Here is a 109,900-nt window from a genome sequence, read left to right as displayed (position 1 = left end):
ACCGCGCTCCTCGGCATGATCGTGATCGGCATCGGCGTGATCACGTTCGGGTTCAGCGCGGCCGGCGACACCGCCGCCGTCTCGAACCTGTGGGCCTTCGACGGCATCTTCCCGAAGGGCGTCGGCTCCAGCCTCATGACCCTCCAGGGCGTCATGTTCGCCTACCTGGCGGTCGAGCTCGTCGGCGTCACCGCGGGCGAGTCCGAGAACCCGGAGAAGACCCTCCCCAAGGCCATCAACACCCTGCCGTGGCGCATCATCGTCTTCTACGTCGGTGCCCTCAGCGTGATCCTGATGGTCGTCAAGTGGACCGAGTTCCAGCCCGGCGTCAGCCCGTTCGTGGCGGCGTTCGCCAAGATCGGCATCCCGGCCGGCGCGGCCATCGTCAACTTCGTGGTGCTGACCGCAGCCCTGTCGTCCTGCAACTCCGGCATGTACTCCACCGGCCGCATGCTGCGCGACCTGGCCTCCAACTCCGAGGCGCCGAAGGTCCTCGGCAAGCTGAGCTCCACCAAGACCCCGGCGCTCGGCATCACCCTCTCCGTCGCCCTGATGGGCATCGGCGTGGTCCTGAACTACGTCGTCCCGGAGAAGGCCTTCGGCTACGTGACCTCGGTCGCGACCGCGGCCGGCATCTGGACCTGGATGATGATCCTCATCAGCCACATCCGCTACCGCCGCGAGGTCGTCGCCGGCCGCCTGCCCGCCTCGTCCTTCCCGGCGCCCGGCGGAACGGTGTGCAGCTGGATCGCCGTCGCCTTCCTCCTGCTGGTCACCTGCATGATCGCCATCGACCCGGACAGCCGCATCTCCCTCTACGTGGGCGCCGGCTGGGCGGTCTGCCTGGCGGTCGGCTGGGCGGTCCTGAAGTCCCGGAACCCGCAGGCGGCCCAGCGCGCCGCGGCGGGCGGGAAGGGCCTGGAGCGCGCGGGCCGGTCCTGACCGGCCCGGTCGATGCACCTGGCGTCCCCGAGGGGCGTACCGGCCGGCAGCGGCCGGTACGCCCTTTTCCTGCTCCGGCCGAACACGGGGCCCCGTACGGGCAACCCCGCGGCGCCGCACCGCGTCCCTCCCGGCAGGAAGACGCACCGGCCCGTCCGGCGCGGACGGGCGGCAGCACCAGGAAGCAGGACGACGTGATGAGCGACAAGGCCCGCACCCTCTTCGACGCACTGGACCTCGACCGCGACGGCACGCTGACGCGGACCGAGGTCATCGCCGCCCTGCGGGCGAAGGGCCCCACGCTCGCCGCGCAGGGCGTCATCCCCGTCTGGGGCGTGGGCGGCGCGGACGACTCCTCGGCCCTCTTCGACGCCGCGGACCAGAACGGCGACCGCGTCCTCACCTTCGAGGAGTTCGCCGCGGTGGTCGACCGCCGCTTCGGCTGGTAGCGGCCTCACCCCGGGCGCAGCTCGGCAGGCGGGGCCCCGGCGGGGCCGACGGCGACGGCCGCCCGGGCGGTGCGCCCGTCCGCGGTCCGGCAGGCGACGGTGTAGACGCCGTCGGCGCCGACCGGGAACGAGAACCGTCCGTCGGGGCCGGTGAGCGCGGCGATGTCCGGGACGGGTCCGGGGCCGTCGGCCAGGTGGACGGCGGCGCCCGCCACCGGCGATCCGTCGGCGCCGACGACGGTTCCGGTGACGAGGCGGACGGCCGGGCCGCCGGGCGCGGTCATCGCCGCCCCCCGCCTGCAGGCCCGGCCGGCAGGCCGCGCGGGGCGCAGATCACGCCTTCCACAGGACCAGGTTGTCGAAGACCGCCTTCGTGATGCGGGTGCCGGAGTTGGTGGTCAGCCCGCCGTACGCGTGGACCGCGATGCCGTACCGGCCGCCGTTGTGGATGCGGTAGACCGCGCTGCCGCTCTGCCCGCCGGCGGTGTCGATGTCGTAGAAGACCTTCAGCGGGTTCACGGAGCTGACGCCGCGGCCGTCGTACCACTGGGTTCCCGGGGGCTGGTCCCCGGGGTAGCCGGAGATGTTGACGCTCGTCTTCAGCAGGTCCGCGTCGGGCCAGGAGCCGAAGCCGAACCAGCCGGTGGTCGCCCCGAGTTCGGTGGGGATGATGAGGGCCCCGTAGTCGAAGTTCTCGTCGCCGTCGGCCGTCCAGCCGGTGACGGAACGGAAGTTGGTGCTGGTGACGGCGCCGAACGGCAGGAAGGTGCCGTTCCGGCCGGGCATGACCTGGATGGACTTCACCCACCCGTCGCGGCCCGGCACGCCGCTGTGCTTGATGTGCACGACGTGGCCCGCGGTCACCAGGGTGTGCGGGCCGATGAACCAGCCGGTTCCGATCCACTGCGAGTTGTCGGCCGCGGTGACCAGCAGCGAGGCGTTGACCCGCCAGGGGTAGGCCGCGGTGTCGGTGATCTGGACCCGGTCGTCCGGGCCGTGGACCGTCTCCAGCAGGTCCGGCGGGCCGAAGGAGGCCTCGCCGATGTCCGGCAGCGGCGCGGACGGCGCCGTCCACGCCTCGGCGGGCACGGATTCGGACAGGGCGCGGGTGCGGCCGGCGACCTGCTCCAGCCCGTCGGAGGTGAACGCGGCGGGGCTGCCGCCCTGCGCACCCTCCGACGGGCCTTCGAAGAAGGCCTGCTCGGCGGCGGGCGCGGTGAGTTCCACGGGCTGGTTCGAGACAGCGGTGTGCGGACCGTTCGTCATGGCGACTCCCGGGGCTGCGTGAAAGGCGTGGGTGGTGGATGCGTGTGGAGGGCCCACGACGATGCACCGCGAACGCTTTCCGCCAGTCCGGGCCGCGCACCGTCCGGGCGCGCTCCCCCACTCCAATGGAACGCCGGTCTGCCGCTGATCGCCACGCGGCGGAGCGCGGTCAGCGCTCCGAGAGTTCCGAGGGGGCCTCCTGGACGAGCCAGCCGTTGCCGTCGGGGTCGCGGAAGGTCATGAACGAGTTCCAGGTGCCGCCCCTGCCGTCCTCCCAGCCGGACTCGCCGAGGTGGCGCACCGGCGAGACGTCGACGCCGCGGGCGACCAGCTCGGCCCGGGCCGCCTCGATGTCCGTGACGCACAGCTGGAGGCCGTGCAGGGCGCCCGGGGCCGTCTCCTTCGTGCCGGGCATCGCGGGCATGCCCTGGATCATGGCGATCGAGCAGCGGGATCCGGGCGGTGTCAGCTGGACGATGCGCGTGCCGGGGGCGACCTCGCTGTCGACGTCGACCTTGAAGCCGGCCTTCTCCGCGTAGAACTCCTTCGCGCGGTCGATGTCGGTGACGGGGACGGGGACGACTTCCAGGGTCCAGTTCACGGCAGGGTGCCTCCTCGGGCCGGGGCCGGCGGGTCCGGCCGGTTCCACCGTCGCATGCCGGCCCTGCGTGCGCGGCGGAACGCCACGACAACCGCAGGAACGGACCGGGGCCGCGTATTCACCGGTATCCGGACCGCGCCTCTTTTCGGGGAAAGGTTCGGGCCATCGTGCGGGGCGCATCTGCCGAAAGCACGGAAGACGTGGCTACGATGACGGCGTGACAGCAGCGGAAACCGCCTTCTGCGCGCCGTGGATCCGGGTCCGCCGGATTGCGGCGGCGCCGCTGTGGCTGGTCCTGCTGCTGGTCGGATTCCTCTGCGCGCACGGCGGGGAAACCGCGAGTACCGCACACCACTTCCGGCCCGCCGCCGCAACGGCCTCGGTATCCGCGCCGGATTCCGCGGCAGGGCCCGTGGCCCGCGCCGCGCACCAGGACCGCGTACACGGCGGAGGCGGCGCCGGACACCAGGGCGAGCACTGCGCACCCGGCCGGACGGACGGCGGCGCAGTGCTCGCGGGCTGCCCGGACGCACCCGCCGGCCGGCCGGCCGCCCGCGCGGGCTCCTCCGCCGCCCCCGCCGCCCCGGGACAGCCGCAGACGCATGGCGCCGCACCTCCCCTGACCCCCGGAGTGCTGCGCATCTAGTGCTGTGGCCGGCCCGCCGGAATTGCCCGGCGCCGGGACAGGGGTATCCGCACCCCGCATGTGCGGTCCCGTCCGCCCGCGTATCGCCGACCTGCCCGCGGCAGCGAATTACCCGCCCTTTCCCCCGGTGATTCCCTGGCCGTTTACGCCGCGAATTCCCCGCCCCGGCGACGCCGCGGCCTGCCGCTGCCGAACTCCGCCGGGAAATGCCGGCGGCGAGGCCGGTATTCGGCATGCCCGTTCACCCCCCGCCGCCAGGACCTACCGAACCCGAACGGAGCCCCCGCATGTCCTCCACCGCCCCCCGCCCCCCGGCCGCCGCGCCGTCCTCCCCCGGCGCCGCCCTGTCCGGGCTCGTCGGCAACACCCCCCTGCTGCGCGTGTCCGAGCCGTTCGCGCCCCGCGGCCGCGGCTTCTGGGCCAAGCTGGAGGGGTTCAACCCCGGCGGCATCAAGGACCGCCCCGGCCTGCACATGGTCGAACGGGCCCGCGCCCGCGGAGAGCTGCGGCCCGGCGCCCGCGTCATCGAATCCACCAGCGGCACCCTCGGCCTGGGCCTCGCCCTGGCCGGGATGGTGTACGGGCACCCGGTCACCCTCGTGACGGACCCCGGCCTGGAGCCCTCCATGAAGCGGCTGCTGACCGCGTACGGGGCCCGGGTCGAGGTCGTCTCCGAGCCGCACCCGGCCGGCGGGTGGCAGGAGGCCCGCCGCGCACGGGTGCGGCGGCTGCTGGACGGGAACCCGGGCGCCTGGTGCCCCGACCAGTACAACAACCCCGACAACACCACCGCCTACACCCCCCTCGCCCTCGAACTCGCCGCCGGGCTCGGCCACATCGACGTCCTGGTGTGCAGCGTCGGCACCGGCGGGCACTCCGCGGGCCTCTCGCGGGTCCTGAGGCAGCTCTACCCGCGGCTGGAGCTGGTCGGCGTCGACACCGTCGGCTCCACGATCTTCGGGCAGCCGGCCCGGCCCCGCCTGATGCGCGGCCTCGGATCGAGCATCCACCCCCGCAACGTCGCCTACGGCAGCTTCGCCGAGGTGCACTGGGTGGCGCCGGCCGAGGCCGTGTGGGCCTGCCGGCGGCTGGCGTCCTCGCACTACGCGACGGGCGGCTGGAGCGTCGGCGCCGTGGCGCTGGTCGCCGGCTGGCTGGCCCGCACCCGCCCGGAGGGCACCCGCGTCGCGGCGGTCTTCCCCGACGGACCGCAGCGCTACCTGGGGAGCGTGTACGACGACGACTGGTGCGCCGCCCGCGGGCTCCTCGACGCGCCCCCGGCCGCCGAGCCGGAGGTCGTCGGCCGGGCCGACGAGAAGGAGGTCGTCCGCTGGACCCGCTGCGCCTCCGTCGTCGACCCCCTGGCCGGGCGCGCGGACGGGGTGCGGGAGGCGTCCCGGTGAGGGGGCCCCTCGCGCCGCTCCGCTCGTACGGGGCGGGCGTCAGGCTGCTGATGGTGAACCAGTTCGCCATCAACCTCGGCTTCTACATGCTGATGCCGTACCTGGCGGTCCACCTGTCCGGGACGCTCGGCCTGGCAGCCTGGACGGTCGGCCTCGTCCTCGGCGTGCGGAACTTCAGCCAGCAGGGCATGTTCCTGGTCGGCGGGACCCTCGCCGACCGGCTGGGCTACAAGCCGCTGATCGTGGCCGGGCTGCTGCTGCGGACCGCCGGGTTCGCGGCACTCGGCCTGGTCGGCTCGCTGCCGGCGCTGCTCGCGGCGTCGGCCGCCGTCGGCCTCGCGGGCGCCCTGTTCAACCCGGCGTCGCGCGCCTACCTCGCCGTCGAGGCGGGAGAGCGGCGGGTGGAGGCGTTCGCCCTGTTCAACGTCTTCTACCAGGCCGGCATCCTGCTCGGCCCGCCGGTCGGCATGCTGCTCACGGGCGCCGGCTTCCGCCTCACCTGCCTCACCGCGGCCGGGATCTTCGCCGTGCTCGGCGCCGTGCAGATCCGCCGCCTGCCGCCCCGGCGGGCCGACGGCCCGGCCGGCCGCGGGGACGCGCCGCGCCCGTCGGTCCTCGCCCAGTGGCGGGGCATCCTCGCGAACCGGCCGTTCGTGCTGTTCTCGACGGCCATGGCCGGCTCGTACGTCCTCTCCTACCAGGTGTACCTGGCGCTGCCGCTGGAGGTGCGGCGGCTGGCCGGCCCGGGGCCGTTCGGCACGGCGGCGACGGCTGCGCTGTTCGCGGCTCCGGGGCTGCTGACGATCTTGCTGCAGACCCGCGTCACCGCCTGGTGCCGGGCCCGCACGACGTCCGGGCGGGCCCTCGTCTGGGGGCTGCTGGCCATGGCCGGGGCCTTCGCCCCGCTGCTGCTGGCGTCCGCGCTGCCGCTGCCGGACGGGGGCGCGTGGCGGTGGCTGCATGCGGCGGGCGTGCCCGTACTGGCCGCCCTGCTGCTCGCGGTGGGGACGATGGTGGCGTACCCGTTCGAGATGGACACCCTCGTCGGGCTGTCCGGGGACCGGCTCGTGGCCACGCACTACGGGCTGTACAACACCGTCTGCGGAATCGGCATCACGGTGGGGAACCTGCTCACCGGGGCGGCGCTCGACGCGGCCCGGGACGCCGGCGTGCCGTCGCTGCCCTGGCTCGCGCTCCTCGCCCTCGGCGTGCTGTGCGCGGGCGCGCTGCTGGCCATGGACCGCACCGGGCGCCTCGCGCCGCCCGGGCGGGGCGCCCCGGCTGAGCCGGCGGCGGCCTGAAGGACCGCGCCGGCTCCGCTCAGCCGCCTGCCGGCCGGGGGTCGGCGGAGGCGAGCAGGTTCAGCACGGTGGCCTCCATGGCGTGCCGGGCCTGCTCGGCGCTCAGGCCCGTGGAACGCCAGTGGTGCCAGGCGCCCCAGGTGGTGACGGCGTCAAGCCCGTCGGCGAGGTCGCGGCGGCGGTCCTCCGGGAGCGGTGCGAGCTCCGCCGCCAGGACGGCCTCCATACGGCGGCGGCCGTCGGCGAACGCCTCGTCGATCACCTGCCGGATGCGCGGCGAGGGGTGGTCCATCCGCATCACCGCCAGCCGGGCCGGGGTGATCCACTCCAGGATCCGGGCGCGCTGCTCGGCGAGCGCGGCGACCCGCTCGGCGCGCGGGCCGGCGGTCGGCAGCGGCCTGATCTGCTCGGCGAGCTGCTCCAGCCGCCGGGTGATGGCGGTGTCGACCAGCTGGGACATGTCGGCGAAGTGGTGGAACACCGAGCGCCGCGAGACCCCGGCGCGGGCCGCCACCTTGTCCGCCGGGAACTCGGTGCTCCCCTCGTCGAGCAGGGCGAGCAGCGCGTCGGCGATGCGCTCGCGCGTCTGCCGGCCGCGTTCGGTCCGCCCGTCGGCCGCCGACTCCGGTCGTTTCTCCACTCGCCCTCCCGATCTCCTCGCATTGACATTGTTGCACTCGAAGTGCAAGCGTAAATGTGCACTCGCAGTGCAAGTTGTTGCGGACGAGAGGTGAGAGGCGACGATGTTCCACGCCCTGGGGCGCAGCTGCGCCCGCAGACCCGGCCGGGTTCTCGCCGCCTGGCTGGCGGTGCTGCTCGCGCTGGCCTCCGCGGTCCTGGTGTTCGGCCGGGCCACCAGCGAGGCCGTGTCCATCCCGGGCAGCGACAGCCAGGCGGCCCGGGACGCGGCGGCCGCCTTCCCCGGGCCGCCGTCGGGCAACCAGCCCGTGGTGCTGCACGCGCCGGCGGGCAGTGCCCCGCTGACCTCGGACGCCATGAGGTCCGCCGTCGAGGCGGCGGCCGCGCGGATCGCCCGCGTCGAGCACGTCACGGCCGTCACCACCCCCTACGCCCCCGCCGGCAGGGCGGCGATGAGCACGGACGGCCGCACCGCCTACCTGACGCTCGGCCTGGACGTCGCCGCCCGCGACATCACACCGGAGACCACCGGGGCCGTGGAGGCGGCCGCCGAACCGGCCCGGCAGGCGGGCATCGAGGTCACCCCGGGCGGCGAGCTCGCCGCAGCCGCCGACAAGGGGTCCACCGGGCACAGCGAGCTGATCGGCCTCGCCGCGGCCGCCGCCGTCCTCTTCCTCGGACTGCGCTCGGCCCCGGCCGCCGGACTGCCGATCGCGGTCGGGGTGGTGGGCCTGGGTGTCTCGCTGGCGGCCGTCGGCCTCCTCGGACACCTCGTGGACATGCCCGCTTCCGGCGCCACGATCGCCGCCATGATCGGGCTCGGGGTGGGCATCGACTACACCCTGTTCTGCCTGATGCGCTTCCGCTCCCTCCTCGCCGGGGGCGCCGGGGCCGTGGACGCGGCCGCGCGCACGACCGCCACGGCCGGCAAGGCCGCCGCCTTCGCGGGCTGCGCGGTGGTCGCCGCCCTGGCCGGGCTGGCGCTCGGCGGGCTGCCCCTGCTGTACGCGCTGGCGCTGGCGCCCGGGATCGCCGTACTGGTCGCCGTGGCGGCCGGGCTCACCCTGCTGCCGGCGCTGCTGGCGCTGCTCGGGCGGCGGCTCGCCCCGGCCGCGGCGGGGCCGGCTGCCGCCGCCGAGGGGGCCGGCCCGGAGCACGGCGCCCGCCTGCACCGGATCGCCGTGTACGTCGCCGACCGGCCGTGGCGCCACCTCCTCGCCGGCCTGGCCCTGCTCGCCGTACTGGCCGTCCCCGCGGCCGGTTTGGCGTTCGGCGCTCTCGACGCGGGCGACAAGGCCGCGGGAACGGACAGCCGCACCGCCCACGACCGGCTGGCGGCCGCCTTCGGCCCCGGCGTGAACGGGCCCCTCCAGGTGACGGCGTCCCTGCCCACCGCCGCCTCCGGCCCCGGTGACGGCCGCCTCACGGCGGTCACCTCCGCGCTGGAGGCCACCCCGGGGGTGGCCTCCGCCGGCGGCCCGCAGCTCGCCGCGGACGCCCGTACCGCCCGCTGGCAGGTCGTCCCCGACACCGGCCCCGGCGATCCGCGGACCGCCGCGCTCGTCGACCGGCTGCGGGAGTCCGCCCTGCCCGCGGCCACGGCGGGCAGCGGCACGGCCGCCCACGTGGGCGGATCCGCCGCCGCCCAGGCCGATCTGAACGACCGCCTGGCGCAGCGGCTGCCCGCGGTCATCGGGGCCGTCGTCGCCGTGGCCGCGCTGCTGCTCCTGCTCGCGTTCCGCTCGCCCGTCGTCGCGGTCAAGGCCGCCGTGGTGGCCCTGCTGTCGGTGGCCGCCGCGTACGGTGTGCTCACCGCCGTGTTCCAGTGGGGCATGGGCGCCCCGCTGCTCGGCCTGGAGGGGCCGGTGCCGATCCCCGGGTACGTTCCCCTGCTGATGTTCGCCGTCCTGTTCGGGCTCTCCATGGACTACGAGGTGTTCCTGCTCACCTCTGTCCGCGAGGCGTACCTGCGGCATGGGGACAACCGGCGCGCTGTCATCGAGGGCCTCGCGGGGACCGGGCGCGTGATCACCTCGGCAGCAGCGATCATGGTGTGCGTGTTCCTGAGCTACCTGCTGTCCGCGGATCCCGTGGTGAAGATGTTCGGCGTCGGCCTGGCCACGGCCGTCGCCCTCGACGCCACGGTCGTCCGCGGGCTGCTGGTCCCGACCGGGATGGTGCTGCTGGGCACACGCAACTGGTGGCTGCCCGGACCGCTGGACCGCCTGCTGCCCCGCTTGGACATCGAGGGCGAGGGCACGGGCCGCGGCACGACGCGCCCACACCCGGCCGCGCCCGGACCCGCCGCCACCGAGCCGACCCCCGCACCGTGAGGAACCCGGAGCCCATGCCCGCCGACGCGCCGACCGCCCCCGCCACCGCCCCCGCCACCGCGGCCACCGCCCCCGACCACCCGCGCCCCGGCCGGCGCCGGCGGGCGGTGATCGCCGGAGCCGCCGCCCTGGCGGTCCTGCTCGCCCTGCCCGCGGCCGACGCCTTCGCCCGCCACCGCGGCGAGGGAAGGCTCGCCGACCGCATCGCCGCACGCCACCCCGACCTGCGGTCGAAGCCGCAGGTGGAGATAGGCGGCTACCCGTTCCTGCTCGGAGCGGCCCGCGGCGCCCACCCGGAGGTCCGGGTCAGGGCCGGCGGACACGCGCCGGACGGCCGGCCGGTGAACGCCGACGTCGAACTGGAGGACGTCTCCCGGAACGAGGACGGCTACACGGCGTCGGCGGTCGACGCCCGCTTCACCGTCCCCTTCGAGGCGCTGGCCGGCGAGGCGGGAGGGAAGGCCACCCTGTCCGACGCCGGCAGCGGCCGGCTCAGGATCGAGCGCCGCGTGCTCGGCGTCCCGGTCGCGGTCACCGCCGAACTCCGACTTCAGGGCGACACGGTGACCCTCCACGCCACCTCGGCGACACTGGCCGGAACGTCCGTCGACCCGGCGATGCCGATGGTCAGGCAGGCACTCGCGGAGAAGCAGTGGAAGCTGCCCGCCCTGCCGTGGGGCCTGCACGCCTCCGAGGTGTCGGTCGGCCCGGACGGCGTCACCGCGCACGCCCGCGGCGAGGACGTCGCCCTCGGCTGAGGACCGCCCCGCGGCCGGGCGCGGTGACGAAACGGGCGCCCGCCCCGGGAGTCGTTCCCGGGGCGGGCGCCCGTCCTGCAGGAGGCAGCGCCGGCGTCAGGCCTGCGGCGCCGGGAAGGTCGGGTACTCGACCCCGGAGACGTGCTGCACGACGCGGATGACCTGGCACGAGTAGCCGAACTCGTTGTCGTACCAGAGGTACAGGATCGCGTTGTCGCCGTCGACCTTGGTGGCGCCGGCGTCGATGATCGACGCGTGGCGCGAGCCGACGAAGTCCATCGAGACGGCGTCGGGCGCGGTCGTGAAGTCGATCTGGCGCTTCAGCGGCGAGTGCAGCGAGACGTTGCGCAGGTAGTCCAGGACCTCCTCGCGGGTGGTCTCGCGGCCCAGGCGCAGGCTGAGGATGGCGATCGAGACGTCCGGGACGGGGACGCGGATCGAGCTGCCGGTGATCGGGGCCTTGAGGTCGGGCAGCGCCTTCGCGACGGCCGAGGCGGCGCCGGTCTCGGTGATGACCATGTTGAGCGGCGCGGAGCGGCCGCGGCGGTCGGCCTTGTGGTAGTTGTCCAGCAGGTTCTGGTCGTTGGTGAACGAGTGGACGGTCTCCACGTGGCCGCGCAGCACACCGTACTCGTCGTCCATGGCCTTCAGCGGCGGGACGATCGCGTTCGTGGTGCAGGAGGCGCAGGAGAGGATGCGCTCGTCCGGCTTGATCATGTCCTGGTTGACGCCGTGGACGATGTTCGGGACGTCGCCCTTGCCCGGCGCCGTCAGGACGACCTTGTCGATGCCGGGGCGCAGGTGCTTGGAGAGGCCCTCGCGGTCGCGCCACTTGCCGGTGTTGTCGATGAGGATGGCGTCCTTGATGCCGTACGCCGTGTAGTCGACCTCGGAGGGGTCGTTGGCGTAGATCACCCGGATCGCGTTGCCGTTGGCGATGATCGTGCTGTTCGCCTCGTCCACGGTGATGGTGCCCTGGAACTGGCCGTGGATGGAGTCACGGCGCAGCAGCGAGGCACGCTTCACCATGTCCTCGGCAGCGCGCTCGCCTCCGCCGCGCACGACGATGGCGCGCAGGCGCAGGCCGTTGCCCGAACCGGCCTTCTCGATGAGGAGGCGGGCGACGAGGCGGCCGATGCGGCCGAAGCCGTAGAGGACGACGTCCCGGCCGGTGGAGCGCTCGATCTTGTTCGCACCGGTGGCGCCGGCGACGGCCTCGGCGGTGAAGTCGGCCACGGACAGGCCGCGGTCGTCGGTCTTGTACGTCGCGGCCAGCATGCCGATGTCGATCTGGGACGGGCCGAGATCGAGCGCGGAGAGGGCCTGGAGGAACGGCATCGTCTCGGTGACCGACAGCTCCTCGCCGTCGATCTGCCGGGCGAACCGGTGGGTCTTGAGAATGCTGACCACCGACTTGTTCACCAGGGAGCGGCTGTGCAGCAGGACGGTGACGTCCCGCTCGCGCTGCAGCTTCCCGATGATCGGGATCATCGACTCCGCGATCTCCTCGCGGTTCTTCCAGTTGGTGAACGAGTCCTCGTTGACAGTCACAGGTTTATCTTTCGAGCTAGGCGGCGCTCATATGCTAACCCCCTCGTACTTTGATCCTTCAAGGGGCACCCGTGTCGGATTCGCCGCCGGGGCCGGCAAGCCTGCGGGATGCGGCTTCTGATGCCCTGTGCCCGAAGCGGCTGCCGGGGGCGCGCCGGGCCGGGCGGAGCTGCCGCCGCACGGGCGGCCCGGCCCTTGCGTCCGACCGCCGCGGGGGCGGAGTCACTTCGGGGCCGGGTAGACCCTCGACTGCTTCACACTGCCGAAGGCGAAGCTCGACTCGATGGAGGCGATGCCGGGGATCGCGTGGATGCGGTGGCGCACCAGCGCCTCGTACGCCTCCAGGCTCTCGATGACGACGCGCAGGAGGTAGTCGCTGCTTCCGGCCATCAGGTAGCAGTCCTGGATGTGCTCGATGACGGCGACGTGCTCCTCGAAGATCCGCACCGCCTCGCCGGTGTGGCGCTCCAGCCGTATCCGGACGAACACGGTGATCGGCAGCCCGAATGCCACCTGGTCGACCATCGCCGTGTAGCCCCTGATCAGTCCGGCCTCCTCCAGCCGCCGGACCCGGCGCAGGCAGGGCGAGGGCGAGAGCCGGACCCGGTCGGCGAGCTCCTGGTTCGAGAGCCGGCCGTCGGCCTGCAACTCCCTGATGATTTGCAGATCCACGGCATCCACGGCCCCTCCTTGGCAGATTCTGCCCTCAACGTACGCCTGGAGGGCAGAAGTGGCAATCGGCTGCCCTGGCGAAAGGTCTAGCGTTGCCCCGTGGCCGGATACGGCCCTCTTCAGGCTGGAGGAACGACTGTGGTCGCCGTGAACACCGCACCTGCCGCGGCGCCCCCGCAGGCCCGTACGGCGGGGCTGCGCGGGCTCAGCCCGCAGGCGCAGGGCATGGCGGCGCTGGCGCTGACCGTCCTCATCTGGGCGGCGTTCGCGCTGAGCGCCCGCGCGCTGGGCTCCTCCACCCTGCTGCCCGCGGACGCCGGCCTGCTGCGCTTCGGCATCCCGCTCGCCGTCCTGGCGCCCGCGCTGTGGCGGCGCCGCCGCGCCCTGGCCGCCGTCCGGCCCGCCGTCGCACTCAAGGTCGCCTGCGGGGCCGGGGTGCCGTTCTTCCTCGCGGCGATGTACGGGGGCTCCCTCACGTCGGCCGCGTTCGTCGGCTCCATCGTGCCCGGCATGGTGCCGCTGTTCGTCGCGGCCCTCGTGGCCGCCTCCGGGCGGGGCCTCCCGCGCGGCACCCAGGCGGCCGGCCTCCTGCTGATCGCGGCCGGCGTGGTCGCGCTGGTGTGGCGCCACGTCTTCCCCCTGAACGCGTCGGTCCTCGCAGGGTCGGGGATTCTGCTCGCCGCCAGCGGCCTGTGGGCGCTGTACACCGTCGGGCTGAAGGAGGTCGGGCTCGACCCGGTCGGCTCGATCGGCCTGCTGTGCCTGCCGTCGTTCGCCGTGCTGGCCGCCCTCGTCCTGACGGGGGCGCTGCCGAGCGGCCTCGCCTCGGCGACCGCGTCCGACATCGCCGTGTTCACCGTCGTGCAGGGGCTCGGGGTCGGGCTGTGCGCCGGGCTGCTGTACGCCTTCGCGATCCGCCGGCTGGGCGCCGAGCGCAGCTCGGCCGTCGGCAGCCTGAGCCCGGTCCTGGTGGTCCTGCTCGCCGTGCCGCTGCTGGGCGAGTCGCCGACGGCGGCGGTGCTGGTCGGCGTGCCCCTGATCGCGGCGGGCGTCTCCCTCGCCAACCGCACCGCCGGCCGGGCCGCCCCCGCGCCGGCGGCGCCGCCCTCCCGGCCCTGACGGGCCGCCCCGCCCCTCCCGCTCCCGTTCTCCCGCTCCCGTCCAGCCCAGTCCGAGGTTTCCCGCAGATGCTTGAGCTCCTCCTCCCCCCGCCCGTCGACCCGCTGTGGGACCTGACCGAGGCATACGGCGCCGACGCCCGGCCCGAACGCCTCAACCTGGTCCTCGGCGTCTACCGGGACGACACGGGCACGACGCCGGTCATGGCCGCCGTGCGCGAGGCGGAGCTGCGCCTGGCGGAGCGCTCCGCGTCCAAGGAGTACCGCGGCCTGTCGGGGAACACGGCGTTCAACCGGGCCATGCTGGCGATGGTCCTGGGCGAGGGCGGCGGGGCGGCCGACCGGGCGGTCGCCGTGCAGACCGTCGCCGGAAGCGGCGCGCTGCGGCTGCTGGCCGACCTCGTGTGCCGGACCCGTCCGGGCGCGACCGTGTGGATCAGCGACCCCGCGTACGTCAACCACCGCCCGATACTGGAGGCCGCCGGCCTGGCGGTCCGCACCTACCGCTGGGTCGACGCGGAGGGCCGCTCCGACACGGCGGGGCTGCTGCAGGACCTGGCGCAGGCGCAGCGGGACGACGTGGTGCTGCTCCAGGGCTGCTGCCACAACCCGACCGGCGTGGACCCCTCCGCGCGGGCGTGGGAGGAGCTGGCCGGGCTGGCGGCCCGGAACGGCTGGGTCCCGTTCGTCGACCTCGCCTACCACGGTCTCGGCGACGGCCTGGAGACCGACCTGGCGGCCACCCGGCTGCTCGCGGACCGGGTGCCGGAGATGCTCGTCGCGGTGAGCTGCTCCAAGAACTTCGGGCTCTACAGCGACCGCACCGGTTGCGCGATCGTGCTCGGCGCCTCCCGCGCGTCCCTGCGGCACGTGGAGACGGCCCTGCAGAACGCTGCCCGGACCCTGTACTCGATGCCGCCGGAGCACGGCGCGGCGGTGGTCGCGGCGGTCCTGGAGGATGACGGCCTGCGGGCCCTGTGGCGGGCCGAGCTCGACGGCATGCGGGCCCGCATCGAGGCCAACCGGACCGGTCTGGCCGAGCAGCTGGCGGGCCTCGGCCGGCCGGCCGAGGCGGCGGTGCTCGCGCGGCAGAAGGGCATGTTCTCGATGCTGCCGCTCACCGCGCCGCAGATGCTGCGGCTGCGCAGCCGGTACGCGGTCTACGGCACCACGGCCGGCCGCATCAACATCGCAGGGCTGCCCGCCGACCGCATCGCCTGTGTGGCCCGCGGTGTCGCCGGCGTGCTCGGCGAGGACGGCGCCTGAGGGCTGCCGCCCACCCCCGGCCGGCGGGGTGGGGCGGGGCACGGGATCACGGCCGGGACCGGCAGGGATGCACGCCGGAGGGAGACCTGATGTTTCATCAGGTCGCTTGACCCGGACTCTTGACTCTCCGCGCGGCAGTCGGGATTCTCGACGCACCTTTCGCGCGGGACATGACAATCAGCCGGGTTTTCCGACACGGCCCTGCGTCCTCGACCGCGCCCCGCCGACTCCCGATGACGCGAGTGTGACCATGACCAGACGCCGCCCCGTCCGCCGCCGACCACTCACACTGCTCGCCCTGCTCCTCGCCGCCGCGCTGGCCGTGTCGCTCGGCCCCGCGCCCGGCGCCTCGGCCGACGCCGACTGGTGGGCCCCCACCGCCCGGCCCGCACCCGACTCGCAGATCAACGTCACCGGCGAGCCCTTCAAGGGCACCGACGCCCAGGGGAACGTGCGCGGGTTCGTCGACGCACACGACCACATCATGTCGAACGAGGGCTTCGGCGGCCGCCTCATCTGCGGCCGGCCGTTCTCCGAACAGGGCATCGCCGACGCGCTGAAGGACTGCCCCGAGCACTACCCCGACGGCACCCTCGCCGTCTTCGACTTCATCACCAAGGGCGGCGACGGCAGGCACGACCCGAACGGCTGGCCGACCTTCAAGGACTGGCCCGCACACGACTCGCTGACCCACCAGCAGAACTACTACGCGTGGATCGAGCGGGCCTGGCGCGGCGGCCAGCGCGTCCTCGTCAACGACCTCGTCACCAACGGGGTCATCTGCTCGGTCTACTTCTTCAAGGACCGCGGCTGCGACGAGATGACCGCCATCCGCCTGGAGGCGCAGAAGACGTACGACATGCAGGCCTACGTCGACAAGATGTACGGCGGGCCCGGAAAGGGCTGGTTCCGGATCGTCACCGACTCGGAGCAGGCGCGCGAGGTGGTCAAGCAGGGCAAGCTCGCCGTGGTCCTCGGCGTGGAGACCTCGGAGCCGTTCGGGTGCAAGCAGATCCTGGACATCGCCCAGTGCAGCCGGGAGGACATCGACCGCGGCCTCGACGAGCTGCACCGGCTCGGCGTGCGCAGCATGTTCCTGTGCCACAAGTTCGACAACGCCCTGTGCGGGGTCCGTTTCGACGAGGGCGCGCTCGGCACCGCGATCAACGTGGGCCAGTTCCTGTCCACGGGCACCTTCTGGCAGACGGAGCAGTGCACGGGCCCGCAGCACGACAACCCGATCGGCCTGGCCGCGGCGCCCTCGGCGCAGAAGCAGCTCCCGGCGGGCGTGTCGATGCCCTCCTACTCCGCCGAGGCCCGCTGCAACACCCGCGGTCTGACCGAGCTCGGCGAGTACGCGCTGCGCGGCATGATGAAGCGGAAGATGATGCTCGAAGTGGACCACATGAGCGTCAAGGCCGCCGGCCGGGCCCTCGACATCCTGGAGTCCGAGTCCTACCCCGGTGTCATCTCCTCGCACAGCTGGATGGACATGGGCTGGCTGGAGCGCCTCTACAGGCTGGGCGGCTTCGCCACCGGCTACATGAACGGCGCCGAGAGCTTCAGCGCCGAGGCCAAGCGCACCGACGCCCTCCGCGAGAAGTACGGCGTGGGCTACGGCTTCGGCACCGACATGAACGGCGTCGGCGGCTGGCCCGCGCCGCGCGGGGCGGACACCCCGAACCCGGTGCGCTACCCCTTCCGCAGCACGGACGGCGGCTCGGTCATCGACCGGCAGACCACCGGGCAGCGCACCTGGGACCTCAACACCGACGGCGCCGCGCACTACGGGATGGTCCCCGACTGGATCGAGGACGTCCGGATCGTCGGCGGACAGGAGGTCGTCGACGACCTGTTCAAGGGCGCCGAGTCCTACCTGCGTACCTGGGGGGCCTCCGAGCGGCACAAGGCGGGCGTGAACCTCGCCGCGGGCGCGGCCGCGTCGGCGAGCTCCACCGAATGGAACCCGTTCGTCAGCTACGCGGCCGGCCGTGCCGTGGACGGCAGCCGCTCCAGCCGCTGGGCGAGCGGCTGGAGCGACGACCAGTGGCTGGCCGTGGACCTCGGCTCGCCCGCCCTCGTCAGGCGCGTCACCCTCGACTGGGAGCGGGCCCACGGGCGGGAGTACCGGATCGAGGTGTCCGACGACGGCGCCCGGTGGCGGACGGTGTGGTCCACCACCACCGGCGACGGCGGCCTGGACACCGCCCGGTTCGACGGCGTGACCGCCCGGCACGTACGCGTCCACGGCCTCGGCCGCGGCACGCAGTGGGGCTACTCGCTGTACGAGCTCGGCGTGTACAGCAGCTGACGGCCCCGGGGCGGCCGGGTCCGCTCATGCGGCCCGGCCGCCCCACCGGACCGCCCACCCCGCGCGGTGACAGGAAAGGACACACATGCCCCGCATGCCGCTGGCCGAGCGGCGCCGCCTGCTCACCGAGGCGGCGATCCGCGCGATGGCCCGCGACGGCGTCTCCCGCACCACGACCCGCTCCATCGCCGCCGAGGCCGGGGTGTCGCTGAGCGTCTTCCACTACTGCTTCGACTCCAAGGAGGCGCTGCTGGAGTCGGTGATCGAGACGATCACGGAGCACTACCTCGCAGTGGTGAAGGAGGCCATCCGCCCGCGGGCCACCCTGCGCGAGACGGTGGAGGCGGGCTTCGCCGCGTACTGGGACCACGTCCGCGCCCACCCCGCCGAGCACATGCTCACCTACGAGCTGACCCAGTACGCCCTGCGCCGGCCGGGATTCGAGCACCTCGCCAGGAGGCAGCACGAGCTGTACCGCGACGTGTACGCGGGCCTCGTCGAGGAGGTGCGCGGCACCCTCGGCCTGGAGCTGCGGGTACCGGTGCCGGTGCTGGCGCGCTACCTGGCGGCCGTGACGGACGGGCTCACCCTGAACTTCCTCGTCCTCGGCGACGACGCGGCGGCAGCCGGCATCCTCGCCATGGTGACCGAGCACGTCGCCGGGCTCGTCGAGGGGAGCGGGGCGCCGCTCCCCGCGCCGCTGCCGGCCGTGCCGGGCCTTCAGTAGGGCCGCGGCGACATCACCATCGGGTCGGCGCCCGGCGCGACCAGGACGCAGCGGGGGACGCCGGGGCCGGGGGTGACGCGCACGGTCACCGGCGTCGCCGGCTCGGTCGGGAGCTCCACGCGGACGGCGACGGGCCGGTCGCCGCGGGTGGTGCCGTGGCCGGTCTCCTTGCCGTCGACCAGGAGTTCCACCTCGACGCGGTGCCCCGTCTCGACGGTCGCGCTGACGGAGTGGCCGGCGTGGTCGATGTGGAAGTGATGGCGTCGTCTCATGGGTGTCGCCTCCGGCCGACGCGCGAGCGGCTCGGCCCCTGTGCCCAGGATAGGGGCGCGGCGTGCGGCTCGCAGGCCGCCGGCGGGCGGCAGGGGTTTGGATTGCCGCACGATCCTCAATACGATCCGGCGATGATCACAAGAAAATGGGCGGCGGCAGGGGCGTGCGGCCTGCTGGCCGCGCTCGCGGCCGGGCTGTTCCCGGCGAGCGCGGCGGCCGGCGAGCCGGCGGCGAAGGACTCCCCCAAGGTCGAGCTGGTGCTGGACGTCAGCGGCTCGATGCGGGCGACGGACATCGACGGCAAGTCCCGCATGGCGGCCGCCAAGCAGGCGTTCAACGAGGTGCTCGACGCCACTCCGGACGAGGTGCGGCTCGGGATACGCACGCTCGGCGCCGACTACCCCGGGGACGACCGCCAGCAGGGCTGCAAGGACACCAGACAGCTCTACCCGGTCGGGAAGCTCGACCGGGTGGAGGCGAAGGCGGCCGTCGCGACCCTGGCGCCCACCGGCTGGACCCCGATCGGCCCGGCCCTGCTCGGCGCCGCGGAGGACCTCAAGGGCGGCAACGCCACCCGCCGGATCGTGCTGATCACGGACGGCGAGGACACCTGCGCCCCCCTCGACCCCTGCGAGGTCGCCCGCGACATCGCCGCCCAGGGGATCCACCTGGTGATCGACACCCTCGGCCTGGTGCCCGACGCGAAAACGCGGGAGCAGCTGGTCTGCATCGCCGAGGCGACCGGCGGAACGTACACCTCCGTCCGGCACACGGACGAGCTGTCGGGCCGCGTCAAGCAGCTGGTCGACCGGGCCGCGACCCCCGTCGTCACCCCGGTGGCGACCCAGGGCGCGAAGCAGTGCCAGGGAGCGCCGAAGCTCGGCGCGGGCCTGTACACCGACCGCGAGCCGTTCGGCGAGCACCGCTGGTACCAGGTGGACGTCCGGCCCGGCCAGGAGCTGCGGGCCTCCGTGAGCATCGCCGCGGACCGGGCCGTGAACAACGACTACGGGGTCATGCTGCGCGCGGTGACCGTCCACGGGCGGGAGATCGTCCGCGGCTCGGAGGCCGGCGACGGCCGCACCGACGTCATCTCGACAGGGCTGCGCTATCCCAAGGGCGGGGCGGACGCGGAGGAAGAGGACGACAGGCAGGCCGTGGAGACGGTGTGCCTCCAGGTCAGCAACTCCTTCTCCGCGCCGGCCTCCGTCAAGGCCGCCCCGGGCATGCCGGTCGAGCTGGTGGTCGACCTGGTGGACGGCCCCGACGGCGCCTCCGACGCCGCCTCCTTCGGCCTCGGCCGCGGCTGGTGGCTGCTCGGCGTCCTGGCCGTGGCCGGACTGCTCGCGGGCCTGGTGTGGGGCTGGATCTCCCGCTGGCGTATCTCGGTCTGGAGGACCAACTGATGCGTACCGTACGGATGCTCACCGCCGCGGCACTGGCCGCGGGCGGCCTGCTCGCGGGGGCCGGCGCGGCCGCCGCCGGCTCCCCCTCCGCGAACGCGAGCGCGAGTCCGGGCGGCGGGGCCGCCGGACCGACCGAGGCCGGTACGGCGTTCCGCACGGCCACGCCGCTCCAGCCGGGCCTGCGCGCCACGGCGGAGGCGTCGACCGGCGACTACCTGTACTGGGTGCTGCCGCTGGACTCGGGGCAGCGCGCCACGGTCAAGGCGTCGGTGAAGCTGCCGCCCGCGGCCTCCCGGCACGCCGCCTCGACCTGGCGGATCGACGTGTACGACGGGCTGCGCCGCCGGCAGGCCTGCACGTACGGCGCCCAGAGCGCGACCGCCGCGAAGGACGCCGCCACGGTGGAGCTGTCCTGCACGCTGCGCACGGTGCGCCCCGGCGCGGAGCCCTGGGCCCACGACCCGCTGCCCGGCAGCTACTACGTGCGGCTGACGGCGGCGGAGGTGGCGAAGGAGGACCTCGGCCAGCCGGTGCGGGTGGAGGTCTCCGCCGAGACCCGCGACACGGGCGGCGCCTTCGCGGTGGACGGGGCGCTGGCCCAGCCGCTCGTGCCCGGCATCACGGCCCGGCTCGCCGCCGAGGCGGAGGGCGGCGCGGCGGGCCCGGCCGGCGGGGACCGGCCCGCCGCGGTGGGCGAGCCGGACGGCGGCTGGTCGGGCGGCCGCTGGTCCGACCGCTGGGTGTGGACGGCCGCGGGCGGCGTACTGGCGGCCCTGGCGGGCGTGTTCGGGTACTCCCTGACGCGCGGCCGGGGCCGCCCGCAGCAGGTGCCGCCGCGCGGCTGACCCCGCCCGCAGCACCGGCCGCCGGCGGGCGCCCTACACCGGGTGCCCGCCGGCGTCCGTGGTGTCGGCCTGGGTGGAGAACTTGGAGAGGAAGACGTCGTAGAGGCCGTCGGGGCGGCGGGTCATGGTGGCGCCGTCCTGCCAGGTGCCGTTCTCGTCCCACCACTGGCTGCCGGCCGGATCGCCCTGGTTCTGGTGGATGTTGTGCATGCCGAGCCCCTCGTCGAAGGGCTCGCCGAAGACGAGGACCGGCCGGCCGGGGACGAGGATCGGCTCCAGCGCCGCCGAGGCCTCCAGGTGGCTGCCGGCGGTCCAGGGGCGGGGCGGGTCGATCCGGTCGAGGATGCGCTGCACCCAGCCCGGAGGGCGGCGCACGAAGAGGCATCCGGTGCGCTCGGCGAGGGCGGGGTGGCGCTGGTAGTCGATCGCGCCCGATCCGGAGGTGCGCGCCAGGTCGTGGTAGCCGGGGGACGGCGCGTCGACGGGCTCCAGCACCGAGGGGTGCAGGGTGAACACCTTCCACTGGACGCCGACCGCGGACTTCTTGCTGTCCACGTCGACGGCGCAGGCATAGCGGCCTTCCGGGGTGTCCACCTCCAGGTGGACGTGGTACCAGCGGCCCTGGTCGTCGGGCCGGTCGCGGAAGTGGCGGTGCAGGGTGCCGGACAGCACGCCGTAGTTCTCCAGGGGCATGCGGCCAGTGAACCACTCGCCGCCGGCCCCCGCGGTCAGTGCGGCCCGGCGATCTCCTTCCAGTGGGCGGTGCGGTCGCACCAGCGCCGGAGGAGGACCGGGTCGTGGCCGACGGCGAGCAGGCCGGCGCCGGTGTCGGCCCGGTACTCCTCGACGACGCCGACCAGGGCCGCGGCCGTGGAGGCGTCGAGCATGGCGGTCATCTCGTCGCAGACGAGCCAGCGGGGCCGCAGCACCAGGGCGCGGGCCAGGCAGGCGCGCTGGAGCTGGCCGTCGCTGACCTCGTGGGGGCGCCGGTCGAGGAGGTCCGCGCCGAGGCCGACCCGCCCGGCGAGGTCGGCGACGGCGCCGGCCGCCTCGGCGCGCCGTCCGGTGGCGCGCAGGGGTTCGGCGACGAGGTCCCGCAGCCGCATCCGGGGGTCGGCGGCGAGGCGCGGCTGCTGGAAGACGACGCCGACGGCGGTGCGCAGAGAGCGCGGGGCCCGGTGGCGGAAGCCGGTCGCGGTGTGCCCGTCGAGGGTGACGGTGCCGCGGTCGGGGCGGTGCAGCAGGGCGGCGACCCGGGCGAGGGTGGACTTGCCGCAGCCGCTGGGGCCGAGGAGGCCGAGGGATTCGCCGGGGTGCAGGGTGAGGCGGGCGCCTTCGACGACGGGCCGGCGCCGCTCGTATCCGGCGGTGATGTCGCGGAGTTCAAGCATGGTGGCAGGCCACCCCCGAGGCGGGTGCGGGCAGTTCGGTGCGGCAGCGGGCGTCGGCGCCCGGGCAGCGGGCGGCGAAGGCGCAGCCGGGCGGCAGGGCGCCGAGTTCGGGCGGGGATCCCGGGATGGGGGTGAAGGCGCGCTCGGGCAGGGCGTCGAGGAGGCCGCGGGCGTACGGGTGGCGGGGGCCGGGCCGGCCGAAGAACGCGTCCGCCGGGCAGGTTTCGACGATGCGGCCGGCGTACATGACGGCGACGGTGTCCGCGATGCGGTGTGCCGCGGCGAGGTCATGGGTGATCATCAGCAGGGCGCGGCCGGCGTCCCGGGTGTGGGCGCGCAGTTCGTCGGCGGTGCGGTGGACGAGGTCGCGGTCGAGGCCGGTGGTCGGCTCGTCGGCGAGCAGCAGGGGGGCGTCGCCGACGAGGGCGAGGGCGGTCGCGGCGCGCTGGGCGAGCCCGCCGGAGAGCTCGTGCGGGTGGCGGTCGAGGTGGCTCGCGGGGAACGCCGCCCGCTCGGCGGCCCGCTCGGCTGCGGCGCGTACGGCCTCGCGGGCGGCGCGGCGGCCCCGGGCGGCGGAGGCGGCCGGGTGGGCGAGTTCGCGTACGGCCTCCTCCAGGTGGGAGCGGATCGTGCGGACCGGCGTGAGGTGGGCGGCGGGGCTCTGCGGGACCAGGCCGATGCGGCGGCCGCGGACGGTGCGGGCGAGGACCGCCTCTCCTGCGGTGAGCAGGTCCAGTCCGTCGGGCAGCAGGGCGGAGCCGGCGGTGTCGGCGTTGCCGGGCAGCAGGCCGAGGAGGGCGGAGGCGAGGACGGACTTGCCGCAGCCGCTCTCCCCGACCAGGGCCAGGCAGCTGCCGGGGGCGATCCGGAAGGAGGCGTCGGAGACGGCGGCCACGTACCGGCCTCCGGGCATCCGGAAACGCACGCTCAGCCCGCGTACGTCGAGGGCGGGGGCAGCGTCGGTCACAGCGTCAGCTCCGAGCGGCGGCGCGGGTCGAGGCGCTCGCGCCAGGCTGCGGCCAGGCCCGCGACGGCGAGGGTGGGCAGGATCAGGAAGAGGCCGGGGAAGAGGGTGGGCCACCAGTGGCCGGCGAGCAGCGAGCCGCGCCCGGCCTGGACGAGGCCGCCCAGGCTGGCCTGGTGGGCGGGCAGGCCGAGGCCGAGGAAGGACAGCGCGGACTCGTGCCACACCGCGTGCGGGACCATCAGCACGGCGGCCAGCCCGGCCTGCGGGAGCACCCCGGGCACCAGGTGGCGTACGGTGACCCGCCACCGGGAGGCGCCGCCCGAGACGGCCGCGTCCACGAAGGGCCGGGACTTCAGGGAGAGCACCTCGGCGCGCACGATGCGGGCCGTGGACAGCCAGTGGGTGAGCGCGACGGACACGACGACGGGCCACACCCCGGGCCGGAACAGCGCCACGGCGAAGACGCCGAGCAGCAGGGGCGGGACGGAGGCGAAGCCGTCCACGACGCGCATGGTGAGCCGGTCGGTCCACCCGCCGAGGGCGGCGGCGGCCGCTCCGACGGCGGTGCCGACGACGGTGGCGGCGAGTGCGGCGACGACGCCGGTGAGCAGCGAGACCCGCAGGCCGTAGACGCAGCGCAGCAGCAGGTCGCGGCCGAGGTCGTCGGTGCCGAAGGGGTGGGCGGCGGAGGGCGGGAGGAGGCGGGCGGAGAGGTCCACGGCCTGCTGGTCGAGCCGGACCAGCGGCGGGACGAGCAGCACGGCGAGGACGGCTGCGGCCGCGACGGCGGCGCAGACCCACAGCCGCAGCCCCGGGACCCGCCGCCCGGGGCGCCGGCCGCGGCGGCCGCCGGCGGGGCGCCACACGGGGGCGGTGAGCGGGTCAGCCATCGAAGCCCACCCGTGGGTCGGCGAGTCCGTGCAGGAGGTCGGCGAGGAGGTTGCCCGCGAGGACGGCGGCCGTCGCGAGGACGGTGAGCGCGGCGAGCAGGGGGAAGTCGACGGAGGTCGCCGCCTGGACGGTGGCGGCGGCGATGCCGGGCCAGCTGAAGACGGTCTCGACGAGCAGCGCGCCGGTGATCAGTTCGGGCATGCGGGAGCCGGTCAGGGTGATTGCCGGCAGCAGCCCGGAGCGCAGGGCGTGGCCGAGCAGCACACGCCGCTCGCCGAGCCCGCGGGCGCGGGCGCCGCGGACGGGGTCCTCGGCGAGCGCGTCGCACACGCCCTGGCGGACGTACAGGTAGAACCAGGGCAGTTGGGAGAGGGCGAGGACGAGCGCGGGGAGGACGAGGTGCCGGGCGACCTGGCCGGCGGTGACGGTGTCGCTGCCGGCGTCCGTCAGGCCGCCGGAGGGCAGCACGCCCCAGCGGACGGAGAAGAGCCAGACGGCGAGCAGTCCGAGCCAGAACGCGGGAGCGGCCTGCAGGGTGTAGGCGAGGGCGGTGGCGGTCCGGTCGAGGAGGCCGCCGCGGCGGCGGGCGGCGAGGACGCCGAGGGCGGTGCCGGCGGCCAGCGCGGCGGCGAAGGCGGTGGCGGCGAGCAGGGCGGACCAGCCGACGCGCTCGGCGATGGCGTCGGCGACGGGCTGCCGCAGCGAGGCGGAGGTGCCGAGGTCGCCGCCGAGCGCCGAGGTGAGCCAGTCCCACCAGCGCTCGACGAGCGGGCGGTCGGCGCCGAGGTTGGCGCGCAGCCGGTCGAGCTCGGCCTGCGGGGCGGTGAGGCCGGCGGTGCCGGCGTACGCCCTGACGGGGTCGAAGGGGGACAGGTCGGCGGCGGCGAAGACGCCGAAGGTGACGGCGAGCAGGACGGGGCCGGCGAGCAGTGCCCGCCGGCCCGCCATGCGCGCCATCGGCCCCCAGGGGGTGCGGCCGGGGCGGGCGGTCACTTCTGCTTCGGCTTCCAGTCCTCGATGTTCCACCAGGGACCGGCTCCGAGGCCGTGGTCGTGCGGCTCGACCTGGGTGGTGAGGCCCTCCCACCTGTCGGCGACGACGTAGAGGTGGTCGATGTGGGTGAGGAAGACGTAGCCGGGATCCTGGGCCAGTTCGCGCTGGACGGTGTCGTAGGCGGCCTTGCGCACGGCCGGGTCGCCGCTGCGGCGGGCCTCTTCCAGGGCGCGGTCGACAGCCTTGTTGTCGTACCGGGCCATGTTGTTGAAGCCGTCGCCGCCGAGGGAGGAGGTGAGCAGGAGGTACTGGTCGAAGTCGGGGTCGGCCGGGGAGCCGCCGCCGGCGAGGACAGCGTCGGTCTTCATCCGCGGCTCGATGGCCTCCCATGTGCCGGCCTCGGCCTTGACCTCGATGCCGGCCTTCTTGGCGTCGGAGGCGAAGGCGAGGGCGTGGTCCTGGCGGATCTTGTCGCCGGAGAGGTACCAGAGCGGGAAGGAGGCGCGGACGCCGTCCTTGGCGCGGATGCCGTCGCCGCCGGGCTTCCAGCCGGCGTCGTCGAGGATCTTCTTCGCCTTGCCGAGGTCGTGGGTGCGCTCGGTGCCGGCGGCGAACCAGGGGCTGTCGGTGGGGACGGGCCCGTAGGCCGGCTTGCCCGCGCCCTCCAGCAGCCGGTCGACCATGGCCCTGCGGTCGACGGCGGTGTCGAGGGCGCGGCGGACGGCGGGGTCGCCGGTGACCGGGTGGTGGGTGGGGAGGGTGACGTTGCGGTAGTCGAAGGACGTGGCGGCGAGGGTGGTGCGGGCCTTGTCGCCGGCGAAGCCCTGGGCGAGGTTCGGCGGGAGGATGGCCGCGTCGAGTTCGCCGGAGCGCAGGCGGGTGGCGCGGACGTCGTCGTCCTTGACGACGGCCATGGTGAGCTTCTTCACGGCGGGTTCGCCGCCCCAGTAGGAGGGGTTGGCCTTGAGGGTGAGCTTCTCGCCCTTGGACCAGCCGGTGAGGACGTACGGGCCGGTGCCGACGGGCCGGGTGGAGAAGTCCCCGGCGTTGACGTCCTGCCGGCCGGCTATGTGCTCGGGGGCGATGGGGAGGACGGTTCGCTCGGCGAAGGGGGCGTAGGGGTACTTCAGGGTGAAGACGACGGTGTCCTCGCCCTGCTGCTCGACCGCGGCGACGGCGTCGAGCTCGGCCTTGGAGGCGTTGTTCGTGCGGGCGTCGAGGATCGTGCGGTAGGTGAAGACGACGTCCTTGGCGGAGAAGGGCGCCCCGTCGCTGAAGGCCACCCCGCGGCGCAGCCGGTAGGTGTAGGTGAGGCCGTCGGCGGACACCTCCGGGAGGGCCTCGGCGAGGGCGGGCTGCAGCTTCATGTCCGCGTCGTGGGTGAGGAGCCCGTCGAAGACCTTGGAGTTGCCGTCCTTGCCGTAGCCGAGCAGGGGGCTGAGGGTCTCCGGCTCGTTGGCGATGCCGACGACGACCGAGTCGGCCGCCCCGGACGCCGCGGCGGATCCGGCGGGGTTGGAGCAGGCCGCCGCGCCTGCGATGAGTGCGGCGGCGAGCGCCGCGGCGGCCGCTCCCCGTGCTGTCCGGGCCGTCATGCTGTGCACTTCCCTGTGTTGCCGAATGTCCAGCAGTTTGCGATCGACTGCTGTTGCAAAGAGATCGCAATAATGCCAGAGAGGCGCAGAAGAAGACGAACCGGGCACAACCGCGCCGCCTGCGCACGCAGCCGGGGCCGTCCGGGTCTTGCCCGGCCGCCCGCCCGCATGCCATATATGTCTAGACCTTTACGAGGAACGGCCGCCGAGGAGGGCCCGTGCCCCGCACCGCCGCCCTGCTCCGCCCCGGCCTGGCCGCCGGACTCGCCGCCCTGCTCGCCGGGTGCGCGGGCGGCGACACGACCGCCCCGGCGGCCCCCGCCGGCCTCACCGCCCAGGCCGGCAGCGCCACCTCCGTCCACGTGATGTGGGACGCCGCGGCCGCCGCCGACGGGGTGGCGAACTACCAGGTCTTCCAGGATGGGAGGCTCGTCCGCGACCTGCCGGCCGAGAAGACGATGACGGACATCACCGGCCTGGCCCCGCAGACCTCCTACACGTTCACCGTCCGGGCCCGCGACGCCGCGGGGAACACCTCCGCGCCCAGCGCCGCCGCCCGCACCGCCACCCCCGCCGCCGCAGCCGAGGACCGCCGGCCGCCCACCGCGCCCGACCGCACCGAGGCCCGCGCCGACGGCCCGCGTACGGTCACCCTGAGCTGGTCCGCCGCCACCGACGACACCGGCGTCACTGCGTACGACGTCTACCAGGCCGGCATCCGCATCCACACGGCCGGACCCGCCGAGACCTCCACCCCGCTGACGGACCTCCAGCCGGACACCGCCTACACCTTCACCGTCCGGGCCCGCGACGGCGCGGACAACTCCTCCCCCGACGGCCCGCCCGCAGCCGTGACCACCCCGCCCTCGGCGGAGCAGGGGCCGCAGACCGCGCCCGCCGGCTTCACCGCGACCCCCTCCCCCGGCGCCGTCGACCTCGCCTGGACGGCCCCCGGCACCGGCCGACCCACCGAGGCGTACGAGCTGCACGTCAACGGCAGGCCCGTCACCGTCATCCAATTCGGTGCAGGTGCGGTGCCGGCCCGGGAGGCGAGGCACCGCCTCACCGTCACCGAGCCGCCGGGCACCGTGTGGGAACTGCGGCTGCGCGCCCGGCTGCCGGACGGCACCTGGGGCGCCTTCTCCGAGCGCCGGCGCATCGTACTGGCGGGATGAACGACCCGGAGGCACATCGGCGAGCTGACAGCGATCCGGGCGTAACGGCACGTCGGATCGCGAAGATCACGCACAATACTCCCGTGTTCGGAGAGTACTCGTTCAACAACAGACCGGCGGATTCCGCGGACGGCGACCCCGGTCCCGCAGTCTCCGCACCACCGGGGAACCTCCCGCCGGAACCCGCCGGCTTCATCGGCCGGGAGGAGGAACTCACCTCGTTACACCTCCTGTTGCGCACCCGCCGGCTGGTCACGCTCACCGGCGTCGGCGGCGTCGGCAAGTCCCGGCTCGCCCTGTGCGCCGCCTCCGACCCCGAACAGGCCCGCCCCGACGGCATCTGGTGGGTGGACCTCTCGCCACTGCGCGACCCGGCACTGCTGACCATGACCGTCGCCCACGCCGTGGGGCTCGCCGACCACTCCGCACGCCCCCTCGACGAGGAGCTGTGCGCCTGGATGGCCGACAAGGAGCTGCTCCTCGTCCTCGACACCTGCGAGCACATGGTGGCCGACTGCCGCCACCTGGCCGGCGAACTCCTGCAGTCCGCACCGGACCTGACCGTCCTCGTCACCTCCCGCGAACCGCTGGGCAGCCCCTGCGAGAAGGTCGTCGAGCTGTCCCCGCTGCCCTGCGAGGGCTCCGACAGCGACGCCCTCGCCCTCTTCCGCGACCGCGCCCTGGCCGCCTCCCCGCGCACGGCCGCCGTCTTCGACGACCCCGCCCGGACGGCCCTCGCCGCCGAGGTGTGCCGCCGCCTCGACGGGATCCCGCTCGCCCTGGAACTCGCCGGGGCCCGGCTGCGGACGTGGCCGCTGGAGCGGATGGCCCAGCGCCTCGGCGACCGCTTCGAGGTGCTGGCCGACTCCGGTGGCGGGCCCGGACGGCCGCCCCGCCACCGCACGATGCGTACCGCGATCGGGTGGAGCCACGAGTTGTGCGAGCCGCTGGAGCGGCTTCTGTGGGCCCGGCTGTCCGTGTTCACCGGCGACTTCGACGTGGCCGCCGCGCGCGCCGTCTGCGCGGGCGGCCCGCTGTCCGCGGCCCGTGTCGAGCGGGTGCTCTCCGGACTCGTCGCCAAGTCCGTGGTGCGGCGCCTGCAGGAGCGGGGCGCGGGGGCCCGCTACCGGATGCTCGACTCCATCCGCGAGTACGGCCACGACTGGCTGGGCGAGCTGGGCGAGGTGCGGTCGGTCGCCGACCGGCACGCGCACTGGTACGCCGCGCTCTGCCGGGCGGCCGACCGCGGCTGGATCGGGCCGCGGCAGGTCGACTGGTACCGCAGGATGACCGCCGAGCACCCCCAGCTGCGGACGGCGCTGGAGCACCTGCTGGGCACCGACCCGGCGGCGGCCCTGGAGATGGCGGGGGCGCTGTGGTTCTTCTGGTTCGCCTGCGGGCACGTCCACGAGGGCCGCGGCTTCCTGGAGCGGGCCCTGGAGGAGGGACCGCCCGAGGGCCCGGTCCGCGCCCAGGCGCAGTGGGCCCTCGGGCTGACCGCCCTGCTCCAGGGCGACATGGACACGGCACGGCGGCTGGGCAAGGAGTGCACGCGCCTGGCGGACGGTGCGCAGGACCCGGAGCGGGCCCTGCGGGCCGCCCACCTGTACGCGGCGGCGGTGATGCTGCCCGGCGACCCGCGGCGGGCCCTGGAGCTGGCCGGGCCGCGGGCCCGCGCCGGGCACGGCGGACCGGAGGACGGGCCGGGCCGGCTGCTGTGCCGGCTGGTCACCGGGTACGCCCTGTGCGACCTGCGGCGGTACGAGGAGGCGGCCGCGGAGGCGCGCGGCCTGCGCGAGGCGTGCGCCGACCTCGACGAGCGCTGGCTGCGGGCGTACGCGGACTACGTCCTGGCCGTCGCGGCGTTCGGGCTCGGCCACCCGGAGGAGGCCGCCCGGCACGTGCGGGCCATGCTGTCGGGGAAGCGGCTGCTGGGCGACCGCACCGGGATCGCGCTGGGCCTGGACCTGCTCGCGGCGGCGGTGGCGGCGCTCGGAGACGGCGAGCTCGCGGCCCGGCTGCTCGGCGCGGGGCACGCCTGGTGGCGGACGGTGGGGCGGCCGCAGATGGGCTCACCCTCGCTGACGGCCCTGCGCGAGCAGGGCGAGCGGCAGGCCCGGGCCGCGATCGGCGACGCGGCCTACGAGAGCGCCTTCCTGGGCGGCGCGGCGGCTCCCACGGGCTGACCGGCAGCCGGCGGGAGCCGGAGGCACTGCGGCGGACGTGCTGCCGAGGTGCTGCCGAGGGGCTCCCGTCAGTACGGGAGCGGTCTTCCCGACGGCGTGCGCAGGTCCAGGTCTCGGGGGGCGGGCTTCGGGACGGGCTTGCGGATCAGCTGTTGGCGCATGCGGCCTCCTCGCTCAGACCAGGACCGGGCGGCGGGGTTCCACCACGCGGCCGTCGGGGAGCAGTTCGCCGGTGTCGTCGAAGACCAGGAGGCCGTTGCACAGCAGGCTCCAGCCCTGTTCGGGGTGGGAGGCCACCACACGGGCGGCATCGTGGTCTGCGCTGTCGGCGGACGGGCAGGGGGGCTGGTGGGAGCACATGGCGCACCTCCTCGCTGTGTGGCGCGGGAGGCCGGCGGTCACCCGGTCGGTTCCGCGATCCACGGTGGCCGTGAGTATTGCCGATGGCCACCCCCGGACGGAACCCGTTTCGGCCGTCCGGTTCGGGGTGTGTATGCCCGGTTACCATGCGCTCATGCCCGGTATCCGGATCGTTCACCGTACGTGTCTGCCGCCCGGCGAGGCCTGGCGGCGGCTCACCGACTGGGAGGGGCACGGCGCGCACGTCCCGCTGACCCGGACGACCGTCGAGACGCCGCCGCCGACGGGGGTCGGGACCCGCTTCACGGCGCGCACCGGTGTGGGCCGGATCACGTTCGACGACCCGATGGAGGTCGGGCTGTGGCGGCCCCCGTCGGGCGGGCGCGCGGGGATGGTGCGGCTGGTGAAGCGCGGCCGGGTGGTGCTCGGGTGGGCGGAGATCGAGGTGCGGCCCCTGGAGGGCGGCGGGGCCGAGGTGCTGTGGCGCGAGGACCTGCGGGTGCGGGGGCTCGGCCGGCCGTTCGACCCGCTGGTCGCGGCGGCCGGGCGGCTGGTGTTCGGGCGCGCCCTTGTCCATTTGCTGCGTACCTGACATGCCGGGCTAGGGTTCCGTGATCACCGCTTCCGGCAGCCGCCGCAGCACCGAGGAGGAACCCGTGGCCACACCGCCCCCGCAGCACGGCGCGGGCCCGTACGCGCAGCACGGGCCGCAGTACGGGCTGCCGTACGGCTCCCACGTCCCACAGCAGGGGCCGGGGCCGTACCCGCCGGTGCCTGGGCCGCCTCCGGTGGCGCCGCAGGGCCCCTACGGGATGCCCGTCGGCCCGGCGGGGGTGCCGGACTGCCGGATCTGCGGCTCGGTGCCCGCGGTCCGCGGGACGGTGCGGGGCCACCAGGGCATGTTCGTGCTGATGCGCTTCCTGCGGACGGAGGGGCCGCTGTGCCGCGACTGCGGGCTGGCCACCTACCGCCGGATGCAGTCGGACACCCTGTGGCAGGGCTGGTGGGGGCCGCTGTCGCTGTTCATCACCCCGGTGACCCTGCTGATGAACCTGGGCCCCCGGGCGGCGTACTACCGGCTTCCGCCCCCGTCGAACGGCATCCTGCGGCCGCTGGACCCGGGGAAGCCGCTGTGGCGGCGTCCCCCGGCCCTGCTCGTCCTCGCCGCGGTCGTGCTGGTGTCGTTCGCCCTGCCGACGCTGATCGTCATCGGCCTGCTGGCGGGCGGCGACGAGAAGCCGCAGCCGCTGGCCACCGACCGGTGCGTGCGCAACGTCGGCGACTGGAAGGAGCAGAAACTGCTGGTCGTGGACTGCTCCTCGCCCGACGCCCAGTACCGGGTCCACGGGGCCCCCTGCGCGAACGGCGACTACATCGCCGCCCTGGAGTACACCCCGGAGGACGGCTCCCTGCGCTGCCTTCGGCCGCTGGACCGGCCGACCCGCTAGCGGATCGGCATGCCGGAGAGGGTGCGGGCGATGACGAGGCGCTGGATCTCGCTCGTGCCCTCGAAGATGGTGTAGATGGCGGCGTCGCGGTGCATCCGCTCCACCGGGTACTCGCGGGTGTAGCCGTTGCCGCCGAGGATCTGCACGGCCTGGGCGGTGACCTTCTTGGCCACCTCGCTCGCGTACAGCTTCGACATGGAGCCCTCGGCGGAGGTGAACGGCCGCCCGGCGACCGCCATCCAGGAGGCGCGCCAGACCAGCAGGCGGGCCGCGTCGATCTGCGTGCGCATGTCGGCCAACTGGAAGGCGACGCCCTGGTTGTCGATGATCGGCCGGCCGAACTGGGTGCGGGTCTTCGCGTAGTCGAGGGCGACCTCGTACGCCGCGCGGGCGGTGCCCACCGCCATGGCGCCGACGGCGGGGCGGGAGGCCTCGAAGGTGGCCATGGCGGCGTTCCTGACGCGCTCCCCGCCGGCCCGGGCGCTCTCGCGGGCGCGGGCGAGCCGGTCGTCGAGCTTCTCCTTGCCGCCGAGCAGGCAGGAACCGGGGACCCGCACGTCCTCCAGGACGACCTCCGCGGTGTGGGAGGCGCGGATGCCGTGCTTCTTGAACTTCTGGCCCTGGGAGAGGCCGGGGGTGCCGGGCGGGACGATGAAGGAGGCGTGCCCCTTGGTGCCGAGGCCGGGATCGACGACGGCGACGACGATGTGGACGTTGGCGATGCCGCCGTTGGTGGCCCAGGTCTTCGTCCCGTTGAGGACCCACTCGTCCTTGGCCTGGTCGTAGACGGCCCGGGTGCGCATGGAGCCGACGTCGGAGCCGGCGTCGGGCTCCGAGGAGCAGAAGGCGGCGACCTTCACGTCGTCCGGGGTGCCGTACATCTGGGGGATCCAGGTGCCGATCTGCTCCTCGGTGCCGTTGGCGAGGACGCCGATGGCGGCGAGGCCCGTGCCCACGATCGACAGGGCGATGCCCGCGTCGCCCCAGAACAGCTCCTCCATGGCCATCGGGACGCCGAGGCCGGTGGGGTCGAAGTACTGCTGGGCATAGAAGTCGAGGGAGTAGATGCCGACCTTGGCGGCCTCCTGGATGACGGGCCAGGGCGTCTCCTCCCGCTCGTCCCACTCGGCGGCGGCGGGCCGGATGACGTCGGCGGCGAAGCCGTGGATCCAGTCCCGGACCTGCCTCTGGTCCTCGTTGAGCTCCATGGTGAACTCCGCCATGTCCCCTCCAACAGCGCACCCGCCAGTGCGTTACTGGCGGTAACCTCTACGGTGGCCACAGTCTGTTACCGGCGAGTAGTCAGTGTCAAGCGCGGCCCGGCCCGCACCGGCCGGTTCATCTGCCGAGGTGCCCGGGGTGTTACGTTGCGTGGGCGTCACGCACCATCGCAAGGGCGGGGAGAGAACACGTCATGGACACCACGCAGCAGGCCGGCGAACCGGGTACGGCCGAACGCCGCCGCCGGGAGCTGCTCGAAGCGGCCGACCGCGTCGTCCTCAGGGACGGCCCCAAGGCGTCCATGAACGCCATCGCCGCCGAGGCCGGCATCACCAAGCCGATCCTCTACCGGCACTTCGGCGACAAGGCCGGCCTCTACCAGGCCCTGGCCGTGCGGCACACCGACGCCCTGCTCGGCTCGCTGCGCGCCGCCCTCGACGCGCCTGCGGAGCGCCGCCGCCGGGTGGAGTCCACGCTGCACACCTACCTCGCGGCGATCGAGGCCCGCCCCCAGGTGTACCGCTTCCTGATGCACCCCACCGAGGACTCGCACGGCGCAGAAACCGGCTTCGACGTCGGACGGCACTCCGCCCCGCTCCTGCGCCGGCTCGGCGAGGAGCTGGCCGAGGTGATCAGCGAGCGTGTGGACCTGGGCCCCGGCGGGGAGCGTCTGGCCCGTATCTGGGGGCACGGGATCGTCGGCATGATGCACGCGGCCGGCGACTGGTGGCTCGGCGAACGCCCGTGCACCCGCGAGGAGTTGGTCTCGGGCCTGACCGACCTGCTGTGGGGCCGGCTGGCCACCGCCGGCGACCGCGCGGACGGCCCCGGCTTCTAGAGGGCGTTGCGAGAGTCCTGGGTGCCGTTCGGGACTCTAGCAACCCCCCTAGGCCGTACGCGTGCCGTGCGCGGCCGGTTCGCACGGCCCCGGGAGGTCAGTCCTCCAGCGCGTGCAGGCCGCGGGCGCCCCAGGGCGTCCTGCGGATCGCCCGCCGCAGCCGGCGGCCCCGCATGCCGGTGACCCGCTGCGCGTACACGGCGCCTTCGAGGTGGTCGCACTCGTGCTGGAGGCAGCGGGCGAAGAACCCGGTGCCGGTGATCCGCACCGGGGCGCCGTCCGCGGTGGCCCCCTCGACGACCGCGCGGTCGAAGCGGGGCGTGCCGGCCTCCAGGCCGGGGAGGGAGAGGCAGCCCTCGGGGCCGAGGTACTCGTCCCCGCCGGCCTCGACGAGGCGCGGGTTGACGACGTGGCCCACGTGCCGGACGTCCTCGTCGTCGGGGCAGTCGTAGACGAACACCCGCAGGCCCACGCCGATCTGGTTCGCGGCCAGGCCGACGCCTTCGGCGGCGTACATGGTGGCGAACATGTCCTCGACCAGCGCGCCGAGGGCGGGGCCGAAATCGGTCACCTCCGCGCACGGCGAGTGGAGCACCGGATCGCCCAGGAGGCTCATGGTGCGGACGGTGCCGGAAGTCCCGGGGATGACGCGCTGTCGCATGGCGCCAAGCCTACGACGGGCGAATATATGAGGAGATCCGCGGCGGCCCGGGGGCGCCGCGGTCAGGGCCCCGGCCGGTACTGGATAGGCTGGGGCCGGTCGACGCAAGGAGGACTAGGGACGATGGCAGGCAACACAGAGCCGCTTTCGCCGCGCGCCAAGCTGGCCGTGACGGCGGGCAGGGCCGCGGCGGCGGTGTCGCGGGCCGCGGGGCGCGGAAGCGGATCGGTGATCGGCGGCAAGGTCGCACTCAAACTTGACCCCGACCTCCTCGGAGCGCTCGCGCAGCACCTCGACGTCGTCCTCGTCTCCGCCACCAACGGCAAGACCACGACGACGCGCCTGATCGCCGAGGCCCTGCGGGCCAGCGGGCCGGTGGTCTCCAACGCCCTCGGCGCGAACATGCCGGCCGGCATCACCTCCGCCCTCGCAGGCGGCTCGGACGCCAAGTACGGCGTCATCGAGGTGGACGAGAAGTACCTGGCCGGGGTCGCCCGGGACGTCACCCCGAAGGCGATCGCGCTGCTGAACCTCTCGCGCGACCAGCTGGACCGCGCCGCCGAGACCCGCATGCTCGCGGAGAAGTGGCGCGAGGGGCTGGCCGGCTCCAAGGCGGTCATCGTCGCCAACTGCGACGACCCCCTGATCGTGTGGTCGGCCTCCTCCTCGCAGAACGTGGTGTGGGTGGCCGCCGGCCAGGAGTGGAAGGACGACGCCTGGTCGTGCCCCTCCTGCGGCGGCGTGATGCAGCGCCCCGGCGACGACTGGTTCTGCGGCGAGTGCGGCTTCCGCCGGCCCGCCCCGAGCTGGGTGCTCTCCGGCGACCACGTCCTCGACCCGCACGGCTCGGCGTGGCCCATCAGCCTCCAGCTGCCGGGCCGCGCCAACAAGGCGAACGCGGCCACCTCGGCCGCCGTGGCCGCCGTCTTCGGCGTGCCGCCGCAGGTCGCGCTGGAGCGGATGTACCAGGTGCAGGCGGTCGCCGGCCGGTACGACGTGGTGCAGTTCCAGAACCGCGAGCTGCGGCTGCTGCTCGCCAAGAACCCGGCGGGCTGGCTCGAAACGTTTTCGCTGATCGACCAGCCGCCCGCCCCGGTGATCCTCTCGGTCAACGCCCGCGGCGCCGACGGCACGGACACCTCGTGGCTGTGGGACGTGGACTACCCGCGCCTCGCCGGCCACCCGATCTTCGTGATCGGCGACCGCCGGCTCGACCTGGCCGTCCGCCTCGAGGTCGCCGGCCTGGACTTCCGGGTCTGCGAGACCCTCGACGAGGCCGTGCAGCTCGCCCCGCCCGGCCAGATCGAGCTGATCGCCAACTACACCGCCTTCCAGGACGTGCGCCGCCGCGTCGGCAACTAGCCACCCATAGAGGACAAGAGCATGAGCGACAACAGCCTGCGCCTGGTGTGGGTCTACCCCGACCTGCTCAGCACGTACGGAGACCAGGGCAACGTTCTCGTGGTGGAGCGCCGGGCGCGCCGGCGCGGCCTGGACGTGCAGCGCGTGGACGTGCGCAGCGACCAGCCGATCCCGACCTCGGGCGACATCTACCTGATCGGCGGCGGCGAGGACCGCCCGCAGCGGCTCGCCGCCGAGCGCCTGGTGCGCGACGGCGGCCTGGAGCGGGCCGTCTCGAACGGGGCGATCGTGTTCTCGGTGTGCGCCGGCTACCAGATCCTGGGCAACGAGTTCGTCAACGACATGGGCGAGCGGCAGCAGGGCCTCGGCCTGCTGGACGTCGTCACCGTCCGCGGCGAGGGCGAGCGCTGCGTCGGCGACGTCCTCGCGGACATCGACCCGCAGCTCGGCCTGCCGCAGCTGACGGGCTTCGAGAACCACCAGGGCGTCACGCACCTCGGCCCCGGCGCCAAGGCGTTCGCCCGCACCCGCCTGGGCCGCGGCAACGGCACGGGCGACGGCACCGAGGGTGCGTACAACGAGACGGTGTTCGGCACGTACATGCACGGCCCCGTCATGGCCCGCAACCCGCTCATCGCGGACCTGCTGCTGAAGCTGGCCCTCGACGTGAACGCACTGCCGCCCATCGACGACCGCTGGTACGACGCGCTGCGAGCGGAGCGTATCGCCGCGGCGACGCAGCCCGCGTAACCCCGGGTACGCCCGGCGTTCGGCCCGGATTCCCCTCGGGGGATCCGGGCCGATGTGCGTTCGCACGAGGAACCCGACCGTCATGCGGACGATGGTTCAGTGCGGTGCCGATCCGCTAGTAGGGTGACAGGTAGTTCCAACCGGACGACGTGGTCCGGTCGTCGGCCCACGTTGCAAAGGTCTTCCTGCCATGCGCATTGGTGTGCTCACTTCCGGTGGCGACTGCCCCGGCCTCAACGCCGTCATCCGCTCCGTCGTGCACCGCGCCGTCGTCGACCACGGCGACGAGGTCATCGGCTTCCACGACGGCTGGCGCGGGCTCCTGGAGGCGGACTACCGCAAGCTCGACCTCGACGCGGTGGCCGGCATCCTCGCCCGCGGCGGCACCATCCTCGGCTCCTCCCGCGTCCAGCCCGCGCACCTGCGCGACGGCGTGGAGCGGGCCCGCGGCCACGTCGCGGACCTCGGCCTGGACGCCATCATCCCGATCGGCGGCGAGGGCACGCTGAAGGCGGCGAACCTGCTCTCGCAGGGCGGCCTGCCGATCGTGGGCGTGCCGAAGACCATCGACAACGACATCGCCTCGACGGACGTCACCTTCGGCTTCGACACGGCTGTCGGCGTCGCCACGGAGGCGCTGGACCGGCTGAAGACGACCGCCGAGTCCCACCAGCGGGTGATGGTCGTGGAGGTCATGGGCCGCCACACCGGCTGGATCGCCCTGCACTCGGGCATGGCGGCCGGCGCGCACGCCATCGTCGTGCCGGAGCGGCCGTTCGACATCGAGGAGCTGGCCGGGATCGTCGGCGAGCGCTTCTCCGCGGGCAAGCGTTTCGCGATCGTCGTCGTCGCCGAGGGCGCGAAGCCGCGGCCCGGCACCATGGAGTACACGGAGGGCGGCACCGACCAGTACGGCCACGAGCGCTTCGCCGGCATCGGCAACATCCTGGCGGTGGAGCTGGAGCGCCGCCTCGGCAAGGAGGCCCGCCCGGTCATCCTCGGCCACGTCCAGCGCGGCGGCACCCCGACCGCGTACGACCGGGTGCTGGCCACCCGCTTCGGCTGGCACGCGGTGGAGGCGGCGCACCGCGGAGAGTTCGGGATGCTGACCGCGCTGCGCGGCACGGAGATCGAGATGGTGCCGCTCGCCCGCGCGGTGGAGAGCCTGAAGACGGTCCCGGCGGAGCGCTACGACGAGGCGCAGACCGTTCTGTGACCTTTCTCCCCTTCTGTCGCCGCCCCCGGACGCAAGCGCGTACGGGGGCGGCACTACTGTGGTGGGGCACCACGGTCAAGGGAGTGAACAGATGGATCACAGCGGTCACGGCTCGGGCATGCACACGCACATGGACCTGCCGCCGTTCACGCTGGGCCGTGCTCTGGAGTTCTCCTTCGACGCGTTCTTCCTGATCGGCTCGCTCGTCGGCCTCGGCCTCTACCTGTGGGGCGTGGTGCGGCTCAGGCGGCGCGGGGACGCCTGGCCCGCGGGGCGGATCGTCGCCTTCTGCGCGGGCGTGCTCAGCGTGGCGCTGATGATGTGCACCAAGCTCAACGACTACGGCATGGTCATGTTCAGCGTGCACATGGTGCAGCACATGGTGATCAGCATGCTGTCGCCGATCCTGCTGCTGCTGGGCGCCCCGGTGACGCTCGCCCTCCGCGCGCTGCCGCCGGCCGGCCGCGGCCGCAAGGGCCCGCGGGAACTGCTGCTGGCGCTGCTGCACAGCCGCTACATGCGGGTGGTCACCCACCCTGCGTTCACCATCCCCATGTTCATCGCCAGCCTCTACGCCCTGTACTTCACCCCGCTCTTCGACTTCCTGATGGAGAGCAAGCCCGGCCACATCGGGATGATGGTCCACTTCCTGGCCGTCGGCCTGGTGTTCTTCTGGCCGATCATGGGCGTGGACCCGGGACCGCACCGCCCCGGCTACGTGATGCGCATGCTGGAGCTCTTCGCAGGGATGCCCTTCCACGCCTTCTTCGGCATCGCGCTGATGATGGCGAGCGAGCCGATGATCGGTACGTACAGCAACCCGCCGGCCTCGCTCGGCATCGACCCGCTGCTCGACCAGCAGTGGGGCGGCGGCATCGCCTGGGCCTTCAGCGAGATCCCCTCGGTGCTGGTGCTGATCGCCCTGATGTACCAGTGGTACCACTCCGAGCAGCGGGCGGCGAAGCGCGCCGACCGTGCCGCCGACCGCGACGGCGACGCCGAGCTGGAGGCGTACAACGCCTATCTGGCGTCGCTCCGCGCGCGTCAGTAGCGCGCGGGCGCCTCCGCGCGCGACCATGGGGCATGACCGGTTCCGTCAAGGCGATGGCCGTCATGACCTTCGCCGCCCTCATCGCCGTCGCCACCTACTCCGTGGCCCTCGGCAGCAACGGCTGGCTGTGGTTCGGCTGGGTGGTCCTGGGGCTCCTCACCGCAGCCATGGGCGCCGCCCGCAGCGGCTGACCAGGCGCCCGCGCGCCGCGGCCCGGGCCGGTTCCCGGCCGGGCCGGCAGCCGCCGTGCCGCCGCGCTGCCGCGCCGTCCCGGGGGCCCGTCCGTCCGTACGATGGCGGTGACGACGGGACGGGGCGACGGGAGCTGCCGGTGTTCTACCTCTTGCTCAAGCACGTGTTCCTGGGTCCGCTGCTGCGGCTGCTGTTCCGGCCCCGGATCGAGGGGCTGGAGTACGTCCCGGACGAGGGGGCCGCGATCGTCGCGGGCAACCACCTGTCCTTCTCCGACCACTTCCTCATGCCCGCGGTCCTCCGGCGGCGGATCACCTTCCTCGCGAAGGCCGAGTACTTCACGGGGCCCGGGCTGAAGGGCCGGCTGACCGCCTTCTTCTTCCGCAGCGCCGGCCAGATCCCCGTCGACCGGTCGGGCAGGGAGGCAGGCCGGGCCGCGCTGCGCGAGGGCCTGGAGGTGCTCTCCCGCGGCGAGCTGCTGGGGATCTACCCGGAGGGCACCCGCTCGCACGACGGGCGGCTGTACAAGGGCAAGGTCGGGGTGGCGGCGATGGCGCTGGGCGCCGGGGTGCCCGTGGTGCCGTGCGCGATGGTCGGCACGTTCGAGGTGCAGCCGCCGGGCCGGAAGATCCCGAGGATCAGGCGGGTCACCATCCGCTTCGGCCGGCCGCTGGACTTCTCGCGGTACGCCGGGATGGAGGGCGAGCGGGCGGTGCTGCGCGCCGTCACCGACGAGATCATGTACGCGATCCTGGAGCTGTCGGGCCAGGAGTACGTCGACCGGTACGCCGCCGAGGTGAAGGCCGAGGCGGAGGAGGCGCGGAAGGCGGCCCGGCGCAGGACGCGCTGAGCCGCCTTCCGCACGGGCGAGGGGCCGGGCCGGGGTCACCGGACGACGGGCAGCTCCTCCCGGGGCGGGAACGGCGCCGCGGGGTCCCCGGCGAGCGACCGGGCGGCGGCCGGGGCCGGTGCGACCGGGGCGGCGTGCGGGTCGCAGACCACGTCCCGGGCGTCGGTCCTCCCGTGCAGCAGGTAGGCGTCGACCCGGGTGTTGATGCAGGGGTTCGCCAGGCTCGTGACGCCGTGCGAGCCGGCGGCCCGCTCGGTGATCAGGCGCGAGCCGGCGAGGCGCCGGTGCAGCTCGACCGCGCCCCGGTACGGAGTGGCGGCGTCGCGCTCGGACTGGACGATGAGGACGGGCGGCAGGCCGCGGCGGGCGCCGACCTCGATCGGGGTGTGCTGCTTCGACCCCCAGGTCGCGCAGGGCAGGTTCATCCAGGCGTTCGACCAGGTCAGGAACGGGTACTTGGCGTGCAGCGCGGTGTTGTCCCGGTCCCACCTGGCCCAGCTGGTCGGCCACTTGGCGTCGGTGCACTCGACGGCCGTGTAGACGGCGTTGCCGTTCTCCGCGGCGGCGTTGCCCCGGACGTCGGACATGTCCGGGGTGATCGCCTCGATCAGCGGCTGCGGGTCGCCGGCGGCCCAGGCGCTGAAGGCCTGGGCGACCGGCACCCAGGAGGAGTCGTAGTACGGGGCGGCCTGGAAGAAGTTGACGAGCTCGGCCGGGCCGGCGACTCCGCCGAGCGGGTCGGTCTTCGCCTGGGCGCGCAGCTGCTGCCACCGGGCCTCGACCGCGGCGCGGGTCCCGCCGAGGCGGAAGGCCGCGTCGTTCTCGGCGACCCAGTCGAGCCAGTCGTTCCAGCGGGTCTGGAAGGCGACGTCCTGGCCGAGGTTGGCCTCGTACCAGATGTTCTCCCGGGACGGGTCGACCACGCTGTCGACGATCATGCGGCGCACGTGGGTCGGGAAGAGGGTGGCGTAGACCCCGCCGAGGTAGCTGCCGTACGAGACGCCGAGGAAGTTCAGCTTCCGCTCGCCGAGGGCGGCGCGGATGACGTCCAGGTCGCGCGCGCTGTTCGGGGTGGTCATGTGCGGCAGCATCTCGCCGCTGCGCTGCTTGCAGCCGTCAGCGTACGCTGCGGCGAGCCTGCGCTGGGCGGTCTTGTCGGCCTCGGTGTCCGGGACCGGGTCGGCCTTGGGGGCCCGCACGAACTCCTGCGGGTCGATGCAGGAGACGGGCGCCGAGTGGCCGACGCCGCGCGGGTCGAAGCCCACGAAGTCGTACGCCTTGGCGGTGTTCACCCACAGCGGCGAGTTGGTCGTGGACCTGCGGGGGAACCGCAGGCCCGAGCCGCCCGGGCCGCCCGGGTTGTAGACGAGGGCGCCCTGGCGCTCCTCCTTGGTGCCCGTGCTGACGGCCCGGTCGACCGCGATGTCGATGGTCTTGCCGAAGGGCTTGGCGTAGTCGAGCGGGACCTTGACCCAGCCGCACTGGATCGGGGCGGCGAGGCCCCAGTCGGCCGGGCAGTCCCTCCAGTCGATCCCGGCGCGTGCGGCGCGGGCTGCGGCGATCTGCACGCCGAGCGCTTCCGGAACGGTGCCGCCCCGGGACGGCGCCGCGGAGGCCGGCGGGGCGAGCAGCAGCCCGGCGGCCAGGGCCGCGGTGATGGAGAAGGCGGCGCTCCCCAGCGCCGCTTTGCTTGTCACGTGGTCGTTCCCCCTGCATCGTGCGGCCCGTCCGAGGTCGGCCGGGCCGGGTCGGGTTGGTCGTGCGCGTGCAGGCAGGATCCTTTCGCCTGGTCCTCGTCCGCCGACAGGCCGCGGTCGGGTTCTTTGCCAACCCGATAACCGGTCAGGCCGACACCGCTGAGCGGTACCCTGCGCCCCAGGCTGGCCCGCCGGTCACCGGCCGTACGTACGACACGCCGCATCGAGAACCCGGCGCAGCGCGAGCGCGTCCGGCGCGAGCACCGAGACCAGCACGGCCGGGCCGGCCAGCGGCATCGCCACGGCGTACTCCCCCAGCACCGCCGCGGCCGGCGGCGCCGCGGCGAACTCCGGGTCCACGACGAGGAGCTGACCGGCCGCCCGGTGCCCGGCCAGCCCCGCCGGCCCGTCCCAGCCGCCGGGCGCGCCCGGCCCGCAGGCCAGCTCCTGGTCCAGCAGCGGCCGGCCGGCCAGGTCGGCGGTGAGCCGGCTGCGCAGCAGGCCCGGCGCCTCGCCCGTGCGCCCCAGCACCTGCTCCTCGCGCAGCACCAGCCGGGCCCCGGCGGCGAGTTCGACGCGGGTGTGCACCGCCAGGTCGCTGCCGCGGACCGAGACGAGCGGCTCGGGAAGCCAGCGCACCGCCGCCCCCGCGGCGACGGCCAGGCGTACGCGGTACCGGGCGGGCGCACCGCCCCGGCCGGGCAGGGCGAGCGTGGCGGCCGCCGTGCCCAGGGCGAGCCGCGCCCCCGGCCCCGCCTCGGCGTCGACGGCGAGGCTGTCGCCGCCGAGCGGGGCGCTCATCGCGCCGACCAGCATGACGCCGGCCTCGCCGCGGGAGCCGGCGTCGGTGCGGACGCGGCGCAGGGCCAGCGGCCCCTCGCCGGCGAGGACGGGCAGGGCGGTGCCGCCGCGGCCGTCGGCGACGGCGCGGATCCGGGCGGTGGCGCGCACGCCCGCCGGCGCCGCGGCGGGCGGCGCGCCGGTCACCGCGCGGCCCAGGCGGCGTACTGCTCGCGGACCCACGCGGCGACGGGGGCGACGCCGTCCGCTCCGCGCAGGGACTGGAAGACGACGGGCAGCGGGCCGCGCTGGTCCGCGGCGTCGCGGGCCATCCGGTCCAGGTCGGACCCGACGTGCGGGGCGAGGTCGGTCTTGTTGACGACCAGCAGGTCGGCGGTGGTGACGCCCGGGCCCCCCTTGCGGGGGATGTCGTCGCCGCCGGCCACGTCGATGACGAAGACCTGGGCGTCGACGAGGCCGCGGGAGAAGGTGGCGGTGAGGTTGTCGCCGCCGGACTCGACGAGGACCAGGTCCAGCGGGCCGAGGGCCTCCTCCAGTTCCTCGACGGCCTCCAGGTTCGCAGAGATGTCGTCGCGGATGGCGGTGTGCGGGCAGGCTCCGGTCTCGACCGCGGTGATCCGCTCGGGCGGCAGGACGGCCTCGCGGAGCAGGAACTCGGCGTCCTCGCGCGTGTAGATGTCGTTGGTGACGACGGCCATGGACAGCTCGGCGCGCAGGGCCCGGCACAGCGCGGCCACCGTGGCCGTCTTGCCGGAGCCGACGGGTCCGCCGAGCCCGATGCGCAGGGCGCGGCGGGAGCCGTCCGCGCGGAGGGGCCCGGCGCCGTGGGTGTGGCGCTCGGGGTAGGCGGTGGCGTGGTCGAGGTGCATGCGGGTCTCCGGGGAGCGTGGCGGGAGGGGTCAGGAGGCGAACAGCCGGACCGGCCATGCGGCGTGGGCCTGCGCGGCGATCTCCAGCAGGGGCGAGGAGGCGGCGGGCAGGGCGCCGGGGCCTTCGGCCGGCGCGGCGCGGGCGGCCGCCTCCGCCCGGACGGCCACGGCGTCGGCCTCGCCGGCGAGGCGCGCGAGCACGCCGCTCGCCTCGAACGGGTCCAGGCCGAGGAGCCGCACCGTCGCGGTCGTCGGCCCGCTGATGCTCTCGTACGCCGCCACCTGCGCGGCCTCGGCGGGCCCGAGCCCGGCCGCCCGGGCGGTGGCGCCCAGGACGACCGGCTGGTGGGCGCCGCGCGGGAACGCCGCGGCCAGCGCGTCGAGTTCGGGGCAGGGCCAGGTGGCGCGGGCGGCGCGCAGGAGCTGCCGGCCGAGGCGGCGGGCCGCGGTGCGCAGGGCGGGCGCGGGGGTGCGGGCGTCGGCGGCCGCGTCGAGGAGGGCGGTGTCGAGGCCGAGGGCGGCGGCCGCGGCGAGGGCGGCGGAGGTGAGCCCGGCCGTGTGCAGGCGGCCGCGGCAGAAGTCCTCCAGGGAGGCGGCGTCGCGGATGCGGCCCGCCTTGCAGGCGGCCTCGGCCCCGCCGGAGTGGGCGTGCCCTCCGGCGGGGAAGCGGCCGTCGGCGAGGACGAGCAGGGCTGCGGGGCCGCCCATCAGAAGAGGAAGTACCGCTGGGCCATGGGCAGCTCCGCCACGGGCGCCGGTTCGACGGCCTCGCCGTCGATCGTGACGGTGAAGGTGTCGGCGTCGACCTCGACGCGCGGCAGGGCGTCGTTGTTCCGCATGTCGGCCTTGCCGGTCTTGCGGGTGCTGTCGATGGCCGCGAAGCGCTTGCCGAGGCCGAGCCGCTCGGGCAGGCGGTCGTCGAGGGCGGCCTGCGCCGTGAAGTTGAGGGAGTTCAGGGCGGGGGCGCGGCCGCGGGCGCCGTACATGGGGCGGGGCAGCACGGGCTGCGGGGTGGGGATGGAGGCGTTGGCGTCGCCCATCTGCGCGTAGGCGATCTGGCCGCCCTTGATGACGGTGTCGGGCTTGACGCCGAAGAACGCGGGCCGCCACAGGACGAGGTCGGCGAGCTTCCCGGGCTCGACGGAGCCGACGTCGCGGGCGATGCCCTGGGCGATGGCCGGGTTGATCGTGTACTTGGCGACGTACCGGCGGGCGCGGTGGTTGTCGGCGGGGCCGTCGCCGGGGAGGAATCCGCGGCGCCGCTTCATCACGTGCGCGGTCTGCCAGGTGCGCATCACGACCTCGCCGATGCGGCCCATGGCCTGCGAGTCCGAGGAGATGATCGAGATGGCTCCGAGGTCGTGCAGGACGTCCTCGGCGGCGATCGTCGAGGGCCGGATGCGGGACTCGGCGAAGGCCAGGTCCTCGGGGACGGCCGGGTTGAGGTGGTGGCAGACCATCAGCATGTCGAGGTGCTCCTCGACGGTGTTGGCGGTGTGCGGGCGGGTGGGGTTGGTGGAGCTGGGCAGCACGTACGGCTCGGAGACCACGGTGATGATGTCCGGTGCGTGCCCGCCGCCCGCTCCTTCGGTGTGGTAGGCGTGGACGGTACGTCCGGCGACGGCGGCGAGGGTGTCGGCGACGAAGCCGGCCTCGTTGAGGGTGTCGGTGTGCAGGGCGACCTGGGCGCCGGTCTCCTCGCAGACGCCGAGGCAGGTGTCGATGGCGGCGGGCGTGGCCCCCCAGTCCTCGTGGATCTTGAAGCCGATCGCGCCGCCGCGCAGCTGTGCGTGCAGGGCCTCGCGGGAGGTGGTGTTGCCCTTGCCGAGCAGGCCGACGTTGACCGGGTACGCCTCCAGCGCGGCGAACATCCGGGCGACGTGCCAGGATCCGGGCGTGACCGTGGTGGCCTTGGTGCCCTCGGCCGGACCGGTGCCGCCGCCGACGAGGGTGGTGACGCCGGAGGCGAGGGCCTCGTCGGCGAGGGTCGGGGAGATGAAGTGGACGTGGGCGTCGACGGCGCCCGCCGTGAGGATCCTGCCGTTGCCGGCGATGACCTCCGTCTCGGGGCCGATGACGAGGGCCGGGTCGACGCCGTCCATGGTGTCCGGGTTGCCGGCCTTGCCGATGCCGCAGATCAGCCCGTCGCGGATGCCGATGTCGGCCTTGACGATCCCCCAGTGGTCCAGGACGACCGCGCCGGTGATCACGGTGTCGGGAGCGCCCTCGGCGCGCGTGGTGCGGGCCTGGCCCATGGACTCGCGGATCACCTTGCCGCCGCCGAAGACCGCTTCGTCGCCGGAGCGTCCCGGTCCGCCCGCGAGGTCCTGCTCGATCTCGATGAACAGGTCGGTGTCGGCGAGCCGGATCCGGTCGCCTGCGGTGGGTCCGAAGAGGTCCGCGTACGCGGCGCGCCCGAGCTCACCCATCGAGCGGCCCCCCGGTCTCCCCGCGCAGTCCGGGCACGGTGCGCAGTCCGCCGAGGGGGACGAGGCCCACCTCGACGGGGATGCCGGGCTCGAAGCGGACGGCGGTGCCGGCGGGCACGTCGAGGCGGAGTCCGCGGGCGGCCGTACGGTCGAAGCGCAGGCCCGGGTTGGCCTCGGCGAAGTGGTAGTGGGAGCCGACCTGGACGGGCCGGTCGGCGGCGTTGATGACGGTGAGGCGGGTGACGGGGCGGCCTTCGTTGAAGAGGACCGGGCCGTCGCCGTGGACGGTCTCGCCGGGGATCACGCTGCGGCTCCTCTCAGACGAACGGGTCGTGGACGGTGACGAGCTTGGTGCCGTCCGGGAAGGTCGCCTCGACCTGGACGTCGGGGATCATCTCGGGGATGCCCGCCATGACGTCGGCGCGGCCGAGGACGGTCCGGCCGGAGGCCATCAGCTCGGCCACGGTCCGCCCGTCGCGGGCCCCTTCGAGGACGTGCGCGGTGATCAGCGCGACCGCCTCGGGGTGGTTGAGGAGCACGCCGCGCGCCCTGCGCCGCGCGGCCACGTCGGCGGCCACGTGGATGAGCAGCCTCTCCTGCTCGTGGGGGGTCAGGTGCATGCGTCATCACCAGGTTTCCGGGACGGGGCGGGCGGCGCGGAGGAGCGCGGCCGGAGGGCGGTCCACGCTAGGGCGCGCGTTTTACCGCTGCGTTAACGCATGTTTCGGGCGGGTGCCCGGTTCGTGCGCCGGGCCGCTCAGCAGCTGCCGCGGCCGGCCGGGGTGTGGGCCCCGACGGGCCAGGGCAGGGCGATCCAGACCGTCTTGCCGCCGTCCTCGGTGGGGCTGACGGAGAGCCGGCCGCCGGCCTCCGCGGTGAGCCAGCGGATGATGACCATGCCGCGCCCGTTGTCCTGCTGGACGGCGGCGGGGAGCCGCCGGGGCCACCGGGGGTGGCTGTCGGTGACTCCGATGCGGAGCCACTCCTCGCGCTCCAGGCGGATGTCGACCGTGAAGACGGGCGACTGCCCGAAGGTGTGCTGCACGGCGTTGGTGGCGAGTTCGGACACGATCAGCCGGACGCTGTCGGCGGTGTCGGCGCCGTCGGGCAGTCCCCAGTCGGCGAGCACCTGGGCGACGTGGCGGCGGGCGGCGGCGACCGAGGCGGGTTCGCTCGGCAGAGTGACGGATGCTTCCTGGTGGTCTGCCATGGCGACGGTCCCTTTCCCACCGGGGCGTGACCGCCCCGGATCTGTGCTGGACGCCAGAGTGCCACCCATCGTCCCGCCGCTGCCGCCGTTCACCCGGGATCCGCATATATCTGTCGCCCGATGCGGTGAACTCTGCTACGGAAGAGCGTATTTGGACGGCAGACTGGCGCGAGCTGTGCCGGTGGAAGGAGGCGGGTATGCAGCATGGCCCCGCGGTGCGTCGGCGCAAACTCGGAGAGGAACTGCGCGCGCTGCGCGACCGCACGGGACTGACCAGCGGCGAGGCCGCCCGGATCGTGGGGTGGCACCAGTCGAAAATCAGCCGCATCGAGACGGGCCGCAGTGGCGTGAAACCGGAGGACATCCGGCTGCTGCTCGACGCGTACGGGGCCGTCGTCAGCCCCGAGCAGCGGGCCCTGCTGGAGGCGCTGTCGGTCTCGGCAGCCGGCCCGGGGCCGGGCGGCGGCACCGGGCGGGAGCGGCAGTGGTGGCACGACTACCGGGGCCTCCTGCCGCAGGAGTACCGGGACTTCATCAGCCTGGAGGCCGGCGCCCGCTCGGCCCGGACGGTCGAGCTGTCCGTGGTGCCCGGGCTGCTCCAGACCCCGGAATACGCGCGTGCGGTGACGCGGGCCGCGCTGGGCGGGCTGCCGGAGCCGAAGGTGGACGCGCTGGTCGACGTACGGCTGGCCAGGCAGGCGGTGCTGCGGGCCGACCCGCCGCTGGAGCTGAGCGCGGTGCTCGACGAGGCCGTGCTGCGGCGGCAGATCGGGGGGCCGGGGGTGATGGAGGCGCAGCTGAGGCACCTGGTGGCGGTGGCGAGGCTGCCCCAAGTGCGGCTGCAGGTACTGCCGTTCAGCGTGGGGGGTCATCTCGGCCTGACCGGACCGTTCGTAATTTTCTCATTTCCGAACATCGCCGATCTGGATGTGGTGGTCCTCGACCATTTGACGAGTAGCCTCTATCTGGAGCGGAAGGAAGACCTCGAGGCGTACAGCGCCGCGTTCCGCACCATCCAGGCGCACGCCCTCCCGCCCGAAGACTCGTCGGATCTCATCAGCTCACTGGCTGACGGCGCGTAAGGAGGCACCCGTGTCCGCAACCCCCCTCTCCACAGGCGGACTTCTGATCAGCGCGACGTGGCGGCGGAGCAGCCGCAGCACCGGAATGAACAACTGTGTGGAAACGGCCGTGCTCTCCGGCGGCCTCCTGGCCGTCCGCGACTCCAAACGGACGGACGGCCCGGCGGTGCTCTTCACCGGGCCCGCCTGGAACGGCTTCCTCGCCTGCGTACGGGCGTACGGACCCGCCTGACCGGAACCGGCCCGCCGGGCGCCGGCGGGCCCGCCGCTACGGCAGGTCCGCCGCCCCGGCGGGGGCGGTCCGCAGGATCACCGCGACCGCCCGCCCGATCTCGTCCCCCGTGAGATCGGCGCGGGCGGTCAGCCGCAGCCGCGAGACGCCGTCCGGCACCGACGGCGGCCGGAAGCACCCCACGGACAGCCCGGCCTCCCGGCAGTCCGCGGCCCACCGGAGGGCCGCCGCCGCCGAGGGGGCCCGTACGGACACCACGGCGGCGTCGGGCCGGGCCGAGGCGAGGCCGGCCGCGGTGAGCCGCCCGTGCAGCAGCGCGGCCACCTCGCGGGCCCGCGCGGCCCGTTCCGGCTCGCGGCGCAGCAACCGCAGCGCCGCCAGCGCCCCGCCCGCGGCGGCCGGCGCGAGCCCGGTGTCGAAGATGAAGGTGCGGGCCGTGTTGACCAGGTGGCGGATCACCTTGGCGGGGCCGAGGACGGCCCCGCCCTGGCTGCCCAGGGACTTCGACAGGGTCAGCGTCGCGACCACCCCCGGCGCCCCCGCCAGCCCGGCCGCGTGCAGGGCGCCCCGGCCGCCCTCGCCGAGGACGCCGAGGCCGTGCGCGTCGTCCACGACCAGCGCGGCGCCCCGGGCCCGGCAGGCCTCGGCGTAGCCGGCGAGCGGGGCGGCGTCCCCGTCGACGGAGAACACGGAGTCGGTGACCAGCAGGGCGCGGCCGGTGTGCGCGGCGAGCGTCTTGCGGGCGGCCTCCGGATCGGCGTGCGGGACCACCGCGGTCTCGGCGCGGGAGAGCCGGCAGCCGTCGACGATCGAGGCGTGGTTGCCGGAGTCGGAGGCGACGAGCGCGCCCCGGCCGCCGAGCGCGGTGACGGCCGCCAGGTTGGCCGCGTACCCCGATGACAGCACCAGCGCGGCCTCGAAACCGCAGAAGTCGGCGAGCTCCTGCTCGAGCTCGGCATGAAGCGCGGTCGTACCGGTCACCAGGCGCGATCCAGTGGCGCCCGCCCCCCACTCCTCGGCCGCCGCGCACGCGCCGCGGACGGTCTCCGGGTGCCGGGACAGGCCGAGGTAGTCGTTGCTCGCGAGGTCCAGCAGGGGCGAGGCGGCGCTGCGGGGCCGCAGGGTCCGCACGAGTCCGGCCTGCTCACGGGCCCGCTCGGCCTCGTCGATCCAGGCGAACACGTCGGCGGGCGCATCGGCCTCGCGGCTGTGCTGGGGCATTCGGGTCCTCGCGGTTTGTCGGCTGTCCACAGACGATGCCCGACCCTAGCGGCCGCGACTCGAGTGCCAGGTGTGGCGATACACACACTCCGTTCCGGCCATGTTGTGCGATCTCTCCTTGGCCGGGAGTGCTCGCGTGGTCCAGGATCGGCGTCATGGACCTGCTGAACACCCTGGTGGACAAGGGGCTGCGGCGTGAGCTGCCGACCCGCGAAGAGGCGCTCGCCGTGCTGGCGACCTCCGACGACGAACTGCTCGACGTGGTGGCCGCGGCCGGCAAAGTGCGCCGCCAGTGGTTCGGGCGCCGGGTCAAGCTGAACTACCTCGTCAACCTGAAGTCCGGGCTCTGCCCCGAGGACTGCTCCTACTGCTCGCAGCGCCTCGGGTCCAAGGCGGAGATCCTCAAGTACACGTGGCTGAAGCCGGACGAGGCCTCGGCGGCCGCGGCGGCCGGCATCGCGGGCGGCGCCAAGCGCGTGTGCCTGGTGGCGAGCGGCCGCGGGCCGACGGACCGGGACGTGGAGCGCGTCGGCAAGACCATCGAGGCGATCAAGGACCAGAACGAGGGCGTCGAGGTCTGCGCCTGCCTGGGCCTGCTCTCCGACGGCCAGGCCGAGCGGCTGAAGGACGCCGGGGCCGACGCCTACAACCACAACCTCAACACGTCCGAGGCGACGTACGGGCAGATCACGAAGACGCACACCTACGCGGACCGCGTCGACACCGTGCAGAAGGCGCACGCCGCCGGCCTGTCCGCCTGCTCCGGCCTCATCGCGGGCATGGGCGAGAGCGACGAGGACCTCGTCGACGTCGTCTTCTCGCTGCGCGGGCTCGACCCGGACTCGGTTCCGGTGAACTTCCTGATCCCCTTCGAGGGCACCCCGCTGGCCAAGGAGTGGAACCTCACCCCGCAGCGCTGCCTGCGGATCCTCGCGATGGTCAGGTTCGTCTGCCCGGACGTCGAGGTCCGCCTGGCGGGCGGGCGCGAGGTCCACCTGCGCACCATGCAGCCGCTGGCGCTGCACCTGGTGAACTCGATCTTCCTCGGCGACTACCTCACCAGCGAGGGCCAGGCCGGCCAGGCCGACCTCGACATGATCGCGGACGCCGGGTTCACGGTGGAGGGCGCCGGCACGTCGAGCCTGCCCGCGCACCGCGCGGACGCCGCCGCGGCCGCGGCCGCTGCCGCCGCAGATGCCACGGCGGCCGGCCGCGGGCCGTGCGGTTCCGCGCCGGCCGAGGCCGGCTGCGGCTCGGCCTGCGGCGGCTGCTCGGGCCACGCGCACACCGCCGAGGCGGCCGAGGCCGCCGCCGAGCCCGCGCAGGCGGAGCCCGGCGCGGTGCGCCCGGACCTGGTCGCGGTGCGCCGCCGAGGCGCCGGGACGGACCTCGCGCCCAATGCCTGACCGGCACCCCCCGCTGACGGCCGGCGAGCTGCTCGCGCTGGACCGGCAGCACGTCTGGCACCCGTACGGGCCTATGCCGGGGCGCCAGGAGCCGCTCGTCGTCTCCTCCGCCTCGGGCGTCCGGCTGCGCCTCGCGCAGCCGGCGCACGGCCGCGACGAGCTGGTCGACGGCATGTCCTCCTGGTGGTCGGCCATCCACGGCTACAACCACCCGGTGCTGAACGAGGCGGCGGCCGGCCAGCTCGGCCGCATGGCGCACGTGATGTTCGGCGGGCTCACCCACGAGCCGGCCGTCCGGCTGGCCGCGAAGCTCGTCGAGATCACCCCGGAGGGCCTGGAACACGTCTTCCTCGCCGACTCGGGCTCCGTCTCGGTCGAGGTCGCGGCCAAGATGTGCCTCCAGTACTGGCGGTCGCTGGGCCGCCGCGGCAAGACCAGGCTGATGACCTGGCGCGGCGGCTACCACGGCGACACGTGGACGCCGATGGGCGTCTGCGACCCCGAGGGCGGCATGCACGGGCTGTGGTCCGGCGTGCTGCCGCAGCAGGTCTTCGCGGACGTCCCGCCGGCCGGGTTCGACGCCCCCGTCGACCCCGCGTACGCGGCGCACCTGCGTGCGCTGGTCGCGGCGCACGCCGACGAGCTGGCCGCCGTCATCGTCGAGCCGGTGGTCCAGGGCGCGGGCGGCATGCGCTTCCACAGCCCCGGCTACCTGCGCGTCCTGCGCGAGCTGTGCGACGAGTACGACGTCCTGCTCGTCCTGGACGAGATCGCGACGGGCTTCGGGCGCACCGGCGCCCTGTTCGCCGCGGACCATGCGGGCGTCACCCCCGACGTGATGTGCCTGGGCAAGGCGCTGACCGGCGGCTACCTCACGCTCGCGGCCACCCTCTGCACGGAGCGGGTGGCCGCCGGGATCTCCCGGGGCGAGGTGCCGGTCCTGGCCCACGGGCCGACGTTCATGGGCAACCCGCTGGCCGCCTCGGTGGCGCTGGCCTCGATCGAGCTGCTGCTCGGCCAGGACTGGCAGCGCGAGGTCAAGCGGATCGAGGCCGGGCTCCTGGAGGGGCTGGCCCCGGCCCGGGCAGTGCCCGGCGTCCTCGACGTACGGGTCCTGGGCGCGATCGGCGTGGTCCGGCTGGACCACGAGGTGGACATGGCAGCCGCGACGGCGGCGGCGGTGCGCGAGGGCGTCTGGCTGCGGCCGTTCCGCGACCTGGTGTACACGATGCCGCCGTTCGTGACGGGCGACGAGGACCTGGCGCGGATCTGCCGCGCCGTGTGCGCTGCGGCCGGGGAGGGCTGAGATGGGCGTGATCGTGGTGTCCGGGACGGGTACGGAGATCGGCAAGACGGTGGTGACGGCGGCCCTCGCCGCCGCGGCCGCCGCCGAGGGCCGTTCCGTCGCCGTCCTGAAGCCCGCCCAGACCGGCCTGGAGCCGGGGGCTCCGGGGGACGCCGCCGAGGCGGCCCGGCTGGCCGGCCCGCACGTGACGGCCGTCGAACTGGCCCGGTACCCGGAGCCGCTCGCTCCGGACACTGCGGCCCGGCGGGCCGGGATGGCGGCCGTGACGCCCGAGGAGGTCGCGGAGGCCGCGGGCAAGCTCGCCGCCTCGCACGACCTGGTGCTGGTGGAGGGTGCGGGAGGGCTGCTGGTCCGCTTCGACCCGGCGGGGCGCACCCTGGCCGACGCGGCGGCGCTCCTCGGGGCTCCGGTGCTGGTCGTCGCGCCCGCGGCGCTCGGCACGCTGAACGCGACGACGCTGACCGCGGAGGCGCTGCGGGCCCGCGGACTGTCCGCGCTCGGTGTCGTGGTGGGCAGCTGGCCCGCCGCCCCCGACCTGGCCTGCCGCTGCAACCTGGCCGACCTCCCGTCCTCCTCCGGGCTGCCGCTGCTCGGCGCGGTCCCCGAGGGCTCCGGGGCACTGGCTCCGGCGGAGTTCCGGGCGGCGGCGCCGGGCTGGCTCGCGCCGGCGCTGGCGGGCACCTGGTCCGCGGAGGACTTCCAGGCCGCCTGGGCGCCCGCCCCGGTGGCCGCCGCGGGCGGGGCGCCGGCTGCCTGAGGCGGGGATGCCGACGGCCTGAGACGGGGCCGCCCGCCGCCGCCCGCGCCGGAACCGCCCCGCGCGCGGGCTCCCGTACACGGGCAGCACGCCATTTTGCCGGCCCTTTACCATGGTTGGCAGAGCCGCGGCCCGGGCCGTCCGCCCCGGCGGCCGCCTCGGACGAACCGCCGCCCGGCGGTTCCGACCGGCACTCCCGACGAAAGGTGTGAGCGTCCGCCCATGGGCGAGCCCCCCGGTAGCCGACGTCGCGCGCTGCCCCTCCGCCTGTCCGATCATGGAACGGAGGTGACGGACCGATGACCGAAGTGCTCCTGCTCGTCGTGGCGCTGTTGCTCTGCCTTGCCTGCGGGGTGTTCGTGGCGGCCGAGTTCTCCCTGACCACGGTCGAGCGCAGCGAACTCGAACGCGCCGTCGAGCGCGGCGAGCGCGGCGCCGACAGCGCACTGTCCGCCGTACGCAGCCTGACGTTCCAGCTCTCCGGAGCGCAGCTCGGCATCACGGTGACCGGCCTGATCATCGGCATGCTCTCCGAGCCGTCCATCGCCGCCCTGCTCCGGGGCCCCTTCGAGGCGATGGGCCTGCCGCCCGGCGCCGCCTCCTCCACCGCCCTCGTCCTCGGCACGGCCGTCTCGACCGTCTTGCTGATGGTGGTGGGCGAGCTGGTGCCGAAGAACTGGGCGATCTCCTCACCGCTGGCCGTGGCCAAGCGCGTGGCGACGATGCAGCGGGTCTTCAGCCGGATCTTCCGGCCGTTCATCAGCCACCTGAACACCACCGCGAACCACATGGTGCACCGGCTCGGCATGGAGCCGGCCGAGGAGCTGGCCTCCGCCCGCAGCCCGCAGGAGCTGGTGGCGCTGGCCCGGCACTCGGCGAAGGAGGGCGCGCTGGAGCGGGACACCGCCGAGCTGTTCGTGCGGACCCTCAACCTGGCCGACCTGACCGCGGAGAACGTGATGACCCCGCGTGTACAGGTCACCGCCCTGGAGCTGCAGACCACCGCCGAGGACGTCGCCAACGCGACGCTGGCGACCGGGCTGTCGCGCTTCCCGGTCTACCGCGGCAGCCTCGACTCCGTCGTGGGCACCGTCCACATCAAGGACGTCCTCGCCCTCCCGGCCGAGGAGCGCCACCGCCGCCCCGTCTCGCAGCTGCTGCGCGCCCCCCTGTTCGTACCGGAGTCCCTGACCGTGGACCGGCTGCTGGACCGGCTGTCCGGGAAGCAGACGATGGCCGTCGTCATCGACGAGTACGGCGGCACGGCCGGGGTGGCCACCCTGGAGGACATCGTCGAGGAGGTCGTCGGCGAGGTCCGCGACGAGCACGACCCGCACGAGACCCCGGACCTGGCCCCGGCCGGGCGGGACGGCGCCGGGCGCGAGCTGTACTCGGCGGACGGCTCCGCCCGCACCGACCAGCTGCGGCGGATCGGGCTGCGCGTACCGGACGGCCCGTACGAGACGCTGGCCGGGCTGATGGCGACCGGCCTCGGCCGGATCCCGGCCGTCGGCGACAGCCTGGACCTGCACGGCTGGCGGCTCGACGTGGTCGACGCGAGCGGGCGCAGGGCCGCGCGGGTGCTGCTGCACGCACCGGACGGCTCCCGCGACGCCGCGGCCGACGAGGGCGGGGAGACCGCACGATGACCCTGCTGCAACTCCTCATCGGCCTCGCGACCCTCGTCGTGAACGCCTTCTTCGTCGGCGCCGAGTTCGCCCTCATCTCGGTCCGGCGCAGCCAGATCGAGCCGCACGCCGAGCAGGGGGACCGGCGGGCCCGGGCCGTCCTGTGGGGCCTGGAGCACGTGTCGGCGCTGATGGCCGCGGCCCAGCTGGGCATCACGCTGTGCACGCTGGTGCTCGGCGCGGTCGCCGAGCCCGCCATCGCGCACCTGCTGGAGCCGGTCTTCGAGCTCGCCGGCGTGCCCTCCGGGCTGGTCCACGCGATCTCGTTCGTGATCGCGCTCACCCTGGCGACGTACCTGCACATGCTCTTCGGCGAGATGCTCCCGAAGAACGTGGCGCTGTCCGAGCCGGTGCGGACGGCCCTGCTCCTCGGGCCGCCGCTGGTGGCGCTGACCCGGGCGCTCCGCCCGGTGATCTTCGCGATCAACGCCTTCGCGAACCTGCTGCTGCGCCTGCTGCGGGTCGACGCCAAGAACGAGGTGTCGGCGACGTTCTCCGACGACGAGCTGGCGCAGATCGTCAAGGACTCCAGCGAGGCCGGCCTGATCGACGACCGTGCGAGCGAGCGCCTGCATGACGCCCTGGAGCTGGGCCGCCGGCCCGTCAGGGACGTCGTCCTGCCGTCGGACCGGGTCGTCGCCGCCAAGCTGGGGATCACCCCGGCGGGCCTGGAGGGGCTGTCGGCCTGCTCGGGCTACTCCCGCTTCCCGGTCGTCGACGCGCAGGCCCGGATCCTGGGCTACCTGCACGTCAAGGACGCGCTGGACGCGGACGGGCCGGAGCGGGACCGGCCGTTCCCGCCGGCGGCGCTGCGCGCCATCGCCCAGGTCCGGGCGGACACCCCGCTGGACGACGTGCTGACCGCGATGCGGCGCAGCCGCACACACCTGGCGGCCGTCCTGGGCGCGGACGGAACGATGACCGGCCTGGTGACGATGGAGGACGTCCTGCGCGAGCTGTTCGGCCGCCCCGCCTCCGCCTGACCTGGCCCCGGGGTGCCCGGCACCCCGGGGCTACCGCACGGTAGGCTCGCAGCGCCATGGGGATCAATGCGTCTTACACGAGCTTCGTCGCGGTCGGCGACTCCTTCACCGAGGGCATGTCCGACCTGCGGCCGGACGGCTCCTACCGGGGCTGGGCGGATCTGCTGGCCGCCCGGCTCGCAGCGCGCGAGCCGGGCTTCCGCTACGCCAACCTCGCAGTCCGCGGGAAGCTGATCGGCCAGATCGCCGCCGAGCAGGCCCCGGCCGCGGCGGCGATGCGGGCGGACGTGGTGACTCTCGTCGGCGGGCTCAACGACGCCCTGCGGCCCAAGGTCGACATGGGCAGGGTCCGCGGCCACCTCGAAGAGGCCGCCGACCTCCTCGCCCCCTCGTGCCGGACGCTGGTGCTGATGCGCTCCCCCGGCCGGAACGGCCCGGTGATGGAGCGGTTCCGCCCGCGGATGGAGCAGCTCTTCGGCATCGTCGAGGAGATCGCCGCCCGGCACGGCGCCGTCGTCGTCGACCTGTACGGCGCGGAGGTCCTCGGCGACCCCCGCATGTGGGACGCCGACCGGCTGCACCTGACCTCGGAGGGGCACCGCAGGGTCGCCGAGGCGGTGTGGCAGTCCCTGGGGCTGCCTGCCGAGGAGGACTGGCAGGCGGGCCTGCCGCCCGCGGTGCTGCCGGGCTGGGCGGCCCGCCGCTCGCAGGACCTGGGGTTCGCCCGGCGGCACCTGCTGCCGTGGATCGGCCGCCGCCTGACGGGCCGCTCCTCCGGGGACGGCCTGCCCGCGAAGCGCCCGGAGCTGGCCCCGTACGAGGCGGCCGCGGCCGAGCGGCCCTCGTAGCAAGGCACAAACCGGGACGGGGTCCCTACCTGCGCAAACGCACAGCACCTCCCCAAGTAGAATCCCTTTACGTGACAGCCAAGCCCCGCATCCCCAATGTCCTGGCCGGCCGCTACGCTTCCCCGGAGCTCGCCGTCCTGTGGTCCCCCGAGTACAAGGTCACGCTGGAGCGGCGGCTGTGGCTCGCCGTGCTGCGCGCCCAGAAGGACCTCGGCATCGACGTCCCCGACGCCGCCCTCGCCGACTACGAGCGCGTCCTGGAGGACGTCGACCTCGCTTCGATCGCCGAGCGCGAGAAGGTCACCCGGCACGACGTGAAGGCCCGGATCGAGGAGTTCAACGCCCTCGCCGGCCACGAGCACGTCCACAAGGGCATGACCTCCCGCGACCTGACCGAGAACGTCGAGCAGCTCCAGATCCGGCTCTCCCTCGAACTGGCCCGCGACCGCACGGTGGCCGTCCTCGCCCGCCTGGGCCGACTGGCCGGCGAGCACGCCGAGCTGGTCATGGCCGGCCGCTCCCACAACGTCGCCGCGCAGGCGACCACCCTGGGCAAGCGCTTCGCCACCGCGGCCGACGAGCTGCTGGTCGCGTTCGACCGCCTGGAGGACCTGATCGGCCGCTACCCGCTGCGCGGGATCAAGGGCCCCGTCGGCACCGCCCAGGACATGCTCGACCTCCTCGGCGGCGACGCCGCGAAGCTCGCCGACCTGGAGCAGCGGATCGCCGCCCACCTCGGCTTCGCCCAGGCCTTCACCTCGGTCGGCCAGGTCTACCCCCGTTCCCTCGACTACGACGTGGTCACCGCGCTCGTCCAGCTGGCCGCGGCGCCGTCCTCGATCGCGAAGACGATCCGGCTCATGGCCGGCCACGAGCTCGTCACCGAGGGCTTCAAGCCGGGCCAGGTCGGCTCCTCCGCGATGCCGCACAAGATGAACACCCGCTCCTGCGAGCGCGTCAACGGCCTGATGGTCATCCTGCGCGGCTACGCCTCGATGACCGGCGAACTCGCCGGCGACCAGTGGAACGAGGGCGACGTGTCCTGCTCCGTGGTCCGCCGCGTCGCGCTCCCCGACGCGTTCTTCGCCTTCGACGGCCTGCTGGAGACCTTCCTGACGGTCCTCGACGAGTTCGGCGCCTTCCCCGCCGTGGTCGCCCGCGAGCTGGACCGTTACCTGCCGTTCCTCGCGACGACCAAGGTCCTGATGGGCGCGGTGCGGGCGGGCGTCGGCCGCGAGGCCGCCCACGAGGTCATCAAGGAGCACGCGGTGGCCTCCGCGCTCGCCATGCGCGAGCAGGGCGCCGAGCGGAACGAGCTGCTGGACAAGCTGGCCGCCGACGACCGGATGCCGCTGGACCGGGCCCAGCTCGACGCCCTGATGGCCGACAAGCTGTCCTTCACGGGAGCAGCCGGCGACCAGGTCGCGACGATCGTGGCCCGCGTCGAGGACATCGCGAAGCAGTACCCGGAGGCCGCCGGGTACGCCCCGGGGTCGATCCTCTGACCCCCGAGGAGCTCCAGGCCGCCCGCGACCGCGTTGTCCCCGACGTGGTCGCGGGCGGCCTGCGCGTGCTGTTCTGCGGTATCAACCCCGGCCTCCTCTCCGCCGCGACGGGCCACCACTTCGCCCGCCCCGGCAACCGCTTCTGGCCGGTCCTGCACCTGTCCGGCTTCACCCCGCGCCGCCTGGCACCGGCGGAACAGCAGGAGCTGCTCGCCTACCGGCTCGGCATCACGAACGTCGTCGCCCGGGCCACGGCCCGCGCCGACGAGCTGACCGCACAGGAGCTCGTCGAGGGCGGCCGGATCCTGACCGACAAGGTCGAGCGGCTGCGCCCGCAGTGGCTGGCCGTCGTCGGTGTCACCGCCTACCGCACCGCCTTCAACGAGCGGAAGGCGCTCATCGGCCCGCAGGAGCGGACCATCGGCCGCACCCGCATCTGGGCCCTCCCCAACCCGAGCGGACTCAACGCCCACTGGACGGCGGAGACCATGGCCGCCGAGTTCGCCCGCCTCCGCGCCGCCGCCGAATCCCCCGCACCCGACGACGGAACACAGCGCTAGCTGTTCTGTCCCTCGCCCGCCGCGGCCCGTCGACTCGTATGGTGTTGCGACTCGTATGGTGTGACTCCGAGGGAGGGCCGCATGACCGTTCTCCGACACTCCGTCTCCGTCCTCGCTCTGGAACCCCACCGGCTCCAGGCGCTCACCCGGCTGGTCCTCGACTTCGCCGCCTCCACCCGGGCCGACGGGCAGGAGGTCGTTCTGGCAGACGGGCGGCCGGTCCCCGACATGCGACTGGTCAGGGGGCGGCATCTGCGGCCCGGCGCGCGGTACGAGCTGTGGGAGGCCGGTACCGCGGACCAGGTGACCGTCCTCGTTCGCGAGTGGCGGCGCCACAGCGCGATCGCCCTGGAGCAGCGCCTCGTCTCGGACGATGTGACGGCGTGGATGGCTCTGCGACTGTGCACCCCCGACCGGCCGCGGCTGCTGGAGGCCGAAGGCCGGGTGCGGGGCCCGGAGGGTTCGGGGGCGCTGCGCCGCGGGTCGGGTAAGGCCCGGCTCGACCTGGCCGCATGGTGGGCGGCGGCCTGCCTCCCCTCCGGCACCCCGCCCGCGGCGCGTGCCCCGGTGACGGCACGGCTCAAGCACCCGCTGGGCAAGGCGCATCTGTCGCTGCGGCCGCGGCGGGCGGACGGCGGACGCTGGCAGGTGGACGTCACCCTCACCGTGCGCGGGCGCCGGTTGCTGCGGCCGGTCGCCGCCATCGCCCTGGCGGTGGCCGGGCGCCGGGTGCAGCAAGGCTTCCGGTCCGCGGTGGAACAGGCCGCCGACTCATGGAACCGGTCCATCGGTGAACTGCGGGCACTCTCCCCGGACGACCTCCGGGCCGAGCTGGCGAGGCACGCCACCGAGCGGACCCCGGAGGACCCGAGAAGCACCCCGGCCTCTGCCCCTCGCGGAAGCTAGGGCGGGTCGACCACCGTGACCGCCGCCATCAGCTGCGGCGAGTGGTCGGCCCCCCAGTGGGCCGCGTACACGGCGACCCACCGGTCCCCGGCCCGCCACAGGTGCAGGTGGTCGGCGGTGCTGCCTATCTCCCGCCAGGGCTCGGCGGTTTCCCCGCCCCCCTCTTTCAGCCGCAGCCCGGCCAGGCTGAACATGTCGGAGGCGCCCCAGCGGTCCTCCAGCAGCCGGACCAGCGCCCCGTACTCCGCGGCCAGTTGGTCCTCGTGCGCCGCGCGGTCTGCTGCGTCCTCGTCGCCGTACCAGCGGCTCGGGCCGAGCTCGGCCAGGTGGTAGCCGGGCCCGCTGGTCACGGCCCCGGACCGCACACCCGTCTCGGGAAACCCCTGGAAGCGGAGCCGGTCGATGGTGTCGAGATGCTCTGCCGTGGTCATGCCGTCAGTATCCGAGCCGACACTGACAACTGGCGTGCTGTCATGTCCGGTCAGGCGTCCCTGCGGCGGACCGCCAGGCAGCCCCCGGCCAGGGCGGCGAGCGCCCACAGCGCACTCACACCAAGCCCGGTCCACGGACCGAGTGCCCCGTGCTCCACGCTCCGCAGCACCATCTGCCCGGCGCGGTCCGGCAGGTACTGCGCCGGTCCGCCCACGAGCCCGCCCATGACGAACGAGACGACGAGGACCAGTGGTATGAGCAGGCCCAGTACGAGGGTGCCGCTGCGCAGGACCGCCGTGAGGCCGGCCGCGAAGAGCGCCATCACCATCAGGTAGAGGCCGCTGCCGACGATGGCCCGGCCCGCGCCGGATGTGCCCCATCCCAGCGCGGACGCCCCGCCGAGCGCCTGCCCGGCCGCGAAGGAGGCAAGCCCCGCGGCCAGGCCGACAGCAAGGGCCAAGGCCCCGACCACGGCCGCTTTGGAGAGGTAGAACCGGGTGCGGTTGGGCACGGAGGCGAGGGAGACGCGCAGTCCGCCGTTGTGGAACTCGGCGGCGAAGGCGCTCGCACCGAAGGCCATGGCGGCGATCTGGCCGAAATTGATGCCGAAGAAGGCGGCGAGCAGGGGGTCGTCGCCCAGGCTGCCGTCCTCGACGGTGCCTGCGGCGGCCGACAGCGCCTGAATGCCGGCAGTGGCGACGAATATCGCGGTCAGGGCCCCGACGGTGCCCCGGAGCGACCGTATCTTGATCCATTCCGCGTGCAGGGCGGGTCGGGTGGGCAGTGCGGTTCCGTACACGGCAGGTCTCCTCAGGTGCAGGGGGCGGTGTCAGGGGTTGGAGGTGAATTCGGCGTGGTCCGCGGTGAGGTCGAGATAGGCCTGCTCCAGCGAGACCTGCTCGTCGGCCAGTTCGAGCACGGGTACGCCCTCGCGGGCTGCGAGTGCTCCGATCCGCTCCGCCCGGGCCCCTTCGACGGTCCAGTGGCCCGCGCCCTCAACCGGCTCCAGGCCGGCTTCGGCGAGCGCCGCCCGCAGGCGGCCTGGCTCCGAGGTCCGCAGCCGGACGCGCGGCGTGCTGCGCTCCTCGATGAACGCCGCAGTCGGCGTATCGGCGAGCAGCCTGCCCCGGCCCAGGATGACGAGGTGGTCGGCGAAGGCTGCGGTCTCCGACATCAGGTGGCTGGAGACGAGCACGGTCCGGCCCTCTGCGGCGAGGCCGCGCATCAGCTCCCGGATCCAGATGATGCCCTCCGGGTCGAGGCCGTTGGCGGGCTCGTCGAGCAGGATGACGCCCGGGTCGCCGAGGAGGGCGGCCGCTATGCCGAGCCGCTGTCGCATCCCCAGCGAGTACGTCTTGATCCTCCGGCCGGCGGCGGCCGCTATGCCCGTCTGCTCCAGCACCTCTTCCACCCGTCGCGCCGGGATGCGGTTGGCGGCTGCCAGTGCGCGCAGGTGGCTGCGGGCGGTCCGCGAGCCGTGCGCGGCGTGGGCGTCGAGGAGAGCACCGACGCGCAGGAGGGGCTGTTCGAGGTCGGTGTACCGGTGGCCGCCGACGGTGGCCGTGCCGGACGTCGCCCGGTCAAGGCCCAGCAGAAGCCGGAGGGTGGTCGACTTTCCGGCGCCGTTGGGGCCGAGGAAGCCCGTCACCCGGCCGGGAAGGACATCGAAGGTGAGCTTGTCCACGGCCGTCTTCGCGCCGTATTCCTTGGTCAGTGCCCGGATGTGGATCGTGTTCATGCCTCAAGGCTCGCCGCGGCCGGCGTCCTCGGTCCTCCCCCGCGCGGGGGGACCGTCTCCCCCGTGCGGGGGAGGAGCCGCGTGCTCGCCCGCTGACACGATGGGGCCATGAACCGACTGATCAGGGCGCCTCTCCAACCGCTCACCTACTCGCGCTGGTTGCACCTGTGCGTGCCCATGCTGCTGGTGGCGCTGTGGGGGTTCATAGACCCGCGGCACCTGTGGGTGCCCGCCCTGCTGATCGCGCCGCTCGGTCTGCTGCCGCGGGTGCGGATGGCCGAGGGTTTGCAGGCCCGTTTCCTGCTCACACCGGACGAATGGAGCTCCGGCGAGGGCGCCATAGCAGCGTCGCCGTCGAAGCGGTGGAGGGACCGGTGGCGGACGGTCCTGTGGCTGGAGGTGCGCATGCTGCTGGCGGCCGCAGCGATGTTCGCAACCGTGGTTCTCGCGATGGCCACCGTCGAACTGCTCGCCGTCGCCCTCGGCTTCTCCCTCTCGGACGCGGAGCTGCTGCCGGTGGTGCCGCCGCGCTGGCTGGCTGCCCTGCTCGTCCCGCTGCCTCCGCTGGCGCTGGTCACGGTTGTGCACCTGATGGGCGACCTGGTCACCGGCGTGGCGGTGCGGCTCCTGGGGCCGTCGACCGCGGACCGGCTGTCCGTCCTGGAGGAGCGGACCGAGCAGTTGCTGGAGCGCACGCGGATCGCGCGGGAGCTGCACGACACGATCGGGCACGCGCTGACCGTGGCGGTGGTTCAGGCCGGGGCGGCCCGCACCGCGGGCGATCCTGCCTTCACCGAGCGGGCGTTGGATGCCATCGAGGAGACGGGGCGTGCGGCCCTGGAGGACTTGGAGCGCGTGCTGGTGGTGCTGCGGCATTCGGGACCCCGGCCGTCCCAGCGTCCGACCCTCGCGGACGCCGGCCGGCTGCTGGAGTCCACGAAGGCCTCGGGCGCGGTGGTGGACGCGGAGCTGGCCGGGCCGCTGGAGTCGCTGCCGGGGCCCGTTTCCCAGGAGGCGTACCGGATCCTGCAGGAGGCACTCACGAACGTGCTGCGGCATTGCGGACCGGTCCCGGTGAGGGTCCGGGTGGAAGTGACGCAGAGAGGAGTGGAGTTGGAGGTGAGCAATCCGCTGCCGGCGGATGCGGAGGCGGCCGGGCCGGGCCCCGGCGGGAGCGGGAGTGGGCTGCGGGGCATACGGCAGCGGGCGGCCCTGCTCGGCGGGACGGCCGACACGGGTCCGCATGCAGGGCGGTGGAGGGTCAGGGCCCGGCTGCCGTTGAGGGGAATAGGCTGAGCGGATGTCTGTCACGGTTCTGCTCGTCGACGACGAGCCGCTGGTACGCGCAGGTCTGCGCGCTGTGCTGGACGCCCAGCCCGACATCGAGGTGGTCGGCGAGGCCGCGGACGGGGCAGCCGTGATCCCGCTGGTGCGGCAGCTCCGGCCGGACGTGGTGGCGATGGACGTGCGGATGCCGCTGCTGGACGGCATCGAGGCGACCAAGGCGGTGCTGAAGAGCATCGACGAACCGCCGAAGATCCTCGTGGTGACGACCTTCGAGAACGACGAGTACGTGTACCGGGCACTGCGGGCGGGGGCCGACGGGTTCCTGCTGAAGCGGGCCCGGCCGTCCGAGATCGTGCACGCCGTGCGGCTGGTCGCGGAAGGGGAGACGCTCCTCTTCCCTGCGGCGGTGCGGTCGCTCGCCGCGGAGTACGGCACGAGTTCGGCGCGGGCCCGGCTGGAGCGGGCGGCGTTGACGGAACGGGAGGAGGAAGTTCTGCGGCGAATGGCCCGCGGGATGACGAACGCGGAGATCGCGGCCGAGATGTTCGTCGGCGCCGAGACGGTGAAGTCGCATGTGAGTGCGGTGCTCGCGAAGCTGGGGGCGCGGGACCGGACGCAGGCGGTGATCGCGGCGTACGAGTCGGGATTCGTCGCCCCGACCTGAGGGGGCGGAGTCGCTTTCCGGCAGGTGCGGCCAGGGGGCGCTTCTCGCCGCTGCCGCGGGAGGGCAGTACGATCCGGCTGACAGGCTCGCCGGCTGGGAGGAAAGACGTTGGGGCAGCTGACCGGCGGGGATCCCTCTCTGCTCCGGCGGATCAATTCGGCCGTGGTCCTGCGCGCGCTGCGGGCCGCCCAGTCGCCGACGCTCACCGACCTCACGCGGGTGACCGGGCTCTCCCGGCCGACCGTCGAGGGCGTCGTGGAGCAGCTGATGGGCACCGGGCTCGTCGTCGAGGCGGAGGCCGAGGAGGGGGCCAGGCGCCAAGGGCGGCCTGCCCGCCGATTCCGGTTCCGGGCCGAGGCGGGGCATCTGCTCGGCATCGAGATCGGCTCGCACCGGATCGCGGTCCTGCTGTCCGGGCTGGACGGCCGCGTGATCGGAGCCGGTACGAAGGACGTCGCCGAGACGGCGCCGGCGGACGAGCGGCTCGACAAGGTGCGTGCGGCGGTGGCGGACCTGCTGCGGCGGGCCGGCGTGCCCCGGGACTCGCTGCGTGCGGTCGGGGTCGGCAGTCCGGGGATCGTCGAAGCGGACGGCACCGTGCGCCTGGGCACCGCCCTGCCGGAGTGGACGGGGCTGCCGCTCGGCGAGCGGCTGCGGAGGTCGTTCCGCTGCCCGGTGCAGGTGGAGAACGACGCGAACGCGGCGGCGCTGGCCGAGCACTGGAAGGGAGCGGCGCAGGACACCGACGACATGGTGTTCGTGATGGCCGGCCTCAGCCCGGGGGCGGGTTCGCTGATCGGCGGACGGCTGCACCGCGGGTACGGCGGGGCGGCCGGCGAGATCGGTGCGCTGCACCTGCTGGGGCGGGAGGCGACGCCCGAGAAGCTGCTCTCGACGACGGGCGAGCCGCTGCACCCGTTGGACGAGCAGGCGGTGGCCGAGGTGTTCGCCATGGCCCGGCGGGGGGACGAGCGGGCCGTGGCCGCGGTGGAGCGGTTCATCCAGCGGCTCGTGCACGACGTGGCCGCGCTGGTGCTGGCCATGGACCCCGAGCTGGTGGTCGTGGGCGGCTGGGCGGCCGGACTGGACGGGGTCCTGGACCCGCTGCGGCGGGAGCTGGAGCGCTACTGCCTGCGTCCGCCGCGGGTGGCGCAGTCCCTGCTCGGCGAGGCCGCGGTGGCGACCGGCGCCCTGCGGCTGGCGCTGGACCAGGTCGAGGAGGAGCTGTTCGCCGTGGAGAAGTCGGTCACCTCCCGCCGCCGCTGAGCCCCGGGCGGGCGGCTGTGGGCTCTCCCGCCCCTCCGCTCCCGGTCCTGCCCTCCGGTTGTGGGGTACGGCAGAGCACCGGGCGCGATCGGGGGCCCGGCTCTCCCGGCCGCTCCCGCTGCCCCGCTCCGGGCGCGGAGCTCCCCCTGGCGGGCTGCAGGGGCTGGGGAGCGGGGTGGCCGTACGGGGTCAGGAGGCGGCGCGGTCCTCGTGGGCGATCTCCACGCCCGAGTCGCCGAAGGTGAGGCGGCAGGTGTCTGCGCGGTAGGTGGCGACGGAGACGGCGGCCGTCCCGGCGGCGGTGAAGTAGCGGGTGGTGACCACGAGGACGGGGGCGCCGGGCAGGCGGTCCAGTTCCTTGGCGTCGTCGGCGCGGGCCGAGCCGAGCTCGACCGAGCGGTCCTGGCCCTCCAGGGTGAGCCGCTGGAGTTCGCGCAGGACGGCGCGGGCGCGGGCCGGTCCGGTCGGGGCGTCGATGGCGGACAGGCCCGGCACGGAGTCGGTGGGGACGTAGAGCAGCTCGGCGGCGACGGACTGGCCGTGCGTGACGCGGGTCCGCCGCACGGTGTGGACCGGCTGCTCGGCGGCGTCGCCGAGGAGGCCGACCACCGCGGCGGGCGGGAGCGCCTCCGCGGCGTCCACGGCCTCCCAGCCGTCGGCTCCCTCGCCGGGCCAGCCCTGGCGGGCTCCGCCGACGGCGACGCCGACCCGCGGCGGGGCGACGGTGGTGCCGACGCCGCGGCGGCGCTGCAGGCGGCCTTCGAGTTCGAGCTGCTCCAGGGCCTGGCGCAGGGTCGCCCGGGCCACGCCGAAGCGGGCGGCGAGCTCCCGCTCGTTCGGCAGGACCTCACCGACGGCGAAATCGCGGTCGAGTGCCTCGCTCAGGACGGTTTTCAGGTGCCAGTACTTCGGCTCCGGCACCGTTTCCGGCTGCGTGGTCCCCACCCTGACTCCTCCTGCCATCGCTGCAATCGCCGTGTTCCAGCGGCAGTTCCGCGCCCTTGTTTATTAAAGGTTCTTGCACTATCCCTGCGACGATAGGACGGTGCGGCACCTTGGTCAAGACCAATGGTCCACCCTTTCCCGGGCAGACCGGGCATTCGCATCGCGGCGTTCACGCGATGTTCGCGCGCGCCCCGAGCCGCCCCTGCGGGCCATCCGGGGCTCCTCCGCGGGCCGTTGGCCGTCCGCCACGCCGCGCTGCGGCTCCGCCCCGACACGCCCGCGCCACAGGCTTGTAGTGACGCCTTACCGGACGGTAATCATGACGTAGTCATTTACTGACAGCCTGTCTCACACGCGTCTCCCCCGACGAGGAGCAGCATGACCGCCACGGTTTCCTTCCCGGTCGACACACCCCTGGGCCCCCGCACCGCCACCGTCGCCTACGAGCGCAAGGGCTCCGGCGAACCGCTCCTCCTCCTGCACGGCATCGGGCACCACCTCCAGGCCTGGGAGCCGGTCACCGACATCCTGGCCGCCGAGCACGACGTCATCGCCGTCGACCTCCCCGGCTTCGGCACCTCCGCGCCCCTGCCGGAGGGCGTCCCGTACGACCTGCCGACCGTCGCCGCCGCCCTCGGCTCGCTCTGCTCGGTGCTGGGCGCCGACCGCCCCCACGTCGTCGGCAACTCCCTCGGCGGGCTCCTCGCGCTGGAGATGGGCCGGGACCGCCTGGCCCGCTCGGTCACGGCCCTCTCCCCGGCCGGCTTCTGGACCGAGGCCGAGCGCCGGTACGCCTTCGCCACCCTGCGGGCGATGCGGGTCGGCGCGATGGCCCTGCCGCTGTCGACGCTGGAGCGCCTCTCCCACAGCGCCGCCGGCCGGACCGCGCTCACCGGCACCATCTACGCCCGCCCCGCACGCCGTTCGCCGGAGGCGGTGGTCGCCGAGACGCTGGCCCTGCGCCAGGCAACCGGCTTCGAGGAGACGCTTGCGGCGGGCCGCTCGGTGCGGTTCACCGACGACGTCCCGGGCGTTCCCGTCACCATCGCCTGGGGCTCGCGGGACCGGCTGCTCCTGCCCCGCCAGGGGGTGCGGGCCAAGCACGTCGTCCGCGACGCCCGGCTGGTGCGGCTGCGAGGCTGCGGCCACGTCCCGATGAACGACGACCCCGCGCTGGTCGCCCGGGTGGTTCTCGACACCGTGCGGACCACCGGCCGCGCGACGGGCTGAGGCGGGGCGCGGCGCGGCGGGGCAGGCTTCGTCACGCCGAAAACAGGGCGAAATCGGCCAGATAGACACTTAACCAGCCGGACACAGACCGTTCGTGATCACGCAACACCCCTCCGCCACAGTGGCGTGCATGACTGAACAGCTCTCCGCCCCCGCCCGCCCCCACCGCCACCACCACTGGCGCCGCGACGTCGTCGAACTGGCCGCGCTGTTCTGCGCCGTCGCGGTCGCCGACGGCATCGCCAACCTCGTCGTGCACGGCCCGAGCGGCCCCGCCCTGCTCGTCGCCTCGGCCGCGGTGCTGGTGCTGACGGCGGCGTTCCACACCTGGTGGGCGCGCCGCCACGGCCATGCACCGCCGCCCGCGAGCACGGCGCCCTCCGATACGGGGCCCGCCGGGGCCCCTGCGGAGCCGGCGGCCGCGCCGGACGCGTCCGGCGCGGCCGCGGCCGCCCTGTGGCGGATGCGGACCACCGTGCGCGACGAGCCCGGCAGCCTGGCCGCTCTGTGCACGGCGCTCGCGCGGGCCGGCGTGGACATCCTCACCCTGCAGACGCACCCGCTGCCCGAGGGCGGCACCGTCGACGAGTTCCTGCTGCGCGCGCCCGGCCGGCTGCCGTCCGCCGACCTCACCCGCGCCGCCGCGGCCGCCGGCGGCCGCGACACCTGGATCGAGCGGGCCGATGCCCACGACCTGGTCGACCCGCCGACCCGGCTGCTCGCCCTCGCCACCCGCACCGCCCTGGACGCCGCCGAACTGCCGCTGTCGCTGCGCCGGCTGCTCGGCCGCTGCACCATCCACTCCGTGCCGGCGACCACCCTGTCCGGGCGCCCCAACACGGACGCCGACGTGCCGCCCGAGGGTGTCCTGGAGTCCACGGTGATGCGCCTGCGCGACCCCTCGGGAGGGGCCATCACCGTGGAGCGGCCCCACCTGCCCTTCACCCCGACCGAGTTCGCCCGCGCCCGCGCCCTCGTCGAACTGGACGCCCGGCTCGGCCCGCGCGTCCCGCGCAGCCAGGACGTCCTGACGCTGCCGGAGGGCAACGAGATCACCGTGCGCCGCGCCGACGGCTCCGACCTGGCCGCCGCCCGCGCCATGCACGACCGCTGCTCCGAGCGCACCCTCGGCCTGCGCTACCACGGGCCGGTCGCCGACGCCGACCGCTACCTCGACCACCTGCTCGGCCCGCGCTTCGGCCGCACGCTGGCCGCGACCACAGCCTCCGGCAGGCTCATCGCCCTCGGCCACCTGCTGTGGGACGGGGACGAGACCGAGGTCGCCCTGCTGATCGAGGACGAGTGGCAGCGCCGCGGGATCGGCTCCGAACTGCTTCGGCGGCTCGTCGCGATGGCCGTCGAGGCGGGCTGCGGCAGCGTCTACGCCGTCACGCAGGCCTCCAACACGGGCATGGTCGCGGCCATGCGCGGCCTCGGGCTGCCCCTCGACTACCAGGTCGAGGACGGCACCCTCGTGATCACCGCCCGCCTTGAGCCGCTCCTCGCCGCCGCGCTCCCGCAGGCGCAGCAGCGGTCGGCGGACTGACGGCCGGGGCCGCGCCGCCGCCCGCCGGCCGCCGCCCGCGGGCCTGCCGGCCCGGCAGGCCCGGCCCCCCGGTCACGGCGGTCGCCCGGCCCCGTGTCCACGCGGGCAGCTGCCACGGGCGATCCGGGCGCACGGCCGTGGCACAACGGGCCGGGGTCCACAGGCCCACAGCGAACGCTGGTGACGGGGGGCCGCCCCCCGTACGAAGATGTCCGCATGTCAGACACCCTCCGCAGCGACATCCCGTCCCGGCTGCCGCGCCAGGTCGCCGACGCCTATGTCGACGACCTCGTCGCACTCGACCCGATCACCGGCACCTACCTGGGTGTCGCGTCGAGCTCGGGCAGGCTCCCGGACTTCTCCCCGGCCGGCCGCGCCGCCATCGCCGACCTGGCCCGTACGACCCTCGCCCGCCTCGACGCCGCCGAGCGGATGCCCGGCGCGGACAGCGACGCCGAACGGCGCTGCGCCCGCCTGCTGCGGGAGCGCCTCACCGCCGAACTCGCCGTGTACGAGGCGGACGAGGACCTGCGCACGGTCAGCAACATCCACTCCCCCGCGCACGCCGTCCGGGAGGTCTTCACGCTGACCCCTTCGGACACGGAGGAGGACTGGGCCGCCATCGCCGAGCGCCTGCGGGCGGTCCCTGCGGCCCTGGGCGGCTACCGCGAGTGCCTGCAACTGGGCCTGGACCGCGGCCTGTACGCCGGCCCCCGCGCCACGGCCACGTTCATCGACCAGCTCGCCACCTGGGCCGGCCAGGACGAGGACGGCTCCGCGGGCTTCTTCGGCGAGTTCGCCGCCGGCGGCCCCGAGGCGCTGCGCGCCGAGCTTGCGGAGGCGGCCTCCGTCGCGACGGAGGCCGTCGCCGACCTCCAGGCGTGGATGGCGCAGGTGTACGCCCCGGCGGTCGCCGGAGCGCCGGACGCGGTGGGCCGCGAGCGGTACGCCCGCTGGTCGCGCTACTACAACGGCACCGACCTCGACCTCGACGAGGCGTACGCCTACGGCTGGTCGGAGTACCACCGGCTGCTCGCCGAGATGAAAACCGAGGCGGCCAGGATCCTGCCGGGCGCGGGCCCGTGGGAGGCGCTGCGGCACCTGGACGAGCACGGCACCCACGTCGAGGGCGTCGAGGAGGTCCGGGCCTGGCTGCAGGGCCTCATGGACGAGGCCGTCGAGAACCTGGACGGCACCCACTTCGAACTCGCCGAGCGGGTCAAGCGGGTCGAGTCGATGATCGCGCCGCCGGGCGGTGCGGCGGCCCCGTACTACACCAACCCGTCCGAGGACTTCTCGCGCCCCGGCCGGACGTGGCTGCCGACGATGGGGCAGACCCGCTTCCCCGTGTACGACCTGGTCTCCACCTGGTACCACGAGGGGGTTCCGGGCCACCACCTGCAGCTGGCGCAGTGGACGCACGTCGCCGACCGGCTCTCCCGCTACCAGGCCAGTGTCGGCATGGTCAGCGCCAACGTCGAGGGCTGGGCGCTGTACGCGGAGCGCCTGATGGACGAGCTGGGCTACTTCAAGGACGCCGAGCAGCGCCTGGGCTACCTGGACTGCCAGATGATGCGCGCGGCGCGGGTCATCGTCGACATCGGCATGCACCTGGGCCTGGAGATCCCCGCCGACTCGCCGTTCCACCCGGGCGAGCGGTGGACGGTGGAGCTGGCGCAGGAGTTCTTCATGCTGCACAACAGCCGGCCTGCGGAGTTCATCGAGAGCGAGGTGACGCGCTACCTGTCGATGCCGGGGCAGGCGATCGGCTACAAGCTGGGCGAGCGCGCCTGGCTGCTGGGCCGGGACAACGCGCGCGCCGCGCACGGCGATTCCTTCGACCTGAAGGCGTGGCACATGGCGGCGCTGTCGCAGGGGTCGCTGGGCCTGGACGACCTGGTGGAGGAGCTGTCGCGTCTGTAACGGCGGCGGGGCCGCCGGTGGAGCGGCGGCCCCGTCCGGGCGGGGGCGGCTCAGCAGCCGCAGTCGTCCGAGTCGGTCGGCGCGGTCAGCGGGTCGGCTTCGGGCCGCTGCTGCCGGCCCTGCCAGGTCTCGACCTCGAAGCCCTCGCGGATCCAGTACTCGATGCCGCCGAGCATCTCCTTGACCCGGAAGCCGAGTTCGGCGAGGGCGAGAGCGGAACGGGTGCCGCCGTTGCACCCCGGGCCCCAGCAGTACGTGACCACGGGGACGGCCTTGTCGAGCACCCGCTCCGCCTGTTCGGGGATGAGCGCCGTCGGCAGGTGGACGGCGCCCGGGATGTGCGCTTGGTCCCATGCGGGGGTGGAGCGGGAGTCGACCAGCTGGAAGCCCAGGTCGGCGCCCTCCTCGCGGTGGGCGCGGAAGGCGGCCGCGACGTCGGCCGTGTCCGCGTGGAAGGCAAGGCTGGCGGCGAAGTAGGCAGCGGCCGCGGCGGGCGCCGCCGGGGGCACCCGCAGGACGGGGTTCACGGGCGCTGCGGTGGGCCCCGCAGCGGCGGCGTCGGAGGCGGCGGGCTTCGGTGTCGTCGTCATGGACAGGAATCTACGGCCCGCCATGATCACCTCGGAAGGGTCCTTCCCCGGCCTTCCCCTTGTTCCGCCGTGGATTCCCCTGCTACATCTGCCTCATGACCGAGTATTCCCCCGACGCCACGGACTGGCGCATCCTCGCGGCCCTCCAGGAGGACGGGCGCGCCAGTTACGCCGAGCTCGCCCGGGCGGTGTCCATGTCCGCGAGCGCCGTCACCGAGCGGGTGCGCCGCCTGGAGGAGGCCGGGGTGATCACCGGGTACACGGCCGTGGTGGACCCGGAGAAGCTGGGGAAGTCCATCCTCGCGCTGGTCCGGCTGCGCTACCCGCACGGCAACTACAAGCCGTTCCACGACCTGCTGGAGGCCACCCCCGAGATCCTGGAGGCGCACCATGTCACGGGCGACGACTGCTTTGTCCTGAAGGTGACCGCCCGCTCCATGGGACACCTGGAGGAGGTGGCGGGCCGGATCTCCGGGCTCGGCTCGGTCACGACCAGCGTCGTCTACTCCTCGCCGCTGCCGCGCCGCCCGCTCAGTCCGTGAGGCCCGCGGTGTGGTGGCGGACCACCGAGCCGCCGCGCTGTTTGACGACCTCCAGCTGCGCCTGGACACGGGTGCGCAGGTCGGCGACGTGGCTGACGATGCCGACGCTGCGGTCGCGTTCGCGCAGCGAGTCCAGGACGTCGAGGACCTCGTCGAGGGCCTGGTCGTCGAGGCTGCCGAAGCCCTCGTCGATGAAGAGGGTGTCCAGGCGTACGCCGCCCGCCTCGTCGGTGACGACGTCGGCCAGTCCGAGGGCGAGGGCGAGGGAGGCGAAGAAGGTCTCGCCGCCCGACAGGGTGGCGGTGTCGCGTTCGCGGCCGGTCCAGGCGTCCACGACGTGGAGGCCCAGGCCGGAGCGGCCGCGTCCGCTCGCCTTCGCGTCGGAGTGGACGAGGGTGTAGCGGCCGCCCGACATGCGCAGCAGCCGCACCGACGCGGCGGCCGCGACCTGCTCCAGGCGTGCGGCCAGGACGTACGCCTCCAGCCGCATCCTCCGCTCGTTGTCCGCGGAGGTGCCCGCGGTCAGCCCGGCGAGCCGGGCCACCCGCTCGTACGCCTCCCGCAGCGGGCCGAGGGCGCGCAGTTCGAGGTCGGCCTGGCGGGAGAGCCGGTCCAGTTCGGCGCACCGCACGCGGGCGGCGTCGTAGGCGGACGCGGCGGTGCGCAGCCGGGCTGCGGCCCGCTCTGCCTCCGCCTCGGCTCCGGCGGGGTCGGCCGGCGGGAGGGCGGCCGCGGCGGCGGTGTCGCTTTCGGCGCACCGGTCGGCGAGCGTGGCCTCCTCGGCCTGCCAGGCGTCGAGCCGGTGCCGGAGGGCGGTGCGCTCGTGGTCCGGGAGGACGGCGGCGGCCGCCTCGGCGACGGTGTCGAAGCCGGCCTTGAAGGCGGCGTCGGCGGCCTGGCCGTCGGCCTCCTTCAGCCGGGCGGCGGCCGCCTCGGACCGGCGCAGCGCCGCCGCGGCCGAGGTGACCATGCGGACCCGGTCCTCCAGGAGCCCGGCGCGGGCCGCGACGGTGGGGGCGTCGCCCCGTACGAGGGCCAGTTCGGCTTCGAGGGCGGCGTGTTCGCGGTCGAGGGCCTCGCGCCGGGAGGCCCGGGCCGCGGCGCGGCGTTCCGCTTCGAGCCGGTCGGCGGCGCGCGCGGTGTTCTCGCGGTCGGCGCGGTCCAGCTGCTCGCGGGCCGTGTGGAGTCCCGCGGCGGCGGCCTGGGCGGCGGCGTGCCGGGAGCCGAGGTCCCGGGTGAGGGCGAGGAGTTCGGCGGTGGTGGCGTCCCCGGCGGCGGCCGCTGCCTCCGCGCGGGCCTGCAGGACGGCGGCGCGCTCCCGTTCCAAGGCGGCGCGGTGCTCCTCGGCCTGCTCGTGGCGGGTGTGGGCGGCGTCCTCGGCGGCCCGGTCCACGTGCCCGGGGGCAGGGCGGGCGGGTGCGGGGTGCTCGGCCGAACCGCAGACGGTGCAGGGCTCGCCCGCGACGAGCGCGCCGGCGAGTTCGGCGGCGATGCCGCGCAGCCGGGCCTCCTTGAGCTCCAGCCAGCGTTCGCGGGCGGCGGCGGCCTCCTCGCGCGCCGTGAGGAGGCCGGCTTCGGTGCGCCGGGCCTCCTCGTCGAGGGCGTCGCGGCGCCGGGCGGCGTTCAGGTGCAGCCGGGCGGGCTCCAGCCGGCCGGCGAGCTGCTCGGCGAGGGTGGCGGCCTGCTGTGCGGCGTCGACGCGGGCGGCCAGGGCAGTACGGGTCTCCTCCCAGCGGTCGAGCCACTCGGCGGATTCGCGCAGCTGCTCCTCGGCGGCGCGGGCCTCGCGCTCCAGGACGGCCCGTTCGCGGGCGGTCTCAGCGCAGCGCTGCTCGGCGCGGCGGGCGGCGCCCAGTGCCCCGAGGTCCTCGCGGAGCCGCTGCTCGACGGCGGCGAGCTGTTCGGCGCCTGCCCCGGCGAGGGAGGCGGGGAGTTCGGCGCGGGCGGCGGCCTCGGCTGCGGCGGCAGCCCGGCAGGCCGCGGCGGCGGCCTCGCGCAGGTCGAGCGCGGGGGCGACCCGGGCGGCGCGGTCGGCCCGGTCGAGGAGGTCGCGGACGCGCTGCCGTTCGGGTGCGGCCTGTTCCAGCAGGGCGGCGCGGCGGGCCGTCTCGGCGTGCCGGCGCTGGAGCCGGTCGAGTTCGCGGGCGTCCTCGGCGGCCCGGCGGGCGGCGGCGTGCCGGCCCTCCACCGCGGCCAAGGCGTATTCGGCGACGGCGAGGCGCTCGCGGGCGGAGCAGCGGGCGACGGCGGCCCAGGCGCGGACGGCCTCGGCGAGGCCCGGGTCGCCGGGGTGCAGCGCGGGCAGCGGCCGGGCGCGCAGGTCGGCGCAGTCGCCGGCGGCCTGGGCGATCCGCTGGGCGGTGCCGAGGACCTTCTCGTCGCCGGCGCGGACCTGGGCCTCGGCGGCGCGGCGGCGCTCGGCGAGCAGGGTTTCGACGGCGGCGAAGCGGCGGGTGTCGAAGAGCCGGCCGAGGAGGCGGCCGCGCGCGTTCTCGTCGGCGCGCAGGAACCTGGCGAACTCGCCCTGCGGGAGGAGGACGACCTGGCAGAACTGCTCGCGGCTCATGCCGAGGAGCTGCTCGACCTCCTCGCCGATCTCCTGGTGGGACCTGCTCAGCCCGGTCCACTGCCGGCCGTCGTACTCGCGCAGCAGGCTCTGCGCCTTGTCCCGGGTGGTGCCGGTGCCGCGCTTCTTCGGCCGGTCCTGCTCGGGGCGCCGGGTGATCTCCAGGCGGCGGCCGCCGGCGGTGAACTCCAGGGTGACCTCGGTGGGGGTGCCGGGTTCGGCGTGGTCGCTGCGCAGGGTGGTGCCGGGGGCCTGGCGGGCGCCGGGCACGGCCCCGTAGAGGGCGTAGCAGACGGCGTCCAGAATGGAGGTCTTGCCGGCTCCGGTCGGTCCGTGCAGCAGGAAGATGCCCGCGCCGGACAGGGCGTCGAAGTCGACGTCCTGGGGTACGGCGAACGGCCCGAAGGCGGTGATCCGGAGCTGGTGCAGCCTCACCGGCGGGCCTCCTGACCGTCGGCGGCCGCTGCCCGGACGTCCTCGAAGGCGTCGTGCAGGACGGCGCGCTCCGCGTCGTCGGGGGCGCCGCCGCGGACGTGGGCGACGAAGTCCTCGGCGATCTCCTGGTCGGTGCGGCCGCGCAGGCGCTGGGCGTAGGTGGCGCCGCTGTCGTCCTCGCGGCCCTCGGGGTCGAAGGCGAGGCTGAGGGTGTGCGGGAAGCGGGCGGCGAGTCGGGCCATGGGGTCGTCGGGGCGGACGGGGTCGGTGAGGACGGCCTCGACCCAGGAGTGCTCGTGCACGGTGTGCGCGGGGTCGTCCAGGAGGTCGTCGAGCCGTCCTCGGAGCCGGGCCAGGGACCGGGGCACGGGGGTGTCGATGCGCTCGGCGGTGATCTCGCCCCCGGGGCCGAGGTCGACGAGCCAGGTGCTCTTGCGGTGGGCGGCCTCGGAGAAGGAGTAGGCGAGGGGGGAACCGGAGTAGCGGACCCGGTCGCTGATGGTCTGGCAGCCGTGCAGGTGGCCGAGGGCCGCGTAGTCGACCCCGTCGAAGACGGAGGCCGGGACGGCCTCGACGCCGCCGACGGCGATGTCGCGTTCGCTGTCGCTGGCCTGCCCGCCGGTGACGAAGGCGTGCGCGAGGACGACGGAGCGGGTGCCGGCGGGCCGCCCGGCGAGGTCGGCGCGGACGCGGTCCATGGCCGCGTCGAGGACGGCCTCGTGGCCCGCCTTCGCGGCGCCGACGGTGTCCTTGACGAGGGCCGGCTCCAGGTAGGGCAGCCCGTAGACGGCGACGTCGCCGTGCTCGTCGGCCAGGAGGACGGGGTCGGCGCAGCCCTCGGGGTCGGTCCTGAGGTGGATTCCGGCCCGGCCGATGAGTCCGGCGCCGACGCCGAGGCGGCGGGCGGAGTCGTGGTTGCCGGAGATCATGACGGTGGGCACGCCGAGGCCGGCGAGCCGGTGCAGGGCGCGGTCGAACAGCTCGACGGCAGGCAGCGGGGGCACGGCCCGGTCGTAGACATCGCCGGCGACGAGGACGGCGTCGACGCGGTGCTCTCGGACGGTGTCGACGAGGTGGTCGATGAAGCGGCTTTGCGCACCGAGCATGTTGACGCGGTGGAAGGACCGGCCGAGGTGCCAGTCCGAGGTGTGCAGGAGCCTCACTCGGCGGCTCCGCCGGCCGTTGCGCACCGCATGCCCGTCCGTCCCCCTGCGTCGCCTGCTGCCGATGAACCCGTCGGGAACCCGTCCGACGGACCCCTACGCTAACGCCTCGCCCGCGGCCCGCACCGCCGTTCGGGGGCGGTCGGGCAGCACGGTGAGACGAACGTCTCAATCGGGGCGAACCGCCCCCGCGGGCTCCGCGGGGTCCGGTGTCAGGCGGCGTACGTCTCCCCGCCGAGGGTGAGCACGGCCGTGCCGGCGGTGCTGTCGGCGAGCCAGGCCTCGAAGGCGGGCAGGTCCGCCTCGGGCAGGGCGACCTCGATCTCGACGGCGGCGCCGTAGCGCAGCCCGACGACGGTCCGCCCGGTGGAGCGCAGGTCGTTCTGCGTCCTGCCCGCGCGCTCGTGGCCGACGGTGACGGTGGCCAGCCGGTAGCGGCGGCGGGTGACGGTGCCGAGCGCGTCGAGGGCCTCCCCGACAGCGCCTCCGTAGGCCCGGATGAGCCCGCCCGCGCCGAGCTTGACGCCGCCGTAGTAGCGGGTGACGACGGCGACCGCGTACCGGATGTCGCGGCGCATCAGCATCTGGAGCATGGGGACGCCGGCGGTGCCGCCGGGCTCGCCGTCGTCGCTGGCCTTCTGGACGGCGGCGTCGGCGCCGATGACGTACGCGTAGCAGTTGTGCGTGGCGGTGGGGTGCTCGCGGCGGATGCGGGCGACGAAGTCCTGCGCCTCCTGCTCGGTCGCGGCGGGCGCGAGCGAGCAGAGGAAGCGCGAGCGGTTGATCTCGGTCTCGTGCGCGCCCTCCCGGGCCACCGTCGCGTACTGGTCTGACTTCACCGCTCCACCCTAGTCCGTGGCCCCCGGCGGCCCGGGCCCCCGCCCTCGCGCCGGTGCGGCGGGGAATCGGGCGGGCCTCCCGGCCGTTGAGCGGGTGCGGCCGGTCGGCGGCCGTGAGCGGCAGCATCGCAGCAGGAGGCGCACCCGTGTACGGAGACCCGGCAGTCATCCGCAGGATCCTCACCGAGCTCGGCGACACCTGGGCCGTGGTGGGCCTGTCCAACAACACCGACCGGGCCGCCTACGGGGTCGCGCGGGTGCTCAGCCGGTTCGGCAAGCGGGTGGTGCCCGTGCACCCGAAGGCCGAGACCGTGCACGGCGAGCAGGGGTACGCCTCGCTGGCGGAGATCCCGTTCAAGGTGGACGTGGTCGACGTGTTCGTCAACAGCTCCCTGGCGGGGAAGGTCGCCGACGAGGCCGTCGCCGCGGGCGCGGACGCGGTCTGGTTCCAGCTGGGGGTGGTGGACGAGGCCGCGTTCGCCCGGACCCGTGCGGCCGGGCTGGAGATGGTCATGGACCGCTGCCCCGCCATCGAGATCCCCGCGCTGCGCCCCTGAGTCCTGTCCGTCAGGGCCCGGCGACGGGCGGGATGGAGACGGCGAGGGTCATCTCCATCGGTGCGCCGCCCTCGTTGCGGTAGGCGTGGGGGGCGTTCGCCTCGAAGGAGACGGCGCCGCCCGCGGGCACCGCGTACCGCTCGTCGGCGACGACGAGGGTCAGCTCCCCGGCGGTGACGTGGAGCATCTCGAAGGTTCCGGCCGGGTGCGGGTCGGAGTCGGCGGCCTCGCCGGGCTCCAGGCGGTAGCTCCACATCTCGACCGGGCCGCGCCGGTCGTCGCCGAGGAGCATGCTGGCGCGGCTGCCCGCCTCGGTGGACCACATGCGTACGCCCTGCCCCGGGAGCACCACGTGCACCTGCGGGGTCCGGTCCCGGTCCAGCAGCGTGGTGATGCTGACCCCGAGGGCGTCGGCGAGCTTGACCGTGGTGCCGACGCTGGGGTTCGTACGGGCCTGCTCGATCTGGATGATCATGCCGCGGCTCACCCCCGCGCGGGCGGCCAGCGCCTCCAGGGTGAAGCCGCGCTCGCCGCGCCAGTACCGGAGGTTGCGGGCGAGGGCCTGGGTGAGCTGTTCGAAGTCCGACACGTTCCGTCCAATATCCTGGATGCCGCAGTCCAACAGGATGAACTATCGTGCGGCGTATCCGACGCTGCACTCCACCGTTCACCGCACTGTACTGCGAGGCCCCTCCCCATGACCTCCCTCTTCGCCCTGGCCACAGCCGTGCTGTGGGGACTCGCCGACTTCGGAGGCGGGCTGCTCACCCGACGGCTGCCTGCACTGACGGTGGTCGTCGCGTCGCAGGTCCTCGCGGTGCTCGCCCTCGGCGCGGTCGTCCTGGGCACCGGCGCCTGGCGGGAGGCCGGCCCGCAGCTGTGGTTCGCGGTCGCCGCCGGACTGGTCGGGCCCGTCGCGATGCTCAGCTTCTACAAGGCGCTCGCGCTCGGCCCGATGGGCGTGGTCTCGCCCCTCGGCTCGCTCGGCGTGGTCGTCCCGGTGGGCGTCGGACTGGCGCTGGGCGAGGAGCCGGGGGCGGGCCAGTTCGCCGGGATCGCCATCGCCGTCGTCGGCATCGTGCTCGCGGGCGGCCCCGAACTGCGCGGTGCGCCGGTGCAGCGCCGGGCGGTGGTGCTGACCCTGGTCGCCGCCTTCGGGTTCGGCGCCGTGATGGCCCTGATCTCACACGCCTCGTCGAACGTCACCGGACTGTTCCTGGCCCTGTTCGTGCAGCGCGTCGTCAACGTGGCCGCCGGCGGCGCCGCCCTGTGGGTGCAGGTGCGGCGCGGCTCGCCCGCGCTCCCGGACGGCACCGGCCTGCGGACGCTGTGGCGGCTGCTGCCCGCGCTCGCCTTCGTCGGGCTCGCCGACGTCGCCGCGAACGGCACCTACTCCGTCGCCGCCCAGAACGGCCCGGTCACCGTCGCCGCCGTGCTGTCCTCGCTGTACCCGGTGGTCACGGCGCTCGCCGCGTACGCCGTGCTCCGGGAGCGGCTGCGCGCGGTCCAGGCGGCCGGCGCCGGGCTCGCCCTCGCAGGAACGGTCCTCCTGGCCGCCGGATAGGTGCCGGCTACCCCGCGGCCGGCTCGGCGGCGGCCGCCTCGGCGGTGCGCTGCTCGGCCTCGGCCAGCTCCGCGAGCGCCCGCAGCTGGTCCGGGGTGACGCCGTCGGGGATCGGCACCGGGGCCGGGGTGCGCAGTGGCGGCTGCCAGCCGGCCTCCTCGGTCCACCGGCGGACGATACGGGCGGGGGCGCCCGCGACCACCGCGTGGTCGGGCACCTCGCCCCGGACGACCGACCCCGCGGCGACGACGACGTTCCGGCCCAGCTTCGCCCCGGGCAGCACCACCGCGCCGGTGCCGAGCCAGCAGCCGGGGCCGATCTCGACGGGCGCGCTGCGCGGCCACTGCCGGCCGACCGGCTCGTTCGGGTCGTCGTAGCTGTGGTTCGTTGAGGTGATGTACACCCCGGGCCCGCAGAACGTGTCGTTCCCGATGGTGATGCGGCTGTCGGCTATGACGTGAGTGTCCCGGCCGAGCACCACGCCGTCGCCGATGACGAGGACGGGCTCCGCGCCCAGGTCGAGGCCGGGCAGCATCCCGGCGGTGAGCGTCACCTGTTCGGCGACGATGCAGTGGCCCCCCAGCCGGATCCACGGTTCGCCGAAGACGGTGCCCTGGGGGAACGCGAGCCGCGTGCCGTGCCCGATCGCCCCGAAGCGGAGCCGTCCCGGGGTCTGCGCGGTGACGGCGCCGGCCTGCTGCATCCAGCGCCAGGCGGCGTGCGCCGCGCGGCCGGCGAGGCGGCGGCGCAGGGCGGTCAGCGATGAGAACGTGTTCTGGTTCTTCGGCACCGGGTCACCGTAGCGTGCCCGGTGCCCCGGCCGCGCCGTGATCTTCACCCCATCGCAGGCCGGAAGGCGGCCATGGCCTACGGTGCCCCTGGCGCGACACGCAGGATCCACCGGGCGCGCCGCCCGCGGGCGGCCGCACCTCCCAGGACTGAGGAAGAGAACATGGCGGAACACGCGGACCACACCCCGGCCGGGGCACTCGTCGCGGGCGTCGGGGGCAGGAGCCCGCAGATCGCCCCCGGCGCCTTCACGGCGCCGACCTCGGTCGTGGTCGGCGACGTCGCGCTGGGGCCGGGCGCGAGCGTCTGGTACTCGGCGGTGCTGCGCGCCGACTGCGGCCCGATCGTCCTCGGCGCCGACAGCAACGTGCAGGACAACTGCACGCTGCACGTGGACCCCGGCTTCCCGGTGACCGTCGGCGAGCGCGTCTCGATCGGCCACAACGCGGTCGTGCACGGCTGCACCGTCGAGGACGACTGCCTGATCGGCATGGGCGCGACCGTCCTGAACGGCGCGGTCATCGGCGCCGGCTCGCTGGTCGCCGCGCAGGCGCTGGTGCCGCAGGGCATGGTGGTCCCGCCGGGCTCGCTCGTCGCGGGCGTCCCCGCGAAGGTGCGGCGGGAGCTGACCGGCGAGGAGCGCGAGGGCATCCGGCTCAACGCCGCGATGTACCGCGAGCTCGCGGAACAGCACCGCGCCTCGGTCGTCCCGCACGCCTGATCCGCGCCGGAACCCGGCGGGCCCGCCCGGCCCGCCGGCTCCGCCCGCGGCCGGCGTCAGCCGCGGGCGGCGGCAGGCTCGGCCCGCGCGGGCTCCTCGGGCGCCTCCGGCGCCGGAGCCTGGGCGGCCGCCTTCGCTGCGCGCCGCCTGATGACGATCATCGAGGTGAGGCCGACCAGCACCGCGAGCACGAGGCCCAGCCAGGAGAACCGCTTCAGCCAGGCCTCGGCCACGATGCCGACGTAGTAGATGACGGCCGTGGTGCCGCCCGCCCACAGGATGCCGCCGAAGACGTTGGCGATCAGGAACTTCCAGTACGGCATGTGCAGCACGCCGGCCAGCGGCCCGGCGAAGATCCGCAGCAGGGCCACGAAGCGGCCGAAGAAGACGGCCCACATGCCCCACTTCTGGAAGGAGCGCTCCGCCAGGGCGACCTGCGCCGGCCCGAAGTGCTTCGGGAACCGCTTCCCGAGCCGTTCCAGCAGCGGCTTGCCCCCGCGCCGGCCGATCGCGTAGCCGATCGAGTCGCCGACGATCGCCCCGGTCGTGGCGCAGACGCCCAGCACCAGCGGGTCGATCTCCCCGTGCTGCGAGGCGAGCAGCGCCGAGCTGACGAGGATGATCTCCCCCGGCAGCGGGATGCCGAGGCTTTCCAGGCCGATGACCACTCCGACCAGGAGATAGATGGCCACCGCCGGAATCTGCTCCAGCCATTCCTGGATGTGCACCGGTGCGTCCTCCTGATTGCGTACCGGCGCGTCCCCGGTGACGCGCCGAACGGGCAGCCTATCCGCTCCGGACGACCGCCCCCGCCCGCAGCGGCAGGTCGCGCGAGGAGCGGCCCGCGAAGACCTCCCGCCGGCCCGTGCCCAGGACCCAGCCGTGCTTCTCCGGATCCCAGCAGGACAGGGCCCGCACGTCCACGCCGACGGCGACCCGCTCGGACTGCCCCGGCCCCAGCGTGAGGCGCCGGTAGCCGGCCAGGGCCCGCAGGGGCTGTTCGAGCGCGAGCCGGGGCGAGGGGCCGACGTACACCTGGGCCACTTCGGTGCCTTTGCGGCGGCCGGTGTTGCGGACGGTGAACTCCACGCGCAGCCCGCCGCCCTCGGGCCGGACCGCGAGGTCCGCGTACTCCCAGGAGGTGTACGACAGCCCGTGCCCGAAGGGGAACAGCGGCGCCACCCGCTGCGCGTCGTACCAGCGGTGGCCGGTGTGGACGCCCTCGGTGTACTCCTCGCGCCCGCCCGGCCCCGGGCCCTGCGGGGACCCGGCCGCCGGGGTGCGGCGCCCGTCGGCCGGGAAGGTCTGGGTGAGCCGCCCGCCCGGGTCGGTGTCGCCGAAGAGGACGGACGCGGCGGCCTCCGCGCCCTCCTGGCCGGGGTGGTACATCTGGAGGACCGCGCCGGTGCGGGCCAGCCACGGCATGGCCGTGGCCGAGGGCGTGTTGAGCACGACGGCGGTGCGCGGGTTCGCCGCGGCGACGGCCTCGATCAGGGCGGCCTGTCCGCCGGGCAGGCCCAGCGAGGCCCGGTCCGCGCCGTCGGCGGTCTCCTCGTGGGCGAACACGACGACGCTGCGGGCGGACTTCGCGACCCGTACGGCCTCGGCCACGTCCGCGGCCCTCGTCGCGCCCGTGGTGCGGCGCAGCCGGAAACGCTGCCCGCGGGGGCCGCCCCGGGCGGTGACGGACAGCCGGTGCTCGCCCGCCCGCAGGGAGACGGTGCGGCGGCGGAGGGCGAGCCCGTCGGGTGCGGCGGCCGGCAGCCCGCCCGCATCCTGCTCGGCGGCGCCCTGCCGCAGGGGGAAGAGCTCCTCGCCGTCGAGGCGGACGGTCGGCCGCTCGCCCGAGTAGTGGACGAGGAGGGTCCAGTCGTCGTCTGCGGTGAGCGTGAAGCGGCCTTCGTGGCTCCAGGTGCGCCCCGCGGCGACCCACCGGTCGTCGAGGGCTGCGGGCGGGGTCAGCAGGTCCGCGGGGAGCGGTCGGCCGTGGATGTCCTCGCCGGCGGCGTGGACCACCGAGGCGCCGTTCCCGGCGCGCCGGGCGAGGGCGGAGAGCGGGGAGGCGGCCGCGGGGGTGCCGCCTGCCGCACCGGCGGACGGCATCCGGGCGGTGGGGCCGATGACGGCGAGGGAGCGGGCAGCGGCTCCGGACAGCGGCAGGGTGCCGCGTTCGTTGCGGAGCAGCACGGCGCCTGCGGTGGCGACGCGGCGGGCGAGCCGCGCCCCGGCGGCCGCGTCGCGGGCGGGCCGGGCGGCGGATCGGCCGTCGAGGCGGCCGAACCGGTCCATCACGGTCAGGATGCGGCGCACCGCCTGGTCGACGGAGGCCTCGGCGACGGTGCCGGCGCGGACGGCCTCCACGAGCGGGGCTCCGAAGCGGGTGCCGCCCGGCATCTCCATGTCGAGGCCGGCGCCGATGGACGCGACGGTGCCGTGGGAGGTGTCCCGGTGGGAGAGCACCCAGCCGCCGAAGCCCCAGCGATCGCGCAGCACGTCCTCCAGGAGGGTCCTGTTCTCGCAGGCGCGGATGCCGTTGACCTTGTGCGGGGCGGCCACGACGGCGCCGGCCCCGGCGGCCGCGGCCGCCTCGAAGCCGCGCAGCGCGCTCTCGTGCAGCGTCCGCTCCCCGGCGACGGCGTCGGCGGTGTGCCGGCCCTGCTCCCGGGAGGAGAGCGCGAAGTGCCGGACGGCGGCGACGACGCCCTCGTCCTGGATGCCGCGGACCACTTCGGCGACCAGGTCGGCCGTCAGCCGCGGGTCTTCGGAGAAGGCCTCGGAGTTGCGGCCGCCGAGGAGGGTGCGGATGAGGCCGGCCGCGGGAGCGAGCAGCACGTCCTGGCCGAGGGCGCGGCCCTCGCGGCCGAGGATGCGGCCGTACTCGCGTGCCAGTGCCGGATCGAAGGCGGAGGCCAGCACGACGGGCGCGGGCAGGGCGGTGGCCGGCCCGGCCGCCCGCACTCCGGCGGGTCCCTCGGCGAACCGCAGCGGCGGAATGCCCAGGCGCGGCACGCCCGGCAGGTGGCCGGCCGGGCCGCGCGCGGCGGGGTCGGGGGCGCCGTGCAGGAGGGCGGTCTTCTCCTCCAGCGTGAGCCGCTCCAGCAGCGCCTCGACCCGGGCGGCGCTGCCCGGCCGCCCGGCCCCGGCGGCGGCGCCTGCGCCCGCCGCCGGGGCGGGGGCGGTACGGGTGCCCGTACGGGCGGTGGCGCCGGGAGGCAGCGGGGCTCCGCAGCCGCCCGCGCCGAGCGCCGCGCCTGCCGCACCGAGGGCGCCGAGCAGCCGCACCGCCGAACGCCGGGAGAGGGCCCCGCTCATGACACGGCCTCGCTCATGGTGCTCCCTGCGGCTCCGGTCGGCGGGAGCGGCCCGCGCCGGACCGCTCCCGGGGCCACTGTGGCGCCGCAGGGGCGGCGGGCCGGGCGGGACGCGCAGGGGCGGGGCGGAGTTTCAGCCCTGCGGCGGCTGCACCAGGGGGTCGGGGGTGCGCCGCGGCTCGTCCTGCGCCTGCACGCGCGCCTCGGTGCGGTGCCCGCGGGCGATGTAGTCGCGTACGACGGCCTCGACCGCGTCCTGAGGTGAGGCGACCCCGGCGAGGACCATCACCTCCACCACGAGTTCCGCGTCGAGGCTGATGTCGATCCTGGCTCTGCCTGCCATGGGGGCTCTCCTGTCGTCGGTGTCCGCGGCGCCTCGGCCGGGGCCCGGGCGGGCTCCGGCGGCCGGGCCCGGCCGGGACCCGGCAAACGCGAGTGGGGCCGCGCCCGGCAGGCGCGGCCCCACTCATTCCCCCTGGGAGGTGTGGTCATGCGTTGGGGCGCAGGGTCCACACGACGGTCATCTCCCCGGTCACGGCCTCGTCCTCGCGCTGGATGGCGATGGTGACAGGGAACTCGGGGCGGCCTCCGGCGTCGAGCTCGGCGACGACGTCGGCGGCGGGGCGGCCCAGCGTGGCGGTGGCGGTGACGACGCCCTTGGCGAGCTTCCTGTAGGCGATCTCGGCCTTCACCGCGAGGGGCACGGCGCGCGAGAGCTGGTCGCCGAACGCGGCGAGCACGATGGCGCCGCTGGCGGACTCGGCCAGGGTGAACATGGCGCCGGCGTGCGGGCCGCCCACGTGGTTGTGGTAGTCGGGCTGGTCCGGCAGCCGGACGACCGCGCGCTCCGGGGTGGTCTCCAGGAACTGGAGGTTCAGGGTCTTGGCCATGGGCACGGTCGCGGCGAGCAGTTCGCCCACGTTCATCTGGTCTGCGCTCATGGGCGGCGATGTTACCCACGAGTAGACCTGCTTGACCAGACCTCTTGCCGGGGGCGGCCGTTCCCGGTGACGGCGCCTCCCACTATCGTTGTCGGCCATGTGGCCAGGACAGCAGCAGCCGCCCGGGGGACAGCCCAACCCTCAGGACGCGCAACAGAACCCGTACCAGCAGCCGCCGGGACAGCAGCCGAACCCGTATCAGCAGCAGCCCGGATACGGATACCCGCAGGCGGGATACCAGGCGCCGGGCCAGCCCGGGCAGCCGGCACAGCCGTGGACTCAGCCCCAGCAGGCCGTTCCGGGGCCCCCGAGCGGCGGAGGCGGCGGCCTCTCCACCAAGACGGTCGCGATCGTCGCCGCGTCCGCGGTGGTCGTCGCGGCGGCCGCGACGGGGGCGTTCGTCCTCACCCGGGACGACGGGAAGAGCAACGAGGCCGACGGCAAGCCCGCAGCCTCCTCCTCGGCCTCCGCCCCGGCCTCGAGCGAGCCGGCACCGACGGGTGCGAACCCGCGCGGCGGCGGCGACGCCCAGCCGGTGATCCCGGGCTGGAAGGTCGTGGTCAACCCCAAGTACGGCACCGCCTTCGACGTGCCGCCGGAGTGGAACGTCGCGAACCCCGGCGTCATCGCCAGCTTCACCGACGACGTGAAGAACGACGGCAAGCCGATCATCAGCTTCTCCGCACCGGCCTTCCTCAAGGAGGACTGGTGCAAGATCGACTCCGACAAGGACGGCCGCGAGGAGAAGACCGAGCTGGCCGGCACCGGCACCAAGGGCGGCCAGGGCGCCAAGGACACCGCGGAGGCCGTCCGCAACGAGGCCGGGAACTGGGCGTTCGCCGCGTTCGCGCAGAAGGCGCCGAAGGGGACCGTGAAGGTCTCCGACCCCAAGGAGTACACGACCTCCTCGGGCCTCAAGGGCCACATGGCGACCGCGACCGCGCTCGGCGTGCCCAAGGAGAACAAGTGCTCCCGCGACGGCAAGTCCATCGCGTTCAGCTTCAAGACCGCGAACGGCGACTTCTCCAGCTGGATCCTCTTCAGCTCCGTCGGCGTCGAGGGCGAGGTCCCGCAGGAGACGATGGACAAGGTCCTCAGCTCGGTGCGCCTGCACGGCACCGGAACGACGGGCTGATCCCGGCCGGTCCGCCCTGATCCACGCCGATCCGGCCGGTGCCCGCCGCGGGCCCCTGCCGGGCCCGTGCGCGGGGTCCGTCCCGGGCCGGATATCCGTTTGGCATCCCGGCCCGGGACGGGGATAGTCCCAGGGTGAGTTCCCCCGCCACCCATCCCGCCCCGCCCGCACCGGCCCCGCGGCGCCGCAGGCCCGCCTGGGCCGGCCGCAACTACACGCTGCTGACGGGTGCGGCCGTCATCACCAACCTCGGCAGCCACGGAGCGCTCATCGCCTCGGCGTTCGCCGTCCTGGAGGCGGGGGGCTCCGGGGGCGACGTCGGCCTGGTGGCGGCGGCCCGCACCCTGCCGCTGGTGCTGTTCCTCCTGGTCGGCGGCGCCGTCGCCGACCGGCTGCCACGCCACCGGGTGATGGTCGCGGCCAACGCCCTCAACTGCACCTCGCAGGCCGCCTTCGCCGTCCTCGTGCTCACGGGGACGCCGCAGCTGTGGCAGATGATGCTGCTCACCGCGCTCTGCGGCACCGGCACGGCCTTCTTCAACCCGGCCGCCGAGGGCATGCTGCTCTCCAGCGTCTCCGGCGAGCACGCGAACCGCGCGTTCGCCCTGTTCCGGATGGCGATGAACGGCGCCGGCATCGGCGGGGCCGCGCTGGGCGGCGCGATGATCGCCGCGATGGGGCCCGGCTGGGTCCTCGCCGTCGACGCGGCCGCGTTCGCGCTGGCCGGCGCGCTGCGCGCCGCCCTCGACGTCGGCCGCGTCGCCGAACGGGCGCCGGGCGGCGGCCTGCTGGCCGACCTGCGCGAGGGCTGGGCGGAGTTCCGTACCCGGCCCTGGCTGTGGAGCATCGTGCTCCAGTTCTCGGTCGTCGTCGCGGTCGTCGGTGCGGCCGAGGCCGTGTACGGGCCGCTCGTGGCCCGCGACCAGCTGGGCGGCCCCGCCCCCTGGGGCCTGGCGCTCGCCCTGTTCGGGGTGGGCACCCTCGCCGGCGCCGTCCTGATGATGGTGTGGAAGCCGCGCCGGCTGCTGCTGGTGGGCACCCTGTGCGTGTTCCCGCTGGCGCTGCCGTCGGCCGGGCTCGCCGTCCCGCTGCCCGTGTGGGGCCTGTGCGCGGTGATGTTCGTCAGCGGCGCGGCCATCGAGGTGTTCGGCGTGAACTGGATGACGACGATGCACCAGGAGATCCCGGAGGACAAGTTCTCCCGGGTCTCCGCCTACGACTGGTTCGGCTCGGTGTCGATGCTGCCCCTGGCGACGGCCCTGGCGGGACCCGCCGAGGCGGCCTTCGGCCGTACGAACGCGCTGTGGGGCTGCGCCGTCCTGGTCGTGGCGGTCACCGCCGCGGTCCTCGCGGTGCCCGACGTCCGCCGGATGACGCGCCGGCCCTCGCCCCCGAAGGCCGGCGCGCTGCCCGCCCCCGCGCCTGGGGCTGCTGCGGAGCCGGAGACGGTGCACACCTAGGCACGCCTGGGCCACGCTTGGACGCGATGCCGTTGATTGCACCTGAGGTCTGTCCGGCAAAGAATCTTCCGATCGGTGCGGGCGCAGTCTGCCGCGGGCTGCGGAAACGGGTTGGCGCCACGTGGGATCAGCGTGGATGCTGACTGGCCGGAGGTACCCAAGATGATCGATGTTGTACTGAGGCTGTCAGCCCGTGACCTGGTGCATGCGGACCTGGCGTCGTGCGGGTGGGCGGGGTCTGACCACCACTTGGCCGGCGTGGCCCAGCAGTTGGCGCGTGCTCGGGCTGGTGAGGTCGACTACCTGGCAGTCTGCCCTGGGACGGACATCCCTGTGGCAAAGGGCGGTGTCGACTACCAGGCCAAGGAGGGCGTCGGCACGTTGTGGCAGCTGGCAGTCCACCCCGCATTGCAGTCGTGTGGGATCGGCACGTTCCTCGTCGAAGCCGCAGAGCTGCGGATCAAGGACCGCGGTCTGCGGCGGGCCGAGCTGGCTGTGGAGGAAGCCAACCCCCGGGCTCGTGCCCTGTACCAGCGACTGGGCTATGTCGCGTACGACCGCCAGCCGGACTCGTGGGACGAACAAGCCCCCGATGGATCGATGCGCCGCCACGAAACGATGTGCACGTTGATGCGGAAGGAACTGTCCTGAAGGGGGCATACAAGGATCTTCGACGGGCCGGCAACTGGGGCTATCCCATAACCGCTCGGGCCGTGTCGAGGAACGCCAGCCGGTTGTCCTCCAGGTAGTCCCGCACGCTCTCGCCGTCCGGCAGGCCTTCCCACACCGTTCGGTTGAGGTCCAGGAAGTACGCACGTGCCGCGTCGTGTACGGGCAGGGGGAATTGGATGCGGATGAGCCGTTCTGCGACCCAGAGCCTGTTCATCACGCCCTGGGTCGTGAGGTACCAGGCGTGGGTATCGTCCCATTCGGAAGGTCGGCTGAACGCGGAGCGTTCGGCCTCGGCGGCCACCTCGATGAACCGCTCCAGCAGCGCCAGCCGTTCCGCGCGCCGGGCCTCCGAAAGTGCGCTCAGCTGCCGTTGCTGCTCGGCGCGTTCTGCTGACGACTGAGTCCTGTGCTGGACGAGGTAAGACAGCATGCCGCCGAGTACCACGCCGCCCAAGGATATGAGGGACACCCAGACCTGACCTGACATGGCCGCTATGGTCCCATGCGGTGTGGCTGGTGTGATCACGTCATCGAAGCCGTCCTGGATCGCCCCGTTCACCGGGCTGAGCCCGCACCTGTTCGGGAAGCTGGTGACCGTACTGCCGCGCGAGGGTGCGGAGGCGGTCCGCAAGGGCCGACCGTGGAGCCTTCCCCTGGAGGACCGGGGCCTTCTGGTCGCGGCGTACTGGCGCACGAACCGGACTCGTCATCCCGCACCGGCGCGAACGCATCCAGACCGAGCTGCCGGCCTGGAAGGTGGAACACAACGAATCCCACAAGCCGGCCCGCGACCGCGTCGAGCACGTCTTCGCCCGCATGAAGACCTGGAAGATCCTCTGCGACTGCCGCCTCACTGGCGACGGAGTCCACCACGCCATGCTCGGCATCGCCCGCCCACGCAACCTCGTCCTCGCCGGGACGGCCCGGCGCCCTCGCGCCCGCGCTCAGCCGATGCCGAACGCGCCGTCGGGCGGCTCGGGCGAGGCGACGGCGTCCGCGTCGGCGACCGGGAGGGCGCCGCGCACGAACCGCTCCAGCGCGGGCCCGTCCTCCACTCGTGCGGGGAAGGCGTCGGCGGCGCACCGCCGGGCCAGCGCGGCGAGGGGGAGTTCCCGGTCCGAGGCGAGCAGGACGGCGTTGCCGAAGCGGCGGCCGCGCAGGACGCCCGGCTCGGCGACGAGGGCCACCCGGTCGAAGGCGGCGCGGAAGTTGGCCAGCTGGCCGCGGAGGAAGCCGAACGGCGCCCCGTCCGCCAGGTTGGCTGCGTACACCCCGCCGGGCCGCAGGACCCGGGCCGCCCGGCGCGCGTACTCCACGGACGTCAGCTGCGCCGGCACGCGCGAGCCGCCGAACACGTCGGCGACGAGGACGTCCGCGCTGTCCGCGGGCGCCGCGTCCAGCCAGGCCCGCGCGTCGTCGACGTACACCGTCACGCCTGATCCGGCGGGCAGCGGCAGGTGCTCCGCCACCAGCGCGGCCAGCCCGGCGTCGAACTCGACGACGGACTGCCGCGATCCGGGGCGGGTGGCCGCCGCGTAGCGCGGCAGCGTCAGGGCGCCGCCGCCGAGGTGCACCAGGTCCAGCGGGCGGCCCGGATCGGCCGCGCAGTCCAGGACGTGCGCGATGCGGCGGGCGTACTCGAACTCCAGGTGCTCCGGGTCGTCGAGGTCGACGTACGACTGGGGGGCGCCGTCGACGGTCAGCAGCCACGCCCGGTCCCGGTCGACGTCCGGCATCAGCTTGGCGGTGCCCTGCCCCACGGCCCGGACCACCGGGATCTGCTCGTCGCTCACCGCACCATTGTCCGGCAGCCGGGCGGCCGGTACGCCCGGCAGGGGCCGTCTGTCCGCGCCGGGGGTCAGGCGGTCCACACCGCGGCGGCCTCCGCCGCGTGTTCGGCGGCCTGCGCGTGGCCGGCCCGCGCGGCGGGGGCCCGGCGTGCGGGATCGAGGACGTTCCTGCCGATGGCGCGGCGGGCCGCAGCCGACGGGGTGATCAGCAGGACGCGGGCGCCGTCCCGCCGCAGCCCCTCCGCCTGCGAGGCCGGTGAGGGGACCAGCCGGGAGCCGAGGGTGATCGGGGCGAGGATGACGACCCGCTCGTACCCGGCCGCCAGGTCGGCATTGACCGCGGAGCGGATTCCTCCGTCGACGAAGCGCCGCTCCCCCACCGTCACGGGCGGCCAGACGCCGGGCACGGCGCAGCTCGCCGCGACGGCGTCGACCAGCCCGGTCCCGCCGTCCCGGTCGAAGACGGCCGGCTCGCCGGTCAGGGCGTCGACGGCGGTCACGACGAGTCGGCGCTGCCCGGGCCACTCGTGTGAGACGAGCCGCTCCTCGAACACCCGGCGGCGTGCCTCCTCCCTGCCGGTGTCGGCGGCCAGCGCCATGGCCCCGATGCGGCGCCGGTAGGCCGCCGCATCACGGGAGCGGAGCATCGCGGCGGCGTACCGGGCGAGGAGGCCGGCGCCGACCCGGGCCGCTGTCTCGCCTGCCGGGTCGGCGAGCTGGCGTTCGTACAGCTCCCGCGGGGTGAGTCGGCCCGAGGCGAGCTGGGCGCCGACGAGGGAGCCCGCCGAGGTGCCGACGACGAGGTCGGCGCGGGCGAGGTCCACGCCCGCCTCGGCAAGCCCGTACAGGACCCCGCACTCCCAGCCGACGCCGGTGAGCCCGCCGCCGCCCAGCACCAGTGCCGTGCCCCGGTCCGTGCCGTCCGTGCCGTCCGTGCCGTCCGTGCCGCCCATCCTGCGCCCCCTTCGCCTGCGTCCGTGCCGTCGGTCAGGCAGTCTGGCGCATGCCGCCCTCGGCCGGTACGGCGGGGGGCGGCATGCGCCAGGCCGGTACGGCGGGGGCGGCATGCCCCAGGCCGGTCAGTCGAGGACGGTCGTGACCGTGCCCGCGCCGACGGTCCGACCGCCCTCGCGGACGGCGAAGCCCAGGCCCGCCTCCAGCGGCACGTCCCGCCCGAGCTCGACGGTCATCGCGACCGTCTCCCCGGGCCGGGCGGCTTCGGCCGCGCCCAGGTCCACGGTGCCGACGACGTCGGCGGTGCGGATGTGGAACTGCGGCCGGTACCCCGTCGTCAACGCGGTCCGCCGGCTGCCCTCCCGCGCGGACAGCACGTGCACCTGCGCGGTGAAGCGCCGCCGCGGCTCCACGCTCCCGGGCGCGGCCACCACGTGGCCGCGGCGCACCCCGTCGCGCGGCACACCGCGCAGCAGCAGGGCCGCGCTGTCCCCGGCCTCGGCGGACTCCATCGGCCTGCGGAAGGTCTCCAGGCCGGTGACGACGGTCTCGACGGGCCCGCCGTCGCCGCCGAGGACGGCGACCCGGTCGCCGGCGCGGATCCGCCCGCGCTCGACGGCGCCGGTGACGACCGTGCCTCGGCCGGTGATGGTGAGCACGTTCTCGACGGGCAGCAGGAAGGGCACGTCCGTGTACCGCACGGGCACGGGGACGTAGGTGTCGACCGCGTCGAGCAGCGCCTCGACGGCCCCGGTCCACTTCGGGTCGCCCTCCAGCGCGCGCAGCCCGGAGACCCGTACGACGGGTGCCGTGTCCCCGCCGTAGCCGTGGGCGGTGAGCAGCTCGCGCACTTCGAGCTCGGCGAGGTCGGCGAGTTCCGGGTCGGCGCCGTCCGCCTTGTTCAGGGCGACGACGATGTGGTCGACGCCGACCTGTCGGGCGAGCAGGACGTGCTCGGCGGTCTGCGGCATGACGCCGTCGGGGGCGGAGACGACGAGGATGGCTCCGTCGAGCTGGGCGGCGCCGGTGACCATGTTCTTGACGTAGTCGGCGTGGCCGGGCATGTCGACGTGCGCGTAGTGCCGGGTGTCCGTCTCGTACTCGACGTGGGCGAGGTTGATGGTGATGCCGCGCCGGGCCTCCTCGGGGGCGCGGTCGATGCGGTCGAGGGGCACGAAGGAGGCTCCGCCGCGCCGGGCGAGGACCTTGGTGATGGCGGCGGTGAGGGTGGTCTTTCCGTGGTCGACGTGGCCCATGGTGCCGATGTTGAGGTGCGGCTTGGTGCGTACGAAGGCCGTCTTGGCCATGGTGTCTCTTCCCGTGTCGTTCGCTCTGCGCGCCGCCGGCCGCGGCCGGGACGGGACCCCTGGGCGGGCCGACCCTCCCCCTGCGGGGTCCGCCGGACTGTCCGGGAAGGGTCAGCTTCGTGCGCCGTCGACGGCGGTCTGTGCGCCGAGGGGCGGGAGGGCAGCCTTCGGCGCGTCCGCGACTGCGGACGGCTCTGCGGGGAAGGCGGGCCGGGACATGCCGCGATCCTGCCGGACGGCGGACGCCCCCGTCGAACGAATTTCCCCGACTGCGAGGCCTGTTGGGCGGGGTGGCGCGCGTACGGGCGGGCCGCTCGCCGGCCATCTCGCGGCCACCGGGTGTTCGTCCGTATGAGACCCGGATTACGGCGGGGCGCCGCACACGTCGGTTAGTCTCCCCGGATGTCCCTCCTCCTCGCGCCGTGGGCCCGGCTGTCCCTCCTCGTGGTGCTGCTCACCACGGCTGGGGTCGGCGTGCTGGTCTACGAGCCGCAGCGCCTGCTGTCGCAGGGCTGGCCGCCGGGCCTCCCCGTGGGCGCCGCTGCCGTGCTGTTCGCGGTCGCGTACGGGCTCGGCACGGCGGCGCTGGTGCCGCGGCCGCTGCTGAACCTCGCCGCCGGCGCGCTCTTCGGCATCCCCTTCGGGCTGCCCGCGGCCGTGGCCGGCTCGGTGATCGGCGCCGGGATCTCCTTCGGCATGGGGCGGGCGCTGGGGCGGGACGCGCTGCGCCCGCTGATGCGCGGCCGCTGGCTGCTGGCGGCCGACGACCAGTTGGCCCGCCACGGGTTCCGGTCGGTGCTCGCGGTGCGGATCTTCCCGGGTCTGCCGTTCGCGGCCGCCAACTACTGCGCGGCGATGTCGCGCTGCGGCTGGCTGCCGTTCCTGTCCGGGACCGCGCTCGGCGTGGTCCCGAACACGGCCGCGTACGTGGTCGCGGGGGCAAGCGCGGACAGCCCCGACTCCCCCGCGTTCCTGTTCTCGTTCGCGTTCATCGCCGTCTCGGTGGCGGCTGCGGCGGTCGTCGGGTGGCGGGGGAGGCGGCGCCTGGCGGCCCCGGCCGTGCGGGTCGCCGAGGAGCGCGTCCCGGCACCGGCCCCCGTGGTCGGAGCGGGCGTCCGCGGGGCCTAGCATCTGATCCGAACTGTCCGACGAGCACGACGAGAACAAGGACGAGCGACGCCCACATGACCTGGTTCGAATCCCTAATCCTCGGTCTCGTCCAAGGGTTGACGGAGTTCCTGCCGATCTCCTCCAGCGCCCACCTCCGGCTGACCGCCGCGTTCGCCGGCTGGGAGGACCCGGGGGCGGCGTTCACGGCGATCACACAGATCGGCACCGAGGCCGCGGTGCTGATCTACTTCCGCAAGGACATCGTGAAGATCGTCTCCACGTGGTTCCGGTCGCTCTACACGAAGTCGCTCCGCTCGGACCACGACGCCGTGATGGGCTGGCTCGTCATCGTCGGCTCGATTCCGATCGGCGTGCTGGGGCTGACCCTGAAGGACCAGATCGAGGGCCCGTTCCGCGACCTGCGGCTGACGGCGACGACCCTGATCGTCATGGGTGTCGTCCTGGGCATCGCCGACCGGCTCGCGGCCCGTGACGAGGAAGGCGGCCGGCACCGGGCGGTCCGCGAGCGCAAGACGCTGCGGGAGCTCGGGGTCCGGGACGGCCTGATCTTCGGTGTGTGCCAGGCGATGGCCCTGGTGCCGGGCGTCTCCCGGTCCGGCGCGACGATCTCCGGCGGCCTGCTGATGGGGTACACGCGCGAGGCGGCGGCCCGCTACTCCTTCCTCCTCGCGATCCCGGCCGTGCTGGCCTCGGGCGGCATGGAGCTGACGGCCCTGGGCGAGGGGCACGTCGCCTGGGGACAGACGATCTTCGCCACGGTCGTGGCCTTCCTCGTGGGCTACGCGGTGATCGCGTGGTTCATGAAGTTCATCACCACCAAGAGCTTCATGCCGTTCGTGATCTACCGGATCCTGCTCGGCATCGCCCTGTTCGTCCTGATCGGCCTGGGCGTCCTCAGCCCGCACGCCGCCGAGTCGGCGGGCTGACACACCTCGACGATCACCTGTTCGAGTGAACTGGGGAGGCTTCCGGGAACGTACCCGGGGGCCTCCTCGTCTTGTGTGTGGAGACCGGAGAACGGCCTGGCGAGCAACAGGGGGTGTCCCATGGGCCGAGTGGTGTTGGAGCGTTTTCCCGCGGGGAGTCCGCGGGGGAGCTGGCCCGCCGAGGAGTACGCCGCGCAGCGGATACGCGAGGGCGTGCCGGCGGAGGTGGTGATGGACCTGGCCAGCGATGCGTTCCTGGTGGTGGTCCGGCAGCGCGAGGTGCATTCCGGCCACTGACCGCGCGGGCGTCGGCCCGGTGCGCGCACGCCTCTTGGCCGGGCGGCGCCGGGCCTCCACACTGACCCGATGACGCAGCGCGGGGATCTCGCCGCCGTGATGGACCGGATGGCGATCGACGAGGTGGTCACGGGGTACGCGGTGGCCGTGGACGACGGCGACTGGAAGGCCTACCGGGCGCTGTTCGCTCCCGGCGGGCGTGCGGACTACACCTCGGCGGGCGGGATCGAGGGCCCGGCCGGCGAGGTGGCCGACTGGCTCGCGGAGGCGTTGCGGCGCTTCCCGGTGCGCCAGCACCTCGTGGTCAACCGGCTGGTCCGGCTGGAGGGCGAGGGGAGCGGCTGGCCGGCCGTCCGCGCGCAGGTGCGGGCCGACTTTGTCAATCCCATGCGGATGGACGCGGCGGGGTCCGCGGCCGCCGGGGACCCCGCGCCCCATTTGGTGACCGCCGGGCGCTATTCCTTCGCGCTGGCCCGCTCCGACCGGGACGGCTGGCGGATCACCCGCGTCGCCGTGCACGAGAAGTGGCGCCGGCTGTCCGCCTGAGGGGCTGCCGACCGGGCTCTGCCCCACACTGGAAGCGGAGGCGCGTCATGATCCCGAGGCGTACCCGGTTCGCCCGTGCGGCCGCCGCCGTCGCCGCGGGGGCGCTGCCGTGCCTGGCGTTCCCGGCGCCGGCGCTGTGGTGGTGGGCGTACGCCGCGCTCGTGCCGTGGATGCTGCTGCTGCGCTCGGCGCCGAGCGGGCGGCGCGCGGCGCTGGAGGGCTGGCTGGGCGGGGCGGGCTTCATCCTGGCCGTGCACCACTGGCTGCTGCCCAGCCTGCACGTGTTCCTGCTGCCGGTGGCAGCCCTGCTGGGCGTGCTGTGGATCCCGTGGGCGCTGCTGGTGCGGACGCTGCTCGGCGGGGTGCCGGCGCGGGGTCGGGCGGCGGCTGCGCTGGTCCTGGTCCCCGCGGGGTGGCTGCTGTCGGAGCTGGTCCGGTCGTGGCAGGGGCTGGGCGGGCCGTGGGGGCTGCTGGGGGCGAGCCAGTGGCAGGTCGGCCCGGCGCTGCGGCTGGCCTCGGTGGGCGGTGTGTGGCTGGTGAGCCTGCTGGTGGTGGCGGTGAACTGCGTGCTGGTGCTGCTGGTCGCCGTTCCGTCGGCGCGGGCGCCGGCCGTGGCGGGGCTGGCGGGGTGCGCCGTGCTGACCGCGGCGGTGTGGCAGTGGGCGCCGCGGCCGCAGGTGTCGGGCGGGCTGCGGGTGGCGGTCGTCCAGCCGGGCCTGGTGGCCGACGGGCCCGACAGCGCCGAGCGGCGCTTCGCTGCCGGTGAGCGGCTGACGCAGGCGCTGGCCGGGCGGCCTCTCGACCTGGTGGTGTGGGGGGAGAGCAGTGTCGGGGCGGACCTGGCGGCGCGCCCGGACCTGGCCCGGCGGCTGGCCGCGCTGTCCGCGGAGGTGGGAGCGCCGGTCCTGGTGAACATCGACGCGCGGCGGCCCGCCGAAGCCGCCGCGGCGGCCGGAGGGGGCGGCGGGGAGGGGATCTTCAAGAGCTCGGTCCTCGTCGGTGCGGGCGGCCCCACCGGCGACCGGTACGACAAGATGCGCCTGGTCCCGTTCGGGGAGTACGTACCGGCCCGGTCCGTCCTCGGCTGGGCGACCTCGGTCGGCAGGGCGGCGGGCGAGGACCGCCGGCGCGGAGCGGCCCCGGTGGTGATGGAGCTGCCGGGCGGGGCCGGGGTGCGCATCGGCCCGCTGGTGTGCTTCGAGTCGGCGTTCCCCGACATGGGCCGGCACCTGGTGCGCGAGGGGGCCGGCCTGCTGGTCGCCCAGTCGGCCACGTCCACCTTCCAGGAGAGCTGGGCACCCGCGCAGCACGCCTCGCTCGCCGCGCTGCGGGCCGCGGAGACCGGCCGCCCCGTCGTGCACGCCACCCTCACCGGGATCAGCGCGGTGCACGGCCCGACGGGCGAGCCGGCCGGCCCGCGCCTCCCGGTCTCCGCGAGCACGGCCGAGGTGTACGAGGTCCCGCTCGCCCGGGGCACGACGGCCTACGTCCGCTTCGGCGACTGGGCCGCGGCCGCGGCCGTGCTGCTGCTGGCCGGCTGCGGGGCGGGCGCCGCAGTGCGGGCGCTGCGGCTCAGGAGACCTGCTCCTGGACCGAGCGCACCACCCGCTCGCACAGTTCGTGGGTGAGCAGCGCGTCCCGCGCGCTGAGCGCCTTCCCCGCCGCCACGGCTTCGAGGAAGGCGTCGACGGCCTGCTCGATGCCGCGCTGGCGGGCGACCGGCACCCAGTCCCCGCGGCGGCGCACGGTCGGCTGGCCGCGGTGGTCGATGACCTCGGCGAGGTTGACCACCTGCCGCTTGGTGTCCTGCCCGGACACCTCCAGGACCTCCTCGGGCGATCCGGAGCGGCGGTTCATGATCCCGAGGGCGGTGAAGGCGGGGCCGGACATCTGCAGGACGAGGTGGTGGACCAGCCCGTCGCGCACGTGGGCGCGCACGTCGAGGTGGTCGGTCTCGCCGGGTGCGAGGAAGCGCAGGGTGTCGACGACGTGGATGAAGTCGTCGAGGACGAGGGTCCGCGGGTCCTCGGGGAGTCCTACCCGGTTCTTCTGCATGACGATCAGCTCGCGCGGGTGGTCGGCGCACTGCAGGTAGCCGGGGGCGTGGCGGCGGTTGAAGCCGACGGCGAGGCTCGTGCCGCGCGCCTCGGCGAGCTCGACCAGCCGCCGGGACTCCGCGAGCTCGTAGGCGAGCGGCTTGTCCACGTACGTCGGGACGCCGGCCTCCAGCAGCCGGCCGACGATCTCCGGGTGGGCGGAGGTCGGCGCGTGCACGAACGCCGCATCGAGGCCCTCGGCCAGCAGCCCGTCGAGCCCGCTGTGGCGCTGCGCGGCGGGGATCCTGTGCGTCTCCCCGATGAGCTCCAGGGTGGCCGGGGTCCTGGTCTGGAGGTGCAGCTCCAGACCGGGGCGGGCGGAGAGGACGGGCAGGTACGCCTTCCGGGCGATGTCGCCCAGTCCGATGACGCCGACCTTCACCGTGCACCTCCGTGTCGTGCCGTGTCCGATCCCCGCAGCTTAATCGCTGGTGGAGCGGCATGCGTTGGCCCAGGATGGCCGCCATGACGACGACTCCGGGATCCTCCCGCACCGAACCCCCCACCCGCGCCGGCGAACGCGAGATGCTGGAGGGCTGGCTGGACTACCACCGCGCCACCCTCGCCTGGAAGTGCGAGGGCCTCGCCGAGGAGGACCTGCGCAGGGCGCCCCTCCCGCCGTCCGAGCTTTCGCTGATGGGCCTGGTGCGGCACATGGCGGAGGTGGAGAGGTACTGGTTCCGGGAGATCATGCTCGGCGAGGACCTTCCCGACCGCTACGTCACCCGCGAGGACCGGGACGGGGACTTCCACTTCACGGCGGAGGACACCTGGGCAGACGCGGAGCGGGTGTGGCGCACGGAGGTGGAGGAGGCCCGCAAGGCCGCGGCGGGCCGCTCCCTGGACCTGGCGTCGAAGGCCGACAGCCACCACCGGGGCGAGGTGTTCACCCTGCGCTGGGTCTACCTCCACATGATCGAGGAGTACGCGCGCCACAACGGGCACGCGGACCTGCTGAGGGAGCAGCTCGACGGCGCCACCGGCGACTGACGTCCGGCCTCGGCACGCGCTGGGCACGGATGTCCGACTCGCGGTGTCCGGCTGACGTCCGTCACCCGTGCGGGGTCAATTCCGGCTCCCGGTTTTCACAACGGGGTCCCCACACAGCAGAGTTGCGCGAGTGCATCCAACCCGAACCACGACGAAACTGCTGCTGTCGGTGGCCTGCGCCGTCTCGGCCGTGTCCGGCTGTATGAACGTGACCCCCGCTCCGATGCAGCCCGCCGGCGCCCCCGGGACCGCCGGCACGCCGCCCCGGCACGAGCCGAGCGGCCAGTCGGACCCCGTGGAGGTCCGGGCGCCCGCGCTGGAGGCGCTCAGGGCGGGGCCGGAGCAGCCCGCGCAGGCCACGGCCTCCGCGACCGGCTCCGGCCCCGCGGTGCCGGCCGCGGCGGAGCCCGCCGGGTCCTCCGCGGGGACCCCTCCCGGAGGGGTCGCGCCGCCCGTCCCGGACATCCCGGAGCCGCTGCCGCCGGGCAGCGCCGTCAGCCCCGGCCAGGCCGGGCAGGGGCCGCGCGAGCGCGCGGAGCCGAAGGCGCGGGTGCCGCGCGAGGTGGCGGAGCGGCTTCCGGTCCGGCCGGAGGACGTGTGCGCGTTCGGCCGCAAGCACGGCAGGTGGGCACCGGACAGCCCGGAGGCGCGGATCTGCGGGGGCGTCGAAGGCGGCTGAGAGCGGCTGAGAGCGGCTGACGGCGCCCGGCCCGCCGCGAGGCGGACCGGCGGGCCCGTCGGACCGGGAAACCCGGCGGCGGCGCCGGCGGGCTGTCCGCGGCCCGGTGCGACCGACCGCTCAGGGGTGCTGTCCGGGGAACCGCAGGGGCCCCTGGCCCGGTTCTCCCGCCAGCCGCCGCTCCAGGCGGCTGATGGCGGACCGTACGCCGGCCCCGTAGCCGTCGTCGGGCAGCGCCCGGGCGGCGGCCCTGGCCCGTTCCAGGTGGAGCCGGGCCTCGGCGGTGCGCTGGAGTTTGGCGTAGTCGGCGGCCAGGCTCAGGTGCAGCGAGGGGTAGAACACGCGGACGGCCGGCGGCGGGAGCTCGTGCCGGGGGCGCGGCCCCTCCCGCAGCGCGTCGGCGGCGGTCAGGGCCCGCAGGTCCCAGGCCAGCTCGTCGGCGGGGTCGTCCTGGGCGTCGGCCAGGTAGTGGGCGAGCGTGCACCGGTGCAGGCCGTCGCCCTCCTCGCCCAGCTCGGTCCACAGGTCGCGGAGCCGGTTGCGGGCCTCCTCGCGGTCCCCGGCGTGCAGCAGGATGACCGCCTGGCCGATCCGGGTCATGACGGCGTCCTCCGACGCCTCCTGCTGCTCGGTCACCGCGGCCTCCGGCTTGCTCGCCCTGGCAGACCTGCTCCGGTCTGACCGTCCCGACGCTAGACCGTCGGTTCCGGATCCTGCCTGACCCACGCCGCCCGGCGCGGGCCCGACCGGCTATCGGGGGGAGACGGCCCCGGACGGAGGTGCCTGACAGGGGGCCGAGGCCCGCGCGGGGCTCAGCCGAGGTTCGGGATCCGCCAGTCGATCGGCTCGTGGCCCTGCGCGGCGACGGCCTCGTTGATCTGCGTGAAGGGGCGGGAGCCGAAGAACTTCTTCGCGGAGAGCGGGGACGGGTGGGCGCCCTTGACCACGACGTGCCGCTCCTGGTCGATCAGCGGGAGCTTCTTCTGGGCGTAGGCGCCCCACAGCACGAAGACGGCCGGGTCGGGCCGGTCGGCGACGGCGCGGATCACCGCGTCGGTGAACTTCTCCCAGCCCTTGCCCTTGTGCGAGTTGGGCTCGCCCTCGCGGACGGTCAGCACCGCGTTCAGCAGGAGGACGCCCTGCTCGGCCCACGGCATCAGGTAGCCGTTGTCGGGGACGGGGAGGTCGAGCTCCGCCTGCATCTCCTTGTAGATGTTGCGCAGGGAGGGCGGCGTCCTGACGCCGGGCAGGACGGAGAAGCACAGGCCGTGGCCCTGGCCGGCGCCGTGGTACGGGTCCTGGCCCAGGACCAGCACCTTCACCTTCTCGAAGGGGGTGGCCTCCAGCGCCGCGAAGACCTGCTCGCGGGGCGGGTAGACCGGCCCGTTCGCCCGCTCCTCCTCGACGAACTCGGTGAGCTCCTTGAAGTAGGGCTGGTCCAGCTCCCCGCCGAGGACGGGAAGCCAGGACTCGGGCAGCATCTGGGTCACGGCGACAACCTCCGGTAGTACAAGTACGCGCAACGCGTGCAACGCCCCGAACCTACCGGCAGCCACTGACACTGCCTCACCCGCAGGGGGTCCCCGGGGGCCGGTGTGCTCCCGGGGCGCCCCCTGCGGGGCGGATCACCAGCTGGTCTTGCGGTACAGCTCCCACATCTGGAAGACGGTCTGCGGGTCCAGCGCGCGCTCGGCGCCCGCGATGTCCTCGCGTGCGGCCACGTACAGCTTGCCCTGCCACAGGGGCAGCAGGCGGACGTCCTCGGCGAAGATCTGCTGGGCCTGCTCGAACTGCGGGATGCCGGCCGCGCGGTCGCCCTCGCGGCGGGACTTCGGCAGCAGGTCGGTGAGGATCTGCGCGGGCTCGTACGGGGTTCCGACCGCGTTCTCCTTGCCGACGAACGGCGCGATGAAGTTGTCCGGGTCCGGGAAGTCCGGGAACCAGCCTCGGCCGAAGACGGGGTACTGGCCGCTCTTGTAGCCCTCCTGGAAGGCCTTCCAGGGCTGGCCGCGCAGGGTGACCTTGAACAGGCCGCTCTCGTCGAGCTGGCGCTTGATCTCGGTGAACTCGTCCGCGGTGGAGGCGCCGTAGCGGTCGGTGGTGTACCAGAAGGTCAGCTCGACGGGCTGGGTGATGCCGGCGTCCTTGAGGATCTTCTTGGCCTTGGGGACGTCGGCCTGTCCGTACTTGTCGTAGAAGGGCGTCTTGTGCCCCACGACACCCTTGGGGACCATCGAGTACAGCGGCTCGGCGGTGCCCTGGTAGACCTTGGAGACGAGCAGGCCGCGGTCGATGACCTGGGCGATCGCCTGGCGGACGGGCGCCTTGGCGACGTTCGGGTCGTCCTTGGGGTTGAAGACCAGGTAGCGGATCTCGGAGCCGACGTTCTCGACGACCTGGACGCCCTGGGAGTTGGCCGCGGGGTCCTGCAGCTCCCTGATCTGGGCGGCGGAGAGGCCTCGGTAGGTGGCGTCGATCTCGTTGGCCTTGAGGGCGGAGACCATCTGGCCGGCGTCCGCGAAGTAGCGGATGGTGACCCCGTCGTTGCGGCGGTTCGCGAAGCCGTTGTAGGAGGCGTTCCCGGTCAGGACGGCCTCGCTGCCCTCCTTGTACGACTCCAGGACGTACGGGCCGGAGCCGGTGACCTTGCCGTCCTCGCGGACCTTGTCGGCGGGGTACACGCCGGGGGCGACCAGCGAGGCCGCGGGCGAGCCGAGGACGAAGGGGAAGGTGGCGTCCGGGGTCCTCAGGTGGAAGACGACCGTCTGCGCGTCGGGGGTCTCGATCCGGTCGAGGCTGCCGAAGAGGTCCTTGGGGCCGACCTTGGAGCCGATGGTCCGGATCCGGTCCAGGGAGTGCTTGACGGCCTTCGCGTCGAGGGTCTCGCCGTTGGAGAACTTCAGGCCCTTGCGCAGGGTGCAGCGGTAGGACTCGTTCGCGGAGTCGGTGAACTCGCAGTTCTGCGCGGCGTCGGGCTGGGGCTTGGCGGATCCCGTGGGGAACGCCAGAAGGGTCTGGTAGACGTTGCGGTACAGCTCCCAGGAGCCGTCCCAGGCCGCGGCGGGATCGAGGGTGGTGGGGGCGCTCGTCGTGCCGACGGTGATCTTCTTTTCGGCGTCTTTGCTGTCGTCCGAAAGCAGACCGCATCCGGCGAGCAGGGATATGGACGCAAGGGCCGCAGTGATCTGCAGGCTTCTGGTCCGGTTGAACACGTGCACGCTCCTCGATCAGCCAGGGGTGCGGCAGACCCTACCGCAGTGCGGCACAAATCCAATGGGCAGGTTTAGTGCGCCGCTTGACCGATTTAGGACCCGTTCGATACGTATTTGCCTCCCCCGAGGAGGCAAATACGTCCGATTATCGGTCAGTGAACTCCGGCATTGAGGAACATTCCGCCGTCGACAACCAGTGTTTGACCCGTGATCCATTCCGCTTGCGCAGACGTGAGGAATGCCGCAGCTCCACCGATGTCGGCCGGAACGCCCAACCTCCCCAGCGGGTACGCGGCCGCGGCCTCCGCCTCCCTGTTCTCGTAGAGCGCCTGCGCGAACCTGGTCTTGACCACGGCGGGCGCGATCGCGTTGACGCGGACCCCCGGCGCCATCTCGTGCGCGAGCTGGAGCGTCAGATTGATCATGGCCGCCTTGCTCATCCCGTACGCCCCGATGAACGGCGAGGCCGAGACGCCGGCGATGGACGCGATGTTCACGATCGCGCCGCCGTGCTCCTTCTGCCAGGCGTGCCAGGTCCGCTGGGCGAAGCCGAGCGCCGAGATGACGTTCGTCTCGAAGACCTTCCGCGCGACCCCCAGGTCGAGGTCCGCGATCGGGCCGAAGACGGGATTGGTGCCCGCGTTGTTGACCAGGAAGTCGATGCGCCCGAACGCCTCCATCGTGCGCTCGACCGCGACGGCCTGGTGGGCCTCGTCGTGCGCCTTCCCGGCCACGCCGATCACCCGCTCCGCGCCGAGCGCCTCGACGGCCTCCTTCAGCGCCTCCTCGTTGCGGCCCGTGATGCACACCCGGTCGCCCCGGGCCACGAGCGCCTCGGCGATGCCGCGGCCGATGCCCCGGCTCGCGCCGGTGATCAGCGCGACCTTGCCGCTGTCCGTTCCCTCGTACGCCATCGCCTCTCCCCTGCCTCTTTCCGCCTGCCCCTCGCCGCCGCCGTCAGCCGAGCGGGCCGCCGGCCACGTACAGGACCTGCCCGGAGACGAAGCCCGCAGCGTCGCCCGTGAAGAAGGCGATCGCGTTGGCCACGTCCTCGGGGCGCCCGACGCGCTGGACGGGGATCTGGGTGGCGGCCGCCGCCTGGAAGTCCTCGAAGCCCATGCCGACGCGGGCGGCCGTCTGGGCGGTCATGTCGGTGGCGATGAAGCCGGGCGCGACCGCGTTCGCGGTGATGCCGAACTTGCCGAGCTCGACGGCGAGGGTCTTGGTCAGGCCCTGGAGGCCGGCCTTGGCGGCCGAGTAGTTGGCCTGGCCCCGGTTGCCGAGCGCAGAGCTGCTGGAAAGGTTGACGATACGGCCGAACCCGGCGTCGACCATGTGCTTCTGACAGGCCCTCGACATCAGGAACGCCCCGCGCAGGTGCACGTTCATGACGGTGTCCCAGTCGCCCTCGCTCATCTTGAAGAGCAGGTTGTCGCGCAGCACGCCCGCGTTGTTGACCAGGATGGTCGGCGCGCCGAGCGTGGCCGCGACGCGCTCGACGGCCGCCTCGACCTGCGCGGCGTCCGAGACGTCGCAGCCGACGGCGACGGCCTTGCCGCCGGCCGCGGTGACGGCCTCGACGGCGTCCTTGCAGGCGGCCTCGTCGAGGTCGAGTACGGCGACCGCACGGCCCTCGGCGGCCAGGCGCACGGCGGTGGCCGCGCCGATGCCCCGGGCCGCCCCGGTCACGATCGCGACGCGCTGCTCGGTGGTGGACATGCTGGATCTCCTCGCCCTTGGAATCCTCTGCGCGGCCGCCCGTGGGTGAGCAACCGCTTAGTAGCCTCAGCTGAGGAGACGCTAGGAGCCCCGGCACCCGGTGTCAACGGCGCCGGGCCCGGGGCCCGCCCGAAGGTCCGGATCAGCGCACCAGCAGGTCGAGCAGGCGTTCCACCTCGGCCTCCGGATCCGCCGTCAGGCCCGTGTGCACCGGCCCCGGTTGCACCACCGTGCTGCGCGGCGCGATCAGCCAGCGGAAGCGGCGCCCCGCGTCGTCCCCGGCGGCCTGGCCGGCCCGCTCGCCGCCGCTGCACACGCCCTCGACGCCGCGCAGGGCCGCCCGTACGCCGGTCACGTCGGCGCCGGGGTCCAGCGCGAGGAGCTTGGACTCGTCGAGGTGGGTGCGGGCGGCGACGTACGAGCGCGCCCGGCAGTAGACGATCACCCCGGCGTTGAAGCACTCGCCGCGCTCCATCCGGGGCACGACGCGCACCAGCGCGTATTCGAAGACGTCCCGCTCGGTCACTTGTCGCCGCTCTTCCGCTCGCTGCCGTCCTGCCCGTCCCGGTGGCCGCTCCGGCCCCCGGCCCCGCCGGCCTTGTGGGGCCATTCCGCCAGGTGGTCCGTCAGCCAGCCCGGCGGCTTCTGCGGCGCCTTGACCTCGGGCGCCATCGAGATCCGCTCGTGGATGGCGGCCGCGCGCGGCAGCAGCGCCTCCACGTAGGCGCGCCGCACGGCGTCGGCGGAGTCGAAGCCCGGTTCGCCCGCGAGCCACTCGTCGGGCACGTCGGCGGCGACCTCGGTCAGCAGCTCCTCGGTGACCAGCGGGGCGAGTTCGGCGGCGGCCGCCGCGATGTCCGGGCCCACCGGGGCGAGCGCGTGGTCGGAGGCGTTGTACGGCTTGTCCGCGGCCGCTGCGGCGGTCGGCCAGTTGTGGTGCCAGATCATGGTGGCGCCGTGGTCGATGAGCCACAGGTCGCCGTGCCACACCAGCATGTTGGGGTTGCGCCAGGACCGGTCGACGTTGTTGACCAGGGCGTCGAACCAGACGACGCGCCCCGCCTCGACGGGGTCGACCCGGTACGCGAGCGGGTCGAAGCCGATCGAGCCCGGCAGGTAGTCCATGCCGAGGTTGAGCCCGCCGCTGGCCTTCAGCAGCTCCTGCACCTCCTGGTCGGGCTCGCCGAGCCCGATGACGGGGTCGAGCTGCATCTGCACCAGCTGCGGCACGCGGAGCCCGAGCCGCTGCGCGAGCCGCCCGCAGACGACCTCGGCGACCAGCGTCTTGCGGCCCTGTCCGGCCCCCGTGAACTTCATGACGTACGTGCCGAGATCGTCGGCCTCGACGATCCCGGGGAGCGATCCACCCTCCCGCAGGGGCGTGACATAGCGGGTCGCTACGACCTCTTGCAACACTTTCCCAGGCCACCCATCTCTTCAGCCTTACAATCCACGGACGTTTCCTCCGGGGCTTGGGAGCGCAGACCACGGTCAACGACGCTGGGGAGAATCCGGGGAGCTCCGGCCGACGGGCCGGCCATCCCCGCTCCCCCAGCAGACCGTCGACGAAGCCGCGCCCCCTGCTGCCGGCTTCCGGCATGAAGTCAGCATAGTAACCGAGAGTGACCGTCGACGACGAGTGTCCGAACCGCAGAGCCAGGGTCACGATGCCGCGGCCTGCCGCGGCGGACGGGCTTTGGCCGGCGGCTCCCGGAGTTACCGGAGTCCCGGTCCGGCCGGGGGTTCTTACGGCCAGCCCTGCTTCACCTTGGCCGGTGCCGTGTTCCAGCTCTTGGGTATGAAGGTGATGACGTAGGTTCCGCGGTCGAAGTCGGTGTATCCGGCAGACCAGTTGCGGAACTTGCTCTCGTAGACCTGCATGGGCCCCATGCCGCCTTCCGGCGAGTGGTAGTGGTTGGCATGGGTCCATATGGTGTTGTCAGGGTTTGTTTCCTTCTGGTCCCCGAACCAGCCGTAGTCGAAGTTGACGTAGCTTTCGCCGGGCTTGGCGGGGCTGCGTGAGGTGTTCCGGTCCTTCGACATGTCGACGAGGCCCGTGGCCCGCTCGGGGCGGAAGGCGTCGGGGTCGCCGTACTTCCTCTTGTCGGCGTGGCTCCAGGGGTCCTGCCCGCTCCAGAAGTGCTTCGAATAGATGACGGCCTTCATCCTGGACGGGTCGCGGTCGCCCCCGCTGCTGTCCCGGAAGGACGGGGTGTTCCGCAGAGCCGTGTAGAAGGTGGAGCGGCTGTCCTCGCCGGCGAGAGCGTCGTTCTTCCTTGTGAGCTCCGCCTTGAGGTTCGCCAGGTAGGCATTCTCGTCGCGGGAGTTTTCCAGGGCCTTGTTCATGACGGCTGCCACCTCACGGGCGCGGTTGAATCCCTTTGCCTCGTCGAAGCTCTGCTTGGCGATGCGCCCCTCGAACTCGGCCCGCGTCTCGCCCGGCCGGGGGCTGGTGTTCTCCAGAGCGCTCTTGTACTTGTCCTCGTCGAAGGACGCGAAGGCCAGTTTGTTCGTCGGATAGGGGCCTGAATTGACCCAGGTGACGCCGACGCACCCGTAGGAGAGCTGTTCTCGCTGCCGTTCGGTCATCTGCCGCGCCTGCCCGTCGCGGTGGCTGTAGACCTGCTGCCACTTGCGTATGTAGTTGCTGATGCCGGTCGTGGCCCTGCCTCCGTGGGCGCGGTATGCGTCGGGCATGCGGTCCAGGGGCTCTGCGGGCGGAGTCACCCGGCCGCCGGCCGCGGCGGAGGACCGGAGGGACTCGCTGGCGTTCGGCAGGCCCTCCCCCGGGGTCTTGTCCGGCCGGCCCAGGTCCAGAGCCCGCTCGTTCAGCGCGTTGATGAGCCTGATGTCGTCCGCCGTCAGGCCGTTCGTCTCGGCGTAGGAGCCCTTTCCGTCGCCGCGGACGGGGGCGGGGCCGGCTGCCTGGCTGACGGAGGGGGCGAGACCGGCGGTGCACAGCACTATGCCCGCGGTGGCGAGGGCAAGAAATCCAGAGCGTTTGTACATGGAAGTCCGAGGTTCCTTTGCGGTGAAAAGCCGTATGACGGTGCGTGAAATTACCGCGCGGCGGCAGAAAGAAGGCACCCGAGCCGACGGATCGTCAGGCCGGGCGAGAAGTGATCATGTCCTGGCGTCGATTGCCCGACAACACGGCCGCTACAGAATCGGCCAGCCGCCCGATGGGGTGGTATTCGGTCATGCGGGGGCCTGCCCGTCGCCGGTACGTGCGGCGGTGGGGTTCTCCCGCCTCCTGCCGCACGATCCCGCGGCGTCACCGGTGCCGGCTGCCGGGATAGGTCCGTGGAATGCCGGGGTGCGGCGCCCGCCGGGCCGGGAATGCCATGCGCCGGCGGTGAAACGGGGGCGCCGGAATTCCGGCCCGGGCGTGCGGGGTTCCCGTCGGGGCGTCCACTGCGCACTGTTGAGGACCGCGCAGTCTTCGCCACACCCCTCTTCCAACCCCGGTCGGTTCACCGCCCGTTCCCGCTCCGTCACGGGCCGTCGCCACTCGGAGAACGGCCGGTAACGCCCGCTCGGGGCGGCGGCTTCGGCGACGGCGGCGGCTCAACCCGGCGCGAGGTGGGGAACCGTGGTCGCACCGGCGGCATTGGGCGGGAGGCCAGGGGGGGAGCGTCCGTGCAGCGAGCCGTCGGCCGGCCGCCGTCCGAGCAGCGGAGACCTCGGGGACGGCCGCACGTTCCCCGTCCTCACCACGGCGGTTCAGGTACTGCGCGTTGAACCGCATCCACGGGCGCTCATCGTGGTGGTCGCGTAGCAGAGGTTAGAGCCACCGTTGTGGGTCGCGCTGGATCCGGAGGCGAGCAGGCGCGGTGTGCACCCAGCACACGATCATCCAGTGCCTTTCCTGAGGCCGGGGCTCGGGAGTGACCGACGACGGCGCAGGCCGGGTGCGCGGTGTACGCGCCGTCACGACTCCGATGCCGGCTGTCGATCACTCAGGTCCCGACGGCCTCTGCCCGGGGCGGGTCGGCGCCGGGTACGGAGCAGGTGAGGGCGGCGACGCGGGCGGCGAAAGAACAGGCGTCGGCGGTGTCTTCAAGGGTCAGGGTGTCAAGTCGGCGGCCGAGGTGTCCGAGCTCGGCCAGGCGGTGCAGCAGGCCGGCGGTGAAGGCGTCTCCGGCGCCCACGGTGTCGACGACATCGACAGCCGGGGCGGGGACGGTGACGCGTACGCCGTCGAGGGAGGCCAGGGCGCCGCGTCCGCCAAGGGTGATGACGACGAGACGGGCGCCGGCCGCATGCCAGGTGTCGCAGGCTTCTTCGGGGGTGGCTCCGGGCAGGAGCAGGGCGAGGTCGTCCTCGCTGAGGCGGAGGATGTCGGCGAGCGTGCACCAGTGGTGAAGCCGCTGGTGGTAGACGGTGGGCGGTACGAGGAGGGAGCGGACGTTGGGGTCGATGGAGATCGTGGTGTGCTCGCGGGCCTTGGTGAGGTAGTCCTCGATGTGACGGCCGCCGGGCAGGCGGATCAGGGCCAGGGAGCCGGTGTGCACGGCGGCTGTCTGCCCCTCCGGCATGGCGGCGGACAGTTCGTCCGCAGTCCACTGCCAGTCGGCGGCACCGTCGGCGAAGAAGGAGTACGCGGCCTGGCCGGTCTCGTCAAGGTTGGCGATGGCAAGGGTGCTGGGCTCGGGCGCCCTCACGCTGCCGGTCAGGTCAACGCCGGAGTCGCTCAGGTGGTTGCGGAAGAGGGTGCCGAAGACGTCGTCGGAGAACCGGGCGAGGAAGCGGGTAGGGGTGCCGAGCCGGGCGAGCGCGACAGCCGTGTTCGCGGGGCCGCCTCCGGGCAGAACGTCCAGCGCGAGACGGGAAGGGGAGGATCGGGCGGGGTCGGTGAAGGCATCGGCGACGCACTCGCCGATCACTGTGACACCGCGGGGAACCGGGTTCATGGACGGACGGCCTCTCTGTGGATGAGGCGCGCAGTGCGCCTGGAAGGTCAGCCCTTGACGGCGGAGCTGGCGACGCCCTGGACGAACCACCGCTGGAAGAACGCGAAGACGACCAGGACGGGCAGGACCAGCAGGACACCGAAGGCGAGGACCTGGCCCCAGTCGACGGGCATCTGTCCCTGGAAGACGCTCATTTGCAGCGGCAGCGGGCGCACCGCGGGGTCGGAGACCATCAGGACCGGCCAGAGGAAGGAGCCCCACTGGGTGAGGAAGGTCAGGATCGCCACCGAGGCGAAGACGGGCTTCGACATCGGGACGATGATCACGAAGAAGGTGCGCCAGGGGCCGGCGCCGTCGATGCGGGCGGCTTCCTCGATGCTGGGCGGGATCGCGCGGAAGAACGTGGCGAACTGGTAGATGGAGAAGGCGTTGGCGATGAAGGGGATCGCCTGGATGTAGATGGTGTTGCGCTGGTCGTTGAACAGGTAGAACAGCGGCACGGCCACCGCTTCGAACGGGACCAGCATCAGCAGCAGGACGAGGGTGAAGGCGACGCCCTGGCCTTTCCAGCGCAGTCGGGTGAGGCCGTAGGCGGCCATGGAGTTGATGACCAGGCCGCCGAGGACCACGACGGTGGACAGCAGCAGCGAGATGCCCATGAAGCGCCAGAAGTAGCCGGTGGCGTCGGAGTTGAAGCTGTCCAGGACAGCTGTGTAGTTGTCGAAGGACAGGTTTGTGGGGAGGAAGCCGCTCAGGCCGTTGAGGACTTCGTCGGAGGGCTTGAAACTGCCGAGGATCAGGTAGAGGACGGGCAGGACGAAGAGGAACGCCGGCACGCCCAGGACGGCGTAGTCGAGGAGGCGGCGCAGGGGGTTTCGGGTCCGGGCCATGGGGTTCAGTCCTCGTTGCCGGTACGGACGACGCGGCGCTGGATCAGGGTCAGGGCGACGACGATCAGGAAGAAGACGACGGTGATCGCGGACGCCTGGCCGATGTTGTTCTGGTCGAAGGCGGTGGTGACGGCCTGGTACATCACGGTGCGGGTGGCGTCCTCGTCGAGTCCGCCGCCCTTGACGAGGACGTAGACCTGGTCGAAGACGCGGAAGGACAGCACCGAGGTGAGCATGGCGACGAAGACGAGGGTGCCGCGGATGCCGGGCAGGGTGACGTGGCAGAACTGCTGCCAGCGGGAGGCCCGGTCGAGCTGGGCGGCCTCGTAGAGCTCGCCGGGGATCTGCTGGAGTCCTGCGAGGAGGATGACCATCTGGAAGCCGACGCCCTGCCAGATGGACAGCACGATGATCGAGGCCATGGCGGTCAGACCGTTGCCGAGCCAGTCGAACGCCCCCCAGTTGCCGAAACTCACCGCGTCAAGCGCGGAGTTGAGCAGCCCGTCACCGCTGCGGGCGAGGATCAGCCGCCAGATGACGGCGACCAGGGCCATGGGGAAGACGACCGGCATGAAGAACAGCGACCGGAAGACGCCGATGGCCTTGAGCTTGCGGTTGAGCAGGATCGCCAGCGCCAGCGCGAGACCGGTCTGCGCGGGGACCACGACCGCGGCGAAGGTCAGGTTGTTCAGCAGAGCCCGCAGGAAGGGACCGGACATGTCGGGGTCGGCGAAAAGGCGCCGGTACTGCTCGATGCCGAAGAACCGGGGCGGCAGCGGCGAGCCCAGGCGGACGTTGTGGAAGGAGAGAACGACCGCGTAGACGAACGGCACGCCGACGAAGGCGATCAGTCCGCCGAGGGCCGGCGCGGACATCAGCATTCCGTGCGCCCGGTCGCGGTTCCTGCGCCCGGGCCGTTTGCGCGTGGCGGAGGTCGGGGGCGGGATCGGCTTCCTGCCTGCTGGCGTGGCGGGTGCGGG

General features: G+C 74.2%; 110 protein-coding genes and 1 pseudogene (2 of these 111 only partly in view). 56 read left to right on the top strand and 55 right to left on the bottom strand.

What is annotated here, in order from left to right:
* Positions 1-942, top strand: partial view of an amino acid permease gene (locus tag MUK52_RS27095; RefSeq protein ID WP_114056517.1) — the 3' portion only. The gene continues 522 nt to the left of window position 1, outside the view; the window shows 942 of its 1,464 coding nt (coding positions 523-1,464); the start codon falls outside the window, past its left edge; the stop codon is at positions 940-942.
* A 197-nt stretch (positions 943-1,139) separates the two neighbouring features.
* Positions 1,140-1,391 (top strand): EF-hand domain-containing protein, encoded by a 252-nt coding sequence (locus tag MUK52_RS27090; protein ID WP_114056518.1) that lies wholly within the window; start codon positions 1,140-1,142, stop codon positions 1,389-1,391.
* A 5-nt stretch (positions 1,392-1,396) separates the two neighbouring features.
* On the opposite strand, the gene MUK52_RS27085 is transcribed toward MUK52_RS27090, so the two are convergent.
* The 3 genes from MUK52_RS27085 to MUK52_RS27075 form a co-directional block, all read right to left on the bottom strand.
* Positions 1,397-1,675, bottom strand: coding sequence for a carboxypeptidase-like regulatory domain-containing protein (locus MUK52_RS27085; RefSeq protein ID WP_284580845.1), 279 nt, complete (start codon positions 1,673-1,675; stop codon positions 1,397-1,399).
* A 49-nt stretch (positions 1,676-1,724) separates the two neighbouring features.
* A complete protein-coding gene (locus tag MUK52_RS27080) occupies positions 1,725-2,657 on the bottom strand; it encodes a trypsin-like serine peptidase (protein WP_284580843.1) in 933 nt (310 codons plus the stop codon).
* 169 nt (positions 2,658-2,826) lie between these two features.
* Positions 2,827-3,258: a VOC family protein gene (locus MUK52_RS27075; RefSeq protein ID WP_284580841.1), complete on the bottom strand. Its 432-nt coding sequence runs from the start codon at positions 3,256-3,258 to the stop codon at positions 2,827-2,829.
* Between the two features lie 217 nt (positions 3,259-3,475).
* Here MUK52_RS27075 and MUK52_RS27070 point away from each other — a divergent pair, with 217 nt between their 5' ends.
* The 3 genes from MUK52_RS27070 (at position 3,476) to MUK52_RS27060 (ending at position 6,608) form a co-directional block, all read left to right on the top strand.
* Complete coding sequence (locus tag MUK52_RS27070) at positions 3,476-3,904, top strand: hypothetical protein (RefSeq protein ID WP_114056522.1); 429 nt, start codon at positions 3,476-3,478, stop codon at positions 3,902-3,904.
* Positions 3,905-4,191: 287 nt separating this feature from the next.
* Positions 4,192-5,307, top strand: coding sequence for a PLP-dependent cysteine synthase family protein (locus MUK52_RS27065; RefSeq protein ID WP_284580839.1), 1,116 nt, complete (start codon positions 4,192-4,194; stop codon positions 5,305-5,307).
* The gene (locus tag MUK52_RS27060; protein ID WP_428985442.1) at positions 5,304-6,608 is read left to right on the top strand and encodes an MFS transporter; all 1,305 of its coding nucleotides are present in this window, start codon (positions 5,304-5,306) and stop codon (positions 6,606-6,608) included. Before MUK52_RS27065 ends, MUK52_RS27060 begins: the two co-directional genes overlap by 4 nt.
* 19 nt (positions 6,609-6,627) lie before the next feature.
* Here the strand turns inward: MUK52_RS27060 and MUK52_RS27055 are convergent, their stop codons facing one another.
* Positions 6,628-7,248: a TetR/AcrR family transcriptional regulator gene (locus tag MUK52_RS27055; RefSeq protein WP_284580837.1), complete on the bottom strand. Its 621-nt coding sequence runs from the start codon at positions 7,246-7,248 to the stop codon at positions 6,628-6,630.
* Between the two features lie 103 nt (positions 7,249-7,351).
* On the opposite strand from MUK52_RS27055, the gene MUK52_RS27050 reads away from it, so the two are divergent.
* Positions 7,352-9,580, top strand: coding sequence for an MMPL family transporter (locus MUK52_RS27050; protein ID WP_284580834.1), 2,229 nt, complete (start codon positions 7,352-7,354; stop codon positions 9,578-9,580).
* A gap of 14 nt (positions 9,581-9,594) precedes the next feature.
* Entirely contained in the window at positions 9,595-10,338 is a 744-nt protein-coding gene (locus MUK52_RS27045; protein ID WP_114056526.1) for an LmeA family phospholipid-binding protein, read from the top strand.
* A gap of 96 nt (positions 10,339-10,434) precedes the next feature.
* On the opposite strand, the gene MUK52_RS27040 is transcribed toward MUK52_RS27045, so the two are convergent.
* Both MUK52_RS27040 and MUK52_RS27035 read right to left on the bottom strand, forming a co-directional pair.
* Complete coding sequence (locus MUK52_RS27040; RefSeq protein ID WP_114056527.1) at positions 10,435-11,889, bottom strand: glyceraldehyde-3-phosphate dehydrogenase; 1,455 nt, start codon at positions 11,887-11,889, stop codon at positions 10,435-10,437.
* Between the two features lie 222 nt (positions 11,890-12,111).
* Positions 12,112-12,570, bottom strand: a complete 459-nt coding sequence (locus MUK52_RS27035) for an Lrp/AsnC family transcriptional regulator (protein ID WP_114056528.1) — start codon at positions 12,568-12,570, stop codon at positions 12,112-12,114.
* A gap of 138 nt (positions 12,571-12,708) precedes the next feature.
* Here MUK52_RS27035 and MUK52_RS27030 point away from each other — a divergent pair, with 138 nt between their 5' ends.
* From MUK52_RS27030 to MUK52_RS27015, 4 genes are all read left to right on the top strand, one after another.
* Positions 12,709-13,680, top strand: coding sequence for an EamA family transporter (locus MUK52_RS27030; RefSeq protein ID WP_284580828.1), 972 nt, complete (start codon positions 12,709-12,711; stop codon positions 13,678-13,680).
* 68 nt (positions 13,681-13,748) lie between these two features.
* On the top strand, positions 13,749-14,945 hold the full coding sequence (locus tag MUK52_RS27025; RefSeq protein ID WP_114056529.1) for an amino acid aminotransferase: 1,197 nt from the start codon (positions 13,749-13,751) through the stop codon (positions 14,943-14,945).
* A 250-nt stretch (positions 14,946-15,195) separates the two neighbouring features.
* Positions 15,196-17,256: a galactose-binding domain-containing protein gene (locus MUK52_RS27020; protein ID WP_284580826.1), complete on the top strand. Its 2,061-nt coding sequence runs from the start codon at positions 15,196-15,198 to the stop codon at positions 17,254-17,256.
* An 85-nt stretch (positions 17,257-17,341) separates the two neighbouring features.
* Positions 17,342-17,983 (top strand): TetR/AcrR family transcriptional regulator, encoded by a 642-nt coding sequence (locus tag MUK52_RS27015; RefSeq protein WP_284580824.1) that lies wholly within the window; start codon positions 17,342-17,344, stop codon positions 17,981-17,983.
* Here MUK52_RS27015 and MUK52_RS27010 read toward each other — a convergent pair.
* Positions 17,977-18,255 carry a hypothetical protein gene (locus tag MUK52_RS27010; protein ID WP_114056531.1) on the bottom strand — a complete coding sequence of 93 codons (279 nt, stop codon included), beginning with the start codon at positions 18,253-18,255 and terminating at the stop codon, positions 17,977-17,979. The genes MUK52_RS27015 and MUK52_RS27010 overlap by 7 nt on opposite strands.
* Before the next feature lie 132 nt (positions 18,256-18,387).
* Between MUK52_RS27010 and MUK52_RS27005 the strand changes: the two genes are divergently transcribed.
* Positions 18,388-19,662, top strand: a complete 1,275-nt coding sequence (locus tag MUK52_RS27005) for a VWA domain-containing protein (protein WP_284580821.1) — start codon at positions 18,388-18,390, stop codon at positions 19,660-19,662.
* Positions 19,662-20,507, top strand: a complete 846-nt coding sequence (locus tag MUK52_RS27000; RefSeq protein WP_284580819.1) for a hypothetical protein — start codon at positions 19,662-19,664, stop codon at positions 20,505-20,507. Before MUK52_RS27005 ends, MUK52_RS27000 begins: the two co-directional genes overlap by 1 nt.
* A gap of 33 nt (positions 20,508-20,540) precedes the next feature.
* Here MUK52_RS27000 and MUK52_RS26995 read toward each other — a convergent pair whose 3' ends face one another.
* From MUK52_RS26995 to MUK52_RS26970, 6 genes are read right to left on the bottom strand one after another with little or no spacing between them, the layout of a single operon-like run.
* Positions 20,541-21,200, bottom strand: a complete 660-nt coding sequence (locus MUK52_RS26995; protein WP_284580816.1) for a DUF2278 family protein — start codon at positions 21,198-21,200, stop codon at positions 20,541-20,543.
* A gap of 35 nt (positions 21,201-21,235) precedes the next feature.
* Positions 21,236-21,898: an ABC transporter ATP-binding protein gene (locus MUK52_RS26990; protein ID WP_114056535.1), complete on the bottom strand. Its 663-nt coding sequence runs from the start codon at positions 21,896-21,898 to the stop codon at positions 21,236-21,238.
* Positions 21,891-22,865, bottom strand: a complete 975-nt coding sequence (locus MUK52_RS26985) for an ABC transporter ATP-binding protein (protein WP_502963600.1) — start codon at positions 22,863-22,865, stop codon at positions 21,891-21,893. The genes MUK52_RS26990 and MUK52_RS26985 overlap by 8 nt, the downstream gene beginning before the upstream one ends.
* Positions 22,862-23,755, bottom strand: coding sequence for an ABC transporter permease (locus MUK52_RS26980; RefSeq protein WP_114056537.1), 894 nt, complete (start codon positions 23,753-23,755; stop codon positions 22,862-22,864). The genes MUK52_RS26985 and MUK52_RS26980 overlap by 4 nt, the downstream gene beginning before the upstream one ends.
* Complete coding sequence (locus MUK52_RS26975; protein ID WP_114058789.1) at positions 23,748-24,713, bottom strand: ABC transporter permease; 966 nt, start codon at positions 24,711-24,713, stop codon at positions 23,748-23,750. Before MUK52_RS26975 ends, MUK52_RS26980 begins: the two co-directional genes overlap by 8 nt.
* Before the next feature lie 32 nt (positions 24,714-24,745).
* Positions 24,746-26,344 carry an ABC transporter substrate-binding protein gene (locus MUK52_RS26970; protein WP_284580813.1) on the bottom strand — a complete coding sequence of 533 codons (1,599 nt, stop codon included), beginning with the start codon at positions 26,342-26,344 and terminating at the stop codon, positions 24,746-24,748.
* A 218-nt stretch (positions 26,345-26,562) separates the two neighbouring features.
* On the opposite strand from MUK52_RS26970, the gene MUK52_RS26965 reads away from it, so the two are divergent.
* Together MUK52_RS26965 and MUK52_RS26960 are read left to right on the top strand one after the other, a co-directional pair.
* Positions 26,563-27,519 (top strand): fibronectin type III domain-containing protein, encoded by a 957-nt coding sequence (locus MUK52_RS26965; protein WP_246042627.1) that lies wholly within the window; start codon positions 26,563-26,565, stop codon positions 27,517-27,519.
* Between the two features lie 83 nt (positions 27,520-27,602).
* Positions 27,603-29,705: an ATP-binding protein gene (locus MUK52_RS26960; RefSeq protein WP_284580810.1), complete on the top strand. Its 2,103-nt coding sequence runs from the start codon at positions 27,603-27,605 to the stop codon at positions 29,703-29,705.
* Between the two features lie 174 nt (positions 29,706-29,879).
* Here MUK52_RS26960 and MUK52_RS26955 read toward each other — a convergent pair whose 3' ends face one another.
* Complete coding sequence (locus MUK52_RS26955; RefSeq protein WP_114056540.1) at positions 29,880-30,065, bottom strand: DUF5999 family protein; 186 nt, start codon at positions 30,063-30,065, stop codon at positions 29,880-29,882.
* Positions 30,066-30,219: 154 nt separating this feature from the next.
* Between MUK52_RS26955 and MUK52_RS26950 the strand changes: the two genes are divergently transcribed.
* Entirely contained in the window at positions 30,220-30,657 is a 438-nt protein-coding gene (locus tag MUK52_RS26950; RefSeq protein ID WP_284580808.1) for an SRPBCC family protein, read from the top strand.
* 64 nt (positions 30,658-30,721) lie between these two features.
* Complete coding sequence (locus MUK52_RS26945) at positions 30,722-31,513, top strand: LppU/SCO3897 family protein (protein WP_284580806.1); 792 nt, start codon at positions 30,722-30,724, stop codon at positions 31,511-31,513.
* Here MUK52_RS26945 and MUK52_RS26940 read toward each other — a convergent pair.
* Positions 31,510-32,736 (bottom strand): acyl-CoA dehydrogenase family protein, encoded by a 1,227-nt coding sequence (locus MUK52_RS26940; protein WP_114056543.1) that lies wholly within the window; start codon positions 32,734-32,736, stop codon positions 31,510-31,512. The two genes, MUK52_RS26945 and MUK52_RS26940, sit on opposite strands and share 4 nt — an antisense overlap.
* A gap of 191 nt (positions 32,737-32,927) precedes the next feature.
* Between MUK52_RS26940 and MUK52_RS26935 the strand changes: the two genes are divergently transcribed.
* The gene (locus tag MUK52_RS26935) at positions 32,928-33,572 is read left to right on the top strand and encodes a TetR/AcrR family transcriptional regulator (RefSeq protein WP_114056544.1); all 645 of its coding nucleotides are present in this window, start codon (positions 32,928-32,930) and stop codon (positions 33,570-33,572) included.
* Positions 33,573-33,669: 97 nt separating this feature from the next.
* On the opposite strand, the gene def is transcribed toward MUK52_RS26935, so the two are convergent.
* A complete protein-coding gene (gene def / locus MUK52_RS26930; RefSeq protein WP_114056545.1) occupies positions 33,670-34,233 on the bottom strand; it encodes a peptide deformylase in 564 nt (187 codons plus the stop codon).
* A 123-nt stretch (positions 34,234-34,356) separates the two neighbouring features.
* On the opposite strand from def, the gene MUK52_RS26925 reads away from it, so the two are divergent.
* The 6 genes from MUK52_RS26925 (at position 34,357) to MUK52_RS26900 (ending at position 39,654) form a co-directional block, all read left to right on the top strand.
* Positions 34,357-35,595 carry a MurT ligase domain-containing protein gene (locus MUK52_RS26925; RefSeq protein WP_114056546.1) on the top strand — a complete coding sequence of 413 codons (1,239 nt, stop codon included), beginning with the start codon at positions 34,357-34,359 and terminating at the stop codon, positions 35,593-35,595.
* 21 nt (positions 35,596-35,616) lie between these two features.
* Complete coding sequence (locus MUK52_RS26920) at positions 35,617-36,345, top strand: type 1 glutamine amidotransferase (protein WP_114056547.1); 729 nt, start codon at positions 35,617-35,619, stop codon at positions 36,343-36,345.
* A 190-nt stretch (positions 36,346-36,535) separates the two neighbouring features.
* Positions 36,536-37,561 carry a 6-phosphofructokinase gene (locus MUK52_RS26915; protein ID WP_114056548.1) on the top strand — a complete coding sequence of 342 codons (1,026 nt, stop codon included), beginning with the start codon at positions 36,536-36,538 and terminating at the stop codon, positions 37,559-37,561.
* A 91-nt stretch (positions 37,562-37,652) separates the two neighbouring features.
* A complete protein-coding gene (locus MUK52_RS26910; protein ID WP_114056549.1) occupies positions 37,653-38,612 on the top strand; it encodes a cytochrome c oxidase assembly protein in 960 nt (319 codons plus the stop codon).
* 32 nt (positions 38,613-38,644) lie between these two features.
* On the top strand, positions 38,645-38,803 hold the full coding sequence (locus tag MUK52_RS26905; RefSeq protein WP_174250425.1) for a hypothetical protein: 159 nt from the start codon (positions 38,645-38,647) through the stop codon (positions 38,801-38,803).
* Positions 38,804-38,943: 140 nt separating this feature from the next.
* Positions 38,944-39,654: a lysophospholipid acyltransferase family protein gene (locus MUK52_RS26900; RefSeq protein ID WP_114056550.1), complete on the top strand. Its 711-nt coding sequence runs from the start codon at positions 38,944-38,946 to the stop codon at positions 39,652-39,654.
* A gap of 35 nt (positions 39,655-39,689) precedes the next feature.
* Here the strand turns inward: MUK52_RS26900 and MUK52_RS26895 are convergent, their stop codons facing one another.
* The 8 genes from MUK52_RS26895 to MUK52_RS26860 form a co-directional block, all read right to left on the bottom strand.
* Positions 39,690-41,351: an alpha/beta hydrolase gene (locus MUK52_RS26895; protein ID WP_284580796.1), complete on the bottom strand. Its 1,662-nt coding sequence runs from the start codon at positions 41,349-41,351 to the stop codon at positions 39,690-39,692.
* A 195-nt stretch (positions 41,352-41,546) separates the two neighbouring features.
* Positions 41,547-42,338, bottom strand: coding sequence for an urease accessory protein UreD (locus MUK52_RS26890; protein WP_428985494.1), 792 nt, complete (start codon positions 42,336-42,338; stop codon positions 41,547-41,549).
* Positions 42,335-43,021, bottom strand: a complete 687-nt coding sequence (ureG, locus tag MUK52_RS26885; RefSeq protein WP_114056552.1) for an urease accessory protein UreG — start codon at positions 43,019-43,021, stop codon at positions 42,335-42,337. Before ureG ends, MUK52_RS26890 begins: the two co-directional genes overlap by 4 nt.
* 30 nt (positions 43,022-43,051) lie before the next feature.
* Positions 43,052-43,729 (bottom strand): urease accessory protein UreF, encoded by a 678-nt coding sequence (locus MUK52_RS26880; protein ID WP_284580793.1) that lies wholly within the window; start codon positions 43,727-43,729, stop codon positions 43,052-43,054.
* Positions 43,729-45,450 carry an urease subunit alpha gene (locus MUK52_RS26875; protein WP_284580790.1) on the bottom strand — a complete coding sequence of 574 codons (1,722 nt, stop codon included), beginning with the start codon at positions 45,448-45,450 and terminating at the stop codon, positions 43,729-43,731. Before MUK52_RS26875 ends, MUK52_RS26880 begins: the two co-directional genes overlap by 1 nt.
* Complete coding sequence (locus tag MUK52_RS26870) at positions 45,443-45,754, bottom strand: urease subunit beta (protein WP_284580788.1); 312 nt, start codon at positions 45,752-45,754, stop codon at positions 45,443-45,445. Before MUK52_RS26870 ends, MUK52_RS26875 begins: the two co-directional genes overlap by 8 nt.
* Before the next feature lie 13 nt (positions 45,755-45,767).
* Positions 45,768-46,070 (bottom strand): urease subunit gamma, encoded by a 303-nt coding sequence (locus MUK52_RS26865; protein ID WP_284580786.1) that lies wholly within the window; start codon positions 46,068-46,070, stop codon positions 45,768-45,770.
* Between the two features lie 137 nt (positions 46,071-46,207).
* Positions 46,208-46,660, bottom strand: coding sequence for an ATP-binding protein (locus MUK52_RS26860; protein ID WP_114056557.1), 453 nt, complete (start codon positions 46,658-46,660; stop codon positions 46,208-46,210).
* Positions 46,661-46,857: 197 nt separating this feature from the next.
* On the opposite strand from MUK52_RS26860, the gene MUK52_RS26855 reads away from it, so the two are divergent.
* Together MUK52_RS26855 and MUK52_RS26850 are read left to right on the top strand one after the other, a co-directional pair.
* Positions 46,858-47,742 (top strand): helix-turn-helix domain-containing protein, encoded by an 885-nt coding sequence (locus MUK52_RS26855; RefSeq protein ID WP_114056558.1) that lies wholly within the window; start codon positions 46,858-46,860, stop codon positions 47,740-47,742.
* A gap of 10 nt (positions 47,743-47,752) precedes the next feature.
* On the top strand, positions 47,753-47,974 hold the full coding sequence (locus tag MUK52_RS26850) for a DUF397 domain-containing protein (RefSeq protein WP_284580782.1): 222 nt from the start codon (positions 47,753-47,755) through the stop codon (positions 47,972-47,974).
* Between the two features lie 36 nt (positions 47,975-48,010).
* Here MUK52_RS26850 and MUK52_RS26845 read toward each other — a convergent pair whose 3' ends face one another.
* Entirely contained in the window at positions 48,011-49,195 is a 1,185-nt protein-coding gene (locus tag MUK52_RS26845; protein WP_284580780.1) for an 8-amino-7-oxononanoate synthase, read from the bottom strand.
* 155 nt (positions 49,196-49,350) lie between these two features.
* Between MUK52_RS26845 and bioB the strand changes: the two genes are divergently transcribed.
* The 9 genes from bioB to MUK52_RS26800 all read left to right on the top strand — a co-directional run bounded on the left by bioB (position 49,351) and on the right by MUK52_RS26800 (position 59,154).
* On the top strand, positions 49,351-50,601 hold the full coding sequence (gene bioB / locus MUK52_RS26840) for a biotin synthase BioB (protein WP_114056560.1): 1,251 nt from the start codon (positions 49,351-49,353) through the stop codon (positions 50,599-50,601).
* Positions 50,594-51,907, top strand: a complete 1,314-nt coding sequence (locus tag MUK52_RS26835) for an adenosylmethionine--8-amino-7-oxononanoate transaminase (protein ID WP_284580777.1) — start codon at positions 50,594-50,596, stop codon at positions 51,905-51,907. Before bioB ends, MUK52_RS26835 begins: the two co-directional genes overlap by 8 nt.
* Before the next feature lies 1 nt (position 51,908).
* The gene (gene bioD / locus MUK52_RS26830) at positions 51,909-52,664 is read left to right on the top strand and encodes a dethiobiotin synthase (RefSeq protein ID WP_284580775.1); all 756 of its coding nucleotides are present in this window, start codon (positions 51,909-51,911) and stop codon (positions 52,662-52,664) included.
* 299 nt (positions 52,665-52,963) lie between these two features.
* The gene (locus tag MUK52_RS26825) at positions 52,964-54,313 is read left to right on the top strand and encodes a hemolysin family protein (protein ID WP_284580773.1); all 1,350 of its coding nucleotides are present in this window, start codon (positions 52,964-52,966) and stop codon (positions 54,311-54,313) included.
* Complete coding sequence (locus MUK52_RS26820; RefSeq protein ID WP_284580770.1) at positions 54,310-55,335, top strand: hemolysin family protein; 1,026 nt, start codon at positions 54,310-54,312, stop codon at positions 55,333-55,335. Before MUK52_RS26825 ends, MUK52_RS26820 begins: the two co-directional genes overlap by 4 nt.
* Positions 55,336-55,391: 56 nt before the next feature.
* The gene (locus MUK52_RS26815; protein WP_114056565.1) at positions 55,392-56,183 is read left to right on the top strand and encodes an SGNH/GDSL hydrolase family protein; all 792 of its coding nucleotides are present in this window, start codon (positions 55,392-55,394) and stop codon (positions 56,181-56,183) included.
* Positions 56,184-56,254: 71 nt separating this feature from the next.
* Positions 56,255-57,688, top strand: a complete 1,434-nt coding sequence (purB, locus tag MUK52_RS26810) for an adenylosuccinate lyase (RefSeq protein ID WP_114056566.1) — start codon at positions 56,255-56,257, stop codon at positions 57,686-57,688.
* Positions 57,685-58,248, top strand: coding sequence for a G/U mismatch-specific DNA glycosylase (gene mug, locus MUK52_RS26805; protein ID WP_284581783.1), 564 nt, complete (start codon positions 57,685-57,687; stop codon positions 58,246-58,248). Before purB ends, mug begins: the two co-directional genes overlap by 4 nt.
* A gap of 81 nt (positions 58,249-58,329) precedes the next feature.
* Entirely contained in the window at positions 58,330-59,154 is an 825-nt protein-coding gene (locus MUK52_RS26800; RefSeq protein WP_162793269.1) for a hypothetical protein, read from the top strand.
* On the opposite strand, the gene MUK52_RS26795 is transcribed toward MUK52_RS26800, so the two are convergent.
* Genes MUK52_RS26795 through MUK52_RS26785 form a run of 3 tightly spaced genes read right to left on the bottom strand, consistent with a single transcriptional unit; the run spans position 59,151 to position 61,324 of the window.
* The gene (locus MUK52_RS26795) at positions 59,151-59,585 is read right to left on the bottom strand and encodes a hypothetical protein (protein ID WP_114056568.1); all 435 of its coding nucleotides are present in this window, start codon (positions 59,583-59,585) and stop codon (positions 59,151-59,153) included. The two genes, MUK52_RS26800 and MUK52_RS26795, sit on opposite strands and share 4 nt — an antisense overlap.
* A 50-nt stretch (positions 59,586-59,635) precedes the next feature.
* Positions 59,636-60,385: an ABC transporter permease gene (locus MUK52_RS26790; RefSeq protein ID WP_284580767.1), complete on the bottom strand. Its 750-nt coding sequence runs from the start codon at positions 60,383-60,385 to the stop codon at positions 59,636-59,638.
* Positions 60,386-60,415: 30 nt separating this feature from the next.
* Positions 60,416-61,324 (bottom strand): ATP-binding cassette domain-containing protein, encoded by a 909-nt coding sequence (locus MUK52_RS26785; RefSeq protein WP_114056569.1) that lies wholly within the window; start codon positions 61,322-61,324, stop codon positions 60,416-60,418.
* A gap of 108 nt (positions 61,325-61,432) precedes the next feature.
* Between MUK52_RS26785 and MUK52_RS26780 the strand changes: the two genes are divergently transcribed.
* From MUK52_RS26780 to MUK52_RS26770, 3 genes are all read left to right on the top strand, one after another.
* Positions 61,433-62,620: a sensor histidine kinase gene (locus MUK52_RS26780; protein ID WP_114056570.1), complete on the top strand. Its 1,188-nt coding sequence runs from the start codon at positions 61,433-61,435 to the stop codon at positions 62,618-62,620.
* A 4-nt stretch (positions 62,621-62,624) separates the two neighbouring features.
* A complete protein-coding gene (locus MUK52_RS26775; protein WP_114056571.1) occupies positions 62,625-63,275 on the top strand; it encodes a response regulator transcription factor in 651 nt (216 codons plus the stop codon).
* Positions 63,276-63,383: 108 nt separating this feature from the next.
* Positions 63,384-64,541, top strand: a complete 1,158-nt coding sequence (locus tag MUK52_RS26770) for an ROK family transcriptional regulator (RefSeq protein ID WP_114056572.1) — start codon at positions 63,384-63,386, stop codon at positions 64,539-64,541.
* A gap of 189 nt (positions 64,542-64,730) precedes the next feature.
* On the opposite strand, the gene MUK52_RS26765 is transcribed toward MUK52_RS26770, so the two are convergent.
* Positions 64,731-65,486: a GntR family transcriptional regulator gene (locus tag MUK52_RS26765; protein ID WP_284580760.1), complete on the bottom strand. Its 756-nt coding sequence runs from the start codon at positions 65,484-65,486 to the stop codon at positions 64,731-64,733.
* A 378-nt stretch (positions 65,487-65,864) separates the two neighbouring features.
* On the opposite strand from MUK52_RS26765, the gene MUK52_RS26760 reads away from it, so the two are divergent.
* From MUK52_RS26760 to MUK52_RS26750, 3 genes are all read left to right on the top strand, one after another.
* Positions 65,865-66,716 (top strand): alpha/beta fold hydrolase, encoded by an 852-nt coding sequence (locus tag MUK52_RS26760; protein ID WP_114056574.1) that lies wholly within the window; start codon positions 65,865-65,867, stop codon positions 66,714-66,716.
* 130 nt (positions 66,717-66,846) lie between these two features.
* A complete protein-coding gene (locus MUK52_RS26755; protein WP_284580757.1) occupies positions 66,847-68,262 on the top strand; it encodes a GNAT family N-acetyltransferase in 1,416 nt (471 codons plus the stop codon).
* A 216-nt stretch (positions 68,263-68,478) separates the two neighbouring features.
* Positions 68,479-70,185 (top strand): DUF885 domain-containing protein, encoded by a 1,707-nt coding sequence (locus MUK52_RS26750; protein ID WP_284580754.1) that lies wholly within the window; start codon positions 68,479-68,481, stop codon positions 70,183-70,185.
* A 50-nt stretch (positions 70,186-70,235) separates the two neighbouring features.
* Here MUK52_RS26750 and MUK52_RS26745 read toward each other — a convergent pair whose 3' ends face one another.
* Complete coding sequence (locus tag MUK52_RS26745; RefSeq protein WP_284580752.1) at positions 70,236-70,775, bottom strand: rhodanese-like domain-containing protein; 540 nt, start codon at positions 70,773-70,775, stop codon at positions 70,236-70,238.
* 95 nt (positions 70,776-70,870) lie between these two features.
* Between MUK52_RS26745 and MUK52_RS26740 the strand changes: the two genes are divergently transcribed.
* Positions 70,871-71,317, top strand: a complete 447-nt coding sequence (locus MUK52_RS26740) for an Lrp/AsnC family transcriptional regulator (RefSeq protein WP_114056578.1) — start codon at positions 70,871-70,873, stop codon at positions 71,315-71,317.
* On the opposite strand, the gene MUK52_RS26735 is transcribed toward MUK52_RS26740, so the two are convergent.
* The 3 genes from MUK52_RS26735 to MUK52_RS26725 all read right to left on the bottom strand — a co-directional run bounded on the left by MUK52_RS26735 (position 71,307) and on the right by MUK52_RS26725 (position 76,320).
* A complete protein-coding gene (locus tag MUK52_RS26735; RefSeq protein WP_284580747.1) occupies positions 71,307-74,318 on the bottom strand; it encodes an AAA family ATPase in 3,012 nt (1,003 codons plus the stop codon). The two genes, MUK52_RS26740 and MUK52_RS26735, sit on opposite strands and share 11 nt — an antisense overlap.
* Positions 74,315-75,481, bottom strand: coding sequence for an exonuclease SbcCD subunit D (locus tag MUK52_RS26730; RefSeq protein WP_284580744.1), 1,167 nt, complete (start codon positions 75,479-75,481; stop codon positions 74,315-74,317). The genes MUK52_RS26735 and MUK52_RS26730 overlap by 4 nt, the downstream gene beginning before the upstream one ends.
* Before the next feature lie 212 nt (positions 75,482-75,693).
* Complete coding sequence (locus MUK52_RS26725) at positions 75,694-76,320, bottom strand: YigZ family protein (RefSeq protein WP_284580742.1); 627 nt, start codon at positions 76,318-76,320, stop codon at positions 75,694-75,696.
* Between the two features lie 146 nt (positions 76,321-76,466).
* Here MUK52_RS26725 and MUK52_RS26720 point away from each other — a divergent pair, with 146 nt between their 5' ends.
* Entirely contained in the window at positions 76,467-76,877 is a 411-nt protein-coding gene (locus tag MUK52_RS26720) for a CoA-binding protein (RefSeq protein ID WP_114056582.1), read from the top strand.
* A 10-nt stretch (positions 76,878-76,887) separates the two neighbouring features.
* Here MUK52_RS26720 and MUK52_RS26715 read toward each other — a convergent pair whose 3' ends face one another.
* Positions 76,888-77,466, bottom strand: a complete 579-nt coding sequence (locus MUK52_RS26715; RefSeq protein ID WP_114056583.1) for a helix-turn-helix domain-containing protein — start codon at positions 77,464-77,466, stop codon at positions 76,888-76,890.
* A 108-nt stretch (positions 77,467-77,574) separates the two neighbouring features.
* On the opposite strand from MUK52_RS26715, the gene MUK52_RS26710 reads away from it, so the two are divergent.
* The gene (locus tag MUK52_RS26710) at positions 77,575-78,441 is read left to right on the top strand and encodes a DMT family transporter (RefSeq protein ID WP_114056584.1); all 867 of its coding nucleotides are present in this window, start codon (positions 77,575-77,577) and stop codon (positions 78,439-78,441) included.
* A 7-nt stretch (positions 78,442-78,448) separates the two neighbouring features.
* Here the strand turns inward: MUK52_RS26710 and MUK52_RS26705 are convergent, their stop codons facing one another.
* The gene (locus MUK52_RS26705) at positions 78,449-79,231 is read right to left on the bottom strand and encodes an acyltransferase (protein WP_114058795.1); all 783 of its coding nucleotides are present in this window, start codon (positions 79,229-79,231) and stop codon (positions 78,449-78,451) included.
* Between the two features lie 162 nt (positions 79,232-79,393).
* Between MUK52_RS26705 and MUK52_RS26700 the strand changes: the two genes are divergently transcribed.
* Complete coding sequence (locus MUK52_RS26700) at positions 79,394-79,951, top strand: gamma carbonic anhydrase family protein (protein ID WP_284580735.1); 558 nt, start codon at positions 79,394-79,396, stop codon at positions 79,949-79,951.
* A 56-nt stretch (positions 79,952-80,007) separates the two neighbouring features.
* Here MUK52_RS26700 and MUK52_RS26695 read toward each other — a convergent pair whose 3' ends face one another.
* From MUK52_RS26695 to MUK52_RS26680, 4 genes are all read right to left on the bottom strand, one after another.
* Positions 80,008-80,679: a DedA family protein gene (locus tag MUK52_RS26695; protein ID WP_114056586.1), complete on the bottom strand. Its 672-nt coding sequence runs from the start codon at positions 80,677-80,679 to the stop codon at positions 80,008-80,010.
* 58 nt (positions 80,680-80,737) lie between these two features.
* Positions 80,738-83,263: a beta-glucosidase gene (locus MUK52_RS26690; protein ID WP_284580730.1), complete on the bottom strand. Its 2,526-nt coding sequence runs from the start codon at positions 83,261-83,263 to the stop codon at positions 80,738-80,740.
* 132 nt (positions 83,264-83,395) lie between these two features.
* Positions 83,396-83,605: a type II toxin-antitoxin system VapB family antitoxin gene (locus tag MUK52_RS26685; RefSeq protein WP_114056588.1), complete on the bottom strand. Its 210-nt coding sequence runs from the start codon at positions 83,603-83,605 to the stop codon at positions 83,396-83,398.
* A gap of 145 nt (positions 83,606-83,750) precedes the next feature.
* Complete coding sequence (locus tag MUK52_RS26680; RefSeq protein WP_174250426.1) at positions 83,751-84,203, bottom strand: DUF4442 domain-containing protein; 453 nt, start codon at positions 84,201-84,203, stop codon at positions 83,751-83,753.
* A gap of 97 nt (positions 84,204-84,300) precedes the next feature.
* Between MUK52_RS26680 and MUK52_RS26675 the strand changes: the two genes are divergently transcribed.
* The 3 genes from MUK52_RS26675 to MUK52_RS26665 all read left to right on the top strand — a co-directional run bounded on the left by MUK52_RS26675 (position 84,301) and on the right by MUK52_RS26665 (position 87,449).
* Positions 84,301-85,338 (top strand): DUF8017 domain-containing protein, encoded by a 1,038-nt coding sequence (locus tag MUK52_RS26675; RefSeq protein ID WP_114056590.1) that lies wholly within the window; start codon positions 84,301-84,303, stop codon positions 85,336-85,338.
* A 134-nt stretch (positions 85,339-85,472) separates the two neighbouring features.
* Positions 85,473-86,798 carry an MFS transporter gene (locus MUK52_RS26670; RefSeq protein ID WP_284580724.1) on the top strand — a complete coding sequence of 442 codons (1,326 nt, stop codon included), beginning with the start codon at positions 85,473-85,475 and terminating at the stop codon, positions 86,796-86,798.
* A 162-nt stretch (positions 86,799-86,960) separates the two neighbouring features.
* Positions 86,961-87,449 carry a GNAT family N-acetyltransferase gene (locus MUK52_RS26665; RefSeq protein WP_284580721.1) on the top strand — a complete coding sequence of 163 codons (489 nt, stop codon included), beginning with the start codon at positions 86,961-86,963 and terminating at the stop codon, positions 87,447-87,449.
* A 40-nt stretch (positions 87,450-87,489) separates the two neighbouring features.
* Here the strand turns inward: MUK52_RS26665 and MUK52_RS26660 are convergent, their stop codons facing one another.
* Positions 87,490-87,957, bottom strand: coding sequence for a hypothetical protein (locus MUK52_RS26660; RefSeq protein ID WP_284580719.1), 468 nt, complete (start codon positions 87,955-87,957; stop codon positions 87,490-87,492).
* 22 nt (positions 87,958-87,979) lie between these two features.
* On the opposite strand from MUK52_RS26660, the pseudogene MUK52_RS26655 reads away from it, so the two are divergent.
* A pseudogene (locus MUK52_RS26655) lies at positions 87,980-88,388 on the top strand (IS5/IS1182 family transposase); the annotation flags it as partial.
* A gap of 26 nt (positions 88,389-88,414) precedes the next feature.
* Here MUK52_RS26655 and MUK52_RS26650 read toward each other — a convergent pair.
* From MUK52_RS26650 to tuf, 3 genes are all read right to left on the bottom strand, one after another.
* Positions 88,415-89,206, bottom strand: a complete 792-nt coding sequence (locus MUK52_RS26650) for a spermidine synthase (RefSeq protein ID WP_114058797.1) — start codon at positions 89,204-89,206, stop codon at positions 88,415-88,417.
* 122 nt (positions 89,207-89,328) lie between these two features.
* Entirely contained in the window at positions 89,329-90,213 is an 885-nt protein-coding gene (locus tag MUK52_RS26645; RefSeq protein WP_284580716.1) for a patatin-like phospholipase family protein, read from the bottom strand.
* A gap of 126 nt (positions 90,214-90,339) precedes the next feature.
* Positions 90,340-91,521 (bottom strand): elongation factor Tu, encoded by a 1,182-nt coding sequence (gene tuf, locus MUK52_RS26640; protein WP_284580714.1) that lies wholly within the window; start codon positions 91,519-91,521, stop codon positions 90,340-90,342.
* A gap of 402 nt (positions 91,522-91,923) precedes the next feature.
* On the opposite strand from tuf, the gene MUK52_RS26635 reads away from it, so the two are divergent.
* The 5 genes from MUK52_RS26635 to lnt all read left to right on the top strand — a co-directional run bounded on the left by MUK52_RS26635 (position 91,924) and on the right by lnt (position 96,049).
* On the top strand, positions 91,924-92,649 hold the full coding sequence (locus tag MUK52_RS26635; RefSeq protein WP_114056595.1) for a TVP38/TMEM64 family protein: 726 nt from the start codon (positions 91,924-91,926) through the stop codon (positions 92,647-92,649).
* Positions 92,650-92,705: 56 nt separating this feature from the next.
* Complete coding sequence (locus MUK52_RS26630) at positions 92,706-93,578, top strand: undecaprenyl-diphosphate phosphatase (RefSeq protein WP_114056596.1); 873 nt, start codon at positions 92,706-92,708, stop codon at positions 93,576-93,578.
* 120 nt (positions 93,579-93,698) lie between these two features.
* Complete coding sequence (locus MUK52_RS26625) at positions 93,699-93,875, top strand: DUF8839 family protein (protein ID WP_114056597.1); 177 nt, start codon at positions 93,699-93,701, stop codon at positions 93,873-93,875.
* Between the two features lie 69 nt (positions 93,876-93,944).
* Positions 93,945-94,421: a nuclear transport factor 2 family protein gene (locus tag MUK52_RS26620; protein ID WP_284580711.1), complete on the top strand. Its 477-nt coding sequence runs from the start codon at positions 93,945-93,947 to the stop codon at positions 94,419-94,421.
* A gap of 47 nt (positions 94,422-94,468) precedes the next feature.
* Positions 94,469-96,049, top strand: a complete 1,581-nt coding sequence (lnt, locus tag MUK52_RS26615) for an apolipoprotein N-acyltransferase (protein WP_284580709.1) — start codon at positions 94,469-94,471, stop codon at positions 96,047-96,049.
* Here lnt and MUK52_RS26610 read toward each other — a convergent pair.
* Positions 95,994-96,899 carry a Gfo/Idh/MocA family protein gene (locus MUK52_RS26610; protein ID WP_284580706.1) on the bottom strand — a complete coding sequence of 302 codons (906 nt, stop codon included), beginning with the start codon at positions 96,897-96,899 and terminating at the stop codon, positions 95,994-95,996. The two genes, lnt and MUK52_RS26610, sit on opposite strands and share 56 nt — an antisense overlap.
* An 83-nt stretch (positions 96,900-96,982) precedes the next feature.
* Between MUK52_RS26610 and MUK52_RS26605 the strand changes: the two genes are divergently transcribed.
* Together MUK52_RS26605 and MUK52_RS26600 are read left to right on the top strand one after the other, a co-directional pair.
* The gene (locus MUK52_RS26605) at positions 96,983-97,507 is read left to right on the top strand and encodes a DinB family protein (protein WP_114056601.1); all 525 of its coding nucleotides are present in this window, start codon (positions 96,983-96,985) and stop codon (positions 97,505-97,507) included.
* A 130-nt stretch (positions 97,508-97,637) separates the two neighbouring features.
* Complete coding sequence (locus tag MUK52_RS26600) at positions 97,638-98,186, top strand: hypothetical protein (protein ID WP_246042629.1); 549 nt, start codon at positions 97,638-97,640, stop codon at positions 98,184-98,186.
* A gap of 120 nt (positions 98,187-98,306) precedes the next feature.
* On the opposite strand, the gene MUK52_RS26595 is transcribed toward MUK52_RS26600, so the two are convergent.
* The 11 genes from MUK52_RS26595 to MUK52_RS26545 form a co-directional block, all read right to left on the bottom strand.
* Positions 98,307-98,822, bottom strand: a complete 516-nt coding sequence (locus tag MUK52_RS26595; RefSeq protein WP_284580702.1) for a hypothetical protein — start codon at positions 98,820-98,822, stop codon at positions 98,307-98,309.
* Positions 98,823-98,998: 176 nt separating this feature from the next.
* Positions 98,999-99,667, bottom strand: coding sequence for a uracil-DNA glycosylase (locus MUK52_RS26590; RefSeq protein ID WP_284581782.1), 669 nt, complete (start codon positions 99,665-99,667; stop codon positions 98,999-99,001).
* 144 nt (positions 99,668-99,811) lie between these two features.
* Positions 99,812-101,398 carry an ABC transporter substrate-binding protein gene (locus tag MUK52_RS26585; RefSeq protein WP_284580700.1) on the bottom strand — a complete coding sequence of 529 codons (1,587 nt, stop codon included), beginning with the start codon at positions 101,396-101,398 and terminating at the stop codon, positions 99,812-99,814.
* Positions 101,399-101,550: 152 nt separating this feature from the next.
* A complete protein-coding gene (locus tag MUK52_RS26580) occupies positions 101,551-102,312 on the bottom strand; it encodes an SDR family oxidoreductase (protein WP_114056606.1) in 762 nt (253 codons plus the stop codon).
* 43 nt (positions 102,313-102,355) lie between these two features.
* The gene (gene fabG, locus MUK52_RS26575; protein WP_284580697.1) at positions 102,356-103,117 is read right to left on the bottom strand and encodes a 3-oxoacyl-ACP reductase FabG; all 762 of its coding nucleotides are present in this window, start codon (positions 103,115-103,117) and stop codon (positions 102,356-102,358) included.
* A 142-nt stretch (positions 103,118-103,259) separates the two neighbouring features.
* The gene (locus MUK52_RS26570) at positions 103,260-103,643 is read right to left on the bottom strand and encodes a DUF3037 domain-containing protein (protein WP_114056608.1); all 384 of its coding nucleotides are present in this window, start codon (positions 103,641-103,643) and stop codon (positions 103,260-103,262) included.
* Positions 103,640-104,533 carry a HipA family kinase gene (locus MUK52_RS26565; RefSeq protein WP_284580695.1) on the bottom strand — a complete coding sequence of 298 codons (894 nt, stop codon included), beginning with the start codon at positions 104,531-104,533 and terminating at the stop codon, positions 103,640-103,642. The genes MUK52_RS26570 and MUK52_RS26565 overlap by 4 nt, the downstream gene beginning before the upstream one ends.
* Before the next feature lie 330 nt (positions 104,534-104,863).
* The gene (locus MUK52_RS26560; RefSeq protein WP_284580693.1) at positions 104,864-106,126 is read right to left on the bottom strand and encodes a protein-glutamine gamma-glutamyltransferase; all 1,263 of its coding nucleotides are present in this window, start codon (positions 106,124-106,126) and stop codon (positions 104,864-104,866) included.
* Positions 106,127-107,076: 950 nt separating this feature from the next.
* Positions 107,077-108,030: a carbohydrate kinase family protein gene (locus MUK52_RS26555; protein ID WP_284580677.1), complete on the bottom strand. Its 954-nt coding sequence runs from the start codon at positions 108,028-108,030 to the stop codon at positions 107,077-107,079.
* Between the two features lie 47 nt (positions 108,031-108,077).
* The gene (locus tag MUK52_RS26550) at positions 108,078-108,920 is read right to left on the bottom strand and encodes a carbohydrate ABC transporter permease (RefSeq protein ID WP_284580675.1); all 843 of its coding nucleotides are present in this window, start codon (positions 108,918-108,920) and stop codon (positions 108,078-108,080) included.
* Between the two features lie 5 nt (positions 108,921-108,925).
* Positions 108,926-109,900 carry the 3' portion of a carbohydrate ABC transporter permease gene (locus tag MUK52_RS26545; RefSeq protein ID WP_114056631.1) on the bottom strand. Its footprint extends 15 nt past the window's final position, so only the last 975 of its 990 coding nucleotides appear in the window; its start codon lies off the right edge, out of view; its stop codon occupies positions 108,926-108,928.

Source organism: Streptomyces sp. 2P-4 (genome assembly GCF_030167965.1).
Lineage (GTDB): Bacteria > Actinomycetota > Actinomycetes > Streptomycetales > Streptomycetaceae > Streptomyces > Streptomyces globosus_A.
The sequence above is the reverse complement of the archived record's forward strand: the minus strand, read 5'-3'. Positions and strand labels throughout refer to the sequence as shown.

Excerpts from the sequence above, each read along its gene's own strand:
- MUK52_RS27090 (WP_114056518.1), top strand. The coding sequence starts at position 1,140 with ATGAGCGACAAGGCCCGCACCCTCTTCGACGCACTGGACCTCGACCGC.
- MUK52_RS27085 (WP_284580845.1), bottom strand. The coding sequence starts at position 1,675 with ATGACCGCGCCCGGCGGCCCGGCCGTCCGCCTCGTCACCGGAACCGTC.
- MUK52_RS27080 (WP_284580843.1), bottom strand. The coding sequence starts at position 2,657 with ATGACGAACGGTCCGCACACCGCTGTCTCGAACCAGCCCGTGGAACTC.
- MUK52_RS27065 (WP_284580839.1), top strand. The coding sequence starts at position 4,192 with ATGTCCTCCACCGCCCCCCGCCCCCCGGCCGCCGCGCCGTCCTCCCCC.
- MUK52_RS27050 (WP_284580834.1), top strand. The coding sequence starts at position 7,352 with ATGTTCCACGCCCTGGGGCGCAGCTGCGCCCGCAGACCCGGCCGGGTT.
- MUK52_RS27045 (WP_114056526.1), top strand. The coding sequence starts at position 9,595 with ATGCCCGCCGACGCGCCGACCGCCCCCGCCACCGCCCCCGCCACCGCG.
- MUK52_RS27025 (WP_114056529.1), top strand. The coding sequence starts at position 13,749 with ATGCTTGAGCTCCTCCTCCCCCCGCCCGTCGACCCGCTGTGGGACCTG.
- MUK52_RS27020 (WP_284580826.1), top strand. The coding sequence starts at position 15,196 with ATGACCAGACGCCGCCCCGTCCGCCGCCGACCACTCACACTGCTCGCC.
- MUK52_RS27015 (WP_284580824.1), top strand. The coding sequence starts at position 17,342 with ATGCCCCGCATGCCGCTGGCCGAGCGGCGCCGCCTGCTCACCGAGGCG.
- MUK52_RS27010 (WP_114056531.1), bottom strand. The coding sequence starts at position 18,255 with ATGAGACGACGCCATCACTTCCACATCGACCACGCCGGCCACTCCGTC.
- MUK52_RS27005 (WP_284580821.1), top strand. The coding sequence starts at position 18,388 with ATGATCACAAGAAAATGGGCGGCGGCAGGGGCGTGCGGCCTGCTGGCC.
- MUK52_RS27000 (WP_284580819.1), top strand. The coding sequence starts at position 19,662 with ATGCGTACCGTACGGATGCTCACCGCCGCGGCACTGGCCGCGGGCGGC.
- MUK52_RS26995 (WP_284580816.1), bottom strand. The coding sequence starts at position 21,200 with ATGCCCCTGGAGAACTACGGCGTGCTGTCCGGCACCCTGCACCGCCAC.
- MUK52_RS26990 (WP_114056535.1), bottom strand. The coding sequence starts at position 21,898 with ATGCTTGAACTCCGCGACATCACCGCCGGATACGAGCGGCGCCGGCCC.
- MUK52_RS26980 (WP_114056537.1), bottom strand. The coding sequence starts at position 23,755 with ATGGCTGACCCGCTCACCGCCCCCGTGTGGCGCCCCGCCGGCGGCCGC.
- MUK52_RS26975 (WP_114058789.1), bottom strand. The coding sequence starts at position 24,713 with ATGGCGCGCATGGCGGGCCGGCGGGCACTGCTCGCCGGCCCCGTCCTG.
- MUK52_RS26970 (WP_284580813.1), bottom strand. The coding sequence starts at position 26,344 with ATGACGGCCCGGACAGCACGGGGAGCGGCCGCCGCGGCGCTCGCCGCC.
- MUK52_RS26955 (WP_114056540.1), bottom strand. The coding sequence starts at position 30,065 with ATGTGCTCCCACCAGCCCCCCTGCCCGTCCGCCGACAGCGCAGACCAC.
- MUK52_RS26950 (WP_284580808.1), top strand. The coding sequence starts at position 30,220 with ATGCCCGGTATCCGGATCGTTCACCGTACGTGTCTGCCGCCCGGCGAG.
- MUK52_RS26940 (WP_114056543.1), bottom strand. The coding sequence starts at position 32,736 with ATGGCGGAGTTCACCATGGAGCTCAACGAGGACCAGAGGCAGGTCCGG.
- MUK52_RS26935 (WP_114056544.1), top strand. The coding sequence starts at position 32,928 with ATGGACACCACGCAGCAGGCCGGCGAACCGGGTACGGCCGAACGCCGC.
- def (WP_114056545.1), bottom strand. The coding sequence starts at position 34,233 with ATGCGACAGCGCGTCATCCCCGGGACTTCCGGCACCGTCCGCACCATG.
- MUK52_RS26925 (WP_114056546.1), top strand. The coding sequence starts at position 34,357 with ATGGCAGGCAACACAGAGCCGCTTTCGCCGCGCGCCAAGCTGGCCGTG.
- MUK52_RS26920 (WP_114056547.1), top strand. The coding sequence starts at position 35,617 with ATGAGCGACAACAGCCTGCGCCTGGTGTGGGTCTACCCCGACCTGCTC.
- MUK52_RS26915 (WP_114056548.1), top strand. The coding sequence starts at position 36,536 with ATGCGCATTGGTGTGCTCACTTCCGGTGGCGACTGCCCCGGCCTCAAC.
- MUK52_RS26910 (WP_114056549.1), top strand. The coding sequence starts at position 37,653 with ATGGATCACAGCGGTCACGGCTCGGGCATGCACACGCACATGGACCTG.
- MUK52_RS26905 (WP_174250425.1), top strand. The coding sequence starts at position 38,645 with ATGACCGGTTCCGTCAAGGCGATGGCCGTCATGACCTTCGCCGCCCTC.
- ureG (WP_114056552.1), bottom strand. The coding sequence starts at position 43,021 with ATGCACCTCGACCACGCCACCGCCTACCCCGAGCGCCACACCCACGGC.
- MUK52_RS26880 (WP_284580793.1), bottom strand. The coding sequence starts at position 43,729 with ATGGGCGGCCCCGCAGCCCTGCTCGTCCTCGCCGACGGCCGCTTCCCC.
- MUK52_RS26875 (WP_284580790.1), bottom strand. The coding sequence starts at position 45,450 with ATGGGTGAGCTCGGGCGCGCCGCGTACGCGGACCTCTTCGGACCCACC.
- MUK52_RS26865 (WP_284580786.1), bottom strand. The coding sequence starts at position 46,070 with ATGCACCTGACCCCCCACGAGCAGGAGAGGCTGCTCATCCACGTGGCC.
- MUK52_RS26860 (WP_114056557.1), bottom strand. The coding sequence starts at position 46,660 with ATGGCAGACCACCAGGAAGCATCCGTCACTCTGCCGAGCGAACCCGCC.
- MUK52_RS26855 (WP_114056558.1), top strand. The coding sequence starts at position 46,858 with ATGCAGCATGGCCCCGCGGTGCGTCGGCGCAAACTCGGAGAGGAACTG.
- MUK52_RS26845 (WP_284580780.1), bottom strand. The coding sequence starts at position 49,195 with ATGCCCCAGCACAGCCGCGAGGCCGATGCGCCCGCCGACGTGTTCGCC.
- bioB (WP_114056560.1), top strand. The coding sequence starts at position 49,351 with ATGGACCTGCTGAACACCCTGGTGGACAAGGGGCTGCGGCGTGAGCTG.
- MUK52_RS26835 (WP_284580777.1), top strand. The coding sequence starts at position 50,594 with ATGCCTGACCGGCACCCCCCGCTGACGGCCGGCGAGCTGCTCGCGCTG.
- bioD (WP_284580775.1), top strand. The coding sequence starts at position 51,909 with ATGGGCGTGATCGTGGTGTCCGGGACGGGTACGGAGATCGGCAAGACG.
- MUK52_RS26825 (WP_284580773.1), top strand. The coding sequence starts at position 52,964 with ATGACCGAAGTGCTCCTGCTCGTCGTGGCGCTGTTGCTCTGCCTTGCC.
- MUK52_RS26820 (WP_284580770.1), top strand. The coding sequence starts at position 54,310 with ATGACCCTGCTGCAACTCCTCATCGGCCTCGCGACCCTCGTCGTGAAC.
- MUK52_RS26815 (WP_114056565.1), top strand. The coding sequence starts at position 55,392 with ATGGGGATCAATGCGTCTTACACGAGCTTCGTCGCGGTCGGCGACTCC.
- MUK52_RS26800 (WP_162793269.1), top strand. The coding sequence starts at position 58,330 with ATGACCGTTCTCCGACACTCCGTCTCCGTCCTCGCTCTGGAACCCCAC.
- MUK52_RS26795 (WP_114056568.1), bottom strand. The coding sequence starts at position 59,585 with ATGACCACGGCAGAGCATCTCGACACCATCGACCGGCTCCGCTTCCAG.
- MUK52_RS26785 (WP_114056569.1), bottom strand. The coding sequence starts at position 61,324 with ATGAACACGATCCACATCCGGGCACTGACCAAGGAATACGGCGCGAAG.
- MUK52_RS26780 (WP_114056570.1), top strand. The coding sequence starts at position 61,433 with ATGAACCGACTGATCAGGGCGCCTCTCCAACCGCTCACCTACTCGCGC.
- MUK52_RS26775 (WP_114056571.1), top strand. The coding sequence starts at position 62,625 with ATGTCTGTCACGGTTCTGCTCGTCGACGACGAGCCGCTGGTACGCGCA.
- MUK52_RS26760 (WP_114056574.1), top strand. The coding sequence starts at position 65,865 with ATGACCGCCACGGTTTCCTTCCCGGTCGACACACCCCTGGGCCCCCGC.
- MUK52_RS26755 (WP_284580757.1), top strand. The coding sequence starts at position 66,847 with ATGACTGAACAGCTCTCCGCCCCCGCCCGCCCCCACCGCCACCACCAC.
- MUK52_RS26750 (WP_284580754.1), top strand. The coding sequence starts at position 68,479 with ATGTCAGACACCCTCCGCAGCGACATCCCGTCCCGGCTGCCGCGCCAG.
- MUK52_RS26745 (WP_284580752.1), bottom strand. The coding sequence starts at position 70,775 with ATGACGACGACACCGAAGCCCGCCGCCTCCGACGCCGCCGCTGCGGGG.
- MUK52_RS26740 (WP_114056578.1), top strand. The coding sequence starts at position 70,871 with ATGACCGAGTATTCCCCCGACGCCACGGACTGGCGCATCCTCGCGGCC.
- MUK52_RS26710 (WP_114056584.1), top strand. The coding sequence starts at position 77,575 with ATGACCTCCCTCTTCGCCCTGGCCACAGCCGTGCTGTGGGGACTCGCC.
- MUK52_RS26700 (WP_284580735.1), top strand. The coding sequence starts at position 79,394 with ATGGCGGAACACGCGGACCACACCCCGGCCGGGGCACTCGTCGCGGGC.
- MUK52_RS26690 (WP_284580730.1), bottom strand. The coding sequence starts at position 83,263 with ATGAGCGGGGCCCTCTCCCGGCGTTCGGCGGTGCGGCTGCTCGGCGCC.
- MUK52_RS26685 (WP_114056588.1), bottom strand. The coding sequence starts at position 83,605 with ATGGCAGGCAGAGCCAGGATCGACATCAGCCTCGACGCGGAACTCGTG.
- MUK52_RS26680 (WP_174250426.1), bottom strand. The coding sequence starts at position 84,203 with ATGAGCGCAGACCAGATGAACGTGGGCGAACTGCTCGCCGCGACCGTG.
- MUK52_RS26675 (WP_114056590.1), top strand. The coding sequence starts at position 84,301 with ATGTGGCCAGGACAGCAGCAGCCGCCCGGGGGACAGCCCAACCCTCAG.
- MUK52_RS26665 (WP_284580721.1), top strand. The coding sequence starts at position 86,961 with ATGATCGATGTTGTACTGAGGCTGTCAGCCCGTGACCTGGTGCATGCG.
- MUK52_RS26660 (WP_284580719.1), bottom strand. The coding sequence starts at position 87,957 with ATGTCAGGTCAGGTCTGGGTGTCCCTCATATCCTTGGGCGGCGTGGTA.
- MUK52_RS26650 (WP_114058797.1), bottom strand. The coding sequence starts at position 89,206 with ATGCCGGACGTCGACCGGGACCGGGCGTGGCTGCTGACCGTCGACGGC.
- MUK52_RS26645 (WP_284580716.1), bottom strand. The coding sequence starts at position 90,213 with ATGGGCGGCACGGACGGCACGGACGGCACGGACGGCACGGACCGGGGC.
- tuf (WP_284580714.1), bottom strand. The coding sequence starts at position 91,521 with ATGGCCAAGACGGCCTTCGTACGCACCAAGCCGCACCTCAACATCGGC.
- MUK52_RS26635 (WP_114056595.1), top strand. The coding sequence starts at position 91,924 with ATGTCCCTCCTCCTCGCGCCGTGGGCCCGGCTGTCCCTCCTCGTGGTG.
- MUK52_RS26630 (WP_114056596.1), top strand. The coding sequence starts at position 92,706 with ATGACCTGGTTCGAATCCCTAATCCTCGGTCTCGTCCAAGGGTTGACG.
- MUK52_RS26625 (WP_114056597.1), top strand. The coding sequence starts at position 93,699 with ATGGGCCGAGTGGTGTTGGAGCGTTTTCCCGCGGGGAGTCCGCGGGGG.
- MUK52_RS26620 (WP_284580711.1), top strand. The coding sequence starts at position 93,945 with ATGACGCAGCGCGGGGATCTCGCCGCCGTGATGGACCGGATGGCGATC.
- lnt (WP_284580709.1), top strand. The coding sequence starts at position 94,469 with ATGATCCCGAGGCGTACCCGGTTCGCCCGTGCGGCCGCCGCCGTCGCC.
- MUK52_RS26605 (WP_114056601.1), top strand. The coding sequence starts at position 96,983 with ATGACGACGACTCCGGGATCCTCCCGCACCGAACCCCCCACCCGCGCC.
- MUK52_RS26590 (WP_284581782.1), bottom strand. The coding sequence starts at position 99,667 with ATGCTGCCCGAGTCCTGGCTTCCCGTCCTCGGCGGGGAGCTGGACCAG.
- MUK52_RS26580 (WP_114056606.1), bottom strand. The coding sequence starts at position 102,312 with ATGGCGTACGAGGGAACGGACAGCGGCAAGGTCGCGCTGATCACCGGC.
- fabG (WP_284580697.1), bottom strand. The coding sequence starts at position 103,117 with ATGTCCACCACCGAGCAGCGCGTCGCGATCGTGACCGGGGCGGCCCGG.
- MUK52_RS26560 (WP_284580693.1), bottom strand. The coding sequence starts at position 106,126 with ATGTACAAACGCTCTGGATTTCTTGCCCTCGCCACCGCGGGCATAGTG.
- MUK52_RS26555 (WP_284580677.1), bottom strand. The coding sequence starts at position 108,030 with ATGAACCCGGTTCCCCGCGGTGTCACAGTGATCGGCGAGTGCGTCGCC.
- MUK52_RS26550 (WP_284580675.1), bottom strand. The coding sequence starts at position 108,920 with ATGGCCCGGACCCGAAACCCCCTGCGCCGCCTCCTCGACTACGCCGTC.